Annotated in this window: 110 protein-coding genes and 3 tRNA genes (1 of these 113 running past the window's edge); 44 read left to right on the forward strand and 69 right to left on the reverse strand. The window is 66.1% G+C overall.

Annotation, left to right across the window (positions count from 1 at the left end; all coding sequences use genetic code 11):
- Positions 1–207: 207 nt before the first annotated feature.
- Positions 208–1,209, reverse strand: coding sequence for a class 1 fructose-bisphosphatase (locus ACFOLG_RS00005; protein ID WP_386087130.1), 1,002 nt, complete (start codon positions 1,207–1,209; stop codon positions 208–210).
- Between the two features lie 180 nt (positions 1,210–1,389).
- Positions 1,390–3,777 carry a phosphoenolpyruvate synthase gene (gene ppsA, locus ACFOLG_RS00010; RefSeq protein ID WP_386087132.1) on the reverse strand — a complete coding sequence of 796 codons (2,388 nt, stop codon included), beginning with the start codon at positions 3,775–3,777 and terminating at the stop codon, positions 1,390–1,392.
- A gap of 288 nt (positions 3,778–4,065) precedes the next feature.
- Between ppsA and ppsR the strand changes: the two genes are divergently transcribed.
- The 4 genes from ppsR (at position 4,066) to ACFOLG_RS00030 (ending at position 6,862) form a co-directional block, all read left to right on the forward strand.
- On the forward strand, positions 4,066–4,887 hold the full coding sequence (gene ppsR / locus ACFOLG_RS00015) for a posphoenolpyruvate synthetase regulatory kinase/phosphorylase PpsR (protein WP_386087134.1): 822 nt from the start codon (positions 4,066–4,068) through the stop codon (positions 4,885–4,887).
- 242 nt (positions 4,888–5,129) lie between these two features.
- Positions 5,130–6,155 (forward strand): tryptophan--tRNA ligase, encoded by a 1,026-nt coding sequence (gene trpS / locus ACFOLG_RS00020; protein WP_386087136.1) that lies wholly within the window; start codon positions 5,130–5,132, stop codon positions 6,153–6,155.
- A gap of 75 nt (positions 6,156–6,230) precedes the next feature.
- Positions 6,231–6,539, forward strand: a complete 309-nt coding sequence (locus ACFOLG_RS00025) for a chorismate mutase (protein ID WP_386087138.1) — start codon at positions 6,231–6,233, stop codon at positions 6,537–6,539.
- The gene (locus ACFOLG_RS00030; protein ID WP_386087140.1) at positions 6,536–6,862 is read left to right on the forward strand and encodes a chorismate mutase; all 327 of its coding nucleotides are present in this window, start codon (positions 6,536–6,538) and stop codon (positions 6,860–6,862) included. The genes ACFOLG_RS00025 and ACFOLG_RS00030 overlap by 4 nt, the downstream gene beginning before the upstream one ends.
- Before the next feature lie 72 nt (positions 6,863–6,934).
- Here the strand turns inward: ACFOLG_RS00030 and ACFOLG_RS00035 are convergent, their stop codons facing one another.
- Positions 6,935–7,543 (reverse strand): LysE/ArgO family amino acid transporter, encoded by a 609-nt coding sequence (locus tag ACFOLG_RS00035; protein ID WP_386087142.1) that lies wholly within the window; start codon positions 7,541–7,543, stop codon positions 6,935–6,937.
- Positions 7,544–7,655: 112 nt separating this feature from the next.
- Here ACFOLG_RS00035 and ACFOLG_RS00040 point away from each other — a divergent pair, with 112 nt between their 5' ends.
- The gene (locus tag ACFOLG_RS00040; RefSeq protein ID WP_386087144.1) at positions 7,656–8,555 is read left to right on the forward strand and encodes a LysR family transcriptional regulator ArgP; all 900 of its coding nucleotides are present in this window, start codon (positions 7,656–7,658) and stop codon (positions 8,553–8,555) included.
- A gap of 158 nt (positions 8,556–8,713) precedes the next feature.
- On the opposite strand, the gene ACFOLG_RS00045 is transcribed toward ACFOLG_RS00040, so the two are convergent.
- The 11 genes from ACFOLG_RS00045 to ACFOLG_RS00095 all read right to left on the reverse strand — a co-directional run bounded on the left by ACFOLG_RS00045 (position 8,714) and on the right by ACFOLG_RS00095 (position 18,716).
- On the reverse strand, positions 8,714–9,055 hold the full coding sequence (locus ACFOLG_RS00045) for a hypothetical protein (RefSeq protein WP_386087146.1): 342 nt from the start codon (positions 9,053–9,055) through the stop codon (positions 8,714–8,716).
- Positions 9,055–9,837 carry an MBL fold metallo-hydrolase gene (locus tag ACFOLG_RS00050; RefSeq protein ID WP_386087147.1) on the reverse strand — a complete coding sequence of 261 codons (783 nt, stop codon included), beginning with the start codon at positions 9,835–9,837 and terminating at the stop codon, positions 9,055–9,057. Before ACFOLG_RS00050 ends, ACFOLG_RS00045 begins: the two co-directional genes overlap by 1 nt.
- Before the next feature lie 10 nt (positions 9,838–9,847).
- Entirely contained in the window at positions 9,848–10,627 is a 780-nt protein-coding gene (locus ACFOLG_RS00055; RefSeq protein ID WP_386087149.1) for a TatD family hydrolase, read from the reverse strand.
- Positions 10,628–10,737: 110 nt separating this feature from the next.
- Positions 10,738–11,451 (reverse strand): hypothetical protein, encoded by a 714-nt coding sequence (locus tag ACFOLG_RS00060; protein ID WP_386087151.1) that lies wholly within the window; start codon positions 11,449–11,451, stop codon positions 10,738–10,740.
- A 381-nt stretch (positions 11,452–11,832) separates the two neighbouring features.
- Entirely contained in the window at positions 11,833–12,216 is a 384-nt protein-coding gene (locus ACFOLG_RS00065; RefSeq protein WP_386087153.1) for a PilZ domain-containing protein, read from the reverse strand.
- Complete coding sequence (holB, locus tag ACFOLG_RS00070; protein ID WP_386087155.1) at positions 12,216–13,217, reverse strand: DNA polymerase III subunit delta'; 1,002 nt, start codon at positions 13,215–13,217, stop codon at positions 12,216–12,218. Before holB ends, ACFOLG_RS00065 begins: the two co-directional genes overlap by 1 nt.
- Entirely contained in the window at positions 13,217–13,843 is a 627-nt protein-coding gene (tmk, locus tag ACFOLG_RS00075) for a dTMP kinase (protein WP_386087537.1), read from the reverse strand. Before tmk ends, holB begins: the two co-directional genes overlap by 1 nt.
- The gene (gene mltG, locus ACFOLG_RS00080; protein WP_386087156.1) at positions 13,843–14,841 is read right to left on the reverse strand and encodes an endolytic transglycosylase MltG; all 999 of its coding nucleotides are present in this window, start codon (positions 14,839–14,841) and stop codon (positions 13,843–13,845) included. The genes tmk and mltG overlap by 1 nt, the downstream gene beginning before the upstream one ends.
- Before the next feature lie 128 nt (positions 14,842–14,969).
- Positions 14,970–15,524 (reverse strand): DUF2946 family protein, encoded by a 555-nt coding sequence (locus ACFOLG_RS00085; protein ID WP_386087158.1) that lies wholly within the window; start codon positions 15,522–15,524, stop codon positions 14,970–14,972.
- A 10-nt stretch (positions 15,525–15,534) separates the two neighbouring features.
- The gene (locus ACFOLG_RS00090) at positions 15,535–18,024 is read right to left on the reverse strand and encodes an ABC transporter permease (protein ID WP_386087160.1); all 2,490 of its coding nucleotides are present in this window, start codon (positions 18,022–18,024) and stop codon (positions 15,535–15,537) included.
- Positions 18,021–18,716: an ABC transporter ATP-binding protein gene (locus tag ACFOLG_RS00095; protein WP_386087162.1), complete on the reverse strand. Its 696-nt coding sequence runs from the start codon at positions 18,714–18,716 to the stop codon at positions 18,021–18,023. The genes ACFOLG_RS00090 and ACFOLG_RS00095 overlap by 4 nt, the downstream gene beginning before the upstream one ends.
- On the opposite strand from ACFOLG_RS00095, the gene ACFOLG_RS00100 reads away from it, so the two are divergent.
- Positions 18,715–19,359, forward strand: coding sequence for an arylesterase (locus ACFOLG_RS00100; protein ID WP_386087164.1), 645 nt, complete (start codon positions 18,715–18,717; stop codon positions 19,357–19,359). The two genes, ACFOLG_RS00095 and ACFOLG_RS00100, sit on opposite strands and share 2 nt — an antisense overlap.
- 141 nt (positions 19,360–19,500) lie before the next feature.
- The gene (locus ACFOLG_RS00105) at positions 19,501–20,727 is read left to right on the forward strand and encodes an MFS transporter (RefSeq protein ID WP_386087166.1); all 1,227 of its coding nucleotides are present in this window, start codon (positions 19,501–19,503) and stop codon (positions 20,725–20,727) included.
- A gap of 68 nt (positions 20,728–20,795) precedes the next feature.
- Here the strand turns inward: ACFOLG_RS00105 and ACFOLG_RS00110 are convergent, their stop codons facing one another.
- The 4 genes from ACFOLG_RS00110 to ACFOLG_RS00125 all read right to left on the reverse strand — a co-directional run bounded on the left by ACFOLG_RS00110 (position 20,796) and on the right by ACFOLG_RS00125 (position 24,571).
- Complete coding sequence (locus ACFOLG_RS00110) at positions 20,796–21,410, reverse strand: peroxiredoxin (protein WP_386087168.1); 615 nt, start codon at positions 21,408–21,410, stop codon at positions 20,796–20,798.
- A 385-nt stretch (positions 21,411–21,795) separates the two neighbouring features.
- Positions 21,796–23,589, reverse strand: coding sequence for an aspartate--tRNA ligase (aspS, locus tag ACFOLG_RS00115; RefSeq protein ID WP_386087170.1), 1,794 nt, complete (start codon positions 23,587–23,589; stop codon positions 21,796–21,798).
- A gap of 84 nt (positions 23,590–23,673) precedes the next feature.
- A complete protein-coding gene (locus ACFOLG_RS00120) occupies positions 23,674–24,327 on the reverse strand; it encodes a DUF502 domain-containing protein (RefSeq protein WP_386087172.1) in 654 nt (217 codons plus the stop codon).
- 7 nt (positions 24,328–24,334) lie between these two features.
- Positions 24,335–24,571, reverse strand: a complete 237-nt coding sequence (locus ACFOLG_RS00125) for an FmdB family zinc ribbon protein (RefSeq protein WP_386087174.1) — start codon at positions 24,569–24,571, stop codon at positions 24,335–24,337.
- 254 nt (positions 24,572–24,825) lie between these two features.
- Here ACFOLG_RS00125 and fabI point away from each other — a divergent pair, with 254 nt between their 5' ends.
- From fabI to ACFOLG_RS00140, 3 genes are all read left to right on the forward strand, one after another.
- Entirely contained in the window at positions 24,826–25,602 is a 777-nt protein-coding gene (fabI, locus tag ACFOLG_RS00130) for an enoyl-ACP reductase FabI (protein WP_386087176.1), read from the forward strand.
- A 119-nt stretch (positions 25,603–25,721) separates the two neighbouring features.
- A complete protein-coding gene (locus tag ACFOLG_RS00135) occupies positions 25,722–26,645 on the forward strand; it encodes a phosphate acetyltransferase (RefSeq protein WP_386087178.1) in 924 nt (307 codons plus the stop codon).
- A gap of 3 nt (positions 26,646–26,648) precedes the next feature.
- A complete protein-coding gene (locus ACFOLG_RS00140) occupies positions 26,649–27,815 on the forward strand; it encodes an acetate/propionate family kinase (RefSeq protein WP_386087180.1) in 1,167 nt (388 codons plus the stop codon).
- 54 nt (positions 27,816–27,869) lie between these two features.
- Here the strand turns inward: ACFOLG_RS00140 and ACFOLG_RS00145 are convergent, their stop codons facing one another.
- Entirely contained in the window at positions 27,870–29,015 is a 1,146-nt protein-coding gene (locus ACFOLG_RS00145; protein ID WP_386087182.1) for a phospholipase A, read from the reverse strand.
- 112 nt (positions 29,016–29,127) lie between these two features.
- A complete protein-coding gene (rpsT, locus tag ACFOLG_RS00150; protein ID WP_386087184.1) occupies positions 29,128–29,394 on the reverse strand; it encodes a 30S ribosomal protein S20 in 267 nt (88 codons plus the stop codon).
- Between the two features lie 131 nt (positions 29,395–29,525).
- On the opposite strand from rpsT, the gene murJ reads away from it, so the two are divergent.
- From murJ to ACFOLG_RS00185, 7 genes are all read left to right on the forward strand, one after another.
- Positions 29,526–31,067, forward strand: coding sequence for a murein biosynthesis integral membrane protein MurJ (murJ, locus tag ACFOLG_RS00155; RefSeq protein ID WP_386087186.1), 1,542 nt, complete (start codon positions 29,526–29,528; stop codon positions 31,065–31,067).
- An 84-nt stretch (positions 31,068–31,151) separates the two neighbouring features.
- Positions 31,152–31,991, forward strand: coding sequence for an NADPH-dependent 7-cyano-7-deazaguanine reductase QueF (gene queF / locus ACFOLG_RS00160; RefSeq protein WP_386087188.1), 840 nt, complete (start codon positions 31,152–31,154; stop codon positions 31,989–31,991).
- Positions 31,992–32,085: 94 nt separating this feature from the next.
- On the forward strand, positions 32,086–33,753 hold the full coding sequence (gene ettA / locus ACFOLG_RS00165; protein ID WP_386087190.1) for an energy-dependent translational throttle protein EttA: 1,668 nt from the start codon (positions 32,086–32,088) through the stop codon (positions 33,751–33,753).
- A 188-nt stretch (positions 33,754–33,941) separates the two neighbouring features.
- On the forward strand, positions 33,942–34,709 hold the full coding sequence (locus ACFOLG_RS00170) for a transporter substrate-binding domain-containing protein (protein WP_386087192.1): 768 nt from the start codon (positions 33,942–33,944) through the stop codon (positions 34,707–34,709).
- Between the two features lie 211 nt (positions 34,710–34,920).
- Positions 34,921–35,685, forward strand: a complete 765-nt coding sequence (locus ACFOLG_RS00175; RefSeq protein WP_386087194.1) for a transporter substrate-binding domain-containing protein — start codon at positions 34,921–34,923, stop codon at positions 35,683–35,685.
- Between the two features lie 220 nt (positions 35,686–35,905).
- Entirely contained in the window at positions 35,906–37,042 is a 1,137-nt protein-coding gene (alr, locus tag ACFOLG_RS00180; protein ID WP_386087196.1) for an alanine racemase, read from the forward strand.
- Positions 37,002–37,865, forward strand: a complete 864-nt coding sequence (locus ACFOLG_RS00185) for a LysR substrate-binding domain-containing protein (protein WP_386087198.1) — start codon at positions 37,002–37,004, stop codon at positions 37,863–37,865. The genes alr and ACFOLG_RS00185 overlap by 41 nt, the downstream gene beginning before the upstream one ends.
- A gap of 75 nt (positions 37,866–37,940) precedes the next feature.
- On the opposite strand, the gene ACFOLG_RS00190 is transcribed toward ACFOLG_RS00185, so the two are convergent.
- From ACFOLG_RS00190 to ACFOLG_RS00205, 4 genes are all read right to left on the reverse strand, one after another.
- Positions 37,941–38,543 carry a hypothetical protein gene (locus tag ACFOLG_RS00190; protein ID WP_386087200.1) on the reverse strand — a complete coding sequence of 201 codons (603 nt, stop codon included), beginning with the start codon at positions 38,541–38,543 and terminating at the stop codon, positions 37,941–37,943.
- A gap of 405 nt (positions 38,544–38,948) precedes the next feature.
- Complete coding sequence (locus ACFOLG_RS00195; protein WP_386087202.1) at positions 38,949–39,359, reverse strand: hypothetical protein; 411 nt, start codon at positions 39,357–39,359, stop codon at positions 38,949–38,951.
- Positions 39,360–39,745: 386 nt separating this feature from the next.
- Positions 39,746–40,528 (reverse strand): DODA-type extradiol aromatic ring-opening family dioxygenase, encoded by a 783-nt coding sequence (locus ACFOLG_RS00200; RefSeq protein ID WP_386087204.1) that lies wholly within the window; start codon positions 40,526–40,528, stop codon positions 39,746–39,748.
- A gap of 78 nt (positions 40,529–40,606) precedes the next feature.
- Positions 40,607–41,017: a DoxX family protein gene (locus ACFOLG_RS00205; protein WP_386087206.1), complete on the reverse strand. Its 411-nt coding sequence runs from the start codon at positions 41,015–41,017 to the stop codon at positions 40,607–40,609.
- Positions 41,018–41,136: 119 nt separating this feature from the next.
- On the opposite strand from ACFOLG_RS00205, the gene ACFOLG_RS00210 reads away from it, so the two are divergent.
- From ACFOLG_RS00210 to ACFOLG_RS00230, 5 genes are all read left to right on the forward strand, one after another.
- Complete coding sequence (locus ACFOLG_RS00210; RefSeq protein ID WP_386087207.1) at positions 41,137–42,054, forward strand: LysR family transcriptional regulator; 918 nt, start codon at positions 41,137–41,139, stop codon at positions 42,052–42,054.
- A 123-nt stretch (positions 42,055–42,177) separates the two neighbouring features.
- On the forward strand, positions 42,178–43,950 hold the full coding sequence (locus ACFOLG_RS00215; RefSeq protein WP_386087209.1) for an ABC transporter substrate-binding protein: 1,773 nt from the start codon (positions 42,178–42,180) through the stop codon (positions 43,948–43,950).
- 32 nt (positions 43,951–43,982) lie between these two features.
- On the forward strand, positions 43,983–44,921 hold the full coding sequence (locus tag ACFOLG_RS00220; RefSeq protein WP_386087211.1) for an ABC transporter permease: 939 nt from the start codon (positions 43,983–43,985) through the stop codon (positions 44,919–44,921).
- A gap of 4 nt (positions 44,922–44,925) precedes the next feature.
- A complete protein-coding gene (locus ACFOLG_RS00225) occupies positions 44,926–46,017 on the forward strand; it encodes an ABC transporter permease (protein WP_386087213.1) in 1,092 nt (363 codons plus the stop codon).
- Positions 46,018–46,040: 23 nt separating this feature from the next.
- Entirely contained in the window at positions 46,041–47,819 is a 1,779-nt protein-coding gene (locus tag ACFOLG_RS00230; RefSeq protein ID WP_386087215.1) for an ABC transporter ATP-binding protein, read from the forward strand.
- Here the strand turns inward: ACFOLG_RS00230 and ACFOLG_RS00235 are convergent.
- Positions 47,800–48,666, reverse strand: coding sequence for a LysR family transcriptional regulator (locus tag ACFOLG_RS00235; RefSeq protein WP_386087217.1), 867 nt, complete (start codon positions 48,664–48,666; stop codon positions 47,800–47,802). The genes ACFOLG_RS00230 and ACFOLG_RS00235 overlap by 20 nt on opposite strands.
- Before the next feature lie 88 nt (positions 48,667–48,754).
- Here ACFOLG_RS00235 and ACFOLG_RS00240 point away from each other — a divergent pair, with 88 nt between their 5' ends.
- Both ACFOLG_RS00240 and ACFOLG_RS00245 read left to right on the forward strand, forming a co-directional pair.
- On the forward strand, positions 48,755–49,201 hold the full coding sequence (locus ACFOLG_RS00240) for a multidrug/biocide efflux PACE transporter (protein ID WP_386087219.1): 447 nt from the start codon (positions 48,755–48,757) through the stop codon (positions 49,199–49,201).
- A 132-nt stretch (positions 49,202–49,333) separates the two neighbouring features.
- Entirely contained in the window at positions 49,334–50,422 is a 1,089-nt protein-coding gene (locus ACFOLG_RS00245) for a polyamine ABC transporter substrate-binding protein (RefSeq protein ID WP_386087221.1), read from the forward strand.
- On the opposite strand, the gene ACFOLG_RS00250 is transcribed toward ACFOLG_RS00245, so the two are convergent.
- Together ACFOLG_RS00250 and ACFOLG_RS00255 are read right to left on the reverse strand one after the other, a co-directional pair.
- Entirely contained in the window at positions 50,416–50,946 is a 531-nt protein-coding gene (locus ACFOLG_RS00250) for a hypothetical protein (RefSeq protein WP_386087223.1), read from the reverse strand. The two genes, ACFOLG_RS00245 and ACFOLG_RS00250, sit on opposite strands and share 7 nt — an antisense overlap.
- Before the next feature lie 43 nt (positions 50,947–50,989).
- A complete protein-coding gene (locus tag ACFOLG_RS00255; RefSeq protein ID WP_386087225.1) occupies positions 50,990–51,898 on the reverse strand; it encodes a LysR family transcriptional regulator in 909 nt (302 codons plus the stop codon).
- A 97-nt stretch (positions 51,899–51,995) separates the two neighbouring features.
- Between ACFOLG_RS00255 and ACFOLG_RS00260 the strand changes: the two genes are divergently transcribed.
- The 3 genes from ACFOLG_RS00260 to ACFOLG_RS00270 all read left to right on the forward strand — a co-directional run bounded on the left by ACFOLG_RS00260 (position 51,996) and on the right by ACFOLG_RS00270 (position 53,297).
- Entirely contained in the window at positions 51,996–52,238 is a 243-nt protein-coding gene (locus ACFOLG_RS00260) for a DUF2798 domain-containing protein (protein ID WP_386087227.1), read from the forward strand.
- Positions 52,239–52,253: 15 nt separating this feature from the next.
- On the forward strand, positions 52,254–52,685 hold the full coding sequence (locus tag ACFOLG_RS00265; protein WP_386087229.1) for a carboxymuconolactone decarboxylase family protein: 432 nt from the start codon (positions 52,254–52,256) through the stop codon (positions 52,683–52,685).
- A gap of 75 nt (positions 52,686–52,760) precedes the next feature.
- Positions 52,761–53,297, forward strand: coding sequence for a COG4315 family predicted lipoprotein (locus tag ACFOLG_RS00270; protein ID WP_386087231.1), 537 nt, complete (start codon positions 52,761–52,763; stop codon positions 53,295–53,297).
- Between the two features lie 67 nt (positions 53,298–53,364).
- Here the strand turns inward: ACFOLG_RS00270 and ACFOLG_RS00275 are convergent, their stop codons facing one another.
- Positions 53,365–54,294 (reverse strand): 2-hydroxyacid dehydrogenase, encoded by a 930-nt coding sequence (locus tag ACFOLG_RS00275; protein WP_386087233.1) that lies wholly within the window; start codon positions 54,292–54,294, stop codon positions 53,365–53,367.
- A gap of 94 nt (positions 54,295–54,388) precedes the next feature.
- The gene (locus tag ACFOLG_RS00280) at positions 54,389–54,814 is read right to left on the reverse strand and encodes a GNAT family N-acetyltransferase (RefSeq protein WP_386087235.1); all 426 of its coding nucleotides are present in this window, start codon (positions 54,812–54,814) and stop codon (positions 54,389–54,391) included.
- Positions 54,815–54,970: 156 nt separating this feature from the next.
- On the opposite strand from ACFOLG_RS00280, the gene ACFOLG_RS00285 reads away from it, so the two are divergent.
- Entirely contained in the window at positions 54,971–55,729 is a 759-nt protein-coding gene (locus tag ACFOLG_RS00285) for a substrate-binding periplasmic protein (RefSeq protein ID WP_386087237.1), read from the forward strand.
- A gap of 72 nt (positions 55,730–55,801) precedes the next feature.
- Here the strand turns inward: ACFOLG_RS00285 and ACFOLG_RS00290 are convergent, their stop codons facing one another.
- The 3 genes from ACFOLG_RS00290 to ACFOLG_RS00300 all read right to left on the reverse strand — a co-directional run bounded on the left by ACFOLG_RS00290 (position 55,802) and on the right by ACFOLG_RS00300 (position 60,051).
- On the reverse strand, positions 55,802–57,271 hold the full coding sequence (locus ACFOLG_RS00290) for a protein adenylyltransferase SelO (RefSeq protein WP_386087238.1): 1,470 nt from the start codon (positions 57,269–57,271) through the stop codon (positions 55,802–55,804).
- Positions 57,272–57,394: 123 nt separating this feature from the next.
- On the reverse strand, positions 57,395–57,700 hold the full coding sequence (locus ACFOLG_RS00295) for an energy transducer TonB family protein (RefSeq protein ID WP_386087240.1): 306 nt from the start codon (positions 57,698–57,700) through the stop codon (positions 57,395–57,397).
- A 29-nt stretch (positions 57,701–57,729) separates the two neighbouring features.
- Positions 57,730–60,051, reverse strand: a complete 2,322-nt coding sequence (locus ACFOLG_RS00300) for a YgiQ family radical SAM protein (protein WP_386087242.1) — start codon at positions 60,049–60,051, stop codon at positions 57,730–57,732.
- Positions 60,052–60,366: 315 nt separating this feature from the next.
- Between ACFOLG_RS00300 and ACFOLG_RS00305 the strand changes: the two genes are divergently transcribed.
- On the forward strand, positions 60,367–61,122 hold the full coding sequence (locus ACFOLG_RS00305) for a substrate-binding periplasmic protein (protein WP_386087244.1): 756 nt from the start codon (positions 60,367–60,369) through the stop codon (positions 61,120–61,122).
- Between the two features lie 55 nt (positions 61,123–61,177).
- Entirely contained in the window at positions 61,178–62,404 is a 1,227-nt protein-coding gene (locus tag ACFOLG_RS00310) for a DUF1615 domain-containing protein (protein ID WP_386087246.1), read from the forward strand.
- A gap of 126 nt (positions 62,405–62,530) precedes the next feature.
- Here ACFOLG_RS00310 and ACFOLG_RS00315 read toward each other — a convergent pair whose 3' ends face one another.
- From ACFOLG_RS00315 to ACFOLG_RS00340, 6 genes are all read right to left on the reverse strand, one after another.
- Positions 62,531–63,433 carry a LysR family transcriptional regulator gene (locus ACFOLG_RS00315; protein ID WP_386087248.1) on the reverse strand — a complete coding sequence of 301 codons (903 nt, stop codon included), beginning with the start codon at positions 63,431–63,433 and terminating at the stop codon, positions 62,531–62,533.
- A gap of 494 nt (positions 63,434–63,927) precedes the next feature.
- Positions 63,928–64,003: transfer RNA gene (locus ACFOLG_RS00320), tRNA-Glu, on the reverse strand.
- Positions 64,004–64,007: 4 nt separating this feature from the next.
- Positions 64,008–64,084: transfer RNA gene (locus ACFOLG_RS00325), tRNA-Arg, on the reverse strand.
- A 7-nt stretch (positions 64,085–64,091) separates the two neighbouring features.
- A tRNA-Ser gene (locus ACFOLG_RS00330) sits at positions 64,092–64,185 on the reverse strand.
- A 59-nt stretch (positions 64,186–64,244) separates the two neighbouring features.
- Positions 64,245–65,474 (reverse strand): aspartate kinase, encoded by a 1,230-nt coding sequence (locus ACFOLG_RS00335; RefSeq protein ID WP_386087249.1) that lies wholly within the window; start codon positions 65,472–65,474, stop codon positions 64,245–64,247.
- 188 nt (positions 65,475–65,662) lie between these two features.
- Entirely contained in the window at positions 65,663–66,649 is a 987-nt protein-coding gene (locus ACFOLG_RS00340; RefSeq protein ID WP_386087251.1) for a serine/threonine protein kinase, read from the reverse strand.
- A gap of 61 nt (positions 66,650–66,710) precedes the next feature.
- Between ACFOLG_RS00340 and ACFOLG_RS00345 the strand changes: the two genes are divergently transcribed.
- The 5 genes from ACFOLG_RS00345 to ACFOLG_RS00365 all read left to right on the forward strand — a co-directional run bounded on the left by ACFOLG_RS00345 (position 66,711) and on the right by ACFOLG_RS00365 (position 71,133).
- The gene (locus tag ACFOLG_RS00345; RefSeq protein ID WP_386087253.1) at positions 66,711–67,268 is read left to right on the forward strand and encodes a hypothetical protein; all 558 of its coding nucleotides are present in this window, start codon (positions 66,711–66,713) and stop codon (positions 67,266–67,268) included.
- A 70-nt stretch (positions 67,269–67,338) separates the two neighbouring features.
- Positions 67,339–68,241 carry a cation diffusion facilitator family transporter gene (locus tag ACFOLG_RS00350; protein ID WP_386087255.1) on the forward strand — a complete coding sequence of 301 codons (903 nt, stop codon included), beginning with the start codon at positions 67,339–67,341 and terminating at the stop codon, positions 68,239–68,241.
- Between the two features lie 195 nt (positions 68,242–68,436).
- Positions 68,437–69,192 carry a (Fe-S)-binding protein gene (locus ACFOLG_RS00355; RefSeq protein WP_386087257.1) on the forward strand — a complete coding sequence of 252 codons (756 nt, stop codon included), beginning with the start codon at positions 68,437–68,439 and terminating at the stop codon, positions 69,190–69,192.
- Positions 69,189–70,574, forward strand: a complete 1,386-nt coding sequence (locus ACFOLG_RS00360) for a lactate utilization protein B (RefSeq protein WP_386087259.1) — start codon at positions 69,189–69,191, stop codon at positions 70,572–70,574. The genes ACFOLG_RS00355 and ACFOLG_RS00360 overlap by 4 nt, the downstream gene beginning before the upstream one ends.
- Positions 70,567–71,133: a LutC/YkgG family protein gene (locus tag ACFOLG_RS00365; protein WP_386087261.1), complete on the forward strand. Its 567-nt coding sequence runs from the start codon at positions 70,567–70,569 to the stop codon at positions 71,131–71,133. The genes ACFOLG_RS00360 and ACFOLG_RS00365 overlap by 8 nt, the downstream gene beginning before the upstream one ends.
- 165 nt (positions 71,134–71,298) lie before the next feature.
- Here ACFOLG_RS00365 and ACFOLG_RS00370 read toward each other — a convergent pair whose 3' ends face one another.
- The 9 genes from ACFOLG_RS00370 to ACFOLG_RS00410 form a co-directional block, all read right to left on the reverse strand.
- On the reverse strand, positions 71,299–72,756 hold the full coding sequence (locus ACFOLG_RS00370; RefSeq protein WP_386087263.1) for a DEAD/DEAH box helicase: 1,458 nt from the start codon (positions 72,754–72,756) through the stop codon (positions 71,299–71,301).
- Positions 72,757–72,867: 111 nt separating this feature from the next.
- Complete coding sequence (locus tag ACFOLG_RS00375) at positions 72,868–73,785, reverse strand: CobD/CbiB family protein (protein ID WP_386087265.1); 918 nt, start codon at positions 73,783–73,785, stop codon at positions 72,868–72,870.
- Between the two features lie 66 nt (positions 73,786–73,851).
- Positions 73,852–74,319 carry a flagella synthesis protein FlgN gene (locus ACFOLG_RS00380; RefSeq protein WP_386087267.1) on the reverse strand — a complete coding sequence of 156 codons (468 nt, stop codon included), beginning with the start codon at positions 74,317–74,319 and terminating at the stop codon, positions 73,852–73,854.
- Positions 74,320–74,329: 10 nt separating this feature from the next.
- Positions 74,330–74,617 (reverse strand): flagellar biosynthesis anti-sigma factor FlgM, encoded by a 288-nt coding sequence (gene flgM / locus ACFOLG_RS00385; RefSeq protein ID WP_386087269.1) that lies wholly within the window; start codon positions 74,615–74,617, stop codon positions 74,330–74,332.
- Between the two features lie 72 nt (positions 74,618–74,689).
- Positions 74,690–75,364 carry a flagellar basal body P-ring formation chaperone FlgA gene (flgA, locus tag ACFOLG_RS00390; protein WP_386087271.1) on the reverse strand — a complete coding sequence of 225 codons (675 nt, stop codon included), beginning with the start codon at positions 75,362–75,364 and terminating at the stop codon, positions 74,690–74,692.
- A gap of 101 nt (positions 75,365–75,465) precedes the next feature.
- On the reverse strand, positions 75,466–76,872 hold the full coding sequence (gene thrC / locus ACFOLG_RS00395; RefSeq protein ID WP_386087273.1) for a threonine synthase: 1,407 nt from the start codon (positions 76,870–76,872) through the stop codon (positions 75,466–75,468).
- Position 76,873: 1 nt separating this feature from the next.
- Positions 76,874–77,197: a hypothetical protein gene (locus ACFOLG_RS00400; protein ID WP_386087274.1), complete on the reverse strand. Its 324-nt coding sequence runs from the start codon at positions 77,195–77,197 to the stop codon at positions 76,874–76,876.
- Positions 77,190–78,500, reverse strand: coding sequence for a homoserine dehydrogenase (locus tag ACFOLG_RS00405; protein ID WP_386087276.1), 1,311 nt, complete (start codon positions 78,498–78,500; stop codon positions 77,190–77,192). Before ACFOLG_RS00405 ends, ACFOLG_RS00400 begins: the two co-directional genes overlap by 8 nt.
- 222 nt (positions 78,501–78,722) lie before the next feature.
- On the reverse strand, positions 78,723–79,952 hold the full coding sequence (locus ACFOLG_RS00410) for a pyridoxal phosphate-dependent aminotransferase (RefSeq protein ID WP_386087278.1): 1,230 nt from the start codon (positions 79,950–79,952) through the stop codon (positions 78,723–78,725).
- Positions 79,953–80,084: 132 nt separating this feature from the next.
- Here ACFOLG_RS00410 and ACFOLG_RS00415 point away from each other — a divergent pair, with 132 nt between their 5' ends.
- Both ACFOLG_RS00415 and ACFOLG_RS00420 read left to right on the forward strand, forming a co-directional pair.
- Positions 80,085–80,453, forward strand: coding sequence for an Mth938-like domain-containing protein (locus ACFOLG_RS00415; protein WP_386087280.1), 369 nt, complete (start codon positions 80,085–80,087; stop codon positions 80,451–80,453).
- Positions 80,450–80,803, forward strand: a complete 354-nt coding sequence (locus ACFOLG_RS00420; RefSeq protein WP_386087281.1) for a GlpM family protein — start codon at positions 80,450–80,452, stop codon at positions 80,801–80,803. The genes ACFOLG_RS00415 and ACFOLG_RS00420 overlap by 4 nt, the downstream gene beginning before the upstream one ends.
- Positions 80,804–80,994: 191 nt before the next feature.
- On the opposite strand, the gene ACFOLG_RS00425 is transcribed toward ACFOLG_RS00420, so the two are convergent.
- The 9 genes from ACFOLG_RS00425 to queA form a co-directional block, all read right to left on the reverse strand.
- On the reverse strand, positions 80,995–81,483 hold the full coding sequence (locus ACFOLG_RS00425; protein WP_386087283.1) for a DUF695 domain-containing protein: 489 nt from the start codon (positions 81,481–81,483) through the stop codon (positions 80,995–80,997).
- 359 nt (positions 81,484–81,842) lie between these two features.
- Entirely contained in the window at positions 81,843–83,150 is a 1,308-nt protein-coding gene (locus ACFOLG_RS00430; RefSeq protein WP_386087285.1) for an NAD(P)/FAD-dependent oxidoreductase, read from the reverse strand.
- A gap of 192 nt (positions 83,151–83,342) precedes the next feature.
- Entirely contained in the window at positions 83,343–84,875 is a 1,533-nt protein-coding gene (ubiB, locus tag ACFOLG_RS00435) for a ubiquinone biosynthesis regulatory protein kinase UbiB (protein WP_386087287.1), read from the reverse strand.
- Between the two features lie 165 nt (positions 84,876–85,040).
- Positions 85,041–85,610, reverse strand: a complete 570-nt coding sequence (locus ACFOLG_RS00440; protein ID WP_386087289.1) for a ubiquinone biosynthesis accessory factor UbiJ — start codon at positions 85,608–85,610, stop codon at positions 85,041–85,043.
- 92 nt (positions 85,611–85,702) lie between these two features.
- Positions 85,703–86,374 (reverse strand): OmpA family protein, encoded by a 672-nt coding sequence (locus ACFOLG_RS00445; protein WP_386087291.1) that lies wholly within the window; start codon positions 86,372–86,374, stop codon positions 85,703–85,705.
- 28 nt (positions 86,375–86,402) lie between these two features.
- Positions 86,403–86,921, reverse strand: a complete 519-nt coding sequence (locus ACFOLG_RS00450) for a M15 family metallopeptidase (RefSeq protein ID WP_386087293.1) — start codon at positions 86,919–86,921, stop codon at positions 86,403–86,405.
- Entirely contained in the window at positions 86,921–87,652 is a 732-nt protein-coding gene (gene ubiE / locus ACFOLG_RS00455; RefSeq protein WP_386087295.1) for a bifunctional demethylmenaquinone methyltransferase/2-methoxy-6-polyprenyl-1,4-benzoquinol methylase UbiE, read from the reverse strand. Before ubiE ends, ACFOLG_RS00450 begins: the two co-directional genes overlap by 1 nt.
- 2 nt (positions 87,653–87,654) lie before the next feature.
- The gene (locus ACFOLG_RS00460; protein WP_386087297.1) at positions 87,655–88,026 is read right to left on the reverse strand and encodes a gamma-butyrobetaine hydroxylase-like domain-containing protein; all 372 of its coding nucleotides are present in this window, start codon (positions 88,024–88,026) and stop codon (positions 87,655–87,657) included.
- Positions 88,026–89,051 (reverse strand): tRNA preQ1(34) S-adenosylmethionine ribosyltransferase-isomerase QueA, encoded by a 1,026-nt coding sequence (gene queA / locus ACFOLG_RS00465; RefSeq protein ID WP_386087299.1) that lies wholly within the window; start codon positions 89,049–89,051, stop codon positions 88,026–88,028. The genes ACFOLG_RS00460 and queA overlap by 1 nt, the downstream gene beginning before the upstream one ends.
- A gap of 279 nt (positions 89,052–89,330) precedes the next feature.
- On the opposite strand from queA, the gene aroQ reads away from it, so the two are divergent.
- From aroQ to ACFOLG_RS00495, 6 genes are all read left to right on the forward strand, one after another.
- Entirely contained in the window at positions 89,331–89,780 is a 450-nt protein-coding gene (gene aroQ, locus ACFOLG_RS00470) for a type II 3-dehydroquinate dehydratase (protein ID WP_386087301.1), read from the forward strand.
- A gap of 27 nt (positions 89,781–89,807) precedes the next feature.
- Positions 89,808–90,272 (forward strand): acetyl-CoA carboxylase biotin carboxyl carrier protein, encoded by a 465-nt coding sequence (gene accB / locus ACFOLG_RS00475; protein WP_386087303.1) that lies wholly within the window; start codon positions 89,808–89,810, stop codon positions 90,270–90,272.
- 146 nt (positions 90,273–90,418) lie between these two features.
- A complete protein-coding gene (accC, locus tag ACFOLG_RS00480; protein WP_386087304.1) occupies positions 90,419–91,771 on the forward strand; it encodes an acetyl-CoA carboxylase biotin carboxylase subunit in 1,353 nt (450 codons plus the stop codon).
- A gap of 3 nt (positions 91,772–91,774) precedes the next feature.
- A complete protein-coding gene (gene prmA / locus ACFOLG_RS00485) occupies positions 91,775–92,665 on the forward strand; it encodes a 50S ribosomal protein L11 methyltransferase (RefSeq protein WP_386087305.1) in 891 nt (296 codons plus the stop codon).
- 103 nt (positions 92,666–92,768) lie between these two features.
- Positions 92,769–93,959 carry a DUF3426 domain-containing protein gene (locus tag ACFOLG_RS00490; protein ID WP_386087307.1) on the forward strand — a complete coding sequence of 397 codons (1,191 nt, stop codon included), beginning with the start codon at positions 92,769–92,771 and terminating at the stop codon, positions 93,957–93,959.
- Between the two features lie 127 nt (positions 93,960–94,086).
- Positions 94,087–94,611, forward strand: coding sequence for a redoxin family protein (locus tag ACFOLG_RS00495; protein ID WP_386087309.1), 525 nt, complete (start codon positions 94,087–94,089; stop codon positions 94,609–94,611).
- A 58-nt stretch (positions 94,612–94,669) separates the two neighbouring features.
- On the opposite strand, the gene ACFOLG_RS00500 is transcribed toward ACFOLG_RS00495, so the two are convergent.
- The 7 genes from ACFOLG_RS00500 to hemE form a co-directional block, all read right to left on the reverse strand.
- Complete coding sequence (locus ACFOLG_RS00500; protein WP_386087310.1) at positions 94,670–95,665, reverse strand: NAD(P)H-dependent glycerol-3-phosphate dehydrogenase; 996 nt, start codon at positions 95,663–95,665, stop codon at positions 94,670–94,672.
- A 4-nt stretch (positions 95,666–95,669) separates the two neighbouring features.
- On the reverse strand, positions 95,670–96,113 hold the full coding sequence (locus ACFOLG_RS00505; RefSeq protein ID WP_386087312.1) for an SH3 domain-containing protein: 444 nt from the start codon (positions 96,111–96,113) through the stop codon (positions 95,670–95,672).
- Between the two features lie 7 nt (positions 96,114–96,120).
- Positions 96,121–96,573: a protein-export chaperone SecB gene (gene secB / locus ACFOLG_RS00510; RefSeq protein ID WP_349588258.1), complete on the reverse strand. Its 453-nt coding sequence runs from the start codon at positions 96,571–96,573 to the stop codon at positions 96,121–96,123.
- A 124-nt stretch (positions 96,574–96,697) separates the two neighbouring features.
- Positions 96,698–96,955 carry a glutaredoxin 3 gene (gene grxC / locus ACFOLG_RS00515; RefSeq protein WP_386087314.1) on the reverse strand — a complete coding sequence of 86 codons (258 nt, stop codon included), beginning with the start codon at positions 96,953–96,955 and terminating at the stop codon, positions 96,698–96,700.
- Between the two features lie 29 nt (positions 96,956–96,984).
- On the reverse strand, positions 96,985–98,376 hold the full coding sequence (gene dacB, locus ACFOLG_RS00520) for a D-alanyl-D-alanine carboxypeptidase/D-alanyl-D-alanine endopeptidase (protein WP_386087316.1): 1,392 nt from the start codon (positions 98,374–98,376) through the stop codon (positions 96,985–96,987).
- A complete protein-coding gene (locus ACFOLG_RS00525; protein ID WP_386087318.1) occupies positions 98,376–100,547 on the reverse strand; it encodes a primosomal protein N' in 2,172 nt (723 codons plus the stop codon). Before ACFOLG_RS00525 ends, dacB begins: the two co-directional genes overlap by 1 nt.
- 362 nt (positions 100,548–100,909) lie before the next feature.
- The gene (hemE, locus tag ACFOLG_RS00530) at positions 100,910–101,971 is read right to left on the reverse strand and encodes a uroporphyrinogen decarboxylase (RefSeq protein WP_386087320.1); all 1,062 of its coding nucleotides are present in this window, start codon (positions 101,969–101,971) and stop codon (positions 100,910–100,912) included.
- A 168-nt stretch (positions 101,972–102,139) separates the two neighbouring features.
- Here hemE and ACFOLG_RS00535 point away from each other — a divergent pair, with 168 nt between their 5' ends.
- Positions 102,140–102,958, forward strand: a complete 819-nt coding sequence (locus ACFOLG_RS00535; RefSeq protein ID WP_386087321.1) for a mechanosensitive ion channel family protein — start codon at positions 102,140–102,142, stop codon at positions 102,956–102,958.
- An 88-nt stretch (positions 102,959–103,046) separates the two neighbouring features.
- Here ACFOLG_RS00535 and ACFOLG_RS00540 read toward each other — a convergent pair whose 3' ends face one another.
- From ACFOLG_RS00540 to ACFOLG_RS00565, 6 genes are all read right to left on the reverse strand, one after another.
- Positions 103,047–106,169, reverse strand: a complete 3,123-nt coding sequence (locus tag ACFOLG_RS00540) for an efflux RND transporter permease subunit (protein WP_386087323.1) — start codon at positions 106,167–106,169, stop codon at positions 103,047–103,049.
- Between the two features lie 10 nt (positions 106,170–106,179).
- On the reverse strand, positions 106,180–107,304 hold the full coding sequence (locus tag ACFOLG_RS00545) for an efflux RND transporter periplasmic adaptor subunit (protein WP_386087325.1): 1,125 nt from the start codon (positions 107,302–107,304) through the stop codon (positions 106,180–106,182).
- A gap of 28 nt (positions 107,305–107,332) precedes the next feature.
- A complete protein-coding gene (gene mltA / locus ACFOLG_RS00550) occupies positions 107,333–108,595 on the reverse strand; it encodes a murein transglycosylase A (RefSeq protein WP_386087327.1) in 1,263 nt (420 codons plus the stop codon).
- Between the two features lie 114 nt (positions 108,596–108,709).
- Entirely contained in the window at positions 108,710–109,240 is a 531-nt protein-coding gene (locus tag ACFOLG_RS00555; RefSeq protein WP_386087328.1) for a glutathione peroxidase, read from the reverse strand.
- 120 nt (positions 109,241–109,360) lie between these two features.
- On the reverse strand, positions 109,361–109,723 hold the full coding sequence (locus tag ACFOLG_RS00560) for a thioredoxin family protein (protein ID WP_386087330.1): 363 nt from the start codon (positions 109,721–109,723) through the stop codon (positions 109,361–109,363).
- Between the two features lie 131 nt (positions 109,724–109,854).
- On the reverse strand, positions 109,855–110,246 hold the 3' end of the coding sequence (locus ACFOLG_RS00565) for a class I SAM-dependent methyltransferase (RefSeq protein WP_386087332.1). The gene runs 559 nt beyond the window's last position; 392 of the gene's 951 nt are visible here — the last part of the coding sequence; its start codon lies beyond the right edge, outside the window — the gene reads right to left on this strand; it ends in the stop codon at positions 109,855–109,857.

A 110,246-nucleotide genomic window follows, 5' to 3' on the forward strand; every position in this document is an offset into this window, starting at 1 on the left:
TATCGGTTATTTGGTTTGTTAAAGAGCGGGCTGACTTCGTTTCGTTGCGTCGTCAGCAGAGGAGGCGAACTATACCCACCAGTCCGACCCCCGTCAACACCCGCAACCGCAAAAAACCTAATCAATTCGACAAGTGATTGATCTGTAAGGGCGAAAAAAAACAAAAAGGTTGGCCGCGGCCAACCTTTTGCTTGAACGATGGTGTAATCAGCCCTGGTGATAACTGGTAACGCGCTCGACTTCTTCTTTGGAGCCCAGGAATACCGCCACGCGTTCGTGCAGACCTGCGGGTTGAATATCCAGAATGCGCTGGTGGCCGTTGGTGGCCACACCGCCCGCCTGCTCGACGATGAAGGCCATCGGGTTGCCCTCGTACATCAGGCGCAGCTTGCCCGGCTTGGATGGATCGCGCGCGTCTTTCGGGTACATGAATACGCCGCCACGCACCAAGATGCGATGCACTTCGGCCACCATAGAGGCCACCCAGCGCATGTTGTAGTCCTTGCCCAGCGGGCCTTCGCTACCCGCCAGCATCTCGTCGATGTAGCGGCGTACCGGTGCTTCCCAGTGGCGCAGGTTGGACATGTTGATGGCGAATTCCTTGGTGGTCTCCGGCACCTGCATGCGCGGGTTGGTCAGCACCCAGGAACCCAGCTCGCGATCCAGAGTAAAGCCGTACACGCCCTGACCGAAGGTCAGCACCAGCATGTTCTGCGGACCGTACACGGCGTAACCGGCGGCGACCTGACGGCTGCCCGGCTGCAGGAAGTCCTGCTCGGTAGGCTGGGCATTGCCTTCCGGTGCTTCCAGTACCGAGAAGATGGTACCCACCGAGATGTTGACGTCGATGTTGGAGGAGCCGTCCAGCGGGTCGAACATCAGCAGGTAACGGCCGCGCGGCATGTGATCCGGGATGGAATGCGGCAGCTCCATTTCCTCGGACGCCATGGCGCCAAGATTGCCGCCCCACTCGTTGGCTTCCAGCAGGATGTCGTTGGCGATCACGTCCAGCTTCTTCTGGGCCTCGCCCTGCACGTTGCCGGTGCCGGCATCGCCGAGCACACCGGCCAGCGCGCCCTTGTTGACGGAATGGGCGATGGCCTTGCAGGCACGCGCCACGGTTTCGATCAGCAGGCGCAGATCCGGCGGCAGGGCACCGTGCTGACGCTGTTCTTCAATCAGGAAACGGGAAAGGGAGATACGGCTCATGCTGGTCCTCGTATCGCAAGCTATTGATAAATTCGGTTAAAGGCAGTTTACCACCGCACTTTTCGGCTGCGGAATGTTGGTGCATAACTACATGAAAATAGCCATGAAAAACGCCCGACAGGCGGGCAACGGCGAGAAACCGTTGCGCTGTCGGGCGTAGAGGCAGCCTTGCGGCCAACCTTAGACGTTCAATTCCTTGGCCAGGTACAGCCAGGTTTCCACCACGGTGTCCGGGTTGAGGGAGATGGTTTCAATACCTTCCTCTACCAGCCACTTGGCGAAGTCCGGATGATCGGACGGGCCCTGACCGCAGATGCCTACATACTTGTCGAGCTTGCGACATGCCTGGATTGCCATGTGCAGCATGGCTTTCACGGCTTCGTTACGCTCGTCGAAGGTGGAGGCGATCGGGCCTCCGGAGTCACGATCCACACCCAGGGTGAGCTGGGTCATGTCGTTGGAGCCGATGGAGAAGCCGTCGAAGAACTGCAGGAACTTCTCGGCCAGTACCGCGTTGGTCGGCAGTTCGCACATCATGATCAGGCGCAGGCCGTTTTCGCCACGCTTCAGGCCGTTGGCGGCCAGGATCTCGATGACTTTCTCGGCTTCGGCCAGGGTACGCACGAACGGGATCATCACTTCCACGTTGGTGAGGCCCATCACGTCGCGCACTTTCTTGATGGCGCGGCATTCCAGCTCGAAGCAATCGCGGAAGCTGTCGGCCACGTAGCGGGCAGCACCACGGAAGCCCAGCATCGGGTTTTCTTCGTGCGGCTCGTACAGTTGGCCGCCGATCAGGTTGGCGTACTCGTTCGACTTGAAGTCGGACATGCGCACGATGACCTTTTTCGGGGTGAAGGCTGCGGCCAGGGTGGACACGCCTTCGGCGATCTTGTCGACGTAGAAGTCAACCGGGCTGGCGTAGCCGGCGATGCGGTCGCTGATGGTGGCTTTCAGGTCGGCCGGCAGGCGGTCGAACTCCAGCAGCGCTTTCGGGTGGATACCGATCTGGCGGTTGATCACGAACTCCATGCGCGCCAGGCCCACACCTTCGTTCGGCAGCTGCGCGAAATCGAAGGCCAGTTCCGGGTTGCCCACGTTCATCATGATCTTGACCGGGGACTTGGGCATCTTGTCCAGTTCCAGGTCAACGATTTCCACGTCCAGCAGGCCGTCGTAGATGTTGCCGGTGTCGCCTTCGGCGCAGGATACGGTGACCTGCATGCCTTCTTTCAGCACGGCGGTAGCGTCGCCGCAACCTACCACGGCCGGGATGCCCAGTTCACGCGCGATGATCGCTGCGTGGCAGGTACGGCCGCCGCGGTTGGTGACGATGGCGGCGGCACGCTTCATCACCGGTTCCCAATCCGGGTCGGTCATGTCGGTTACCAGCACATCGCCCGGCAGTACGCGATCCATTTCGGAGGCGTCCTTGATGGTGCGTACCACGCCCTGGCCAATCTTCTGGCCGATGGCGCGGCCTTCGCACAGCACGGTGGACTTGCTGTTCAGGCGGTAGCGACGCAGGGTGTCCTTGCGGTTTTCCTGCGACTTCACGGTTTCCGGACGCGCCTGCAGGATGTACAGCTTGCCGTCTTCGCCGTCACGACCCCACTCGATGTCCATCGGGCGGGCATAGTGTTTTTCGATGATCAGCGCGTAGTGGGCCAGTTCGGCCACTTCGGCGTCGGTGATCGAGAACTGTTTGCGCAGTTCCGGCGCCACGTCGACGGTGCGTACCGAGCGGCCAGCTTGCGACGCGTCGGTGAACTCCATCTTGATCAGCTTGGAACCCATGGTCTTGCGCAAGATAGCCGGGCGGTCGGCCTGCAGCGTCGGCTTGTGCACATAGAATTCGTCCGGGTTCACCGCACCCTGCACCACGGTCTCACCCAGGCCGTAGGAGGCGGTAACGAATACCACGTCCTCGAAACCGGACTCGGTGTCGATGGTGAACATCACGCCCGCCGCACCGGTATCGGAGCGCACCATGCGCTGGATACCAGCCGACAACGCTACCACGTCATGGGCAAAGCCCTTGTGTACGCGATAGGAAATGGCACGATCGTTATAGAGAGAGGCGAACACGTGCTTGATGGCGTCTTTGACGTTATCAAGGCCACGGATATTCAGGAAGGTTTCTTGCTGACCTGCGAACGAGGCATCGGGGAGGTCTTCTGCGGTGGCAGAGGAGCGGACTGCTACGGAGATATCGGCGCCGCCGGCATCGGCAACCATTTTGTCCCAGGCTTGCTTGACATCCTGCTCAAGCTTTTCTGGGAACGGCGTGTCGATGATCCACTGACGGATTTGCTTGCCGACTTTCGCCAGCTCCGTCACATCATCGACATCCAGCTTGCCAAGGGCGTCGTTAATCCGGTCGGCAAGCCCGTTGTGTCGAAGAAAATCGCGGTAGGCATCTGCGGTAGTCGCAAAGCCGCCCGGCACTCGCACGCCGGAATTTGCCAGCTGGCTGATCATTTCGCCGAGCGAGGCGTTTTTACCGCCTACGCTTTCGACGTCAGTCATACGCAGCTTCTCGAACCAGATGACGTAGTTCTCTGCCATCACTTCACTTCCTGTGTTGGATTGGACGATAGGGAAGCCCGCATTCTAGCCGAACAACTCCTTGTTTGCGTAGCAACTTTTGCAATGCACAACGCGGGGTTTTCCCTTGCCTGAACGGGGGATTGGCTTCCGTCCATGATCCTATCTCATTGTTGGACAAGGTAAAATGTAATTTAACAACTACATGAAACTGCAAAATGCCTGTCACACGGCACGGCGTGATCTTGTCGCTGGCGGCAATTGGGCACAGACTGTAGCGCGCACCTCCAATCCCTAGCAGGACATAGCATGCCAAACCGTCGCACCGTCTTCTTTGTTTCCGATCGCACCGGTATCACCGCAGAATCGCTCGGCAACACCTTGCTGACCCAGTTCGATACCGAGGAATTCAACCGCGAGACCGAACCGTTCATCGACACCGTGGAAAAGGCGCAGGAGTTGGCCCGCCGCATCGACGACATTGCCGCCAGCGACCTCCGCAAACCGCTGGTTTTCACCAGCATCATCAAAGCCGACGTACGCGCGGCGCTGCAGGTGAAAAACGCACTGGTGATCGACTTCTTCCAGACCTTCATCGGTGAACTGGAAGCCGAGCTGGGCGAAAAGGCCACCATGTCGGTGGGCAAGGCGCACGGTATGGATGACGAGGAGAAGTACGACCACCGCATCGAGGCGGTGAATTTCTCGCTGAACCACGACGACGGCGTGAAGCTGAAGGATCTGGACGAAGCCGACGTGGTGCTAGTGGGCGTGTCGCGCTCCGGCAAGACCCCCACCTGCCTATACCTGGCGCTGCAGTACGGCATCAAGGCGGCCAACTATCCGCTGACCCCGGAAGACCTGGACAGCCCGACGCTGCCCAAGATGCTGCTGCCGTTCAAGCAGAAGATGTTCGGCCTCACCATCGACCCGTCGCGCCTGCACCATATCCGCTCCGAGCGGCGCCCGGATTCACGCTACGCCAGCATGGACAACTGCCGCCGCGAGGTGAACGAGGCGGAATCGATGTTCCGCCACCACGGCGTGCCGTTCATCAGCACCACCCATATGTCGATCGAGGAAATCGCCTCCACCATCATGCATAACGCCCATCTGGTGCGCCGTTTCTAATCTGCGGCCAACTATCGAACAGCGCTTGACGCGATGCAATAAAGCGTGTTGAGATGAACAGCATGAATACCCGCAACGCAACTTCCTTCAGCTTTTTTACCTGGTGGCGCCACTAACGGCGGCACCCAGGTTGCGTACGCACAAGCAAACCCGGGAGCAGCCGACAAGGCGCCCCGGGTTGATTTTTTCCAGCAGTCCCCTCCCCCAGCGCCGAGTCGGTCTCCCAGACAACGGAGATCAGCATGGACAGCCTCGCCCACATCACCAGCAACGACATCATCCTCACCGGTGACCGCACCACCGGCCCGCTGCACCTAGGCCATTACGTCGGCTCGCTGCGCAACCGCGTGATCCTGCAGGAGCGCTGCCGGCAGTTCCTGCTGCTGGCCGACGCCCAGGCGCTCACCGACAACATGGGCAACTACCTGAAAGTGCGCGACAACGTGCTGCAGGTGGCGCTCGATTACCTGGCGGTAGGCATCGACCCGGCCAAGAGCACCATCTTCATCCAGAGCCTGGTGCCGGAGTTGATGGAGCTGGCGTCCTACTACCTGAACCTGGTCACCGTGTCGCGGCTGGAGCGCAACCCCACCATCAAGGACGAGATCAAGCAGCGCGGCTACGAGCGCGACATCCCGGCCGGCTTCCTCACCTACCCGGCGGCGCAGGCCGCCGACATCACCGCCTTCAAGGCCAGCATCGTGCCGGTGGGCGAAGACCAGATTCCGATGATCGAGCAGACCAACGAGATCGTGCGCCGCTTCAACAACAGCGTGGGCCGCGAGGTGCTGGTGGAGTCGCGCGCACTGGTGCCGGCCGCCGGCGCCCGCCTGCCGGGCATCGACGGCAAGGCCAAGATGTCCAAGTCGCTGGGCAATGCGCTGGCACTGTCGGCCAGTGCCGACGAGATCAGCCAGGCGGTGAAGATGATGTACACCGACCCCAATCACCTGCGCGTGGACGACCCGGGCCAGGTGGAAGGCAATGTGGTGTTCGCCTACCTGGACGCGTTCCACCCCGACGCCGCACGGGTGGCCGCGCTGAAAGCGCACTACCAGCGCGGCGGCCTGGGCGATGCGCAGATCAAGCGCGAGCTGGAAGATATCCTGCAGGCGCTGTTGGCGCCGATCCGCGCCCGGCGCGAGGAATACGCCCGCGACCCGGCGCAGGTGATGGAGCTGCTCAAGCACGGCACCCGCCGGGCACGCGACGTGGCCGCCGCCACGCTGGCGGAAGTGAAGCAGGCGATGGGCCTCAACTACTACTGAGCCGTGGCGGCAGCGGCCGCCGTTTGAACCCGTGCGGCCAACGTTGGCCGCACGCACGTCGCAAGGGAGCACAGCATGGAATGGATCTACGACTGCCGTAACCTGGATGAAGTGCGCGAACAGATCGACCGCCTGGATCGCGCCATCGTCAGCCTGATCGCCGAGCGCGGGCTGTATCTGCAGCAGGCCGCCGGTTTCAAACCGGGTAGCGCGCCGGAAGAGGACGGCAAGCGCATCGACCAGGTGATGCGCCGCGTCAGCCGGCTGTCCGGTGAGCTGGGGGCCGATGCCGCGCTGACCGCCAAGATCTACCGCACCATGATCGGCCATTTCGTCGAGCGCGAACGGCAGTTGCGGCTGCAGCCGCCAGGCGTAGCCTCGTGAGCGGGCGTCTGCCGGCGGCCGACTGCCGCACGCTGGACGCCATCCGCGCCGGCATCGACGACATCGACCGCCAGGTGATCGCGCTGCTGGGCGAACGCTACGGCTACGTGCAGGCCGCTGCCGCCTTCAAGCGCGATGCCGACGCGGTGCGCGCGCCAGAGCGACTGGCCAGCATGCTGCGGCAACGGCGCGACTGGGCCACCCAGGCAGGGCTGTCCGCCGACGTGATCGAGCAGCTCTACCGCCAGCTGGTGGACTACTTCATCGCCGCGGAAATGCGCCACTGGCAGGATGCGGCCGAGCTGTCGCCGCCGGCCGCCTAAGCCGGGCGGCGACAGTCTGGCACCTTAGCCGGCCCTGGCAGCAGCGGTCAGCGCGTAGCCGGCCGGCATGCCTCAGGACAGCAGCAGCGCGCCGGCCAGACTCCACATCACCGCGCCTACCACGCCATCCAGCACCCGCCAGGACAGCGGCCGGGCGAACAGCGGCGCCAGCAGCCGCGCGCCGTAGCCCAGCGCCAGAAACCACAGCAGCGAGGCGCAGCTGGCGCCGAGCGCGAACCACAGCCGGCTGTCCGCCGGCTGCTGGCCGCCGATGGAGCCCAGCAGCACCACGGTATCCAGATACACGTGCGGATTGAGCAGCGTCAGCGCCAGCACGGTGGCCAGCGCCTGCTGCAGCGGGATCGCCACATTGCCGGCCGCCACCGCCAGGCTGTCGTTGCTCAACACCGCGCGCCAGGCGCGCAGGCCATACCAGAACAGGAAGGCCGCGCCGCCCCAGCGCGCCAGCTCCAGCAGCAGCGGGCTCTGTTCGATCAGCGCGCCCATGCCGGCCACGCCGGCACTGATCAGCAGCGCGTCGCAGACGATGCACACCAGCACCGTGGCGCCGACATGTTGGCGCAGCAGCCCCATGCGCAACACATGCGCGTTCTGCGAACCGATCGCCATGATCAGGCTGGCACCCAGCCCCATGCCCTTGAAAAACACCATGCTGCTCATGCCCGCCCCTCCGTATTGATTGGCAGCCAGCATGCCGCAAACGGCACAGCATCAACAGCAATATTAAATTTTCTGCCGTATCATAAATTTTGCTTAATTTATGGTTGACCGCATGAAACTCGACCCCAGACAGAGCGAAGCCTTCCAGGCCGCCGCCAGCAGCGGCAGCTTCGACAGCGCCGCCAGCGCGCTGCACATCACCCCGTCGGCGCTGTCGCAGCGCATCCGCGCGCTGGAGGAAAGCCTCGGCAAACCGCTGCTGGTGCGCAGCCGCCCCTGCCGCCCCACCCGCGAAGGTCAGCTGCTGCTGCAGCACCTGCAGCGTGCCGCTTTGCTGGAGGCCGACCTGGCCGCCAGCTTTGCCGGCAGCGACGCCGAGCTGCTGAGCATCCCGCTGGCACTGAACGCCGACAGCGTCGCCAGCTGGTTCCTGCCGGCGCTGGCGCCGTTCCTGATTGCCAAGGGCATCCTGCTGGAGCTGACGGTGGACGACCAGGATCACACCTACAGCCTGCTGCAGGCCGGGCTGGCGGTGGGCTGCGTGTCCACCGAGGCGCAGGCCATGCGCGGCTGCAGCGCGGTGGCGCTGGGGGTGATGCGTTACCGCGCCATGGCGGCGCCGGGCTACATGCAGCGCCATTTCGCCGCCGGGGTGACGCGGGAGGCGCTGCGGCGCGCGCCGGTATTGATCTACAACCGCAAGGACAAACTGCAGGACAACTGGCTGCAACAGCACTTCGGCCTGGCACAGTCGGCCTGCCCCTGCCATTTCCTGCCCGCCTCCGACCCGTATCTGCAGGCGGTACGGCTGGGGCTGGGCTGGGGCATGCTGCCGGAAGTGCAAGTGGCCGCGCATGGCGGCCACGAGGGTCTGCTGGATCTGCTGCCGCAGCGGCCGGTGGATGTGGCGCTGTACTGGCACAGCTGGAAGGTGCAGGCGCCGCGGCTGGAACAACTGTCGGCGGCGCTGGTGGCGGCGGCGCGCGAGGTGCTGCTGCCGTTACCGGCTTAGACGGCCCAAGGTTGGCCGCAGGCGGGCGCGGAGCAGCGCGGCTAGATCGCGCGCGCCAGGGGGTGGCTGGAGGAAAACGCCACGGCGCGCCGTTACAGCGCGTTAATGTGCATGCCGTCGCCGGCAACGCCTTGGCGCCGCAGGCTTGGCCCTGCGTGTTACTGTGGTGCCGGCTGTGGCAGCAGGCGCTCCATCAGCTGGCCACCGCTGTTGACCGGCGCCGGCAGCAGCTGCATGCCGCCCCAGGCCAGCAGCAGCATCAGCGCCACCACCGCGCCGCCCTTGATCATGAAACCATAGCTCCAGCCCACCTGCTCCTTGTGGCGCACGCCGTACAGCAGCGCCAGCGGCGGCACAAAGAACGACAGGCTGCCCCACACGATGCGGCCGTTATTCAGCGCCGCCATGGTCGCGCCCAGGCAGCCAACGTAGAACATCGCCACCGCGGCGGCGAATACCAACCCGACCACGCAGGTCAGTACGATCAACAGGATTTCCATCATTCTTCCAGGTTCTCGGCCGGCGGTTGCAGACCGTCAAAAGCCACGGCGACACCAGGCGGACACTGCGCGCTCAGCGCGTGGTATTCCAGCTGGTGCGTCATGTGAATCAGCCAGGTCTGGCCTGCGGCCAACCTTTGCGCCCAAGCCAGCGACGCCGCCAGATGCAGGTGCGACGGGTACGGCTCCGGCCGCAGGCAGTCGAGGAACAGCGTGTCCAGTCCCTGCAGCAGCGCCACGCTGCTATCCGGAATCTCCGACACGTCGGTGAGCCAGGCGGTGTTGCCGATGCGCCAGCCCAGGCACGGCCAGGCACCGTGCCGCAGCGGAATCGGCGTCACCAGCACCCCGCCGATGCGGAACGGCGCCGTCACCGTCTCGGTGAGCAGCACCGGCTTGTCCCACACCGGCGACGGCGGCGCCAGCGCGTAGTCGAAGCGGCGGCGGATATTGTCGACGGTGAAGTCGTTGCCATACAGCGTGACCGGCCCGCGCTTGACGTAGCAGAAGGCGCGCAGATCATCGATGCCGTTGAGGTGGTCGGCATGCGGGTGGCTGTACAGCACCGCATCCACGCGGGTGATACCCTCGCGCAGTGCCTGCTGGCGCAGGTCGGGCGAGGTGTCGATCAGCACACCCTGCTCGCCGATGCGCACATAGGCGGAGCAGCGGGTGCGCACATTGCGTGCGTCGCCGGAGCTGCAGGTGGCGCAGTTGCAGCCGATGGCCGGTGTGCCACTGCTGGAGCCGCAGCCCAGTACCGTCCACTGCACGGATGTCATCGCTAACTCCTTACGCCGGCGGGCGTTGCGCCTTGGCGAACAGGCGGAAATAGTTGTCGCTGGTGGCCTCGGCCAGCGCCTCGAACGCCATGCCGCGCAATTCGGCCACGTGCTCGGCCACGTGCTTGACGAAGGCCGGCTCGTTGGTCTTGCCGCGGTACGGCACCGGCGCCAGATACGGCGAATCGGTCTCCACCAGCAGGCGGTCCAGCGGCACCTTCTGCGCCACCTCCTTCACCACCGCGGCATTCTTGAAGGTAACGATGCCGGACAGCGAAATGTAAAAACCCAGGTCCAGCGCCAGGCGGGCGATGTCCCAGCTTTCGGTGAAGCAGTGCATCACCCCGCCCACCTTGTCGGCGCCGTGCTCGCGCATCAGCCGCACCGTGTCCTGGGCGGAGGAACGGGTATGGATCACCAGCGGCAGGCCGGTACGGCGCGCGGCGCGGATATGCACCGCGAAACGCTCGTGCTGCCAGCCCAGATCGCCCTGGCACCAGTGGTAGTCCAGCCCGGTCTCGCCGATGCCCACCACCTTGGGGTGGGCGGCGTGCGCCACCAGCTCGTCTTCGCTGAATTCCTCGGCCTCCGGATCGTCCGGGTGGATGCCGACGGTGGCGAACAGGTTGGCGTGCGCCTCGGCCAGCGCCAGCACTTCCGGGTACTTGGGCTTGCTCACCCCGATCACCATGGCGTGACTCACGCCGTTGGCGGCCATATTGGCCAGCACTTCCGGCATGCGCGCCGCCAAGTCGGGAAAATTGATGTGGCAGTGGGAATCGACCAGCATGATGCTTCTTCCAAAAAAATTGCGGCCAACATTGGCCGCAACGTTTGCCTGCGAAATTGTAGAAGAACGTCAAACAGTTGTGAACCGCTGCCGGACAAGACAGCCGGACATCAATAGAAGTTCTGCCAGATGTTCTCACGCAATTTGAGGGCACCTTGCGACAGCTGCTCCAGCGCCCCTTCTTCCGCCAGCCGCGCCCGGTAGATCACGATGGGGTTGGCATAGCGGGACTCTACCTGCTGCAGTTCGAGCAGTTGTGCGCCGGAGGAGAAGAACTTGCGTTCACGCACATAGCGCTGGATCGGGCGCAGCTCGGGCTGCTGATCCTTGCTGGCCGCCAGTGCGGCCGGTGCTTGCTGGATGGCCGCGCAGGAAATCTTGTTGGGCTGGGTGTGCACGGTGCTCTGGAACAGGTTGGCCGCATTCGCCTCGCAGTAGCCGGGAATACGGGTCATGTACTCATTGCGCGACCACTTGTGCAGCGGCACCGACAGGTACATGAATTCCGGCCGGCTATCCGGCAGTTCACGAGTCATGATCAGATAGCCGGAGACGACGTCGCGACTGATCAGCGGCCCGCCGCTCTCGGTAACCTCCTCCAGATCGTAGTCACTGTAATACACCTTCCAGTGCCCCCCCAGATCGAGCCGCTTGCCGGCAATGACCAGCACATCCAGCTCCTCGTTGTCCGGCAGCGCCGATTTGAAGAGCTCCCCTTTGGTTTTGGCGCTATCGAAGAAACTGAACTCGATATTCACATCCCGGGCATGGGCATTCGCCATCAACAGGCCGCTACACAGCACAGACAACAGGCGCTTTTTCATGCTTCCCCTCTTGATAAAATTATGACAAGCAAAATCCTTGTCGATTTTATATGCGCACATACTAAATAGAAAGCATAAAACGCCCAATCAGAATGATGGAAAAGCAGGCCGTAGCAAGGCGGGAATCAAACTGGAAATATGCCACTCACCCGGCAGCGACTGCGGCAATCGCCACACTCAGGCTGCCTTGTCGCCGGGCACTACGGCACCAAGGCGGTTGGCATGCAAGTGCATGCTCACGGCCACACGGCGGTGGCGGCCAAGAAACGGGAGCGTGGCGCAACAACGGGGGAGGAAACCGGACAGCACATACGGCGCCGCCCAGCGCCCTGTTCGATGCTGACTGGCGCCTGCAGCAGGCGCCAGCCGGAACAGCGGCGATTACATGGTATGGGTTGGCCGCGTGGAATTCAGCGCCCCGCCGAGCAGGGTTTCGATGCGGCTGCGCGCCTGTTTGCCGGCGTCGCTGTCGGCAAACTCGATGCCCACGCCCTGGCTGCGGTTGGTATTGCCGGCGGCCGGGGTCAGCCACACCACCTTGCCCTGCACCGCTACCTTCTGCGGATCGTCCAGCAGGGTCAGCAGCAGGAATACCTCGTCGCCCAGGTTGTAGCTGCGCGCGGTGGGCACGAAGATGCCGCCATGGTCGAGAAACGGCATATAGGCGGCATACAGCGCGCTGCGCTCCTTGATCGCCAGCGACAGCACGCCGGGGCGGGCAGCATCCGGTTTGGCATCGGCAGCGTGAGTAGTGGGTTCGGTCATCAGTTTTTGCCGCTGAACACTTTCAGGTAGTGCATCAGCAGGGCCTCCAGTTGCAAACGGGTCACCAGGGTGTGCTGGCCGAACGGCACCAGCAGGTTCAGTTCGCGCTGGCAATGCATCAGTTGCTGCATGTCCAGCCGCGGCAGCAGGCGCGCCAGCGCCGGCTGCATATCCGGATAATAGCGAACCATGCCGGCCAGCTTCAAACTGGCCAGGTCGTGCAGCCACTTGCCCAGCCAGCTCAAGGGCAGCGCCAGCGGCAGTTTGTGGCGATCCAGTTTTTCCATCGCCGCCAGCACGCTGCCCATACCGATCTGGGTCAGCGCCTGCACAAAATCGTTCCGTACCGCAGCCAGCTCGGCATCGTGTTCGAACACCGGCATGCCGCCATGAAACGCCAGCTCCGCCGCGGCGTTATCCAGCCCCTGCTGCGCCAGCCAGGCCAGCGCCACGTCGGGCGCCGGGGCGGTCAGCTGAAACTGCCGGCAGCGGCTCTTGATGGTGGGCAGCAGCCGTTGTGGCGCATCGGCCACCAGCAGGAACACCACCTCGGCCGGCGGCTCTTCTAGCACTTTCAGCAAGGCGTTGGCCGCCGCCGGGTTCAGGCTCTCCGCCGGCTCCACCACCACCACGCGCAGGCCGCCGCGGTGCGACGACAGGTGGGCGAAGTCGATCACCTCGCGCACGCCGTCGATCTTGATCACCGGCAGTTTGCGCTTGGCGGCCTTGCCTTCCTTGCCCTCGTCGTCTTCGTCGTCCTGCGCCGGACTGAGATGGCGGTAATCCGGGTGGTTGCCGGCGTCGAACCAGTGGCAGGCCTGGCACTGGCCGCAGGCGTGCTGGTCCGGCTGGCGGTTTTCGCACAGCAGCGCGCGGGCCACTTCGGCGGCGAACTCGCCCTTGCCGATGCCGGACGGGCCGGTGAACAGCCAGGCATTGGGCAACCGCGCGAAGTGTGCGGCCAACCTTTGCCAGTCGGCGTACTGCCACGGGTAACGCATCAGCCGGCGTCCTGCAGTGCGGCCAGCGCCGCGGCGATGCGCTGCTGGATGGCGGCGAGCTCACTGCTGGCGTCCAGCACCAGGAAGCGCTGCGGGTTGGCCTGCGCGCGCGCCAGGTACATCTGGCGCACGCGCTGGTGGAAGTCCTCGCGCTCCTGCTCGAAACGGTCCGGCAGGCGGCTGCCTTCCAGCCGCGCGCGCGCCACTTCCAGCGGCACGTCCAGCAGGATGGTCAGATGCGGCTGCAGGCCCTGCTGCACCCAGTGCTCCAGCACCGCGATGCGTTCCGCCGGCACGCCGCGGCCGCCGCCCTGGTAGGCGAAGGTGGCGTCGGTGAAGCGGTCGCTGACCACCCACTTGCCGGCGGCCAGCTGCGGGCGGATCACGGTGGAGATCAGCTCCTGGCGGCTGGCGAACATCAGCAGGGTTTCGGTATCCAGCGTGGCATCGGTGTCGATGTCCAGCAGGATGTCGCGCAGCTTTTCGCCCAGCGGCGTACCGCCCGGCTCGCGGGTGAACACCGCATCGATGCCCTGCTGTTGCAGCCACTGACGGATGAACGTCAGGTGGGTGCTCTTGCCTGCACCGTCCAGCCCCTCCAGGGTGATGAAGCGTGCGTTGGACATCATTGGCCTTTCTTCAGAATGTATTCGCGGACGGCGGCATTGTGCTCGTCCAGGGTCTCGGAAAACTGCGAGGCGCCGCTGCCGTCGCCCTTGGCGACGAAATACAGCGCGCGGCTGGGCGTGGGGTTGGCCGCGGCGTCCAGCGAGGCGCGCCCCGGCAGCGCGATCGGCGTCGGCGGCAGGCCGGCGCGGGTATAGGTGTTGTACGGGCTGTCGCGGCGCAGGTCGGCCTTGCCGATGTTGCCGCGGTAGCGCGCGCCCATGCCGTAGATCACCGACGGGTCGGTCTGCAGCCGCATGCCCACCCGCAGGCGGTTGACGAACACGCTGGCCACCATGCCGCGGTCGCTCTCATGCGCGGTTTCCTTCTCCACCAGGCTGGCCATGGTCAGCAGCTCGTACGGCGAGCTGTACGGCACCTCGGCCGCGCGCGCCTCCCACACCGTCTGCAGCTGCTGCTGCATGGACTGATAGGCGCGGCGGTAGATGTCCACATCGCTGCTGCCCGGGGTGTAGAAATAGGTGCTGGGGAAGAACAGGCCCTCGGCCACCTCGCCGCTGATGCCCAGCTCGGCCAGCAGCCGCTGCTCGCTCCAGCCGGCGCTGTCCTGGCGCAGATCGCTTTCCTTCTGCAGCGCGGCGCGGAACTGGCGGAAGCTCCAGCCTTCGATGATGGTGACGCTGCTCTGGTCCGGGTGGCCGTCGCCAAAGCGCGACAGGTACTGCCACATGGCGGTGGCGGCGCCGAACTGGTACATGCCCGGCTTGAGCTTGCGGTCGACCCCCATCACGCGCGACAGCGCCACCATCACCCAGCGGTTGCGGATGGCGCCGTCGTCTTCCAGCGTGCGCGCCAGCTGGATCATGGTGCGGTTGGGGCCGACGGTTACGCTGTAGGGTTGCCGCGGCGGGTTGACCGGCACCACGATGACCCAGGCCAGCCACAGGGCGCACAGCGCGGCCAGCAGCGCCAGCGCACGAAAAGAATGTCGAATCATGTCGGGATTGCGTTGAGGTAAGCGGGGGCGTTAGCCGCCGGCAACAGGCCGGCGGCGCAGGAACGCGCGTGATGATACCACGCGCCAGCAGCCTGCCAGCCGACGGCTGCGGCCAACCTTGCCGCGCGCTAGGCCGCCGGTTGCAGCACCACGCCGTAGCTGCCGCTCACGCCGCCTTCCGGCAGCGGTTTCAGCCGCAGCACGCCTTCCGGCAGGTTCAGCTGCAGCCGCAGCTCGCCGCGCTGCCACGCCTGCCAGCCGGCATCGTCCGGCAGCTGGCCGTCGACGGTGACGATCAGCTCCACCAGCGCCAGCAGGTCGCGGTCGTCCACCAGCGCCGGCTCGCCGCCGATCTCGATGAACAGCCGCCCATCGTCGTCCAGATAGGCCAGCCGCGGCCGCTCGGCGTCCATGTCCGGCATCAGCTGCCAGCCGTGCGGCTGACGGCTGGCGATGAACGGCGCCGCGTCCAGCGTCACGTACACCTTCTGCGGCCCGTTCTGCACGTAGTAGCGGCCCTCGCCGTCGCGCGCGTAATTGCGACGGAAGAAATCGACGATGGCCGGCTGCATCAGCTTGTCATCGCGCAGCCACCACTGGCCGCGTGCATCCAGCCGCAGCCAGCCGAACACCGCCGGCACATTCGGCCACCTGGCCATGGCGGCCAGCACATTGTTGTCCATGCTTGCTCCTTTACACCCCGCGCAGCACTTCCACTGGCGAGGTGCGGGTAATCGTTTTCAGCAGCGGCCACGCCGCCAGCACCACCAGCAGCGCGCCGCCGGCCAGCCCCATCACCGGCAGCTGCCAGTTGAGGGCGAACGGCAGGTCGAACAGTTTCACCGCCACCAGGCTGCCCACCGCCATCGCGCCCAGCCCGGCCAGCAGGCCGGCCAGCGCCCCCAGCGCGCCCAGTTCCGCCAGCAGCACGCTGCGCAGCTGTGCGCGCGAGGCGCCCAGCGCCCGCAACAGCGCGGCATCCGCCAGCCGTTCGTCGCGGGTGGTGGCCAGCGCCGCCCACAGCACCAGCATACCCGCCAGCAGCGTCAGCACGAACATCGCCTCCACCGCCAGCGCCAGCCGCTCGATCACCGCCTTCACCTCGCGCACGATGACGCTGATGTCGATCACCGTCACATTCGGCAGCGCCGCCACCAGCCGGTTGTTGAAGCCGGCATCCGGCGCACGGTAGCTGGCGATATAGCTGGCGCTCTGCTGCCCCAGCCAGCCGGGCGGCCCCAGCACGAAGAAATTGGGCTGGAAGCTGTCCCACGCCACCTTGCGCAGGCTGGTCACCGTGGCCTGGTAACGACTGCCGGCAATATCGAACGCCAGGCGGTCGCCCAGGCGGATGCCCAGCGTCTCGGCCAGGCCTTGCTCCACCGAGAACTGCGGCGTGCGTTCGCCGGCGGCCCACCACCGCCCGGCGACCAGATGGTTGCTGGCGCCCGGCGTGTCGCGCCAGGACAGGTTGAACTCGCGCTCCACCAGCCGCCGCGCGCGGTCGTCGGCATAATCCTCCGCCTTCACCGCGCGGGTGTTGATGCTGAGCAAGCGCGCCCGCGTCATCGGCAGCATCTGCGGCGGCGTGCGGCCAACCTGGCGGAACAAGCCGGCCAGCGCGTCACGCTGCGGCGGCTGCAGGTTGATCAGGAAGGTGTCCGGCGCGTCCGGCGGCAGCGAGCGCTGCCAGGCGCCGATCAGGTCGTCGCGCACCACGGTCAGCGTCAGCAGCGCCATCAGGCTCACCGCCAGCGCCGCCATCTGCAACACCGCCAGCCCCGGCCGCCGCGCCAGGTTGGTCAGCCCGTGGCGCCAGCCGGACTGGCTGCCGCTGGCATAGCGCCCCAGCGCCCACACCAGCGCCCAGGCCAGCAAGGCCACCAGCGCCAGGAAGCCGAACAGCGCCCCCAGCAGCCACAGCGCCAGCGTGGCATCGCCCACTTGCCACGCCGCCAGCCCCAGCAGTGCCGCCAGCGCCAGCAACGGCGCCAGCAGCGAGCGGCCGCGGCGCGGCAGGTCGGCGCGCAGCACCGCCAGCGCCGGCACCTGGCGCAGCGCCAGCAAGGGTGGCAGCGCGAAACCGGCCAGCAGGATCAGCGCCGACAGCGGCCCGGACAGCCAGGCCAGCAGCCCCGGCGGCGGCAGCGCATCGCCCAGCCATTGCCGCGCCAGGAAGATCAGCGCCGCCTGCATGCCATAGCCGGCCAGCGTGCCGAGCAGCCCGCCCAGCAGCGCCAGCCACAGCAGCAGGCTGCCCCACACCGTGGCCACCTCGCGGCTGGTCTGGCCGAAGGCGCGCAGCATCGCCACGCTCTGCCAGTGGCGGTTGAGGTAGCGCCGCACCGCCAGCGCCACCGCCGCCGCGGCCAACGTTACCGACAGCACCGCAGACAGGCCGAGGAAGCGCCGCGCCCGCTCCAGCGCGGCGCGCACTTCCGGCCGCGCCTCCTCGATGTCTTCCAGCCGCGCGCCGGCCGGCAGCTGCGGCAGCAGCCACTGCCGCATCGCCGCCACCGCCGGCGCCTCGCCGGCCATGAACAGCCGGTAGCGCACGCGGCTGCCTTCCTGCACCAGACCGGTGGTCGGCAGGTCAGCCAGGTTCAGCAGCACCCGCGGCACGAAGTTGTACAGGTCCACCGCGCCGTCCGGCTCGCGCAGCAGCTCGCCGGCCAGGCGCAGGCGGCGCTGGCCGACGCGGATCTCGTCGCCCGGCTTCAGGCCCAGCTTCTGCAGCAGGCGGCTGTCGGCCCAGGCCTCGCCCGGCGCCGGGTGCAACGCGCCCTGCCGCAGCCCGGCGGCGGTGCGCAACTGCACCTTGCCGCGCAGCGGGTAGCCGGCGTCCACCGCCTTCAGCGTTACCAGCGTGGCCTGCTCGCGGGCAAACACCATCGACGGGAAACTGGCGCTGTGCGCGGTGCGCAGCTGGCGCGCCGCCGCCTGCTGCTGCCAGGCCGGCGGCGCCGGTTCTCGGCCATTCACCACCAGGTCGGCCGCCAGCAGCTGGCTGGCCTGTCGTGTCAGCGCGCTGTCGATGCGGTCGGAAAAGAAGGCCACGCTGCTCATCGCCGCCACCGCCACCAGCAGCGCGAACAGCAGCACCGACAGCTCGCCGGCGCGCAGCTCGCGCCACAGCAGCCGCGCGCCCATGCGCAGCGACAGGCCGAGGTCCTGGCGCATCATGCCGCGCTCCGCTGCAGCTTGCCGTCGTGCAGCCGGTAGATGGCGCTGCAGCGCGCCGCCAGCTCGGCATCGTGCGTCACCAGCACCAGCGCGGTGCCGGCCTCGGCATTCAGTTCGAACATCAGCGCCACGATCTGGCTACCGGTGGCCGGGTCGAGGTTGCCGGTGGGCTCGTCGGCGAACAGCACGGTTGGCCGCATCACGAACGCCCGCGCCAGCGCCACCCGTTGCTGCTCGCCGCCGGACAGGTGGCGCGGGTAGTGCGCCAGCCGTGCGGCCAACCCTACCCGCTGCAGCATGGCGGCGGCGGCGTCGCGCGCGTCGCGGCGGCCGGCCAGCTCCAGCGGCAGCATCACGTTCTCCAGCGCGGTGAGCTGCGGCAGCAGCTGGAAGTTCTGGAACACGAAGCCGACATGCTGGCGCCGCAGCAGCGCGCGGCCGTCCTCGTCCAGCCCGGACAGCGGCTGGCCGGCCAGCATCACTTCGCCGGAACTTGCGCTGTCCAGCCCTGCCAGAATCGCCAGCAGGGTGGATTTGCCGCTGCCGGAGGCGCCGACGATGGCCACGCTCTGGCCACCGGCGATGGCCAGCGACACGTCGTGCAGGATGTTCAGCGTCTGGCCGTGGTAATCCACTTGCCGCGCCACGTGGCGCGCGCTGAGAATGGCATCTTGTTGCGAAGGAGTGCTCATGTTGTCTGCTCGATTCCTGTGGTTGTCCGGCGCGCGGCGCCGCCTGGCCCTGCCCTGCCTGCTGCTGTGCGCCGCCCTGGCCGCGCCCGCCGCGCAGGCGGCACGCGTGCTGGTGTTCGGCGACAGCATTTCCGCCGGCTACGGCATCAACCCGGCGCAGGGCTGGGTGAGCCTGCTGCAGGGCCAGCTAGGCAAACAGCATACGGTGATCAATGCCAGCCTGTCCGGTGAAACCACCGCCGGCGGCCTGAATCGCCTGCCGGCGGTGCTGAAACAGCAGCGCCCGGATGTGGTGGTGCTGGAGCTGGGCGGCAACGACGGCCTGCGCGGCCTGCCGCTGGCGGAGATGCAGTCCAACCTCGGTGCCATGGTGCGCCTGGCGCAGGCCGCCAACGCCCGGGTGATGCTGGTGGGCATGGCGTTACCGCCAAATTATGGCCCGGAATACGGCAGCAAGTTCCAGCAGGTGTACCGCGAGGTGGCCAAGCAGCAGCGGGTCGTGCTGGTGCCGCTGCTGGTGGCCGGTTTCGAGCGCGACCTGAGCCAGTTCCAGAACGACGGCATCCACCCGCTGGCGGCGGCGCAGCCGCGCATGGTGGCCAATGTGCTGCCCGGGCTGCAACCCTTGCTGCGCCGGCGCTGAACCCGCCTGCCTTGCTGTTTGCCCGCCAAAACGCAGCGTTTCGCGCCGCCCACTCGCTTTTCATGCCTGAACGGTTAACCTTGTGACCGGCATCGTGCCCACCCGCCGCGCGGGCCACCTCGCTTCCCACAAGGAAACCGCATGCTCTCCTCGCTCGCCCCCACCCTCGGGCGCCGGGTACTGACCCCGTTCCGCGGCCTGCCGCCGTCGGTCTACATCCAGGTGCTGGCCACCCTGATGAACACCATGGGCGGCATCGCCAAACTGTTCCTGCCGCTGTTCTTTCTGGAACGCTACCAGCTGCCCTATACCAGCATCGGCCTGCTGATGAGCTGCTACGGCCTGGGCTGCTTCGCCGGCGCCTATGCCGGTGGCGCGCTGTCCGACCGGCTGGATGCGCGCAAGTTGGCCGCAGCCCTGTTGCTGGCCGGCGGCCTGTGCACGCTGTGCCTGGCGCTGCCGTTGCCGCTGTGGGCCTATGTGCCGCTGCTGCTGCTCACCGGCCTGGCCGACGGCGGCTTCCGCCCCGGCAATATGCGGCTGGTGCTGGAGCCGTGCAGCCCGGAGCTGCGGCCCACCGCGCAGGGGCTGTATCGGGTGGCGTTCAACCTCGGCACCTCGCTGGCCGGCATCAGCGGCGGCCTGCTGGCGCATTACGGCTACCACTGGGTGTTCATCGCGCAAGGGCTGTGCAGCATGCTGGCCTGCGGCTGGATGGCCTGGGCCTATCGTCACTATGGCATCGCCCTGCCGCCGCGGCACGGCCACCCCGCCACGGCGGCGGCGGACGGCGCCGGCTCGCCGTGGCGCGATGCCGCCTTTCTGCAGTTCATGCTCGGCCTGCTGCTGATCGTGGCGGTGTTCGACCAGATGTACGGCACGCTGGGGCTGTTCCTGCGCCAGCACTACGGGCTGGGACCGCAGTGGCTGGGCTATCTGTTCACCCTCAACGGGCTGATGGTGGTGGGGCTGCAGGTGTGGATTGCGCAGCAGGTGGGCCGCTGGGGGCTGCGGCGCTGCTCGCAGCTGGCGGTGCTGTGCATGGGCGGCAGCTTTCTGCTGCTCAATGCCGGCCACGGGCCGTTGTGGGCGCTGCTGGCGATGGCGGTGCTGACCATCGGCGAGCTGCTGATGTCGCCGACCTGGTCCAGCATCGTGATGCTGCGCTCGGAGGGCCGCCAGCGCGGGCGCTACCTCGGCATCTACAGCGCGGCGTGGAGCGGGCGCGCGCTGTATGCGCCGGCGCTGGGCACCTGGGCCTACGGCCAGTTCGGCGGCGCCACGCTGTGGTGGCTGTGCGCCGCCATCGGCATCGTTACCGTGCTGCTGCAGGCCGGCCCGCTGCGGCGTATGCTGCCGGCGCGCTAAATGAAAAAGCCCTGCCGATTGGCAGGGCTTTTTGCAGCGTATCAAGGTTGGCCGCAGCCAGGCCTTGATTACAGCGCGGCGGCGTTCTCGGCCAGGTAGGAAGCCACGCCTTCAGCGGACGGCTTCATGCCTTTTTTGCCTTTGTTCCAGCCGGCCGGGCACACTTCGCCGTGCTCTTCGGTGAACTGCAGCGCGTCAACCATGCGCAGCATTTCGTCCACGTTGCGGCCCAGCGGCAGGTTGTTGACTACCTGGTGCTGTACCACGCCGGACTTGTCGATCAGGAAGGAGCCACGGAAGGCCACGCCACCGTCGGCTTCCACGTCGAAGGCCTTGCACAGCTCGTGCTGGATGTCGGCCACCAGGGTGTAGCCAACCTGGCCGATGCCGCCTTTTTCCACCGGGGTGTTGCGCCATGCGGCGTGGCTGAACTGGCTGTCGATGGACACGCCGATCACTTCCACGTTGCGGGCCTTGAACTCGGCCAGGCGATGGTCGAAGGCGATCAGTTCGGACGGGCACACGAAGGTGAAGTCCAGCGGGTAGAAGAACACCACGGCGTATTTGCCGGCGGAGGCGTCCTTGAAGGAGTAGTTGTCAACGATCTCGCCATTGCCGAGCACGGCGGAGAAGGACTTGGAACCATCGAAGAACGGGGCTTGCTTGCCTACGAGTACGGCCATGAAGATCTCCTTGGGTAATAGGGTGCGTTAGTAACTGGGGCCGCGTGTTGCCGGCTGCTGACGGGTTATAAACGCAGCCCGCCGCAGCGCTCAAATTGAAATTGTCAATTCCAGCCATAGCGACAGGCAATAAGCGGCTGGCGTGTGTCTCAAGATAGTAGCCGCCCAGGCAAATTCAAGATGCCGGCCCAATAAAAACAGGCTCCCGTGGGAGCCTGTTGCCTTGCTAGCCTGCGGCCAACCTTAGATCATATCCACGATCTCGCGAGCTAGAGCGAGACAAGGCGAAAACGGCTGAGGAAGCGGAATTGACATGGGGTCAATGCGCATCCCTGAGTCGAGTTCACGCCGTATCGCCGACGCGCAGCAGATCGTGAACAGCTACTTAAGCGGTCGGCTCGGCCTTCTGGCGCAAGCGCAGGTTCAGTTCGCGCAGCTGCTTGTCGTCCACCGCGTTCGGCGCGTTGGTCAGCAGGCACTGGGCGCGCTGGGTTTTCGGGAAGGCGATCACGTCGCGGATCGACTCGGCACCGGCCATCAGCGTTACCAGACGGTCCAGGCCGAAAGCCAAGCCACCGTGCGGCGGCGCGCCGAACTTCAGGTTGTCCAGCAGGAAGCCGAACTTGTTCTGCTGCTCTTCCGGCGTAATTTTCAGCGCGGCGAACACCTTCTCTTGGATATCGGCGCGGTGGATACGCACCGAACCGCCACCGATTTCCCAGCCGTTCAGCACCATGTCGTAGGCACGCGCGATGCAGGCGCCCGGATCGGTATCCATCAGGTCTTCGTGGCCCGGTTTCGGGCTGGTGAACGGATGGTGGCAGGCGGTCCAGCGGTCGTCTTCCTCGTCGTGCTCGAACATCGGGAAGTCCACCACCCACAGCGGGCGCCATTCCTTCACGAAGTAGCCGCCGTCCAGGCCGCGCTCGTGGCCGATCTTGATGCGCAGTGCGCCGATGGCTTCGTTCACCACCTTGGCCTTGTCGGCGCCGAAGAAGATGATGTCGCCGTTCTGCGCGCCGGTACGCTCGATGATGGCCTTGATGCCGTCGGCGGACAGGAACTTGACGATCGGGGACTGCAGGCCCTCTTCGTTCAGCTTGGTCACGTCGTTGACCTTGATGTAGGCCAGGCCCTTGGCGCCGTAGATGGCGGCGAACTGGGTGTAGTCGTCGATTTCCTTGCGGCTAATGGTAGCACCGCCCGGTACGCGCAGACCCACCACGCGGCCACCCACCATGTCGGCGGCGCCGCGGAACACCTTGAACTCTTCCGACTTCATCACGTCGGTCAGCTCGGTGAACTGCAGGCTCACGCGCAGGTCCGGCTTGTCGGAACCGTAGTAGTACATGGCATCGGCGTAGCTCATGCGCGGGAACTTGCCCAGCTCCACGCCCATCACGTCGCGGAAGATTTCCTGCGCCATGGTCTCGGTGATGTCCATGATCTGGTCCTCGTTCAGGAACGAGGTCTCGATATCGATCTGGGTGAATTCCGGCTGGCGGTCGGCACGCAGGTCTTCGTCACGGAAGCACTTGGTGATCTGGTAGTAGCGATCGAAGCCGGCCACCATCAGCAGCTGCTTGAACAGCTGCGGCGATTGCGGCAGCGCGAAGAATTCGCCCGGGTGCACGCGCGACGGCACCAGGTAGTCGCGGGCGCCTTCCGGGGTGGAGCGGGTCAGCATCGGGGTTTCGATGTCGATGAAGCCCTGCTTGTCCAGGTGGTTGCGCACGCCCATCGCCACCTTGTAGCGCAGGCGCAGGTTTTTCTGCATCGCCGGGCGGCGCAGGTCGATCACGCGGTTGGTCAGGCGCACGTTCTCGGACAGGTTCTCGTCGTCGATCTGGAACGGCGGGGTGGCCGCGCTGTTCAGGATCTCGATGTTTTTCGCCAGGATCTCGATCTCGCCGGAGATCATCTTGCTGTTGGCGGTGCCGGCCGGGCGCTCGCGCACGATGCCGCTGATGGCCAGCACGAATTCGTTACGCGCGCTGTCGGCGGTCTGGAACGCTTCCGGGGTGTCCGGATCGATCACCACCTGCACCAGACCTTCACGGTCGCGCAGGTCGATGAAGATCACGCCGCCATGGTCGCGGCGGCGGTGGGCCCAGCCTTTTACCGTTACGGTCTGGCCGAGGTATTTCTTGTCGATGAGTCCGCAATAATCGGTGCGCATTGCAATGCCTTTGTGTTGAATTGGGTAGTCGGATAACGATGAAGGCTGACGAAGCAGGGTTGGCCGCATCTGCGGCCAACCCGGTCAATTTCGCTCGTCGCTTGCGCTCAGGCGGGCGGTCTCTGGCACCGGCGGCGCCACCACCCCCATCGAAATCACGTATTTCAGCGCTTCATCCACGCTCATTTCCAGTTCGCGGGTTTCGCTCTTGGGAACGATGATGAAGTAGCCGGAAGTGGGGTTCGGCGTGGTGGGCACGTACACGCTGACATGCTCCTCCGCGCCCAGTTCTGCCTTCAGCTGGCCGCTGGGGGCGCCGGTCTGGAACGCCACCGTCCACGCGCCCTGATGCGGGAAACGCACCAGCAGCGCCTTGCGGAACGCCTGACCGGAATCGGACAGCAGGGTATCGCTGACCTGCTTCACGCTGTTGTAGATGGTGCTGACCACCGGCGTGCGGGTGAGGATCAGCTGCCACAGATCCAGCAGCCGCTGCCCCAGCACGTTGGCCGCCATGAAGCCGGTACCCACCAGTACGGCGAACGCCAGCACCACGCCGAGGCCGGGAATGCCGAAGCCGAACAGGCTTTCCGGACGCCAGACGCGCGGCAGCAGGTTGATGGTCTGATCCAGCGTACCGATGATCAGGTTCAGCACCCACAGCGTGATGGCGATCGGCAACCAGATCAGGATCCCGGTTACCAGATAGCCGCGCAGGGTCATCTTGATGTGCTTCATATTGGCTTCAGGCACAACCGCTGCTACCACAACCGCCGCTACCGCAGGCGGGGCCGCTGCCACTGTTTTTGAAGTCGGTCACATACCAGCCGTTGCCCTTGAGCTGAAAGCCCGCAGCGGACAACTGTTTGGCATAATCGCTACTGCCGCAGGACGGACACTGCGCAATCGGCTCATCGCTCATCTTCTGCAGATGTTCCTTTTGTGCACCACACGCATCACAACGGTATTCGTAAATCGGCATGTTTTACCACTCCAACTACAAGCACGGGAATTATCAAACTATATTGCAGTGCATCAAATCGCACCGCAACAAACAGTTCAGAATAATGGGGCCAGGCTGTCGTCACGACAAGCCTCGGCTGCCAAACCGGCGATTATATCCGACTGATACGCCAATACAAAAACGGTTTCATGGCACTGCAACAGGACGGCTGCAGCATCGCCCCTTCCCCAACCCCCAGCCCGGCTGGCACGCCAGCCCTTCAGGAGTAAACCATGACCCAAGCCCACCTCCCGCTGGCCGGCAAGCGCGGCCTGATCGTCGGCATTGCCAACCAGAACAGCATCGCCTACGGCTGCGCCAAGGTGCTGCATGACCTGGGTGCCGAAGTCGCCATCACCTACCTGAACGAAAAAGCGGAGAAATACGTGCGGCCGCTGGCCGAAACGTTGGCCGCACCGCTGCTGCTGCCCTTGAACGTGGAAAACCGCGACGAGCTGCAACAGGTGTTTGCCGCCATCGCCGAGACCTGGGGCGAGCTGGACTTCGTCATCCACTCGATTGCCTTCTGCCCGATGGACGACCTGCACGGCCGCGTCACCGACTGCTCGCTGGCCGGCTTCCAGCAGGCGATGCACGTGTCGTGCTACTCCTTCATCGAGATGGCGCGGCTGGCCGAACCGCTGATGAAGCGCGGCGGCACGCTGATCACCATGAGCTACTACGGCGCCGACAAGGTGGTGGAAAACTACAACATCATGGGTCCGGTGAAGGCGGCGCTGGAATCCAGCGTGCGCTACATGGCGCACGAGCTGGGCCCCAAGGGCATCCGCGTGCACACCGTGTCGCCCGGCCCGCTGAAGACCCGCGCCGCCAGCGGCATCGCCCACTTCGACCAGCTGATCGACAGCGCCATCGAGCGCGCGCCGCAGAACCGGCTGGTGGATATCGAAGACGTCGGCAATGTCTGCGCCTTCCTGGTGTCCGACGCCGCCCGCGCGCTGACCGGCGAAGTCACCTACGTCGACGGCGGCTTCAACATCATGGCCTGACCTGCGGCCAACATGCCGCGGAGCGCAGCTCACAACGCCACTGTGCACCGCGGCATGCCGGCCCTGCGGCATGGTCCGGCTCCGGGCCACGTCGCCTACCCTCTCACAGGAACAACAACATGACCCGTGACGAACACGCTTTTGCCGACATCATCGAACAGGCGCAGGCCAACGGCCCGCGCCCGATGGCGGTGGCCCACCCGTGCAGCACCGAAGCCCTGCTGGGCGCGGTGGAGGCCGCCGAACAAGGCATCGCCACCCCAATCCTGGTGGCGCCACGCAGCAAGCTGCAGAAGTTGGCCGCAACGCTGGACATCGACCTCGGCCGCTTCGAAGTGATCGACGTCGAGCACAGCCACGCCGCCGCCGAGCGCGCGGTGGCGCTGGTGCGCGAAGGCTTTGCCGACATGCTGATGAAGGGCAGCCTGCACACCGACGAATTCATGGCCGCGGTGCTGGACCGCAGCAAGGGCATCCGCACCGACCGCCGCGTCAGCCACGTGTTCGTGATGAAGGTGGAAAGCTACCCGCGCTACCTGTTCATCACCGATGCCGCCATCAATATCGAGCCGGACCTGGAAGCCAAGCGCGACATCTGCCAGAACGCCATCGAGCTGTGCCAGGCGCTGGGCATTGCCCTGCCCAAGGTGGCGATCCTGTCGGCGGTGGAAACCATCAGCCCCAAGATCCGCTCCACGCTGGACGCGGCGGCGCTGTGCAAGATGGCTGACCGCGGCCAGATCAAGGGCGGCGTGCTGGACGGCCCACTGGCGTTCGACAATGCCATCTCGCACGAGGCCGCCGACACCAAGGGCATTATTTCCCCGGTGGCCGGCGAACCGGATATCCTGCTGGTGCCGGACCTGGAGTCCGGCAATATGCTGGCCAAGCAGCTGACCTATCTGGCCGCTGCCGCCAGCGCCGGTATCGTGATGGGCGCCCGCGTGCCCATCGTCCTCACCAGCCGCGCCGATGACGCCGCCGGCCGTCTCGCCTCCGCCGCGGTGGCCAACGTGCTGGCCGCCCACCACAAGAAAGCCTGACCCATGAGCAAGGCCCTGATCGCCGTCAACGCCGGTTCCGCCACCCTGAAGTTCCGCGCCTACAGCCCGGACGGCCGCACCCTGCTGGCGCGCGGCCTGGTGGATCGCTTCGGCATGGAAGGCGGCGTGCTGACGCTGGACGCCGCCGGCCGCCGCGAGCAGCTGACGCTGGCCGGCGGCAGCCGCGACGAGGCGGTGGGCGCCATGCTCAACCTGCTGGCCGACCACGCGCTGCAGCCGCTGGCGGTGGCGCACCGCGTGGTGCATGGCGGCGCCGACTACCAGGCGCCGGTGGTGCTCACCGCCGAGGTGCTGGACGACCTGGCGGCGCTGATTCCGCTGGCGCCGCTGCACCAGCCGGTCAGCCTGGCGGTGATGTCGGCCTTTGCGCGGCTGGATGCGCAGCTGACGCAGATCGCCTGCTTCGACACCGCCTTCCACGCGCAGCAGCCAACCATCGCCACCCGCTTCGGCATCGCCCGCCACTGGCACGATGCCGGCATCCGCCGTTACGGTTTCCACGGCCTGTCGTATGCGTCGATTGCCCGCCACCTGCCGGAGCTGGGGCTGGCCGACGCCCGCGTGGTGGTGCTGCACCTGGGCAGCGGCGCCAGCGCCTGCGCGCTGCACGCCGGGCAGAGCGTGGCCTCCAGCATGGGCTTTTCCGCCGTGGACGGCCTGCTGATGGGCAGCCGGCCCGGCAATCTGGATCCGGAAGTGGTGCTGTACTGGATCGAGCACGCCGGCATGGACGTGGCCGCGGTACGGCAGGAGCTGTACAAGAAGAGCGGCCTGCTCGGCGTGTCCGGCGGCCTGTCCGCCGACATGCGCGAGCTGCTGGCCAGCAAGGAGGACGCCGCGCGCGAGGCGGTGGAGCTGTTCTGCTACCGCGCCGCGCGCGAAGTGGCGTCGCTGGCCACCGCCATGCGCGGGCTGGATGCCGTGGTGTTCACCGCCGGCATCGGCGAACGCTCGCCGGAAGTGCGCAACCGCATTCTCAAGCAGCTGGCGTGGCTGGGCTTCGAGGCGGATCTTGCGGCCAACCTGGCGCACGCTACCCGTCTCACCGCCGCCGGCAGCCCGCGCCACGCCTACGTGCTGGCCACCGACGAGGAAGGCGAGATGGCACGCCAGGCGGCTGCACTGCTGGCCGGCGACGTGGAACTGTAAGCCACCGCTAACAGCAAAAAGGCGACCATCACGGGTCGCCTTTTTTGTTAGCGCCTAGTTCGCCAGCCAGTCGGTCAGCATCAGCCCGACGCCGATGCCGCGCGAGTGGTGGTTGTAATCCAGCAGGTTCTCGCCGTAGCCGGAAAACCCCTGCACATAGCCGCGCAGCCGTCCGTTCACCGGGAAGGTCCAGTCCAGCTGCAGTGCCCCCTTGCCGCGCAGCGCGTTGTAGCGCAGCTTGCCGCCGATGGTGTGCGCGCCCAGGTGGTAGATGGCCTGCACATCGCCGTAGCCCATGAAGCGGCTCATGTCCGGGTTGTCGTCCTGCTGTTCCGCCTCCGGCAGCCGGTACCACCAGCGCCCCAGCAGCGACAGATTGCCGTACTCCGCGCCCAGCATCGCATACACCCGGTTCCAGCTACGCGACAGCGGGTCGGTCTGGCCATTGGACTGGTGCAACAGCCCCACCCCGGCCATGCGCAGGCGCCAATCGCCCCAGTGCCACTGCGATGGCAACGGCGTGGTCAGCATCAGCTCCGGCTCGTAATCGGTATCGCGGAACGGCGATGACTGCCGCTTGTTGTACATCTGCCAGTGCGACTGCTGGGTGTAGCCGAACCACAGGTCGGCCGGCGTGCCCAGCACGTTCTGCCACAGCTTGCTCTTGAACGAGATCTGGTACTTCACCTCGACATTGCTCAGCTTCTGCCCGAACAGCGCCACCGGCTCCTGCGTCGGCGTGCCCGGCCGCGCATTGGGCGAGAACTGGTACCACAGCGGCAGGATGTAGGTGGGCTGGTGCGCGCGCAGCACGAAGGTGCCGATCTGGCTGTCGCCATCCAGATCCCACTGCCGTGCCAGCGGGCTGCTGATCGCCGAGGTCACCAGCGGGGCGACGGTTTGCGGCACGTTCAGTGCCGGCACTGCGGCGTCGGCGCCCACCGTCGTCAGTGCCGTTGCGCTGGCAGCGGGCACCGCTGGCGGCCGGCTGGGCTGCTGTGCTGTGGTTTCTGCCGGTACTGCGGCATCAGTAGCCTGCGTGGTCAGCGACAGGTCGGCCGCCGGCAGGTTGGCCGCCGCCCAGGCGTCGTAACAGGCCAGCCGGGCGGGGGCGTCGCTCAGCGCGGCACAGGCGCCGGGCGGCGTCGCGGCGCGCGCCAAGAGCGGCGCCAGCAACAGGCAAAGCAAACGAAGCGGCATGGCAACATCACAAAAAAAGATGACAGACCGGGTTGGGCGTACAAAGTGCCCAGAAACACAAAAGGCCCCGCGATTGCGGAGCCTTTGCGTATTCTTTTGCCGTTCTGGCAGATCAGGCAGCCATTGCCTTGATCTGGGCGGACAGGCGGCTCTTATGGCGAGCGGCCTTGTTCTTGTGGAACACGCCCTTGTCAGCGATACGATCGATGACTTTGGTGGAAGTCTGGAAAACTACCTGAGCGGCAGCCTTGTCGCCAGCTTCAACAGCCTTGATTACTTTTTTAACTGCAGTGCGGAATGCAGTACGCAGGCTGGCGTTGTGCGCGCGCTGCTTGAGAGCCTGGCGTGCACGCTTGCGAGCTTGTGCGCTGTTAGCCATGTGTTTCTCCTGATGAGCGGAATCTGAAACCGGCGATTCTAAGCCCTAACATGAGGTTTTGCAACAACAAACCCGCCCGCGTAAACTGGCGGGCGTTTTGCTGTTTCAACCCGCTCACTCCCAATCAAAACATGAACTTGCTAAAAGCCCTGGCCAAAGTCAGCAGCATGACCCTGGTATCGCGCGTGCTGGGCTTCGTGCGCGACGCCATTATCGCGCGCGTATTTGGCGCCGGTCTGGCCACCGATGCCTTCTTTGTCGCCTTCAAACTGCCCAACCTGCTGCGCCGCATTTTTGCCGAGGGCGCCTTCTCGCAGGCCTTCGTGCCGGTGCTGGCGGAATACAAGGAGCAGCGTGGCGAAGCGGCCACCCGCCTGTTCCTGTCGCATGTCACCGGCACCCTCACGGTCGTGCTGGCGGCGGTCACCGCGCTGGGCATGTTGGCCGCACCGTGGATCATCTGGATCTCGGCGCCCGGCTTTGCCAACGATGCCGGCAAGATGGCGCTGACCAGCGAACTGCTGCGCATCACCTTTCCTTATATCCTGTTCATCTCGCTGTCGTCGCTGGCCAGCAGCGTGCTGAATACCTGGAACCGCTTCTCGGTGCCGGCGTTCACGCCGACGCTGCTGAACGTGTCCTTCATCCTGTGCGCGCTGCTGCTGACCAAGTATTTCCAGCCGCCGGTGCTGGTGCTGGGCTGGGCGGTATTCCTCGGCGGCGTGGCGCAGCTGGCCTACCAGCTGCCCTACCTGAAGCAACTGGACATGCTGCCGATGCCGCGGCTGGCGCTGCGCGATGCCGCGGTATGGCGGGTGATCAAACAGATGGGGCCGGCGATCCTGGGGGTGTCCATCGCCCAGGTGTCGCTGGTGATCAACACCATCTTCGCCTCCCTGCTCGCCTCCGGCAGCGTGTCGTGGATGTACTACGCCGACCGGCTGATGGAGTTCCCCACCGGCGTGCTGGGCGTGGCGCTGGGCACCATCCTGCTGCCGTCGCTGTCCCGCTACGCCGCGCGCGGCGACGAGGCGCGCACCGAGTTCAGCCACCTGCTGGACTGGGGCATCCGCCTGTCGCTGCTGCTGGCGGTGCCGTCGTCGGTGGGACTGGCGGTGCTGTCGCAGCCGCTGATCGCCACCCTGTTCATGTACGGCAAGTTCAGCGCCCACGATGCGCTGATGACGCAGCAGGCGCTGATCGCCTACGCGGTCGGCCTCACTGGCCTGATCGTGGTCAAGGTGCTGGCGCCCGGCTTCTACGCGCGGCAGAACATCAAGACCCCGGTGAAGATCGGCATCACCACCCTGATCGCCACCCAGCTGATGAACCTGGTGTTCATCGGCCCGCTGGCGCATGCCGGCCTGGCGCTGTCCATCGGCCTCGCCTCCTGCCTGAATGCCGGCCTGCTGTACTACCAGCTGCAGAAGCACGGCATCTACCGGCCGGACGCCGGCTGGCGCGGCTTCATCGCCAAGCTGCTGCTGGCCTGTGCGGTAATGGCCGCCGTGCTGCTGGCCATCCAGCACAGCGTCAGCATCGACTGGCATGGCCACAGCTGGCAGCGCGCGCTGTGGCTGCTGCTGCTGGTGCTGGCCGGCGCCGTCGCCTACTTCGGCAGCCTGTTCGCGCTGGGCATGCGCCCGCGCCAGTTCATGCGCCGCGCACTATAACGATAACGCCGCCCCCGCCTGGCCGCGAGGCGGCAGCAAGACTGGCGGCCAACTGCCATGTTGGCCGCAACACGAGGACGCACCATGACCCCGAGCTACACCCCGGAATTTTCCCCGCTGGGCAAGAAGGTGGACTACCAGGACCACTACGACGCCAGCCTGCTGTTCCCCATCGCCCGCCAGCAGAAACGCGACGAGATCGGCGTCGCCGACAGCGCGCTACCGTTCGCCGGCATGGACCTGTGGACCGGCTACGAGCTGTCCTGGCTCAATGCCAAGGGCAAGCCGCAGGTGGCCATCGCCACCTTCCGTATCCCGGCCGACAGCCCGCGGCTGATCGAATCCAAGTCGTTCAAGCTGTACCTGAACAGCTATAACCAGACCCGCATCGCCAGCTGGCAGCAGGTGGCGGCGCAGCTGGAGCTGGACCTGTCCAACGCCGCCGGCGGCAAGGTGGCGGTGAGCCTGCTGTCCCCGGCCGAATTCGGCCGCGAGCAGATCGTGGAGCTGGCTGGCGAGTGCATCGACGAGCTGGACATCGAGGTGGACAACTACGCGCCGTGCCCGGACGCGCTCAAGGCCGATGCGGCCAACGTGGTGAGCGAGACGCTGAGCTCGCAGCTGTTGAAATCCAACTGCCTGGTCACCGGCCAGCCGGACTGGGGCAGCGTCGCCATCAGCTACACCGGGCCGCAGATCGAGCGCGAGACGCTGCTGCGCTACCTGATCGGCTTCCGCCAGCACAACGAATTCCACGAGCAGTGCGTGGAGCGCATCTTCGTGGACGTGCTGCGCGCCTGCGCGCCCAGCAAGCTCACCGTGTATGCGCGCTACACCCGCCGCGGCGGCCTGGACATCAACCCCTGGCGCAGCAACGACCCGGCTGCCGAGCCGCCGGCCAATGTGCGCACCGCACGCCAGTAAGCCTGCGGCCAACGTTGGCCGCAGCGCACCCGCCGCTGTTAAAATCGGCGGCTGAGTTTTTTATTGCCAACCGTTTACGGGTACACCAAACACCATGGCTCAATATGTGATGTCCATGCTCCGCGTGAGCAAGATCGTCCCCCCCAAGCGCCAGATCATCAAGGACATCTCGCTGTCCTTCTTCCCCGGCGCCAAGATCGGCCTCCTGGGTCTGAACGGCGCCGGTAAGTCCACCGTGCTGAAGATCATGGCCGGCGTGGAAAAGGAATACGACGGCGAAGTGCAGTGGCAGCCGAACCTGAACATCGGCTACCTGGCGCAGGAACCGCAGCTGGACCCGGAAAAAACCGTGCGCGAGGAAGTGGAAAGCGGCATGGGCGCGGTAATGGGCGCGCAGAAACGGCTGGAAGAGGTGTACGCCGCCTACGCCGAGCCGGATGCCGACTTCGACGCGCTGGCCGAGGAACAGGCCAAGCTGGAAGCCATCATCTCCGCTGGTGCCGGCGACAATATCGAGCTGCAGCTGGAACTGGCCGCCGACGCGCTGCGCCTGCCGCCGTGGGACGCCAAGATCGGCCCGCTGTCCGGCGGTGAAAAGCGCCGCGTGGCGCTGTGCAAGCTGCTGCTGTCCAAGCCGGACATGCTGCTCTTGGACGAACCGACCAACCACCTGGACGCCGAATCGGTGGAGTGGCTGGAGCAGTTCCTGGTGCGCTTCCCCGGCACCGTGGTGGCGGTAACCCACGATCGCTACTTCCTCGACAACGCCGCCGAATGGATTCTGGAACTGGACCGCGGCGAGGGCATTCCGTGGAAGGGCAACTACTCCAGCTGGCTGGAGCAGAAAGAGGCGCGCCTGGAGCAGGAATCCAAGTCCGAAGCCGCGCGCATGAAGGCGATGAAGCAGGAACTGGAATGGGTGCGCCAGAACCCGAAAGGCCGCCAGGCCAAGTCCAAGGCGCGTATCGCCCGCTTCGAGGAGCTGTCCAGCTTCGAGCACCAGAAGCGCAACGAAACCCAGGAAATCTTCATCCCGGTGGCCGAGCGCCTGGGTAATGAAGTGATCGAGTTCGACGGCGTGTCCAAGGGCTTCGGCGACCGCCTGCTGATCGACAACCTGTCGTTCAAGGCCCCGCCGGGCGCCATCGTCGGCATCATCGGCCCCAACGGCGCCGGTAAATCGACGCTGTTCAAGATGATCGCCGGCAAGGAACAGCCGGATGCCGGCAGCGTGAAGATCGGCCAGACCGTGCAGATGGCCTTTGTCGAGCAGAGCCGCGAAGGCCTGGAAGGCGACAAGACCGTGTTCGAGGACGTGTCCGCCGGCGCCGACATCCTCACCGTGGGCAAGTTCGAGATGTCCAGCCGCGCCTACCTCGGCCGCTTCAACTTCAAGGGCGGCGACCAGCAGAAGAAGGTCGGCATGCTGTCCGGTGGCGAACGCGGCCGCCTGCACCTGGCCAAGACCCTGCTCAAGGGCGGCAACGTGCTGCTGCTGGATGAACCGTCCAACGACCTGGACGTGGAAACCCTGCGCGCGCTGGAAGACGCGCTGCTGGAATTCGCCGGCACTGTGTTCGTGATCTCCCACGACCGCTGGTTCCTCGACCGTATCGCCACCCACATCCTGGCGGCGGAAGGCGAATCGCAGTGGACCTTCTTCGACGGCAACTACCAGGAGTACGAGGCCGACAAGAAGAAACGCCTGGGCGAGGAAGGTGCCAAGCCCAAGCGCATCCGCTACAAGCCGATCACCCGCTAAAGCACCGCGGCCAACCCTGGCCCGCCGACGCCGCCCGCGCCACTGTGCGCGGGCTTTTTACTGTCGCTCTTATCGATAAGCGACAAATGTATATATATTCGCCCCCGTCATTAGCATCCGCTCTAAGGATGCGGTAGAACAGCCAGGCAACCGGCGCAAAGACGCCTTCATACCAAAGAGGAGACTTCATGAACTTCAAGACCGCACTCGCCGTTGGCGCCCTGTGTGCCCTGCCGGTACTGGCCCAGGCCCAGGTAGTACGCATCGTCACCGACATCAGCTATCCGCCGTTCTCCAAGCAGGCTGCCGACGGCAGCATCACCGGTTTCGACCCGGACATCGCCCGCGCCGTGTGCGCCGAGGCCAAGCTGCAGTGCGAGCTGAAGGCCATGGATTTCGACGGCATCATCCCGGCGCTGCAGGCCAAGAAGTTCGAGATCGCCATCGCCTCGATGAGCATCACCCCGGAACGCGCCAAGGTGGTGGATTTCAGCGATATGTACTTCAACGTGCCGGGCCGCCTGCTGGCACCGGAAGGCACCAAGATCGACGACGCCTGGTACAAGGGCAAGAACATCGGTGTGCTGCGCAGCGCCGTGCAGCAGCAGGAAGGCAGCGACAAGATGAAGCCGAAAGGCGCCAGCATCAAGATCTACGCCAAGATCACCGATGCCTTCCTCGACCTGTCCAGCAAGCGTCTGGATGCGGTGTTCCTGGAGTCCACCGTGGGTGAGGAAGACTTCCTGAAGACCCCGAAAGGCAAGGGCTACGCCTTTGTCGGCCCGGTGTTCAACGATCCGAAGTACTACCAGGGTTGCGGCATCGCCGTGCAGAAGGGCAACAAGGAGCTGCTGACCAAGATCAACGCGGCACTGAAGAAGATCCTGGCCGACGGCACCTACAAGAAGATCCAGGGCAAATACTTCAAGAACGACATCTACCCGTTCAAGAACTGATGCGTTGCGGCCAACGTTGGCCGCATGCCCGCGAAACCCCGTGCCCCGGCACGGGGTTTTTGCTTTTCCGGATGCGGTTTTTGCATCCGCAGCATGAAAATCTCTCATGCCCCGATGGCGATTAATCATTTGTGACGCTGCGGTGCCGCGATTAGCCTAGCTTCAACGGCCCCCCGAGACCGCAATACCAAACGAGAAACTGGAGAACGTCATGAATTGCAAGCATGCCCTCGCGCTGTCCCTGTTGTGCGCCCTGCCGCTGTTGGCCAACGCCCAGACCGTGCGCATCGTTACCGACGTCAGCTACCCGCCGTTCTCCAAGGTGAATCCGGACGGCAGCATCGTCGGTTTCGACCCGGACATCGCCCGCGCCATCTGTGCCGAAGCCAAGCTGCAGTGCGAACTGAAAACCATGGACTTCGACGGCATCATCCCGGCGGTGCAGGCCAAGAAATTCGAGCTGGCCATCGCCTCGATGAACATCACCCCGGAACGCGCCAAGGCGGTGGACTTCAGCGATATGTACTTCAACATCCCGGGCCGCCTGATTGCCAAGGAAGGCACCAAGATCGACGACGCCTGGTTCAAGGGCAAGACCATCGGCGTGCTGCGCACCTCCATCCAGCGCGAGGAAGCCACCGCCAAGTGGGTGCCGAAGGGCGTGAAGCTGAAGCTGTACGGCAAGGTGACCGACAGCTTCCTCGACCTCAACAACAAGCGGCTGGACGCGGTGTACCTGGACGCCAACGTCGGTGACGAGGACTTCCTGAAGAAGCCGATGGGCAAGGGCTATTCCTTCGTCGGCCCGGTGTACAACGATCCCAAGTACTACATGGGTTCCGGCATCGCGGTACAGAAAGGCAACAAGGAACTGCTGGCCAAGGTGAACGCCGCACTGAAGAAAGTGATCGATAACGGCACCTACAAGCAGATCCAGAACAAGTACTTCAGCTACGACATCTACCCGTTCAAGTAAGCGCCTGTTCCCTGCCGACCCGCCGCCGGGGCGCCCTGCCCCGGCATAAGGGCGCCTCGAAAAACCCGGATTTCCAATCGAGCTAAGACACGGCGAGACAAGGCGCGAATAAAAAATTCCGACGCAGCATATGGCTGATATGTAAGGAGGAATTTTTTATGAGTAACGCAGTATCGCGACGAAAGCTGGCGTTTTTCGAGGTGACCATGAAAGCCCCACCATGACCCGCACCGCCTACGCCGAAATCAATCTGCACGCCCTGCGCCACAACTACGCCGTGGCCAAGCGCCAGCTGCCGCACACCAAGGTGTGGGCGGTGGTGAAGTCCAATGGCTACGGCCACGGCCTGCTGCGCGTGGCGCAGGCGCTGCCGGATGCCGACGGCTTTGCGCTGATCAACCTGGAAGACGCGCTGGCGCTGCGCCACGCCGGGGTACGCGCGCCTATCCTGCTGCTGGAAGGCGCCATCGAGGCGCGCGAGCTGGAAGAGGCCGCCAGCTGGCAGCTGGACGTGGTGGTGCGCTCCGAGCACCAGCTGCAGTGGCTGCGGGCCTGCGGCCAACCTTTGCGGGTGTGGGTGAAGGTGAACACCGGCATGAACCGCTTCGGTTTCGTGCCGGAACGCGCCATCGAGGTGGTAAACGAGCTGCGCGTGCTGGGCTGCCAGGTGCAAGGGCTGATGACGCACTTCGCCTGCGCCGATGATCTGGCGATCAAGCTGGACGCGCCGTGGCAGCGCTTCATGCAGGTGGTGGATGCCACCGGCCTGCCGTTCACCGCCGCCAACAGCGCCGCCACCCTGCGCGCGCCGCTGACCCACGGCGCCGCGGTGCGGCTGGGCGGCCTGTTGTACAACAACAATCCGTTCTATCCGGATCGCAAGCTGTGGCTGGACGGGCTGCAACCGGTAATGCGCTTTGCCGCCCGCATCGTGCACACCAGCGAGCTGCAGGCCGGCGACAGCATCGGCTACGGCGCCGCCTTTACCGCCGAAAAGCCGATGCGCATCGGCATCGTCGGCGCCGGCTACGGCGACGGCTACCCGCGCGCCGCCCCCAGCGGCACCCCGGTGCTGGTAAACGGCCAGCGCGTGCCGCTGGTTGGCCGCGTGGCGATGAACGTGCTGGCCATCGACCTCACCGAGCAGCCGCAGGTGGGCATCGGCGACGAGGTGACGCTGTGGGGCGACCCCGTGCTGTCCTGCGACGAGATCGCCTGGCGCTGCGGCACCATCAGCGAAGAGCTGCAGTGCGCATTGACGAGCCGGCTGCCGATACGGCAGATTGTGGCGGACAACACTCTGTCCGCCCTGCCCGATGACCAAACTGCCCCCGCTCAATGCCTTGCGTATCTTTGAAGCGGTCGCCCGCCTGCAAAGCTTCACCAAGGCCGCCGAAACGCTGTACCTGACGCAAAGCGCGGTCAGCCACCAGGTGCGCAACCTGGAAGAACACTTCGGCTTTCCGCTGTTGATCCGCAGCCAGCGCGGCATCGCGCTGACGCCGGAAGGCGCCACCCTGCAGCACTGCCTGCGCGATGCGCTGCAGCAGATCGGCGATACCTGCGAACAGCTCAGCCAGCGCCAGCACAGCATCCGCATCAAGTCGCCGCCGTCCATCGCCGTACGCTGGCTGGTGCCGCAGCTGCAGGACTTCAAGGCGCAGTTTCCCGACCTGGACATCAACGTCAGCACGGTGTGGGAGGAAAAGCCGGCCTTCGACTGGGGCCTGTTCGACCTGGCCATCCAGTACGGCGAAGGCGACTGGCCCGGCGTCAACATCGAGCTGCTGCACCGCGAGGTGCTAACCCCGGTAGCCGCCCCCGCCCTGCTGAAGGGCAACAGCCAACTGAGCATCGAACAACTGGCCGACTACACCCTGATCCACACCAGCCGCGATCGCCACGACTGGCAGCTGTGGCTGGGTACGCCGTGGCCGAAAGGGCAGAAGGAACTGCTGTTCGACGCCGATGTGATGGGCATCGAAGCCGCGCGCCACGGTCTGGGCATCGCACTGGTGGACCCGTTCATCGTACAGGACGCGCTGCGCGACGGCAGCCTAGTTACGCCCTGCCAACGCACCGTGCCCTCCGGCAAGGGCTACTTCCTGGTACTGCCACCGCATGAGCGCCACCTGCGGCGGGTGCAGCCGCTGGTGAACTGGCTGCAGCAGGCGGTGTAAACCCGCGGCATAGCACGGCGAGCCAAAGCAAAAAAGCCCGCAATTGCGGGCTTTGTGTTGCTGACCGGATCGAAATCAGGCGATGTAGCGGGTGTCGCCAGTTTCACGCTGGGCGATGTAACGGGCGTCGCCAGTTTCGCGTTGGGCGATGTAGCGGGCATCACCGGTTTCGCGTTGGGCGATGTAGCGGGCATCACCGGTTTCGCGTTGAGCGATGTAGCGGGCGTCGCCGGTTTCGCGCTGGGCGATGTAACGGGTGTCGCCGGTTTCGCGTTGAGCGATGTAGCGGGCGTCGCCGGTTTCGCGCTGGGCGATGTAACGGGTGTCGCCAGTTTCACGCTGGGCGATGTAGCGGGCGTCGCCGGTTTCGCGCTGGGCGATGTAGCGGGTGTCGCCAGTTTCACGCTGGGCGATGTAACGGGCGTCGCCAGTTTCGCGTTGGGCGATGTAGCGGGCATCACCGGTTTCGCGTTGGGCGATGTAGCGGGCGTCGCCGGTTTCGCGTTGGGCAATGTAGCGGGCGTCGCCGGTTTCACGCTGGGCGATGTAGCGGGCGTCGCCGGTTTCGCGCTGGGCGATGTAACGGGTGTCGCCGGTTTCGCGTTGGGCAACGGTTTCAGCGTGGGCAGCACCGGCAAAGGCAGCAAAAATGGAAGCGATCAGTAGCAGTTTTTTCATGATGTAATCCTTTCGATATGCGGCCCCTCTTTTCTGGGCCGTAGTTTGTTCAGTTTTTCCGCCTTGTTCATGCTCGGGCAAAACATCGACCTGAATTGCGGATGGCCTTGCTTTGCTTGTTTCGTCTTGTAATGTGGTAACTATAGTGACTATCTATACTAGGAGAAAGCTCAAAGATTCGAACCAGTCGTTTTGATTTTTTGAACCATGCCGGCCGGCATCGGCAACGGGAGGCTAAGAGACCGGCTACAGGCCGCCAGGTTCCCCTGTCGTTACCATTAACGATGCCGGGTGCTGTACCAGCCAGCCGCACTGGCGCGCACCGGCGACAGACATGACAAAGCCCGCAGTTGCGGGCTTTGTCAGCAGTTGATCGACTCGGCGCTGGCGCGCGTCGCTTACGCTTCAGCTGATGTACCAGGAATCGCCAGTTTCACGTTTGGCAATGTAGAAAGCATCGCCGGTTTCGCGCCTGGAGATGTAGAAAGCATCACCGCTTTCACGCTTGGCGATGTAAAAAGCATCGCCGCTTTCACGTTTGGCGATGTAAAAAGCATCGCCACTTTCACGCTTGGCGATATACCAGCTGTCACCAGTCTCACGTTTGGCAATGTAGAAAGCATCGCCCGTTTCACGCTTGGCAATATAAAACGCGTCGCCGGTCTCGCGTTTGGCGATATAGAAGGCATCGCCGGTTTCACGCTTCGCCAGCATGGTCTGCACATCCTTGCCTTCATCCGTAGCGGGAACGCCTTCTGCCACGGCAGCCCCCGAAAACACGGTTAAGAGAGAAGCAAGCAGTATCAGCTTTTTCATGATGTGTTCCTTTCAAGACTTGGCTGCACTTGTTCAGGTCACTACCCCTCGCCCCGTCATACTGCGAGCTACGCGCAGGAAAAAGCCTGCGGGCACTCGAATGCTGATGCCGCGGCTTTGCTGGCTACTTGTTCTGATGGACTAACTATAGGTAGGCAGCAAGACGGCAAAAGCGCAAAAATTTGAACCCGGCATACAGTTTTCTTCAACCTATTAGTTGAAACTTTTTATCAAGATTTTTGCCAATGACGGCTGCTTGGCAACGCGCCCGCCCCCCGTCTCCCCGGCGGGTCGACGAGCGCAGCTCGCCCTACCAGCCTGTGACGATGAAAAATGCAAAAAGCTCCCAACCTCGGGAGCTTTTTTCCGGCAAAACAAAACCTTATTTACTTTCCAGCGCCATCAAACACCCAGGCATCCATGGTCACCGACGCGTATTCGATGCCGCGGTGCAGGCTGCGGCCAACCTTGCCGTCGGCGGCGCCCAGCGCAAAGAACAAGGGCAGCAGGTGTTCGTCGGTGGGGTGGTTCTGGCGCGCGAACGGCGCCTGCGCCTGCCAGTCCAGCAGCGCCGGCACATCGCCCTGCTGCACGCGCAGCGCCACCCAGTCGGCAAAGGCTTGCGCCCACGGCTGCGGCGGGGTGTCCGGCGCACCCAGCGCATACAGGTTATGGGTGATGCTGCCGGAGCCGATGATCAGGATGTCCTGCGCGGCCAGTGCCGCCAGTGCCTGCCCCAGCCGGTAGTGCGTCGCGGCGTCCTGCCGCGGCAGCGTGGACAGCGTCACCACCGGGATATCCGCCTCCGGGTACATCATCAGCAGCGGCACCCAGGCGCCGTGGTCCATGCCGTCGGCCGGGTCCTGCTGGTGGCCGATGCCGGCGGCGGTCAGCGCAGTGCTTACCTGCTGCGCCAGCGCCGCGTCGCCGTGCGCCGGGTAGCTCAGGCGGTACAGTTCGCGCGGAAAGCCGCCGAAATCATGCACCGTGCGCCACTGGGCGGCGCTGCCCACCAGCGGCTGCAGCGCCAGGTAATGGGCGGACATGATGACGATGCCGCGCGGGCGCGGCAGCTTGGCCGCATGCGCCTGCCAGATGTGGCGGGCCGGCGAGGCGTTGATCAGCACATCCGGGCCGCCGTGCGAGATGAACAGGGGGGCGATGGTCATGGTATTGCTCCGGCAAACCGACGCGGCCGGCAGCCGCGTCGGGATTCAAAATACGCGATTCAAAATATCTGCAGTTGCTCAGCGTTCACTGCGGCCCAGCGGTTTCAGCGCCAGCGCGCCATCGCCCAGCAGTGCCTGCACCAGCGCCGCTACCGCCAGGAACACCGGGTATTCCCAGCCGCCGCCCTGGTTGCTGAACACCCAGCCGTTGCCGCCGTGGCCGAAGATGGCGGCGCCCAGCAGCAACGGCACCAGCAGCAGCGCCACCTGGCGCGCGGCCACGCCCAGCAGGATCAACGCGCCACCACCCAGCTCGGCCGCGATGGTGACATAGCCCAGCCAGCCCGGCAGGCCGATGCTTTCAAAGTAGCCGGCGGTACCCGCCGGGGTGAACACCAGGACCTTCATCAGGCCGTGGGCGAGAAACATGATGCCCAGCGCCAGGCGCAACAACAGGGCGGCATAAGGTGCGGTGCGGGTATCGATCATGATGCTTTCCTTTCGGTGGGTGGCGCTGCGTGTCACAGCGATGAGTGCATTAAACACCTTGCCAGAAAGCGAATAAACAGCTATTCAAGCAATGAATTAATCACCAAAAAGAAACAATCATGGACAAGCTGGTGGCGCTGCGGGTGTTCCACACCATTCACGATAGCGGCAGCTTTGTCGCCGCCGCCGGCCGGCTGGAGATGTCCACCGCCATGGTCAGCAAATACGTCAGCGCGCTGGAACAGGAGCTGGGCACCCGCCTGATCCAGCGCACCACGCGGCGGCTGGCGTTTACCGAGGCCGGGCTGGATTACGCGCGGCGTACCGCACTGGTGCTGGCACAACTGGAAGAAGCCGATGCCGCCGCGATGCAGCAGAGCATGGAGGCGCGCGGCACGCTGCGGCTGGCGGCACCGCTGTCGTTCGGCATGCGCTACCTGGGCGACTGGCTGGCCGAGCTGCGCTGCCGCCACCCGCTGCTGCAGGTGGAGCTGGAGCTGTCCGACCGCCAGGTGGACCTGGTGGAAGACGGCTTCGACCTGGCGCTGCGCATCAGCACCCAGCCGCTGGGCGGCGGGCTGATCGCCCGGCCGCTGGGGCGCATCGACATGCTGCTGTGCGCGTCGCCGGCCTACCTTGCGGCCAACGGTACCCCGCACACCCCGCAGGATCTGCTGCAGCACAGCTGCCTGCGCTACCAGCAGGGCAGCCTGCCGCAGGCATGGCGCTTCTGGCAGGGCGAGGAGGAAACCGCGGTGGCGGTGGACGGCCCGCTGCAGAGCAATAACGGCGACGTGCTGGTCAGCGCCGCGGTGGCCGGCATGGGCATCCTGTTTCAGCCGCGCTTTCTGCTGGAAGACGCGCTGCAGCGCGGCCAGTTGCAGCCGCTGCTGACGCAGTACCGCACCCGCAGCGCCGATGTCTACGTGGTGTATCCGGCGCGGCGTTACCTGCCGATGAAGGTGCGCGTGCTGATCGAGCTGCTGCAGGATATGCTGGCGCGGCTCGGCCCGCCTGCCCCATCGGCCAGTGCCTGATATCCTGTGCTGGCGCGCCGCTTGCATTAAGCTGGCCCGCCGCCGGCCATCGCACCATGCCGGTGCGCACCGAGCCGCGATTATTGCCAGACTATAAATAAAGACAAAAGACGAGGAGCCATCATGAACAAACACGTCCTGCTCGCCATGTTGGCCGCATGCGCGATGCTGCCGGCAGCGGCGGCCGACATGAACAAGGTGCTGCGCGTGGCGATGAACGCCGCGGAAACCGGCTTCGATCCGGCCAAGGTGTCCGACCTGTACTCCAGCGCCATCAACGAGAACATCTACGACCCGCTGGTCACTTACGACTACCTGGCGCGGCCGGCCAAGCTGGTGGCCAACACCAGCAGCGCGCTGCCCACCGTGTCGGTGGACGGCAGGGTGTACACCTTCAAGCTCAAGCCCGGCATCTACTTTGCCGACGATGCCGCCTTCAAGGGCAAGAAGCGCGAGCTGACCGCCGCCGACTACGCCTACAGCATCAAGCGCCACCTCGACCCCACCGTGCGCTCGCCGTGGAGCTTCCTGGTGGACGGCCGCTTTGTCGGCACCGACGAGCTGGTGAAGGCCGCCGGCAAGGGCGCGCTGAACTACGACACCCCGGTGGACGGCATCAAGGTGCTGGACAAGTACACGCTGCAGCTCACCCTCATCGACACCAACTTCAACTTCCTGTCCATTCTGGCGATGCCGGCCTTTGGCGCCGTGGCGCGCGAGGTGATCGAGGCCAACCGCGACAATACCAACGCCCACCCGGTGGGTACCGGCCCCTACCTGCTGAAAGAATGGAAACCGGGTAGCAAGATCGTGCTGGAGGCCAACCCGGGCTACCGCAAGGTGCTGTTCAACAGCCAACCGGGCAACGACCCGGTGGACAAGGCGGTGGTGCAGGCGCTGCAGGGCAAGACCCTGCCGCGGGTTGGCCGCGTGGAAGTGGCCATCATCGAAGAAGAACAGCCGCTGTGGCTGTCCTTCCTCAACCGCCAGCTGGACATCAGCGGCATTCCGCAGGCGGCGTTGCAGGACGCGCTGGTGATCGACCCGAAGAACCCGCTCAAGGTGAAGCTGGCGGATAAATACGCGCGCCAGGGCATCCAGCTGCAACGCCAGCAGATGCAGGAGATCACCTTCCACTTCTTCAATATGCAGGACCCGGTGGTCGGCGGCGACAGCAAGGAAAAAATCGCGCTGCGCCGCGCCATCGCCATGGCGTTCCCGGTCAGCGAGACCATCGCCAGCATCCGCCGCGGCCAGGCGGTGCCGATGAACTACATCGTGCCGGCCGGAGTGGCCGGCCACAACCCGGCGTTCCGCGGCGCGCCCAAGTACGACCCGGCGGCGGCCAACGTGCTGCTGGACCGCTTCGGCTACCGCATCGGCAGCGACGGCTACCGCAGCCGCCCGGACGGCAAGCCGCTGTCCATCGAGCTGGCCAGCGGCACCAGCGCGCTGGACAAACAGTGGAACGAATACTGGCAACAGGCATTCGACAAACTGAAGATCCGCCTCAGCTTCCGCCAGGGCAAGTGGAACGAGCTGTCCAAGGCCAACCACCAGGGCAAGCTGCAGATGTGGGGCATGGCCTGGGGCGCAGACTACCCGGACGGCGAGAACTTCATGCAGCTGCTGTACAGCAAGAATGCCGGCGATTCCAACTCCGCCGACTTCAAGAACGCCGACTACGACCGGCTGTTCGAGGCCTCGCTCAAGCTGCCGGACGGCCCGGAGCGCAACAAGCTGTACGACGCCATGAACAAGATCGCCGTGGTGCAGCAGCCGTGGATCTACGGCGACATCCGCGTGCGCAGCACACTGGCGCAGCCGTATGTGAAAGGGCTGAAGCTGCACCCGCTGCTGAACACCAGCTGGCGCTACCTGGACCTGCAGAAATGAGCGGCCGCAGCGCCGGGAGCGGGGCCTAGATCATGCTGGCCTTCATCCTCCGCCGCGTAGCGCAAATGGTGCCGACGCTGTTTGGCGTGATGCTGCTGCTGTTCGTGCTGTTCAACTGGGTGGGCGGCGATCCGTCCTACATCCTGGCCGGCAAGAACCTCAGCCCGGAGGCGCTGGCCAATATCCGCCACCAGCTGGGGCTGGACCTGCCGCTGCCGCAGCAGTTTCTCATCTTCGTCAAACAGGTGCTGACGCTGGATTTCGGCAGCTCGTGGTCCACCCAGCAGCCGGTGTCCAGCATCCTGCACAGCCGCATCGGCCCGTCGCTGCTGCTCACCGGCAGCATGCTGCTGCTGGGCACCGTGCTGGCGGTGGTGATCGCCGCGCTGGTGGCCTACCTGCGCGGCAGCCTCACCGACCGGCTGGTGACGCTGATCTCCACCTGCGCGATGTCGATCAGCGGCCTGGTGTACATCATCGCCGGCCAGTACTGGCTGGCGCACAAGGCCGGGCTGTTTCCGATCATGGGCTGGAGCGACAGCGTGCTGGACAACCTGCGCTACTACCTGCCGCTGCCGCTGCTGCTGGGGGTCATCGTCGGCCTGGCGCCGGACATCCGCTTCTACCGCAGCTGCTTTGTCGAGGAGATGAACCACGACTACGTGCGCACCGCGCGCGCCAAGGGCCTGTCCGAGCCGGTGATCATGCTCAAGCATGTGCTGCGCAATGCCATGATCCCGGTGGTGACCTCGCTGATGATGTCGCTGCCCTACCTGATGATGGGTGCCATGCTGCTGGAGACCTTCTTCGGCATTCCCGGCATGGGCAAGGAGGTGGTGATGGCGGTGGACCGCAGCGATTTCCCGGTGATCAAGGCCATCACCATCTACATCGCACTGGCCACCATGCTGTTCAACCTGCTGACCGATATCGTCTACAAGCTGATCGACCCGCGCGTCCAGCTGCACTAATGCCATGTCCACACCTAGCTCGCTGCCGCCGCTGACTGCGGCCAACCCTTCCCACAACAGCCTGGCGCGCCTGGGCTGGCGCCGGCTGCGCCGCGATCGCCTCGGTTTTGCCGCACTGTGCATCGTCGCCGTCTACCTGCTGCTGGCGCTGGGCGCCTGGAGCGGCCTGCTGGCGCGCCACTGGCAGGACGAGGTGGCGCTACCGTTTGCCCCGCCGACACTGTTCGTCGGTGTCGGCCCGCAGCATGTGCAGCTGAATGCCACCGATATCGACGCCGCCAGCCAGCGCAACAGCGCTGCCGCCGGCGCAGACAGCAGCGCCGCCACTGGTCTCGCCGCCAGCGAGGACCCGCTGGCCGCCGACATGGCCGCCGCACAGCAGCAGGCGGCACAGTACCGCAGCGCGGAAGCGCCCAAGGCCGACCGCCTGCCACTGGGCGCCGACCAGCGCGGCCGCGACGTGCTGCAGAAAGTGCTGCAGGGCACCGCCACCTCGCTGCTGGTCGGCCTGTCCGGCGCGCTGCTGGCACTGGCGATCGGCTCCGCGCTGGGCGCTCTCTCCGGCTACTTCGGCGGCCTGCTGGATGACCTGCTGCTGTGGTGCTACAGCGTGTTCACCTCGGTGCCGGACATGCTGCTGCTGCTGGCGTTTGCCGCCGTCAGCGGCCGCGGCATCGGTACCGTGGTGCTGGTGATGGCACTCACCAGCTGGACCGGCAGCTACCGGCTGATGCGCGCCGAGTTCCTCAAGCACAAGAACCGCGAGTACGTGCGCGCCGCCGACGCCATCGGCGCCAGCCACCGCCGCCGCATGCTGCACCACATCCTGCCCAACGTCAGCCACCTGCTGCTGGTGCAGTTTTCCATGCTCACCGTGGCGCTGATCAAGTACGAGGCGATCCTGTCCTTCCTCGGCTTCGGTGTCGGCGTCAGCCAGGTCAGCCTGGGCGCCATGCTGGCCGAGGCGCCAGCCGAGCTGCTGCAGGGCTACTGGTGGCAGATGCTCACCGTCACCGTGGTGATGTCGCTGCTGGTGACCGCGTTCTCGCTGCTCACCGACAGCCTGCGCGACGCGCTGGACCCCAAAGTGAAATAACCCATTCGTGAAATAGCCGACCCGTGAAACTGCCCACCGCCGAGCCAGGCGCGCCAACTGCCAGCGACCCCGACCAGCAGCGCCTGAGTCCCCCGCCCTCCCCGCCGCTGCTCAGCGTGCGCAATCTGCGCGTCAGCTTCCGCGACGAGCACGGCCACTGCGTGCCGGCGCTCAAGGGCATCAGCTTCGACATCCCCGCCGGGCGCACCGTGGCGCTGGTGGGTGAATCCGGCTCCGGCAAATCGGTGACCGCCATGGCCATCACCCGGCTGCTGCCGGCGCATGGCTGCCAGATCGACGCCGGCAGCCAGATCGTGTTCGCCGGCCGCGACCTGCTCACCGCCAGCCGCCGCGAGCTGCGCCAGCTGCGCGGCGCCGACATCGCCATGGTGTTCCAGGACCCGATGACCTCGCTCAACCCGGTGTACACCGTGGGCGAACAGATCATCGAAACGCTGATGCTGCACACCAAGGTTGGCCGCAAGGCGGCACACCAGCGCGCGGTGGCACTACTGATGGAAGTCGGCCTGCCGACGCCGGACCACAAGATGCGCAGCTACCCGCACCAGCTGTCCGGCGGCCAGCAGCAGCGGGTGATGATCGCCATGGCCATCGCCTGCGAACCGAAACTGCTGATCGCCGACGAGCCGACCACCGCGCTGGATGTCACCATCCAGCAGCAGATCCTGCAGCTCTTGGCCGGGCTGCAGCAGAAGCACGGCATGGCAGTGCTGTTCATCAGCCACGATCTGGAGCTGGTCGGCCAGTTCGCCGACGAGGTGGTGGTGATGCACCACGGCAGCATCCGCGAGCATGCGCCGGTGCAGCAGATCTTCGAGGCGCCGCAGGACGTGTACACCAAGGCGCTGCTGTGCTGCCGGCCGCACCTGGCGCGGCGCCCGGCGCGGCTGCCGGTGATCAAGGATTTTCTCGGCGACGCCGGCTACAGCGAGCCGCCGCAGCGCCAGCGCGGCTACCTGCCGGACGACGAGGTGATCCTGGACGTGCAGGGCCTGAGCGTGGAATACCACAGCCGCCACGGCTGGTTCGGCAAACGGCACTGCTGCAATGCGGTACAGGACGTGTCGTTCCAGCTGATGCGCGGCCGCACGCTGGGCATCGTCGGCGAATCCGGTTCCGGCAAGACCACGCTGGGGCTGACGCTGATGCGGCTGCAGGCGGCCAGCGCCGGCCGCGTGCTGTTTGCCGGCCACGACCTGCTGGCGATGTCGCCGCGCCAGCTGTGCGACTACAAGCGCCGCATCCAGATCGTGTTCCAGAACCCGTATGCCTCGCTCAACCCGCGCATGAGCGTGGCGCAGATTCTCACCGAGCCGATGCTGCTGCACGGCATCGGCCGCGACCACGCCGAACGGCTGCAGCTGGCCGGCAACTGGCTGGAGCGGGTCGGCCTCAGCCACCAGGCGCTGGGCAAGTATCCGCACGAGTTTTCCGGCGGCCAGCGCCAGCGCCTCGCCATCGCCCGCTGCCTGACCATGCACCCGGACATCCTGATCTGCGACGAATCGGTGTCGGCGCTGGACGTGTCGGTGCAGGCGCAGGTGCTCAACCTGCTGCAGGACCTGCAGGACGAGCTGGGGCTGTCCTATCTGTTCATCTCGCACGACCTGGCGGTGGTGAAGCACCTGTCGGACCAGGTGCTGGTGATGCAGCACGGCCGCTGCGTGGAACAGGGCGACGCCGACACGCTGTACGCCAAGCCGCAGCACGCCTACACCCGCCAGCTGCTGGCGGCCATCCCGCAAGGTTGGCCGCACGGCGTCAAGCCGCAGGTGGCGTAAGCAGCGCCTGCAACACCCACGCCGCCGCCGGCCCCAGCGGCTGGCGCCGCGACCACACCGCGTCGATGCGCTGCCGCCGCGGCCAGCCCGGCAGCGCCAGCCGCTGCAGCCCGGCGCCGTAGCGCGCCACCAGCCAGTGCGGCAGCTCGGCCCAGCCAAAGCCGTACAGCGCCATCTCCATCAGCAGCAGGTAGCTGGGCGCCGACCAGCACTGGCCGCCGCTGTCCGGCTGCGGCGTGTCCTGGTAGGTGCGCAGCCGCAGCTCGCGCCAGCGCCGCAGCTCGGCCTCGTCCACACTGGCCAGCTGCGCCAGCGGGTGGCCGGCGGCCACGTACAGCGCAGTTTCCGCCGGCCGCGCCAGCGCCTGGTGCGCCAGGTCGGCGCGGTAGGTCGCCTGCGCGGTGAGCATGCCCAGGTGCGCGCGCCCGCCCTGCACCAGCGCCAGCACGTCATCCTGCTCGCCCACCAGGCACTCCAGTTCCACCTGCGGAAAGCGCTCGGCGAAGCTGGCCAGCATCACGTCGAAATCGCCGGTGTGGAAGGTATCGGACAGCACGATGGTGAGCCGCGGCTCCTGCCCCGCGGCCAGCAGCTGCGCCTGCTGCCGCAGGCTGTCCTGCGTCGCCAGCGTCTGCCGCGCGTACGGCAGCAGGCGCTGGCCGGCGGCGGTGAGCTGCGGCTGGCGCCCGGCGCGGTCGAACAGCTGCACCCCCAGGTCGATCTCCAGGTTGGCGATGGTTTCGCTGATGGTGGACTGGCGCTTGCCCAGGCTGCGCGCGGCGGCGGAAAACGAGCCCTGCTCCGCCGCCAGCACGAAGGCGATCAAGGCATCATTGGCAATCGACATATCGGTTACTCCGATGGAATCCAACTGTTATCCATGCAGAAAACCTATCACACTGCCACTCATCCCGATACCACAGGTTGGCCGCAGCATGCATACCGACGACAAGACCCTGCGCGAACGCATCTTCCACGCCGTGCTGTACGAGGCCTGCGCCATGGCGCTGCTGGTGCCGCTGGGCAGCTGGCTGGCCAGCGCCGACATGGGCCACATCGGCGTGCTGGGGCTGATGATGTCCACCATCGCCATGCTGTGGAACATGCTGTTCAACGCGCTGTTCGAGCGGCTGGAGCGCCGCTTCGGCTGGCGCCGCACGCCGGCGGTGCGCAGCCTGCACGCCATCGGCTTCGAAGGCGGCATGCTGCTGCTGACCATCCCGGTGGTGGCGTGGTGGCTGGATTGCAGCCTGTGGCAGGCGCTGCTGCTGGACATCGGCGTGCTGCTGTTCTTCCTGCCCTACACCTACGTGTTCAACTGGAGCTACGACCACGCCCGCGCCCGCCTGCTGGCGCGCCGCCGGCTGCGTCTGCAGCCCTGAACCGCCTGACGTCTCGCGCGAACGCATCGCGCGACAGCCTCGACGTGTCGGCTGTCTAAACATGGATGGGAGCCGTCTGCCCGCAGGCGCACCACATGGGCCTCGCGGCCCCTGCACAGCAAAGGAAGTCCCATGCGTGCCACTTTCCTTACCCTCACCCTCGCCACCGCGTGCACCCTGCCTGCCGCCGCCGCGGCCAACCTCAACTTCTACGCCTGGGCCGACTACCTGGCGCCGAGCACGCTGAAGAACTTCCAGGCCAGCAGCGGCATCCGCCTGCGCTACGACAGCTTCGACAGCAACGAGGTGCTGCAGACCAAGCTGCTCACCGGCCGCTCCGGCTACGACCTGGTGGTGCCGTCCAACACTTTCCTCGCGCGGCAGATTCCCGCCAGGCTGTACCGCCCGCTGGACAAGCGCCGGCTGCCGCACTGGCCGGCGCTGGACCCGGCCATCCTGCAGCTGATGCAGGCGGCGGACCCGGGCAACCGCTACGCGGTGCCGCTGTTCTGGGGCATCAACACCCTGGGCATCAACCAGGACAAGGTGGCCAAGGCGCTGGGCGGCCCGCTGCCGGCGCGGCAGTGGTCGCTGCTGTTCCAGCCGGAGACGGTGGCCAGGCTGAAAAGCTGCGGCGTCAGCCTGCTGGATTCGCCCAATGAGGTGTTTGCCGCCGCGCTGCACTACCTGGGCAAGTCGCCGGACAGCCGCCAGCTGGCCGACTACCAGGCCGCCGCCGCGCTGCTCAAGCGCATCCGCCCCTACATCACGCGCTTTTCCTCGTCCGGCTACATGGACGAGATGGCGCGCGGCGACCTGTGCCTGGCGCTGGGTTACGGCGGCGACCTGAACATTGCCCGCCGCCGCGCCGAGGAAGCCGGCAACGGCGTGCGCCTGCGCGCGCTGCTGCCGGCCGAAGGGGTGGGCGTGTGGGTGGACAGCCTGGCGATACCGCAGGATGCGGCCAACCTCGATGCCGCCTACCGTTTCATCGACTACAACCTGCAGGCGGCGGTGGCCGCCGACAACGGCAACTTCGTCACCTATGCGCCGGCGGTGGCCGCCGCGCGCCAGCTGATGGCGCCGCAGCACCGCAACAATCCGTCGATCTTTCCCGGCCTGGCCGAGCTGAAGAACAGCTACGTGCTGACCGCGCTGCCGCTGCCGCTGCAGCAGCGGGTCACCCGGCTGTGGCAGGCGTTCAAGACCGGCAGCTACTGAGCCGGCAGCAGGTGGATGCCGGCAAAGCCCAGGTGGTGGGTGAGTTCGCGCATGATCAGCAGCGCGGCGGCGAACTCGCCATCCACCGGCAGGCCTTCCAGCGCCGCCGGCCGCCCCTGCACCACCTCGGCAAAGCGGCCGAAGGTGTATTCCAGCTGCCCGGTCGGCAGCCACAGCACCCCGTCGCCGGCCACGCCGGCATGGCCGGCCAGCGCCCGCACGCAGGCATCGGCGCAGTACAGCTGGCTGGCGGCGGCCAAGGTTGGCCGCACCGGCGCCAGCGTGTCTTCCACCAGCATGATGGCGTGCTCCATCTCCAGCGCCGTCGGCGGCGCGTGGCGGAACAGGCTGGCGCCGAGCTGGGTGCCCAGCGCCAGCAATATGCTGCTGGCCGGCGCGGCGCCGCTGCCGCTGGCAAAAGCGCACTGCGTGGCGCTCAGCTGCAACACGCTGATGGCGCCCGCCGGCTGCAGGCCGCGGGCGCGTTGGTACAGCTGCAGCAAGGTGTCAGGGATGGCATGCATCGGGGTTCTCCATGGTAAATGCTGGCGGCGCGCGCTGGCGCGCTCAGGCCTCTTCGCCGGCAAACAGCGGATGGCCGGCGGTGAAGTCGATCAGGTAATCCAGCAGCGCACGCACCCGCGCCGGCAGCAGCCGCTGCTGCGGCCACACCGCGTAGATGTCGCGCGCATCGCCGCGCCAGTCCGGCAGCGCGCGCTGCAGGCGGCCATCGGCCAGCGCGCGGTAGGCCTGGCTCAGCGGGCAGTACAGGATGCCCAGCCCGGCGCAGGCCATGTCCACCGCCAGCTGGATTTCGTTCACCCGCAGCCGTGGCTGCGCCGGCGGCGGCAGGTTCAACCACTCGCCGCTGCCGCGGTGCTGCAGCCGCCATTCCATCAGCGGCTCGGCCAGCAGCAGCGCGTGCTGCGCCAGCGCCTGCGGGTGTTGCGGCCAACCATGCTGCGCCAGATAGGCCGGCGCCGCCACCAGCACGGTGGGCGCGCGCCCCAGCAGCCGCTGGTTGAGCTGCGAATCCGGCAGCGGCCCGACGCGCACCGCCAGGTCGGCACCGCTGCCGATCAGGTCCTCGCGCTGGTTGCTCAGCTGCAAGTCCAGGTTGATCTGCGGGTAGGCCGCCATGAAGCCGGCCCACGCCGGCTGCAGCACGCCGGTCGCCAGCGTCACCGGCGCCAGCAGCCGCACGTTGCCGGCCACGTGGTTGATGGCGCTGTCCAGCGCCTCGGTGGCCTGGCGCAGCGAATCCAGCAGCGGCCGGCAGCGCTGGTAGTACTGCCAGCCCTCGCTGCTGGGTACCAGCCGCCGCGCGCTGCGATGCAGCAGGCGGCAGCCCAGTTGCTGCTCCAGCCGCTGCAGCCGCCGCGTCAGCGTGGCCGGCGGCATGCCGGCGCGCCCCGCCGCCGCGTTCAGGCTGCCGCTTTCCACGATGCTCACAAACAAGGCCAGATCGTCCAGCATGATTCCATTCCTGCAATTTGATATTGAAATATTAGCGCTATTTGCACAAACCGTTGTTGATTAAGCTGCTGCCATCGTCACCCAAGGAAGCCGCCCGATGCCTGCCACCCTGCGTCTGCGCCTGCTGTTTGCGCTGTTGATGTCCGGCCTGATGTCGCTGCTGATGACCGCCTGGGTCACCTGGCTCAACCTCGGCGCCGGCGCCGGCTACCTCGCCCACTGGGGCCGCGCCTTCCTGGCGGCGTGGCCGGCGGCGTTCAGCGTGGTGCTGCTGCTGGCGCCGACGGTGCAGCGCCTGTCCCTGCGCCTGCTCGGCCAGCCGCGTGCGGCCAACCGTTAACTGTGGAGAAGTCTCATGAGCACCTTACGCCTGCCCTACTACCAGCTTTCCCCCGCCGCGCTGTCCGGCCTGCGCCACTGCAAGCAGGCGCTGGAAGACAGCCCGCTGGGCCTGCCGCTGATCGAGCTGGTCTACCTGCGCATCTCGCAGATCAACGGCTGCAGCTACTGCCTGGGGCTGCACGCCAGCGCGCTGCGCGAACGCGGCGAAAGCCAGCAGCGGCTGGATGCGCTGGCCGGCTGGCACGCCAGCGCGCTGTTCAGCGCCCGCGAGCGCGCCGCGCTGCAGTGGGCGGAAGCGCTCACCGACCTGCCCGGCAGTCACGCGGCGGATGCCGACTACCAGCCGCTGGCCGCACATTTCAGCGCGCAGGAGGTGTCCGACCTGACCTGCGCCGTGGCGCTGATGAACGCCTTCAACCGCCTGGCGGTGGGCATGCGGCAGTAAGCCGCCGGCGATTTGGTTATTGCCGGACGGTGGACTATGGTTGGCCTAGCAACACCACTTGTGAAGGAGTCAACCATGACCCGTAGCACACTGTTTGTACTGCTGGCACTGGGCGCGCTGAGCGGCTGTGCCGGCTACGGCCAGCACGCCGCCATGCATGAACCGGCGCCGATGGGCGGCGGCCAGATGATGGGCGGCGGCCAGATGATGGGCAATGGCCAGATGATGGGTAGCGGCCAGATGATGGGCGACGGCATGATGTCCGCCCAGAGCGGCGGCATGATGGGCGGCGGCGCCATGATGATGGAGCCGGCGATGTTCCAGCAGGGCATGCTGGCGGCACAGGGCGGCCGAACGCTGTACCGTTTCGACAAGGACAGCGTCGGCAGCGGCAGCAGCGCCTGCAACGATGCTTGCGCCGGCAAGTGGCCGCCGTTCATGGCCCCGCCCGCAGGCCAGCCGCACGGCGATTTCGGCATCATCACCCGCAGCGACCACAGCCGGCAGTGGAGCTACAAGGGTTGGCCGCTGTATTTCTGGCATGGCGACCAGAAACCCGGCGATATGGAAGGCGACGACCTCGGCGGCGTGTGGCATGTGATCAAGCCGTAGCGGCGGCCATGCCGGCAGCGGCAAGCACAAGGTCAGGCAGCCAGCCTGACCTTTTTTTGTCCGCGCGCTAGTAGCCGCGCGCGCGCAACACCAGCCCCAGGCCTTCCTGCCCGGCGGCCAGCCGCTCGAGGTTGGCCGCAATCTGCGTCACCGCCTGCTGGCGCAGGGTGATGGCGGCGATATGCGGGGTGATGGTCACCGCCGGGTGCTGCCACAGCCGGCTGTCCGCCGGCAGCGGCTCGCTGGCGAACACGTCCAGCTGTGCGCAGCGCAGGTGGCCGTTGTCCAGCTGGTAGAGCAGCGCCAGCTCGTCCAGCAGATCGCCGCGGCCGGCGTTGATCAGCATCGCCCCGGCCGGCAGTGCGGCCAACCTGCTGGCGTTCAGCAGGCCCTGGGTTTCCGGCGTCGACGGCAGCACGCAGGCCAGCACGTCGCTGCGCGCCAGCAGTTCGTCCAGCCCCTCGTCGCCGAACAGGCAATCCACCGCCGGCACCTGGCGCGGCGTGCGGCTCCAGCCGCTGACCGCATAGCCATCGGCGGCCAGCGCCTGCGCCACCGCGCGGCCGATCTCGCCCAGCCCCAGCACGCCGACGCGCACCTCGGACGGCAGCCGCGGCGCCAGCATCTTCCACACCCCGGCCGCCTGCTGCCGGCGGTAGATATCCATGTGCCGCTGGTAGCCCAGCACGCCGACGCGCACGTACTCCACCATCTGCTGCGCCATGCCGCCATCCAGCAGCCGGTAGATCGGCAGCTGCGGCGGCAGGTCGTCGCGCGCCAGCAGCTTGTCCACCCCGGCGCCCAGTGCGAACACCGCTTCAAGCCGGGGCAGGCCGGCGAACAGCGCCGGCGGCGGCCCCCAGGTAATCACGTACTGCACCGCCGCCGGGTCGCGCATCTCGTCCAGCGCGATGAAGGTCTGCTGCGGCAGCGCGGCGCGGAACAGTGGCAGGTAGGCGGCGACTTCTTTCGGGCTAGGGGTATGGATCAGGATCATGATGGCTTGCGCGATGCCCTATCGATAAATGAACTACCGCCATGTTAAGGCAGATGGCGACCCATGGTTAGCCATGCGGCCAACCTTGCAGACGCTACCGCAGCGGTTTTTTCAGGTAGATGCGCTGGTGGCCCGGCGGGCAGTCATCCAGCACGCCCATGGGCTGGAAGCCGAGCCTGGCGTAGAACGCCGGCGCCTGGAAGCTGTAGGTGTACAGGAACACGCCGCCACAGCCGCGGCGCCGCGCCTCGTCCTCCACCTGCGCCATCAGCGCCGCGCCCAGCCCGGCACCGCGCTGCGCGTCGTCCAGCCACAGGTAGTCGACATACAGCCAGCCCATGCCGGAATGGCCGAACAGGCCGCCCACCACCGCGCCGCTGGCATCGCGCGCGTACAGCTCGACATCGCGGTAGCCGTAGTCGCCGATGTGCTCGATGTTGTAGGCCTTCAGGCCCTGCTCGATCACCGCCCGCGCCTGCGCATCGGCCCCGAGGGTGAACTGGAAACTGTGCTGTGCCATGCGGACTCCCGGCTCAAGAAAGCTGCCAGTCTAGCGATATTTCGCCGCGGCCGGCGCGCCGGCGGCCCGGATCTGCACGGCGCTGTCCCGCGCCCGGCGGCGGCCGCCGCGCGATGGACTATGCTTGAGGCTGGCCCATGCCGAAAGAATGGAATCATGCGCGTCCCCGATCGCTGGCTGCTCTTGTTAGCCGCCTGCCTGCCGCTGGCGGCGGTGCGCGCGGAAACCGTGCTCACCATCGCCACCGGCGAGCTGCCACCGTATGTCAGCGCCCAGCCGCAGGACAGCTTTCTGACCGAGCTGCTGCACGAGGTGGGGCACCGCATGGGGGTGCGCTTCCGTTTCGAATTCATGCCGTGGAAGCGCTGCGAGCGCTACGTGGAGGAAAAGCGGGTGTGGGCCGCCATTCCCTATGTGCCGACGCCGGAGCGCAACCAGCGCTTCTACTTCTCCGCCCCGCTGTACAGCAAGCGCACCGTGTTCTTCTACTACAGCGCCAACGGCCGGCCGAAGCCGATCAGCTACCGGCAGTTGACGGAATTGCAGGGCTACAACATCGGCGCGGTGCGCGGCTATTTCTACGAGCAGATGCTGCGGGATGCCCAGCTGCAGACCAGCCAGATCAACAACGAGGAACAGGGGTTTTCCATGCTGCGCGCCGGGCGCATCGACCTGCTGCCGGCGATGGAAACCGCCGGCTGGTACATGCTGGGCAAGCTGTTCCCGGGCGAGCGCCAGCTGTTCTTTACCGTGGACAAGCCGCTGGACGTGGGCGCCAACTACCTGATGACGGCGCAGGACTACCCGGACGGGCAGCGCCTGCTGCAGCGCTTCAACAGCGCGTTGCAGGCGGTGAAGGACAACGGCGGCTACCAGCGCATCGCCCGCCGCCACGGCCTGGTGCTGGCCGACTGAACCCTGCGCCATGACGGCGCGTACCGCGCAGCGCGCTAGCTGCCGCCGGCCCGACACACCCCACGCCGCCGCTCAGGTACCGCAGAAAGTACGGTAGCCGGCGGCCAACGCTGCCGGCGCCGGCTGGGTGTAGCGCACCAGCTCCGCGCGCTCGGTATAGGGCTGCGCCAGCACCGCCAGCAGCTGCAGGGTGGGCGCCATGTCTCCGCGCTCGCTGGCGGCGGCCAGGGCCTCTTCCACCAGATGGTTGCGCGCAATGTACAGCGGGTTGGCCGCACGCAGCGCGGCGGCGGTCTGCTCTGGCGTGGCGCCGCTGGCGGCCAGTTGCTGCCGCCACTGCGCCAGCCAGTCGGCCAGCGGCTGCGGCTCGGCAAACTGCGCCACCAACCGGCTATCGTCGCCGGCGGCGGCCTCGGCCAGGAAGCGCCACGCCAGGGTGTGGTCGGCACGCTGCGCCGCCAGCAGCGCCAGCCAGTCTTCCAGCAGCCCCGGCCCGTCCTGTGCCGGCAGCCCCAGCTTGCGGTAGCCCTCGGCGCGCCACTGCTGCAGATACTGCTGCGCAAAGCCTTCCACCAGCTCGGTCGCCGCCGGCACCGCGCTGGCCGGGTCTTCCGGCGCCATCAGCGGCAGCAGCGTCTCGGCCAGGCGGGCCAGGTTCCACTGCGCGATCCACGGCTGGTTGCCGTAGGCGTAGCGGCCCTGGCTGTCGATGGAGCTGAACACGGTTTCGCTGTCGTAAGCATCCATGAAGGCGCAGGGGCCGAAATCGATACTCTCGCCGGACAGCGCCATATTGTCGGTGTTCATCACGCCGTGAATGAAACCGACGTGCATCCAGCGCGCGATCAGCGCCGCCTGCGCCGTACACACCGCCTGCAGCAGCGCCAGATAGGGGTTGGCCGCCTCCGCCGCCTGCGGGTAGTGGCGGGCGATGGTGTAGTCGGCCAGCGCCTTGAGCTGTTCCAGCTCGCCGCGGGCAGCGAAGTACTGGAAGGTGCCGACGCGGATATGGCTGGCGGCGACGCGGGTGAGCACCGCACCCGGCAGCGTCTGCTCGCGGTATACCTCTTCGCCGGTAGCCACCACCGCCAGCGCGCGGGTGGTGGGGATGCCCAGCGCCTGCAGCGCCTCGCCGATGATCAGCTCGCGCAGCATCGGCCCCACCGCCGCCTTGCCGTCGCCGCGGCGCGAGAACGGCGTGCGTCCGCTGCCCTTGAAGGCGAGGTCGCGGCGCTGGCCGCGGCGGTCGATCAGCTCGCCCAGCAGCAGCGCGCGGCCATCGCCCAGGCTGGGCGAAAAACCGCCAAACTGGTGGCCGGCATAGGCCTGCGCCACCGGCTGGGCGCCGGCCGGCAGCTCGGCACCGGAAAACTGTGCGGCCAACGTTTCTGCCGCCACCTCGGCGGTCTCCAGCCCCAGCTCCGCCGCCAGCGCGGCGTTCCAGTACAGCAGCTGCGGCGCACGCGGCGGCTGCGGCTGCCACGGCACCGCGTGCTGCGGCAGGTCGCGGGCGTAGCTGTTGTCGAAGGCGATGGTGGGCATGGTGCGACTCCGGTGAGGACTGAGGTTTTGACTATCTTCGCGTGGAAAAATGCGCAGCGGCATGCAAGGCCCGCACCCAACGGCCATGCGGGCGGGCAACACAAAGGGGGGAGCGCGGACTGCTTACTGTCCCGGCGGAAGGGAAAATGCGACGGGCAGCACGTAGCTGGCCGGTACCGCCTGGCCCAGATTGCTGGCCGGCACAAACGCCAGCGTCCTCACCCATGCCAGCGCGGCCTCGTCCAGGCGGGGGAAGCGGCTGCTTTGCCTGATCGTGGCCTCGATTACCTTGCCGTTCTCGTCCACGTTGACAAGGCAGACCACCGTCCCCGACTCCCTGGCCGCCAACGACGCAGCGGGATAAGAGGGCGATGCAGCTGCCGCCACGGATAGCCACAGCAGGCAACCCATGCACAGCAGCCCCAACATCAGCCCCCTGACCATCCGCATCTGGCGTGCTAGCCGCGCGGGCTGCGGCCAACCTTGGCCGGCGGCTTGCCGCCCGGTTTGGCGCCACCGCCGCTGCGGCCGGTGTTCGGCTTGGCGGCGGCGGGCTTGGCGGCCTGCGCCTTGCCGGCGGCCGGTTTGGCGGCGAAGCTCTTACCACTGCCATGGCTGCGCGCTGCCGCGGCCGGGCTACGCTGGGCGCCCGGCTTGCCGCGGCTGGCCGCCGGGGCGTGGTGGGCAAAGCGGTTGCGCGCTGCGGCCGCCTTGTCGCCAGGTGGCGTCGGCGGAATCAGGCACTGCTTGCTGTGACCGATCAGGTCGCTGCGGCCCATATTGAGCAGCGCATCGTGGATGATCTGCCAGTTGTCCGGGTGGTGGTAACGCAGCAGCGCCTTGTGCAGCTTGCGACGGTAGCCGTCGCGCACCACGTCCACTTTTTCCGAGCTGCGCGACAGGCGCTTCAGCGGGTTGCGGCGGGTGTGCCACATGGTGGTGGCCATCGCCATCGGCGTCGGGGTGAAGGTCTGCACCTGGTCGAGGCGGAAGTTGTTCTTCTTCAGCCACAACGCCAGGTTCACCATGTCCTCGTCGCTGGTGCCCGGGTGGGCGGCGATGAAGTACGGGATCAGGTACTGCTCCTTGCCGGCCTGGCGGCTGAAGCGCTCGAACAGCTCCTTGAACTTGTCGTAGGCACCCATGCCCGGCTTCATCATCTTGGACAGCGGGCCGTCCTCGGTGTGTTCCGGCGCAATCTTCAGGTAGCCGCCGACATGGTGCTGCACCAGCTCCTTGATGTACTCCGGCGATTTCACCGCCAGGTCGTAGCGCAGGCCGGACTGGATGTTGATCTTCTTGATGCCCGGCAGCGCCCGCGCCTTGCGGTACAGCTGGATCAAATGGCTGTGGTCGGTGCCGAGGTTTTCGCAGATGTCCGGATAGACGCAGGACAGCTTGCGACAGGAACGCTCGATCTTCGGGTCCTTGCAGCTCAGGCGATACATGTTGGCGGTCGGGCCGCCCAGGTCGGAAATGTGGCCGGTAAAGCCCGGCGTCTTGTCGCGGATCTCCTCGATCTCTTTCAGGATCGATTCTTCCGAGCGGCTCTGGATGATGCGGCCCTCGTGCTCGGTAATCGAGCAGAAGGTACAGCCGCCAAAGCAGCCGCGCATGATGTTCACCGAGTACTTGATCATCTCCCACGCCGGGATGTGGGCATCGCCGTAGCTGGGGTGCGGGTTACGGGCGTATGGCAGGCCGAACACGAAGTCCATTTCCTCGGTGGACAGCGGAATCGGCGGCGCATTCAGCCACACGTCGCGCGTGCCGTGCAGCTGCACCAGCGCACGGGCGTTGCCGGGGTTGGACTCCAGGTGCAGGGTGCGGCTGGCGTGCGCGTACAGTACCGGGTCGTGCGCCACCGCCTCGTAGGACGGGATGCGGATCACGGTCTTGGCGCGCTCGGCGCGGCGCTTGGCCAGCCGTTCCTCGCGCGATTCGATGCGGATCACCTGCGGTTTGGACGCATCGTTGGCCGCAGTGGCCTCGGCCGCCTGCTCCGGAATCTCCTGGTAGGGGTTGAGGTGCGGGTCGACGCGGCCCGGCACGTCCACCACGCTGGAATCCATCTCCTGCCATTCTTCGTCCGGGCGCCAGCCGTGCGGCGCCATGAAGGCGGTGCCGCGGATGTCGCGCATCTCGGACAGCTTCTCGCCACGGGCGGCGCGGTGGGCAATCTCCACCAGCGCGCGCTCGGCGTTGCCGTACAGCAGGATGTCGGCCTTGGAGTTCACCAGCACCGACTGGCGCACCTTGTCGCTCCAGTAGTCGAAGTGGGCGATGCGGCGCAAGGACGCCTCGATGGAGCCGATCATCACCCCCACCCCCGGGTAGGCTTCGCGGCAGCGCTGCGCGTACACCGTCACCGCGCGGTCCGGACGCTTGTTGGCCGCCGCGTGCGGGGTGTAGGCGTCATCGGAACGCGGTTTGCGGTCGGCGGTGTAGCGGTTGATCATCGAATCCATGTTGCCGGCGGTGACGCCGAAGAACAGGTTGGGCTTGCCCAGCTCGCGGAAGGCATCGGCACTGTTCCAGTCCGGCTGCGCGATGATGCCGACGCGGAAGCCCTGCGCCTCCAGCAAGCGGCCAACCAGCGCCATGCCGAAGCTGGGATGGTCGATGTAACAGTCGCCGCTGATGATGATGATGTCGCAGCTGTCCCAGCCCAGCTCGTCCATTTCGGCACGGCTCATGGGCAGGAACGGGGCGGTGCCAAAGCGGCTGGCCCAGTATTTACGGTAACTGTTGATGGCTTGCGGGGCGGTGGGAAGCGTCATTGTCAAAACGGCATTTCTGGAGGAACCGCGCATTGTGCCAGAAAGCGCCGCCCCTTTCATCCAAAAAAGGCTTTTTTTTCATCGACATAGCCGGGTTATAACCCTATTTTGAACAAGGACTCCACCGCCCCGCCGCCCAGCCCGGCACACGGCGCCAACGCGGCCGGCAAGCGGGCACCATTGGCAGTCGTCAGCAGCTGTCTGCGGCATGAAAAGATCAAGCAAACGCCGCCGGAACCGATAGTCTGGAAGTAGCCAGCGAGCGCATCACGCCGTGATGCCCGTCCAGCGGCCACGCCCAACCCGGAGGCAACCATGCCGCTTCGCCCCGCCCTGCTTCTTGCCGTGCTGCTGGCCGCCCACGCCGGTGCCGCCCCGGCGCCGGAACCCATCGTCACCGTCGCCTTCGGCGAATCGCTGGAGCCCTATGCCATTCCGCCGCTGGGCAGCGGCATCGAGGTGGACATTGTGCGCGAGGCGTTGCAGCAGCAGGGCCTGCAGCTCAAGCCGCTGTTCCTGGCGCAAAAGCGCCTGCCCTACGCACTGGGCAGCAAGGAGATGGACGCGGTGGCCACCATGCTGCCCAACTACGGCGTCAACGGCGCCTATTCCGAACCCTACATCCAGTACCAGGACAAGGCCATCACGCTGGCGGAGCGCAATCTGGCTATCACCAGCATCGGCGACCTGGCGCGCTACCGCGTGCTCGGCTTTCCGCTGGCCAGCCAGTATCTCGGCAGCGCCTTCCGCCAGCTGACGCAGCAGCACCCGGCCTACAGCGAAACCGGCAACCAGCTGGACCAGAACCGCCTGCTGTTCCGCGGCAGCGTGGATGTGGTGGTGGCCGACGTGCGCATCTTCAGCTACATGAACCGCCGCATGCAGAGCGACTTCCACGAAACGCCGCGCCCGGTGCACTACCACAACCTGTTTCCGCAGCTGTCCTACCGCGTGCTGTTCCGCTCGCCGCAGCAGCGCGACGCCTTCAACCACGGCCTGCGCCAGCTGCAGCAGAGCGGCCGCTACCAGCAGATCATCGACAAGTACGATGCCGAGTTGGGCGCGGACTAGCCCCCGCCGCGGGCGCTTCCGCTAGAATGGCGGCTTCCTTTTCCGCCTGGCCACCATGAAACGCACCGTCTGCCTGCTGGCGATCAGCACCCTGCTGGGCGCCTGCGCCACCCCCGCCCCCATTGCCGCCGCCCCTGCCACCCCGGCGCCGATCCTGCCCCCGCCCGAGGCCAGCAGCCAGCCGGCAGTGGCGCTACCGCCGCCAGTGGTAACGCCACCCGCCATCGGCACCCTGCCGCCGGTGCCGGTACCGCCGCACCCGCCTGCGGCCAACCCGCGCTTGCTGCTGGGCAAGCTGCTGCCGGATTACGTGAAGCCGCGCGACGGCTGGCGCGACGATATCGCCAATGCCTTCACGGCGCTGCAGCTGAGCGCCAATGCCGAGAACCTGTGCGCGGTGATCGCGGTGATCGAGCAGGAATCCACCTTCCAGGCCGACCCGGTGGTGCCGGGCCTGCCCAGGATCGTGTGGGGCAAGATCGGCGAAAAGGCCGGCGGCTACTACATTCCGCTAGGGCTGGTGAAAACCGCGCTGATGAAGACTTCGCCGGACGGCCGCAGCTACAAGGCACGCATCGACAGCCTGCGCACCGAGGGTGAGATGAACGAGCTGTTCGAGGACATGGCGGCCGAAGCGCAAAACCTGAACTTGCCGGTGGGTATGAAGAACCCGATCCGCACCGGTGGCCCGATGCAGGTGAGTGTGGAGTTTGCCGAGGCGCATGTGCGCGCCTGGCCCTACCCCTACGCGCGGCGCGGCAGCGTGCGCAACGAGGTGTTCAGCCGGCGTGGCGGCGTGTACTTCGGCAGCGCCATCCTGCTGCAATACCCGGTGAACTACAGCCAGATGCTGTACCGCTTCGCCGATTTCAACGCCGGCCGCTACGCCAGCCGCAATGCCGCCTTCCAGCAAGCCGTCGGCAAGCTCAGCGGCAGCAAGCTGACGCCGGACGGCGACCTGCTGCGCTACCAGAACGGCGCGCCGGCACGCGCCGCCAGCAGCACGCAGCAGGCGCTAGGCAAGCTGCGCGGCAAGCTGCAGCTGAGCGAGGCCGACATGCTGCGCGACCTGAAACAGGAAAAGAGCTTCGGTTTTGCCGACACCCCGCTGTACCGCAAGGTGATGCAGCTGGCCGATAGCCAGCAAGGCGGCCGCGCCCCGCGCGAAGCGCTGCCGCAGATCCGCCTGCAAAGCCCGAAGATCACCCGCAAGCTCACCACCGCCTGGTTTGCCGAGCGCGTCGACTGGCGCTACCAGCAGTGCCTGCAGCGCGCGCGCTGACCGACTATCACCGCAGCAGCCACACGCCGCGCCGGAACCGGAACCGGAACCGGACGCGGCGTGTGGCCATCCGGCCGCCGCGAGCCTGCGGCCAACGTTGGTGGCCGCGGCCGGCGCCGGCCGTGCCTAGCGCGGCGCCTCGCCGGCATCCAGCAGAATCTCGCGCGTCAGCGTGATCCACGCCCGCGCCGCGTGCGACAGATAGCTGTTTTTCTTCCAGATCAGGCCGATGTGCCATTCGATGTACTGGTTGTCGATCGGCACCACGTCGAACTCGGCCGCCTCCAGCCGCCCCGCCACCGCCAGCGGCAGCAGCGCCACCCCCAGCCGCGCCTTGACCATCGCCACGATGAAGTCCCAGTGCGCACTGCGCCCGGCGATGTTCACGCTCTTGCCCAGCAGGCGGTAGGCATCGCTGATGCGCGTCGCCAGCGAGAAGTCTTCCGGGTAGAACACGATCGGCTGCTCGGCGATGTCTGCCAGCGTCACCGAACTGCGGCCGTGCCAGGCGCTGCCGCTGGGCGCCACCAGGCACAGCGGGTCGTGTACCAGGCTCAGGCTGTCGAACACGTTGTCGTCCACCGGCAGCACCGCGGCGCCGATTTCCAGTTGCCCGGAGCGCACGCTGCTCTCGATGGCGCGGGCGCCGTCCTCCACCATTTTCAGCTCCACTCCCGGGTAGCGGTCGCGGAAGGTACCCACCACCGGTGCAAAGAAGGCGCCGCCGGACATCGGCGGCAGCCCCACCACCAGCTCGCCGCGCGACAGCGACACCAGGTCGGCCAGCGCGCTGTTCAGCCGCTGATGGGCGGCCAACACGTCCTGGCCACGCAGGTACACCACCTTGCCGGCATCGGTGAGGTGGAAGGACTTGCCCTCCTTGACCAGCAGCGGCATGTCCAGTTCGTCTTCCAGCTGGCGCACCATCTTGCTGATGGTGGGCTGGGTGACGAACAGCGCCTCGGCGGCGCGGGTGAAGTTCTGCCGGCGCACCAATTCGGTGAAATAACGCAGTGCTTTAACGTCCATCGCAAATCATTCCATTCTGGAATCACATTTATAATTTTAATTCATTTTTAGAATGTAATGAACCTGCATATACTCCACATCACTCTCTGTGTTGTGTTGTGGCTCGTAACAGCAGCCCGCCGTAACACTTGCTGCAGTAATAGGTCTCTCCTCCCGTTACTGCCGGTTACGACAGGTTGTTCGTCCGATGCGGCTCTGCCAAGTCGGACAAGGCACCAGCGAATGCTGGACTGGATTGACTGGTGCCTCGTGCATCCGGGGATGGTGTACGGGGTTTTACCGCTGTATCCCTTTACGAGCGTTGTTATGCCGGCTTTCGAGCCGGCTTTTTTTTGCCTGTTGCAAACGCATTCGGGATGGACAGCCAGCGCGGACGCGCCTGACAGGCGCCGGAACCATGCGACAAGGCAGTCAGCCACTACGTGATGGCCGCAGCGCAAGACGGAACGACGGAAAAGCAAAAAACCACCTTGCGGTGGCTTTTTGCTTGATTCTGGCGTCCCCACGGGGAGTCGAACCCCGGTTATCGCCGTGAAAGGGCGGTGTCCTAGGCCTCTAGACGATGGGGACTGGGTGGCGCACCCGGAGCGATTCGAACGCCCGACCCTTTGGTTCGTAGCCAAATACTCTATCCAACTGAGCTACGGGTGCGCGGTTCTGGCGGAGAAAGAGGGATTCGAACCCTCGATACAGGTTTAAGCCCGTATGCTTCCTTAGCAGGGAAGTGCCTTCGACCTCTCGGCCATTTCTCCGTCAAGAGAACGACATATTAATCAACACATCGCCCCCTGTCAAGCTTTGCTTGCAGATTTTATGCCTGCACCTGGTCCAGACCGAAAACCTTGTGCAATACACGCACCGCCAGCTCCAGGTATTTCTCGTCGATCAGCACCGATACCTTGATCTCGGAGGTGGAGATCATCTGGATGTTGATGCCTTCCTCGGCCAAGGTGCGGAACATGGTGGAAGCGATGCCACAATGCGAGCGCATGCCCACACCGACGATGGACACCTTGGCCACCTTGTCGTCGGCATCGATCTTGCCGGCGCCGATATGGGTCTGCACGTCGCGCAGGATCGCCAGCGTGCGCTGGAATTCGCCGCGCGGCACGGTGAAGGAGAAGTCGGTGGTGCCGTTCTCGCCGACGTTCTGGATGATCATGTCGACTTCGATGTTGGCATCGGCGATCGGGCCCAGGATCTGGTAGGCGATGCCCGGCTTGTCCGGCACGCCCTTGACGTTGATGCGCGCTTCGTTACGGTCAAACGCGATACCGGCAACAACGGCCTTTTCCATATTCTCATCTTCCTCAAACGTAATCAGTGTGCCTTCGCCCTCGTCTTCGAAACTGGAGAGCACGCGCAGGCGTACCTTGTATTTGCCGGCGAACTCCACCGAGCGGATCTGCAGCACCTTGGAGCCCAGGCTGGCCATCTCGATCATCTCTTCGAACGTGATGGTCTTCAGGCGGCGGGCTTCCGGTACCACGCGCGGGTCGGTGGTGTAGACACCGTCAACGTCGGTGTAGATCTGGCATTCGTCGGCGCCCAACGCGGCGGCCATGGCCACGGCGGAGGTATCGGAACCGCCACGGCCCAGCGTGGTGATGCTGCCGTTCTCGTCGATACCCTGGAAGCCGGCCACCACCACCACGCGGCCAGCGCCCAGGTCGGCACGCATGGCGGCATCGTCGATGGACTGGATGCGGGCCTTGGTGTGCGAGCTGTCGGTGGTGACGCGCACCTGCCAGCCACAGTAGCTCTTGGCCGGTACGCCGATTTCATTCAGCGCCATCGACAGCAGGCCGATGGTGACCTGCTCGCCGGTGGACATGATCACGTCCAGCTCGCGCGGATCCGGGTAATCCTGGATTTCCTTGGCCAGCGCAATCAGGCGGTTGGTTTCGCCGCTCATCGCGGAAACGACAACCACCACTTGATGTCCCTGGGCCTTCCATTTGGCGACACGGCGGGCCACGTTCTTGATGCGCTCCGGGGAGCCCATCGAGGTACCGCCGTACTTTTGTACGATAAGTGCCATGTTTGTTTTCTTTAGATCGGGTTTGGATGTCGGACGATGATTCTGGCCCGAGACGGCCCCGGCTGGCAAGGCATCCGGCGCCGTTTTTTATAGCGGTTTTTGCTATGCACCATCCGCAAATGGCACATAGCGCGAGGGATACAGCGGCGCATCAAAAGCCGATAGCCACTGTACGCATGCCGCCACGCTCACGGCAGGGCGAACAGCGCCGGCTCGCCCATGGCGGCGCACTGCCCTTCCAGCTCGGCGATGCGCTCCAGCCAGTACTGTTCGCTGCCGAACCACGGGAACGCCGCCGGAAACGCCGGGTCGTCCCAGCGCGCGGCCAGCCAGGCGCAGTAATGCAGCAGCCGCAGGCTGCGCAAGGGCTCGATCAGCCGCAGCTCGCGGTAGTCGAACTCGGCGAAATCCTCGTAGCCGGCCAGAATCTCCGCCAGCTGCGCCGCCTGCTGCTGACGATCGCCGGACAGCAGCATCCACAGGTCCTGCACCGCCGGCGCCATGCGGCTGTCGTCCAGATCGACGAAATGCGGGCCGTCCGGCGTCCACATCACGTTGCCGGCGTGGCAATCGCCATGGCTGCGCAGCCAGCCGATATCCGGCAGCGCGGCAAACGCCGCGTCCACCTGCCGCAGCACTTCCCGGCCGCAGGCTTCCATGCGGCCGGCCAGATGGGCCGGCAGCTGCGGGCAGGCCAGGATGCGCGCCAGCGCCTGGTGGCCAAAGCTTGCGCTGTCCAAGGTTGGCCGCACCTCGAAGCGCTGCGCGGCGCCGACCAGGTGGATGCGGCCGAGAAAACGCCCCAGCCATTGCAACACCTGCGGATCGTCCAGCTCCGGCGCGCGGCCGCCGCGGCGCGGAAACAGCGTGAAGCGGAAGCCCTGCCAGTGCGCCAGGCTGCGGCCATCAAACAGCAGCGGCGCCACCACCGGAATCTCCGCCGCCGCCAGCTCGGCGGCAAAACGGTGCTCTTCCAGGATCTGCGCATCGCTCCAGCGCTGCGGGCGGTAGAACTTGGCCACCAGCGGCGGACCGTCGTCCATGCCGATCTGGTAAACGCGGTTTTCGTAGCTATTCAGCGCCAGCAGATGGCCATCGCAGCGCAGGCCCAGGCTTTCCACCGCGTCCAGAATCAGGTCCGGCGTCAACGCGGCATAAGGATGTAAAGTGCTCATCGCGCCATTATGCGCTGCGGCCAACCTTTGCGCATGCCGCCAGCTGGCTTACCATCTGCCCATGAGCACATCATTTACCTACTTTGAGGCCGAAGACCGCGTGCTGGTGATGATCCAGTCCGGCGAGCACAAACTGTGGCTGACGCGCCGGCTGGCGCAGGCCATCGTGCACGACATCGCCGGCATTTTTGCCAGCCAGGTGCCCGGTGGCGGCATTCCCGGCGCCGGCAGCGCCGAGGAGCGCATCGCGCTGGAACACCAGATGGCGATGAATGGCGAAGACCTGCCGCAGGACGAAGGCGGCAAGGCGCTGCAATACAGCAGCACGCCGCCGGCATGCGCCAGCGACGGCGACATCCGGCTGTGCACCGGGCTGGATGCCAAGGCCGGCAGCAATTACGCCAGCATCGGCTTCGTGGTCGGCGAGCACACGCTAAACCTCAAGCTCAGCCGCGCCGGCTTCCACCGCCTGCTGCGCGGCGTCGCGCTGTGCGGCGCGCAGGCCGGCTGGCAGCTGCAGGGCGTGCCATCGTGGCTGACGCAGAGCCTGCTGGGCGATCTGCTAACCTCGCTGCCGCCGCTGGACGAAGCGCCGGACGACGATCCGGGCACCGCCTGAGCGCCGCTTCATGCCGCCTTAAGCCGGCACTGCCAGACTCGCCGCCGCCCTCCTTTCGCCGAAAGCCATCATGCCCACCATGCAACCCCTGCCAGATCACGAACATACCGATGCCCGCGAGCAGCTGGCCGCGCGCCGCAGCCTGTGGGTCAGCGTGGCGCTCAACCTGCTGCTAACCGCGCTGCAGGCCGTCACCGGCCTGCTGGCCGGCTCGCAGGCGCTGCTGGCCGACGCCATGCACTCGCTGTCCGACCTGCTGGCCGATTTCGTCGCCATGCTGGCCGGCCACCACAGCCGCAAGGAAGCGGATGAAGACCACCACTACGGCCACCAGCGCTACGAAACCGCCGCCTCGCTGGCACTGGGCGTGCTGCTGCTGGCGGCCGGCGCCGGCATGCTGTGGACCGCTGCCGGCAAGTTCGCCGGCAGCAGCCCGCTGGGCAGCGTGCACCCGGCAGCGCTGGCAGTGGCGCTGATCACCCTGCTGAGCAAGGAAGGCCTGTTCCGCTACATGCTGGCCATCGCCGAGAAAGTGCGCTCCAGCATGCTGGTGGCCAATGCCTGGCACGCACGCGCCGATGCCGCCTCGTCGCTGGTGGTGGCGCTGGGCATCGGCGGCAACCTGCTGGGCTACACCTGGCTGGACCCGGTGGCGGCGCTGCTGGTGGGCTTCATGGTCGGCAAGACCGGCTGGGAGTTTGCCTGGGACGCGCTGGGCGACCTGATGGACCGCGCCGCCGACGAGCACAGCGTGGCCGCCATCCGCCAGACGCTGCTGGACACCCCGGGCGTGCTCGGCCTGCACGACCTGCGTACCCGCCGCATGGGCGACATGATCCTGGTGGACGTGCACCTGGAGCTGGCCGCCGAGCAGAGCGTGCGCGAAGGCCACGACATCGCGGTGCAGGCGCGCGAACGGGTGATGGCCGCTTTTCCGGTGCTGGACGTGATGACCCACGTCGATCCGGTATAGGCACCGGCAAGCGTCAGACAACCGGGGCCAGCCCCGGTTTTTGCATGCCCAAGGTTGGCCGCAGGCAGCCGTTGAGCAGCAATCCAGTGGCGCACAAGGGTAATTCCGCATTGGCAGCGGCGACGGCAGCGGCTTTAATCCACAGCATGGCCCGCGTCCGCACAGGACGCCATTCTGGAGACACCCCACACCGCCATGAAAGTCGCCCTGTTCATCCCCTGTTTCGTCAACGAACTGTACCCACATGTGGCGATGGCCACCGCCGAGCTGCTGGAAGGCTACGGCATCAGCGTCGAATACCCGCTGGCGCAGTCCTGTTGCGGCCAACCTGCCAGCAATAACGGCGACAGCCAGGGCGCCTGCGAAGCCGCGCAGCGCTTTACCGCCATCTTCAAGGACTACGACTACATCGTGTCGCCGTCCGGCAGCTGTACCTCGCACGTCAAGCACCACTACGGCTGGTATATCGCCGACAACGCCGACTACCAGCGGCTGCAGCCCAAGGTGTACGAGATCGTCGAGTTCCTGCAGGACGTGCTGCAGGTGGCAAAGCTGCCCAAGCCGGTATATTTCCCGCACCCGGTATCCATCCACCAGAGCTGCCACGGCCTGCGCCAGCTCGGCCACGCCGCGCCGTCCGAGCTGATGATCCCCTACCACTCGCGGCTGGAGCGCATCCTGCAGCTGGTGGACGGCGTCGACGTGCGGCTGCCGGAGCGCCGCGACGAATGCTGCGGCTTCGGCGGCACCTACAGCGTGGACGAGCCGGAAGTGTCGGTGGCCATGGGCGAAGACCGCGTGGCGCAGCACGAGGCCACCGGTGCCGAGTACATCGTCGGCGCCGATCCGTCCTGTCTGATGCACATGGGCGGCATCATCCGCCACCAGGGCCGGCCCATCCGCCCGCTGCACATCGTCGAGATCCTCACCGGACGCGGAGGTGCGGCATGAAGGCCGACAACATCGACCACGCCCGCGCGGCGGCGGAATTCCTGCAGGACCGCGCCCAGGCCAAGTGGCACGACAGCGCCATCTGGTGGGTGCGGCAGAAGCGCGATGCGCAGGCCAAGCAGCTGCCGGAATGGGAACAGCTGCGCGTGCTGGCGCAGCAGATCAAGGCGCACACCCTGTCACGGCTGGACGAATACCTGGAACAGTTCCAGCGCAACGCCGAGCACAACGGCGTCACCGTGCACTGGGCGGCCGACGCCGCCGAGCACAACCGCATCGTGCACGGCATCCTGGCTGCGGCCAACGTTAAAAAGCTGGTGAAGTCCAAATCGATGCTCACCGAGGAATGCGGGCTGAACCCATTCCTGGAGCAGCGCGGCATCGAGGTGATCGACACCGACCTCGGCGAGCGCATCGTGCAGCTGCGCCACGAGCCGCCGAGCCACATCGTGATGCCGGCGATTCACCTGAAGAAGGAACAGATCTCCGAGCTGTTTCACCAGGAGCTGGGCACCGAGGCCGGCAACAACGACCCGACCTATTTGACCCACGCCGCGCGCGCCAACCTGCGTGAGCACTTCCTCACCGCCGATGCCGGCCTCACCGGCGTCAACTTCGCCATCGCCGAAACCGGCGGTGTGGTGGTGTGCACCAACGAGGGCAATGCCGACCTTGGCACCGCGCTGCCGCCGATCCACATCGCCAGCATGGGGCTGGAGAAGATCATCCCCAAGCTGGCGCACCTCGGCGTGTTCACCCGCCTGTTGGCGCGCTCGGCGATCGGCTCGCCGATCACCACCTACACCTCGCACTTCCATCAGCCGCGCCCCGGCGGGCAGATGCATATCGTCATCGTCGACAACGGCCGCAGCGACATCCTCGGCAACGACGACTTCTACCAGAGCCTGCGCTGCATCCGCTGCGGCGCCTGTATGAACACCTGCCCGGTGTACCGCCGTTCCACCGGCCACAGCTACAGCTACATCATTCCCGGCCCGATCGGCTCCACGCTGGGCCCCAGCCGCGACATCAGGAAGCACGGCAGCATGGCGTTTGCCTGTACCACCTGCGGCTCGTGCAGCAATGTCTGCCCGGTGAAGATCAACCTGCACGAACAGCTGATCCTGCAGCGCAAGCGCGCCTTCGATGCCGGCACGCTGAAGCCGGCCAAGAAGATGGGCCTGCTGGCGATGCGCTTCCTCACCCGCCACCCGGCGCTGCTGGATGCCGGCGGCAAGGTGATGCGCAAGGTGGTGCCGATCCTGCCGCAGGCGCTGACCGCCGCCAGCGCCTGGAGCCGGCCGGGACGCGAGCTGCCGGAAATGCCGGCGCAGAGCTTCAAGGAGATGTGGCGCGCACGCCAGGAGAACAAGCATGACTAGCCGCGAACAGATACTGGCCACTATCCGCCGCCAGCGGCCGCAAGGCCCGGCGCTGCCGGACATCCACGCGGTGCCCTTCATCCGCTTCGACGACAAATTCGCCGCCTTCGCCAGCCTGATCGGCAATCTGGGTGGCAGCGCCGTACAGCTGCAGCCCGGCGAATCGGTGCTGGATGCGGTGCGGCAACGTTGGCCGCAACACGGCCGGCTGGTGGACTTGAGCCAGCCAGGCCACGAGGAAAGCCCCAGCCCGCACGCCTGGCACGATGTCGACGTGGCCATCGTGCCAGGCGACGTGGCGGTGGCGGAAAGCGCGGCGGTGTGGGTAAGCCATGCCGACAATGCCTGGCGCTCGCTGTACTTCCTCACCCAGAAGCTGGTGCTGGTGGTGCCACGCGATGCCATCGTCGACACCATGCGCGACGCCTACGACCGCATCGCCATCCGCGAGCACGGCTTCGGCAGCTTCATTTCCGGCAGCTCGCGCACCGCCGACATCGAACAGAGCCTGGTGATGGGCGCGCACGGCGCGATGGCGGCGCTGGTGGTGTTTGTGTAAAGACTGCGTTGTTGCTTCGTTCACGGCCCCGCTGGGGCCGTTTTTTTTTGGCAGAGCGCACTGCCGGCGGATAAGCGCAACCCGGCCGGGACATGCGGCCAACGTTGGCCGCAGGTATGAAAAAGGCCACGACAACAGTCGTGGCCTTGTTGCGGTGCTGCAGCCTCAGCTGCGCTCCACCTTGTAGCGCGGCGGCAGCAGCAGGGCCGGCACTTCGCGCTGGCGCTGCGGCAGCATGCGTCCGCCCACGCCCAGCTTCTTCATCACCTTGCGGCCTTCGCCGTCGTCGCGTTCGCGCGGCTTGTCCACCGGCTGCAGCGGGCTGCGACCATTTTCACGCTCGCGCGGCGCGCGCGGTTCACGCGCTTCACGCGGCGGGCGATCGCGGCTGTCGCGTGCCTCGCGCGGTTCACGACGCTCGCGCTCTTCGCGCTCGCCACGTTCACGGCGCGGCGCCGCCTCGCCATTGCCTTCCTCGCGGCGGCCGCTGTAGCCCTGCACCGTCTGCGGCGGCAGCGACTGCTTGGTGAGGCGCTCGATGGCCTCGTGCTGCTTGCTCTCGTCCGGCGCCATCAGCGAGATGGCGACGCCGGAAGCGCCGGCCCGGCCGGTACGGCCGATGCGGTGCACGTAGTCTTCCGGCGAGTTCGGCATTTCGTAGTTCACCACGAACGGCAGCTCGGAAATATCCAGGCCGCGCGCCGCCACGTCGGTGGCTACCAGTACCTTCACTTCGCCGGCCTTGAAGCGGTTCAACGTTTCCAGCCGCGCGCTCTGCGCCTTGTCGCCGTGAATCGCCTCGGCGGCATGGCCGTCGCGCTTCAGATCGCGCGACAGCTGGTCGGCGGAAATCTTGGTGCGACAGAACACGATTACCTGGCTCATCTCGCGCTCGCGGATCAGGTGCGACAGCAGCGCGCGCTTGCGGTAGGCATCCACCGCGTACACCAGCTGCTCCACCTGGGCATTGGTGGAGTTCTGGCGTGCCACTTCCACCGTCTGCGGGTCGCGCATGAAGTCGGCGGCCAGCTTCTTGATCTCCGGCGCGAAGGTGGCGGAGAACAGCAGCGTCTGGCGCTCCTTGGGCAGCAGCGACATGATCTTGCGGATGTCCTGGATGAAGCCCATGTCCAGCATGCGGTCACCCTCGTCCAGCACCAGCACTTCCACCTTGTTCAGCTGGATGGTCTTCTGCTGCACGTGGTCCAGCAGGCGGCCCGGCGTGGCGATCACGATCTCGATACCGCGACGCAGCTCGGCCACCTGCGGGTCCATGTTCACACCGCCGAAGATGGTGGTGCTGCGCAGCGGCAGGTGCTTGGTATAGGCCTTGGCGTTGACACCGATCTGGTCGGCCAGCTCGCGGGTGGGCGACAGGATCAGCGCCCGCACCGGGTGCATCGCCGGCGACACGCTGGGGTTGGCGAATTTTTTCAGGCGTTCGAGGATGGGCAGCAGGAAAGCGGCGGTCTTGCCGGTACCGGTCTGCGCCGCGGCCAGCAGGTCACGGCCGGACAGTACCAGCGGAATGGCCTTGGCCTGGATCGGGGTAGCTTCCGAGTAGCCCATCTCGTCGATGGCACGCAGGATCTCGGGTGCCAGGCCTAGCTCGGCAAACGACATGTCAGGAACTCCATTTCGGCCTGCCGCCGCACACAAGCCGCGGCAAACCTGTCAATCATTAAAAAGCGAAGCGCCGCCCGTAGTGAAGGCGGCGCACAGACTGGCGTCGGTTCAGCCGAACAGGCTGACCACGCTCAACAGCAGTACCACAAACAACCACAGCAGCACGGTGCGCCATACCAGGCCCACGGCACTCTTCAGGTAGTTAGGATCGGCTTCGTCCCCCACCCCCAGTTCCGGGCGGAAGTTGATGGTGTAATTCTGCCGTACCGGGTCGCCCAGCTTGACGCCCAGCGCGCCGGCGGCGGAGGCCAGCAGGATGCCGGTAGCGTAGTTGCCCCAGGTGCGGGCCTGCGAACGCCAGCAGTACACCGCGTCCTCGAAGTCCCCCATGATGGCAAAGCTGATGGCGGTCAGGCGCACCGGGATCCAGTCCAGCCATTCGCCGGCGCGGCCGGCAAAACGACCAAACAGGTCGTCGCTGCCGCGATTGCCCCACTTTTGCGCCAACAGCAGCGCAAAGCGGTACAGCACGGCGCCACTCGGGCCAGGCAGCACCACGAACCAGAACATGGTACCGAACACGTGGCGATAGCTATCCACCACCCCCTGCTCGATGGCCAGCCGCGACACTTCGCCCACCGACAATTCGCCGGTCGGCTGGCTGATCCAGCTCGACAGCGCCTGGCGGGCCTCGAAGTCGCGTCCTTCGTTCAGCGCCAGCGAAATCTCGGAAAAATAACCGGAGAAGTGGCGAAAGCCCATGGTGAGGTACAGCAGCAGCACGTTCCACAGCAGCGCCAGCACCGGGCTGATGGCGTACAGCAGGTAGTAGCCACCGACAGCCAGCAGCAGGGCCGGCACCATGGCGGCAAACCACGCCAGCACGCCGTGCCGGTTGTAGCCGGCATTCAGGCTACGTTCTAGGTGGTTGGCATAGCGGATGAACAGCAGCCAGACACGGTTGCGGTTACCGAGGGGACGCAGTTGCTCGAGAGCCAGTGCGGCGATCAGCGAAATCAGGGTCATGGATACGCGGATGGTTGTTTGTTACCCGCGGAGGAAGATACCACAAAACCGCAGGCAGGACGGGAGCTAGGCAGAACCCAGGCGGCGCGAGCCGCTGAGTGTCGACGACAGGTTGCCTTGCCGGCCGTAACCGGCAACGGCTTGGTTGGAGGCTTTCAGCGAGTCCAGCACCTCGGTGGCGAACGTCATGCGCTCCTGTGCCAGATCGGCGTTGACATCATTGAGCGCTTTCAGCTTGATCAGGCCCTTTTCCAGCCCCTGCCACAGCTGGCGGACATCCGCCGGGGCCTGCTGCAGCCAGGCCTGCCAGTGCGCGGCGTCGGCAAAGCCCGCGCTTTCCTGCAAGCCAAGACGCGCGGCGCGTGCGGCAGTCAGCGCTTCCAGCTGTCGCAGCTTGGCCTGCGCCATTTCTTCCAGATTGAAGGCATCGAAACGCAAAATGGCGCGCTGTTCTTCCTCCAGCGTGTGCTGCAGGTCGTCTAGCGCCGCCATTTCGGTCTGGCACAGGGCCAGCAGGGCTTGAACATCCATCATGGCGCTGGCCTTAGCCGGCCAGCAATTCCTTGGCCGAGGCGATCAGGCTATCGGCGATGGCATCCGGATTGATGGAGAACTCGCCCGACGCGATTGCCGATTTGATGGCCGCCACCTTGTCGGCATCGAAAGCCGGCGAACTGGCGGCGGCTTGCGTCATGCCCTGCAGGCGGCTGGCAAACGGATTAATCGCAACGCTCTCGCCGTTGGCGCGCGCGCTGGCGGTATCCGCCTTGCTCTGCGTACGGCTGGGGGCGGTAAAGTTGGCCGCAACCTTGCCCGAGTTGTCGATTTTCATGATTCACCTGCCTGAAATCTTTTTACGGTTATGTCTATTATCGCCCGAAAGATCTGAAACTTGATGCTTTTTTTATGGCAACTGCACAGACACGCTGCCATCCGCTTCCACCAGGGCGGAAATCACCTTGCCATTGGCCACCCGCACATTCACCCGCTCCCCTGCGGCGGCATTGCCCAGGGCGGTGGCATCACTGTTCACGGCAAAGCCATCGCCGCGAATCTGCAGCTTTACCGGCTGATTCATTTTGACCACAAACGGCGAGCGCACCTGCGACGCGGTCAGCATGGTGCCGGGCGGCAAGGTGCTGCGTACCATCTGCCCCAGCAGCAGGGTTTGATCACGGATGCCCTGGCTAAGTTGTGAGCGGTTGTTCACCGGTGCCAGCTTGATGTCGTCGGCTTGCAGCACCTCGCCAGCACGCATCAACCGCGTGGTGACCAACACCAGCTGCAGCTCGCTGGCCAGCACCGGCAGGCTAAGGCTCCAGCCCTGCGCGGCACACGTCAGCAGCACGCTTTGCTGCGGGCGGGCATTGCCGGCGGGCCAGGCTGCCTGCAAAGGTTGGCCGCATGCCGGCATGGCCGGCTTGCGTGGCTGCCACTTCAACTGGTAGCCATAGCCATCCTGCCCATGCTGGCTCTGCAGGAACTGGTTGGCTACCTGTTCCATCTGGCGGCTGTCCTGAGTGGCTGCCCACAGCGGCAGGGGCAGCAGCCACAGGCTTGCGAGAATGATTTGCTTCATCGCGCCATTTTACCCGTCGGCACAGCGGCAGCTAGCGGCAGCGACAACAAAAAAACCCGCCCACCGTTGCCGGGGAGCGGGTCTGATCCAGTGCGGCAGACTCAGGCCAGCGCCTGACGGATATACGCCTGCACCTTGCCAACATCGGCATCGAACACGGTAACACGCTGTGGCAGGTCTTCCAGGCCGTCGAAGCCGGCCGGACGCGGCGCCTCGCGCTGCAGTGCCTCGCGGATGGTGTCGGCGAACTTGGCCGGCAGCGCGGTTTCCAGGCAGACGATGGTCTCGCCCGGCAGACGCACTTCGCGCGCCACCTTGATACCGTCGGCGGTGTGGGTATCCACTACCACGCCGTCGGACGCATCCAGCGCGCGGATGGTGGCCAGACGGTCGGCATGGCTGCTGCTGCCGGACACGAAGCCGAACCGCTCGCGCACCGCCGGCAGCAGCGCGGCCAGGTCGAAGCCCTGGCCGCCATCCACCGCCGCCCACAGCGCCTTGACCTTGTTGCCGTCGCGGCCAACCAGGTCGAACACGAAGCGCTCGAAGTTGGACGCCTTGGAAATGTCCATCGACGGGCTGGAGGTAACGTAGGTATTGGCGGTGCCGCGCGGCGCGTAACGGCCGGTCTTGAAGAACTCGTCCAGCACGTCGTTTTCGTTGGTGGCCACGATCAGGCGCTCGATCGGCAGCCCCATCTGGCGGGCGATATGGCCGGCGCAGACATTGCCGAAGTTGCCGGACGGCACGCAGAAGCTAACTTTTTCGTCATTGCTGCTGGTGGCGTTGAAGTAGCCCTTGAAGTAGTACACCACCTGCGCCACCACGCGCGCCCAGTTGATGGAGTTGACGGTGCCGATCTTGTACTGCGCCTTGAAGGCGTGATCGTTCTGTACCGCCTTCACGATGTCCTGGCAGTCGTCGAACATGCCCTTGATGGCGATGTTGTGGATGTTGGCATCCTGCAGGCTGTACATCTGCGCGCGCTGGAACGTGCTCATCAGCCCGTCCGGACTCATCATAAACACGTTGATGTTCTGTTTGCCGCGCATCGCGTATTCGGCCGCCGAGCCGGTGTCGCCGGAGGTGGCGCCGACGATGTTGAGCTGCTCGCCCTTCTTCGCCAGCACGTACTCGAACAAGTTGCCGAGGAACTGCATCGCCATGTCCTTGAACGCCAGCGTCGGGCCGTTGGACAGTTCCAGGATGGTGAGACCGTCCTGCAACCGCTTCACCGGGGTGATGTCCGCGCTGCCGTACACCTCGGCGGTGTAGGTGCGGTCGAGGATGTCCTTGAGGTCGGCCTCCGGAATGTCGGTAGCGAACAGGCGGATCACCTCGAACGCCAGCTCGGCGTAGGACAGATTGCGCCAGGCATCCAGCTGCTTGCGGCCAACCTGCGGGTAGCTTTCCGGCAGCGCCAGGCCACCGTCCGGCGCCAGGCCCATCAGGATGGTGTCGGAGAATTCGAGCGGCGCCATGCCGCCGCGGGTGCTGATGTATTTCATGTCATTCAACCAGGGTATCCAGGCATTGCACGCCCACGTTCAGCAAGCGGCCCTGCCATTTCGGCTCGGCCAGCAGGGTCTTGCCCTTGCTGGCCACTTCCTGCAGCTCTTCGTCGCTGAGGCTGCTCACCAGCCGCTGGCTGGCGCAGCCGCAGTAGCTGTCCACCCGCTTCGGCGTGGACAGCAGCACCGGCAGCAAGGGGATGTTGCTCACCTTGCTGCGGCAGGCCTCACCCAGCCGCTGCTCTGCCACCGAGCGCGGCATCAGGCTGGCACAGCCAGCCAGCAGCAGGCACAGCACCAGGGCAGTAGCGGGCTTAGCCATTGAGCTCTTCCATGCGCAGCCGCACCACCTTGCCGGCCACGCTGTCCAGCGCCTCGATGGCGGCGATGGCCTTGTTGACGGCCTTCTCCACCACGCGGTGGGTGAGGATCACGATCTCGGCGGAACCATCGGCGGTGGAGCCTTTCTGGATCAGCGCCTCGATGGAGATGCCGTTCTCGGCCAGCAGGCGGGTGATGTCGGCCATCACGCCGGCGCGATCCACCGCCTGGATGCGCAGGTAGTAGCTACTCACCACTTCGTCGATCGGCAGGATGCGCAGGTTCTGCAGCTGGTCCGGCTGGAACGCCAGGTGCGGCACGCGATGTCCCGGATCGGCGGTCATCAGGCGGGTCACGTCCACCAGGTCGGCCACCACCGCGGAGGCGGTCGGCAAGGCGCCGGCGCCCGGGCCGTTGAACAGCGCCTCGCCGACGGCATCGCCGCGCACCAGCACCGCGTTCATCACACCGTTAACATTGGCGATCAGCTGGTCTTCCGGAATCAGCGTCGGGTGCACGCGCAGCTCCACGCCCTGCTCGGTGCGGCGGGTCAGACCGATCAGCTTCACGCGGTAGCCCAGCTCCTCGGCGTACTGGATGTCCTTGCCTGCCAGCTTGCTGATGCCTTCCAGATAGCAGTTGTCGAACTGCATCGGAATGCCGAAGGCGATGGCCGCCATGATGGTGAGCTTGTGACCGGCGTCGTGGCCTTCCACGTCGAAGGTCGGGTCGGCCTCCGCATAGCCCAGGCGCTGCGCCTCTTTCAGCACGTCGGCGAAGTCGGCGCCCTTCTCACGCATTTCGGTGAGAATGAAGTTGGAAGTGCCGTTGATGATGCCGGCCAGCCACTCGATACGGTTGGCCGACAGGCCCTCGCGCAACGCCTTGATGATGGGGATGCCGCCGGCTACCGCCGCCTCGAACGCCACCATCACGCCTTTTTCCTGCGCGCGGGCGAAGATCTCGTTGCCATGTACCGCCAGCAGCTTCTTGTTGGCGGTCACCACGTGCTTGCCGTTGGCAATGGCCTGCAGCACCAGCTCCTTGGCCACGGTATCGCCGCCGATCAGCTCCACCACGATGTCCACCTCCGGGTGGTTCACCACCTCGAAGGCATCGGCCACCACCGTCACCTCCGCACCGACCAACTCGCGGGCCAGCGCCACATTGCGGCGCGAGGCGATGGTCAGGCGGATCTCGCGCCCGGCGCGACGGCTGATTTCCTCGGCGTTACGCTTCAATACGGTGGCGACACCGCCACCGACCGTCCCCACACCCATCAGGCCAATATTGATTGGCTTCATAGTTAAACTCCTAAGTTCTGTTTATTTGTCCCTGGATTCAGGCGATCCAGCGGGGCCGGCAGTACCGGCCCGACTCGATGTCCTGCAACAGGATAAGCACGCCAATCGACTTCCGGCAGCACAAGGGGGCGCAAGCGCCCCCTCTGTTTACTGCCTAGCCACGCCCCGCCGCCACCTTGGCTTTGACAAGGTGTTGCTGGCAGGCAGCGTGAACGTTGCGCATCAGTCGGTTCCGTGGCGTTTGCGGTAGTTTTCCAGGAAGCGGGCGATGCGGCCGATGGCCTCGGTCAGATCGTCGCTATTGGGTAGGAATACCACGCGGAAGTGATCCGGCGCAATCCAGTTGAAGCCGCTGCCCTGCACCAGCAGCACCCGCTCCTGCTGCAGCAACTCGAGAATGAATTGCTGGTCGTCCTCGATCGGGTAGATGTCCGGGTCCAGGCGCGGGAACAGGTACAACGCGCCCTGCGGCTTGACGCAAGTCACGCCCGGAATATCGGTGAGCAGCTTGTGCGCCAGATCGCGCTGGCGTGCCAGGCGGCCGCCCGGCGCCACCAGGTCGTCGATGCTCTGGTAGCCGCCCAGCGCGGTCTGGATCGCGTACTGCGACGGCACGTTGGCGCACAGCCGCATCGAGGCCAGCATATTGAGGCCCTCGATATAGTCCTTGCCGCGGCGCTTGTCGCCGGACAGGATCAGCCAGCCGGCACGGTAGCCGCAGGCGCGGTAGTTCTTGGACAGGCCGTTGAAGGTGCACACCATCAGGTCCGGCGCCAGCGAAGCGATGGAGGTATGCGTGGCACCGTCGTACAACACCTTGTCGTAGATTTCGTCAGCGTACAGCAGCAGGCCGTACTCGCGCGCCACCTCCACCAGTTGCTGCAGGATGTGATCCGGGTACAGCGCGCCGGTGGGGTTGTTCGGATTGATGATCACCAGCGCCTTGGTATTGGGCGTGATCTTGGCGCGGATGTCGGCGATGGACGGCAGCCAGCCTTTTTCTTCCTCGCACAGGTAGTGCACCGGCTTGCCGCCGGCCAGGCTCACCGCCGCGGTCCACAGCGGGTAATCCGGCGCCGGCACCAGCACCTCGTCGCCGTTGTCCAGCAGCGCTTGCATCGCCATCACGATCAGCTCGGACACGCCGTTGCCGATGTAGATGTCTTCCATGCCCACGTTCGGAATCGACTTCTGCTGCGCGTAATGCATGATCGCCTTGCGCGCGGCGAACAGGCCCTTGGAATCGCAATACCCGGAGGCGTTCTGCAGATTGACGATCACGTCCTCAATGATCTCGTCCGGGGCGAAGAAGCCGAAGGGCGCCGGGTTGCCGATATTGAGCTTGATGATGCGATGACCTTCCTCTTCCATGCGCTTGGCGTGTTCAAGCACCGGACCGCGAATGTCATAGCAGACGTTGGCAAGTTTTTGCGATTTCTGGATGGGCTGCATGGGCACTGTCACTGTGGTGGTGGTTGGTGAGCTGTCTGTCTGCCGCTGCCGCGTCTGGCCACGCTGCAGGCGGGTTATAATCCTATCCCAATACGTGGTGCACTGCACTACAACCGCCGACGGGATTCCACCATGAAACTACACGAAGCCAAAACTGCCGGAAGCAACCTGTTTACCGCCTACGGCGCCGGTTATGTCGAGATCAACGGCAACCGCCACCAGGGCAGCCTGATCGTCACCGGCGACAGCATCCTGCCGTGGGGGCCGGCCAGCTTCGAGGCGCTGACCGAGGAGCATTTTTCCGCGCTGCTGGCGCTGCAGCCGGAGGTGGTGATCTTCGGCAGCGGCCAACGTTTGCGCTTTCCGCACCCGCGACTGACCGCCGCGCTCGCCAATGCCGGCATCGGCGTGGAGGTGATGGACAGCAACGCCGCCTGCCGCACCTACAACATCCTGCTGGCGGAAGATCGCCAGGTCATCGCCGTGCTGCTGGGCGAATGATGGCCCCGGATCTGGCGCTGGGCGGCAAGGCGCTGCTCGGCGCGCTGGCGGTGCTGCTGATCAGCCTGCTGTCGCAGAGCCGCTATTTCGTCATCGCCGGCCTGGTGCCGCTGTTTCCCACCTTCGCGCTGATCGCCCACTACATGGTGGGCAGCGCCCTCGGCGCCGACGCGCTGCGCCATACCGCACTGTTCGGCCTGTTTTCGCTGCTCCCCTACGCGGTGTATCTGCTGGCGGTATACGGCCTGGCCACACGGCTGTCGCTGCCCTTCACCCTGCTGGCCGCCACCGCCTGCTGGATGCTGGCCGCCGGCGTGCTGCTGTGGAGCTGGCATTACTGGATGCATTGAGCGCGAGCCAGGCAATGTAGGGTGGGTAAAGTGCAGCGTACCCACCAGCAACACCCTGCCGGTCGGCACGGCCAATGACCTTTACCCACCCTACGTGCAGGCCGGTCTGAATGACTTGAATCTGCGGCCAACGTTGGCCGCATGATTCGCAGTCTGTTTAGCGAATGCCGTTACTGGTACCAGCCGGCATCTCATTCGATAACCCCGCTGCGAAAGCCCTCATAGGTGAACCAGTCAGGATCTGGTGCGGCATGAATCTCAATAGGAAAGTGCGGCGCATCGGCAAGCGCCATATTTAGCAACATCAGAAACTGCTCCTCAGACCTGGCATAGAAAACCCACTCCCGCATGTTCTCGCCCGTAGAAACCAGTGCCAAGATGCTCGAACTCCCAACATATGACTGCAGAAGGTCTTCCATCCGGTCCATATCTTCACGCTCCGCCGTGGAGGGCATACCCGACTCAGATTGGTATTGCCAGACAAGAATGACCCGCAGTGGAAAGTCCGACGTCTGGAAGCCCTGATGAAATGTCTTCGCAAAGCGGAAAATAACCTGGCGACCGGTTACGGCCTGAGTGGAAACAGCCGTCGCCCAAACATCGACTGCAGTCGCGGCGACGCTGGCGGCCGACGCTCCTAAAAATAGTGCACCGCTGATAAGGGTAAGGTTTCGCTTCATTTCGTCAGCCAGCCTATGAATAGATCGCAGTCCATCAGTGCCCGCCATCCTGCAGAAAATACTTGGCCCCCTGATATTTGGTGATCCAATCAAATATCGCAGAACTCATGCCAGTACCTGGCAGGTAAACAGGCCGGCTTGCGGTAGGCACACCCGGACCGCAGAAAAAATGACAAGGAATTAAACGCTTTATCCTGTCTCGCGGCAAGCAGCATCCGATAAGTGGGCACGGCACCCATTTTCCTGCACCCCCCCAGCCCAACCCACTGCGGTAACCCTCCCTCCCCGCCGCGCGCCGGATAAGCAAAAGCACAAGGCCGCCCGTGGGCGGCCTTGTCGTTACGGCGGCAGATCAACAGCTAGTGCAGCTTCAGCGACGGCTTGGCCACCCGCCGCAGCTTGTCGCCGATGAACAGCAGCGTGGCCAGCAGCCAGCCGTGCACCGCGGCCTGGTGCATGCGGTACAGCGAGGCATAGATCAACTTGGCGCCGCGCCCTTCCACATAGTAGTCGCGCTTGGGTCCGACAATGGCCGCCAGGCTGCCCACCGCGGTGTGCTTGCCCAGCGACACCATCATGCCCTGCGGCTTGAACAGGAACGGCGCCGCCTGTTGCTCGCGCAGGCGCTGCGCCAGTTCGCCGGCCAGCCATTGCGCCTGCTGGTGCGCCACCTGGGCGGTGGCCGGCAGCGGGCGGCCGTTGCCGCCATCGCAGGCGGCGCAATCGCCCAGCGCATAGATATTGTCATCGCCGACGCAGCGCAGGTGCTCGTCCACCTGCAGCTGGTTGATGCCGTTCACCCCCAGGCCATCCAGCGCCGCCAGCCAGGCCGGTGCCTTCACCCCGGCCGCCCATACCGTGATGTCGGCCGCCACCTGGCTGCCGTCCTGCAGCTCGACGCCGCTGGCGGTTACCGCCGCCACCCGGCTGTTGGTCAGCACCCGCACATGGCGTGCGGCCAACTGTTCCTGTGCGTAGGCGGACAGCGACGGCGGTGCCGCCGCCAGCACCCGCTCGCTGCCTTCGATCACGCTGATGTGCACCTGCGCCGGCTGCAGCCGGGCGCCGTACTGGTGCATCTCGCGCACGGTGTGGTTCAGCTCCGCCGCCAGCTCCACCCCGGTGGCGCCGCCGCCGACGATGGCGATGTCCATGCCCGCCTGCTGGCCGCTGCTGCAGCGGAACGCCAGCTCCAGCAGGCGGTGGCGCAGGCGCTCGGCATCGGCCGGGGTGTTCAGCTGCATCGCGTGTTCGCGCACGCCGGGAGTACCGAAGTCGTTGGCCTCCGCCCCCACCGCCAGCACCAGCCAGTCGTAGCCGACCTCGCGCGCCGGGCTCAGCAATTGGCCATCGCAGCCGTGGATGGCGGCCAGGCGGATGCTGCGCCGCGCGCGGTCCAGCGTCTGCATATAGCCGAACTCGAATTCGTAGCCGTTGCGGTAGCCGTGGGCGAAGTAGTTCACCTCGTCCTCGCCGGTATTCAGCGCGCCGGTGGCCACCTCGTGCAGCAGCGGTTTCCAGATATGGGTGGGCGCCCCGTCCACCAGCACGATGCGTGCCTTGTGGCGCAGGCCGAGCTGGCGCCCCAGGCGGGTGGCCAGCTCCAGACCGCCGGCGCCGCCGCCGACAATGACGATGCTGGGTAAAGCAGCGGAACGACTCAACATGGCAACTCCTCTTGATCAGAATGCGTTACCACAGCCGTCTGCCGACGTGAAAACGGCTGGGGTGACGCTTCTGGCGCCAGCCCAGCCGGGTTGTGTACAAGAACCGCGCACAGCATCCCCGATCCTGTGTTGCGCCGCCTTGTCTCAGCTACTCTGCGAGACCTTGTTCACGGTTCTTGAGCGATGGATGACTTAACGGCCAACCCAGCCGATGACCAGCACTGCCGCCAATAGTAAAGCAATCAGCAGCAACAGGAAGTTCTGCCGCTTCTGTTCGCGCATCAGCTGGATATAGCCCTGCACCAAGAGCTCGGTGGTCTGGCCGGACAGCGCCTCGTTCAGCTTGCGCGGCAGCGCCGGCAGCGTGGTGGCCCATTGCGGCGCCTCGTGCTTGAGGGTGCGCAGCAGGCCGCGCCAGCCGATCTGCTCGTTCATCCACTTGGTCAGGAAGGGCTTGGCGGTATCCCACAGGTCCAGCTCCGGGTCCAGCTGGCGGCCCAGGCCTTCGATATTGAGCAGGGTCTTCTGCAGCAACACCAGCTGCGGCTGGATCTCCACGTTGAAGCGGCGGCTGGTTTCGAACAGCCGCAGCAGCACCATGCCGAAGGAAATCTGCGACAGCGGCTTGTTGAAGATCGGCTCGCACACGGTACGTACCGCCGCTTCCAGCTCCTCGGCGCGGGTTTCCTTCGGTACCCAGCCGGATTCGATGTGGGCGGTGGCCACGCGGTGGTAGTCGCGGTTGAAGAAGGCCAGGAAGTTGACCGCCAGGTAGTGCTTGTCGGTCTCGGTGAGGCTGCCGACGATGCCGAAGTCCAGCGCGATGTAGCGGCCGTCGTCGGCGACGAAGATGTTGCCCGGGTGCATGTCGGCATGGAAGAAGCCGTGGCGGAACACCTGGGTGAAGAAGATTTCCACCCCGAAGCGGCTGAGTTTTTTCAGATCGACGCCGGCCGCGCGCAGGCGCTCGATCTGCCCCACCGGGATGCCGTCCATCCATTCCAGCGTCAGCACGTCGCGGCTGCTGTAGTCGTAGTACACCTCCGGCACGATCAGCATGTCGCTGCCGACGAAGTTGCGGTGCAGCTGGCTGGCGTTGCCGGCCTCGTGCATCAGGTCCAGCTCGTCGTGCAGGTGACGGTCGAACTCCGCTACCACCTCGCGCGGCTTCAGCCGCTTGCCGTCGGGCAGGAAGCGTTCCACCAGTCCGGCCAGGCTGGCCATCAATGCCAGATCCTGCTGGATCACCGGCTTGATCGCCGGGCGCAGCACCTTTACCGCCACCAGGCGGCCGGGCGTGTTGCCGCTGCCATGCAGCCTGGCGCGGTGCACCTGCGCCACCGAGGCACTGGCCACCGGCGCGTCGTCGAACTCGGCGTACAGCTCGGCGATGGATTTGCCCAGGCTGCGCTCGATCACCGCGCGCGCGGTGGCCGCCTCGAACGGCGGCACCTTGTCCTGCAGCCGCGCCAGCTCGTCGGCGTAGTCTTCCGGCAGCAGATCGCGGCGGGTGGACAGCACCTGGCCGAACTTGACGAAGATCGGCCCCAGGTTTTCCAGCGCCAGCCGCACCCGCACCGGCAGCGGCTGCGACAGGTCGCGCGGCAGCGGGGTGAGGCGGAACAGCCAGTGCAGCAGCCGCACCCGCGGGCGGTCGACCAGGAAGTCGTCCAGGCCGTAACGATAGAAAGTGGCAACGATCTTGGCGAGCCGCGCGATACGCATGATGGATTCAGTCGGGGAAAAGGTTGGCCGCAACACGCCGGAGGGAGGGCATGCCGCGCAAAGCGCGAAGCATAGTCGCGGCGGGGGCGGCATGGCAATGCCGCCCGTCAGGCGGGCAGTAAAAAAGCCGGCGCTGGCGCCGGCTGTGTGTGGGGTGCGGACGGCTCAGCGGGCGCGCCGCTGCTCCAGCTGCGCCAGCCGCTTGTCGAAACGGTCGGCATCCTCACGCAGGGTGTCCACCGCCGAGACGAAACCGGCCACGTCCGGCTTGCGCGCCAGGAGCGGCGCTTCCTCGCGCAGGTGTTCGATCCAGCTCTCCAACAGCCGGCCGCCGATCTCGCCCTTGATACCGAACAGGCCGCGCACGAAGCCCTGCACACGGTGGGCAGCCACGTCGCCCACCAGCCGCGACAGGTCTTCGGTGGCATCCCACTGCAGCCGGCGCACGATGCGGCCAACCTCGGTGGCCAGCTCGGTGTCGCCTTCCAGCACGATGTCGGTCAGCGCCGGCTCGCGGCCGGACAACTGCGCCAGCGCCACGCCGTGCTTGAGGCGCAGCCGCGCTTCCGGCTCGCCCTCGCAGGTGGCCAGCCAGCCGTCGTCGGTCACCACCCCGGCCAGATCGAACGGCGGCAGGCTGATGGCGATACGGCGCCCGGCATGCGATGCCAGCTCGGCGCGCACTTCCGGGTGCTGATTGAGAAGATGATTGAAGGCCGCGATGCGCAAACCCATGCTCGATGTCCTTGTCCGCTGATGCTTGGCACGATGCTGCCGGCTCGTGGCTGCCGGCCCGTGGCCGCCGCGACGCGGCGGCCGGGTGCCGCTTACTGTACTACCGGGAGGATGTGGATTTCCACGCGGCGGTTCAGCTGCTTGCCGGCTTCGGTCTTGTTGTCGGCACGCGGGCGGCTGGCGCCGTAGCCGATAGCCTGCATGCGCTCCTGCTGCACGCCGTGCGCCTGCAGGTACTGTTCTACCGCCGCGGCGCGCTGCTCGGACAGCGGCTGGTTGATGCGCTCGTTGCCGGAGGCATCGGTGTGGCCTTCGATGTCCAGCGTGGTCTTGCCGTACTTGCGCACGATGCCGGAGATGGTGTCCAGCGTCGGCAGGAAGCCGGCTTTCAGCGCCGCGGAGCTGCTGTCAAACGCGGTACTGGAGGTCATCACCACCGTCAGGCTCTTGTCGGCATTGCGCTGCAGCTCGATGGCGCCGGACTTGATCTGCGGCGCCAGCTGCTTTTCGAAGTCCTTGGCCTGGTTGTCCATATAGGTGCCGACCGCGTAGCCGGCCAGGCCGCCGCCGACGGCGCCGATGATGGCGCCCTTGGTGCGGTCCTTCTTGCTGGACACCGCGGCGCCCAGCACCGCGCCGCCCACGGCGCCGATCACGCTGCCGGTCTGGCTGTTGGAATACTGATCCATATTGGCACAGCCACCGGCCAGCAGCGCGGCGGAGACCAGGGTTGCCAGGGTTGCAGTGGAAAGACGCTTGTTCATATTTGTTGCTCCTTGGGGGTGATTCGGGTCAGTCCGCGTGCCAGCACCAGTGCCACGGCTCGTACAGATAGCCGTCGGCATTGCCCGGCGGGTAGCTCAGGCGGAAGCCGTACTGGCCGGCGTGCGCGCACAGCCAGGCGTAGGCCGGCGTGCCGTCGAACTCCTGCTCCAGCAGCGGCGAACCCGGCGTGCCGATGTCGATGGCGCGGCCGGTGTGGTGCTCGCTGTAGCCGGGGGCAGCGCTGACCCGCAGGATGTCGTCGATAAGTTGGCCGCGCGCCAGTTTGGCGGCGACGATCTCGTGCTGGCGCTGGATGCTGCGGTAGGCGGACACCAGGAACAGCGTCACGCCGTCGGCAGCGGCCGCAGCGCGCAGCTGCTGCCATGCGACAGCGGCCGGCGCGATCAGTTCGAATACCCGGCCATCGGCGTTGCGATCCGCGTCCACCAGCGCGGCCGGCTCGGCATACTCGCGCAGGCCGCGTGCGGCCAACGTTTGCACATCGATGCCCAGCGCAGCCAGGCGCGTGGCCAGCTCCGGCGTCATCAGAACTTGACGCCCTTGTGCAGCGCCACCACGCCGCCAGTCATATTGTGGTAGTCGACGCGGCCGAAGCCGGCGTCCAGCATCATCTGCTTCAGGGTTTCCTGGTCCGGATGCATGCGGATGGATTCCGCCAGGTACTGGTAGCTGTCGGCGTCACCCGCCACCAGCTTGCCCATCACCGGCAGCGCCTTGAAGGAGTAGAAGTCGTAGAACGGCGACAGCGGCTTCCACACCTTGGAGAACTCCAGCACGAACAGCTTGCCGCCCGGCTTCAGCACCCGGCACATCTCCTTCAGCGCCGCGTCCTTGTGCGTCATGTTGCGCAGGCCGAAGGCCACCGACACCGCGTCGAAGTAGTTGTCTGGGAACGGCAGCTTCTCGGCGTCCGCCAGCGACACCGGCAGCATCAGGCCCTGGTCCAGCAGGCGGTCGCGGCCCACGGTCAGCATCGAGCTGTTGATGTCGGTGAGCCATACCTCGCCGCTTTTGCCCACGCGCTTGGCCCAGCCGCGCGCCAGGTCGCCGGTGCCGCCGGCGATGTCCAGCACCTTGTCACCCGGGCGCACGCCGGAGGTGGTGAGCGTGAAGTGCTTCCACACGCGATGCAGGCCGCCGGACATCAGGTCGTTCATCACGTCGTACTTCTGTGCCACCGAGTGGAATACCTCGGCCACCTTGCCGGCTTTTTCGGTTTCTTCCACCGACTTGAAGCCAAAGTGCGTCTTGCTCATGTCTACTCCCTGCCCGCGCCAGCGGTGGCGAGGCGATTCAGATAATCCTGCCAGTACTGGTCGTGCTTCACGCCCAGCTCGTATAGATAGGCCCAGCTGTACAGGCCGCTGTCGTGGCCGTCGCTGAACACGATTTTCAGCGCGTAGTGCCCCACCGGCTCCAGCGCGGTGATGGCGACGTTTTTCTTGCCCACCTGCAGCACTTCCTGGCCCACACCGTGGCCGCGCACTTCAGCGGACGGCGAATACACCCGCAGGTATTCCGCCGCCAGGCGGAAGCTGGCGCCGTCGTCGTAGCTGATCTCCAGCTGCTGCGACACCGCATGCAGCTTGATTTCCAGCGGGCTGGCACTGTCGTGAGTCAATCCGCTCATCATGGTTCCTTGCGGGTAAGCAGCATGGCATCGCCATAGCTGAAGAACATGTATTGCTGCGCCACCGCGTGCGCATAGGCGGCACGCATTTCCTGGTAGCCGGCAAATGCCGACACCAGCATCAGCAGCGTGGATTTGGGCAGGTGGAAGTTGGTGAGCAGCAGGTCCACCACCTGGAAACGGTAGCCCGGGGTGATGAAGATATCGGTCTCGCCACGGCCGGCGCGCAACTCGCCGCCGCGGGCGGCGGATTCCAGCGCGCGCATGCTGGTGGTACCCACCGCCAGCACCTTGCGGCCAACCTTATGTGCGGCGTGGATGGCATCGACGGTCGCCTGCGGCACGTCGTAGATCTCGCTGTGCATCTTGTGCTCGGCGATATTGTCTACCCGCACCGGCTGGAAAGTACCGGCACCGACGTGCAGGGTGACATTGCACAGCTGCACGCCCTGGTCGCGCAGCGTCTGCAGCATGGCATCGGTGAAGTGCAGCCCGGCGGTGGGCGCGGCTACCGCACCCTTCTCGCGGGCATACACCGTCTGGTAGCGCTCGTCGTCGTCGGCGTCGGTATCGCGCTCGATATACGGTGGCAGCGGCAGCTTGCCTGATTCATCCAGGATGTCGAACACGTTGGCCGCATCCAAGAATTTCAGATGGAACAGTTCGCCGGCGCGCGCCAGCATCTCGGCCTGCCAGCGGCCGGCAAACAGCATGCGCGTGCCCGGCTTGGGCGACTTGCTGGCGCGCACATGCGCCAGCACCTCGTGCTCGTTCAGCACCCGTTCCACCAGCGCCTCGATCTTGCCGCCGCTGTCCTTTTCGCCGAACAGACGCGCCTTGATCACGCGGGTATCGTTGAACACCATCACGTCGCCGGCCTGCAACTGGCTGGCAAACTCGGTAAAACGGCGGTCCTGCAAGGTGTCGCCATTTACCAGCAACAGGCGGCTGCTGCCGCGCTCGGCCGGCGGATGCTGGGCGATCAGGTTCTCTGGCAAGTGGTAATCGAAGTCGGAAACGTGCATGGCGGGCTTCATCTACTAAACCGGCGGATTATACCTTTTGCCTGCCGCACCGCGACAACAAGCGCGTCTTGCCCCAGATCAAGCCAGTCCTAACAGACAGGCACAGTCTGGCGACAAGGCCGTTACAATGCGCCAGCCCTGCTAGTGCTTTCACTCCAAACAGCGGCATTTTACCAACAGCCCGCCCGGACAAACACCCGTTTGAATTACCGCAATTGCTGGACATCGTGCTGACAATTGCGGCAAACTCGCGGCCATATCAAAACAGGGACTGACACCTTGACCCGAAAAATCCTCGTGCTGCACGGCCCCAATCTGAATCTACTCGGACTGCGCGAGCCACAGCACTACGGCCGGGACACCCTGGATGACATCAATAACCGCCTGCGTGCACAGGCACTGGCTGCCGGCTTCGAACTGGACGTGTTGCAAAGCAATGCCGAGCACGTACTGATCGACCGCATCCATGCCTGCCTGAGCGATGGGACGGCGATGATCATCATCAATCCGGCAGCCTTTACCCACACCAGCGTCGCCGTGCGCGACGCCATCGCCGGTGTCAAGGTGCCGTTTATCGAAGTCCACCTGTCCAACGTCCACGCCCGCGAACCGTTCCGCCAGCACTCGTATTTTTCCGATCTGGCGGTCGGCGTCATTTGCGGTCTGGGCGCTCATGGCTACGAGCTGGCCCTGGCCCACGCAATGCAGCGTCTGGCCACGCCGGCATAACACCCGAATATTTACCGAAGGAAAACCATGGACCTGCGCAAACTGAAGAAGCTGATCGATCTCGTCGAGGAATCCGGCATTGCTGAACTCGAAGTGACCGAAGGCGAAGAAAAAGTTCGCATCACCCGTGTCTCCGCCAGCCATGCTGTGGCCATGGCCCAGCCGATGCACTACCAGGTTCCCCCGCACATGGCCGCCGCCCCGGCCCCGGCCGCAGCGGCTGCCCCGGCCGCCGAAGCCGCACCGGCTGCCGACATGAGCAAAGCGCAGAAATCGCCGATGGTCGGCACCTTCTACAGCAAGCCGAGCCCGGACGCCGAGCCGTTCGTGAAAGTGGGCCAGTCCGTCAATGTGGGCGACACCCTGTGCATCATCGAAGCGATGAAGCTGATGAACGAGATCGAAGCCGAACGCGCCGGCGTGGTGAAAGCCATTCTGGTCGACGACGGCCAGCCGGTGGAATACGGCGAACCGCTGTTCATCATCGAGTAAGCGGCCTACTTATAGAATGCTGACGACAGGGCACGACATAGTGCCCTTTCCGTTTTTGACGTGTTGTGAGGGCTGGCAGAACAGCCCGGGCAAGCGCTACCGCATCGGCCGCGCCAGCGGTGAAGCCCTTGCCAGGAGATACGATCATGTTTGAAAAAATCCTCATCGCCAATCGTGGCGAAATCGCGCTGCGCATCCAGCGCGCCTGCCGCGAAATGGGCATCAAGACCGTGGTGGTGCATTCCGAAGCCGACCGCGAAGCCAAGTACGTGAAACTGGCCGACGAATCGGTGTGCATCGGCCCGGCGCCGTCCAGCCAGAGCTACCTGAACGTGCCGGCGCTGATCGCCGCCGCCGAGGTGACCGACGCCCAGGCCATCCACCCGGGCTACGGCTTCCTGTCGGAAAACGCCGACTTCGCCGAGCGCGTCGAGCAGTCCGGCTTCGTGTTCATCGGCCCGCGCGCCGAGACCATCCGCATGATGGGCGACAAGGTGTCCGCCAAGCAGGCAATGATCGAAGCCGGCGTACCGACGGTACCCGGCGTGGCCGGGGCCCTGCCGGACGATCCGGCAGAAATCACCAAGATCGCCCGCAAGATCGGCTTGCCAGTGATCATCAAGGCCGCCGGTGGCGGTGGCGGCCGCGGCATGCGCGTGGTGCATACCGAAGCCGCGCTGATCAGCTCGGTGAACATGACCCGTACCGAAGCCGGTGCCGCCTTCGGCAACCCCACCGTGTACATGGAAAAGTTCCTGGAGCAGCCGCGCCACATCGAGATCCAGGTGCTGTCCGACGAGCACGGCAATGCCGTGTATCTGGGCGAGCGCGATTGCTCAATGCAGCGCCGCCACCAGAAGATCATTGAAGAAGCACCGGCACCGGGCATCACCGATGCGCAGCGCAAGAAAATCGGCGAGGCCTGCGCCGACGCCTGCCGCCGCATCGGCTACCGCGGCGCCGGCACCTTCGAATTCCTGTACGAAAACGGCGAGTTCTACTTCATCGAGATGAACACCCGCGTACAGGTGGAGCACCCGGTTACCGAGCTGATCACCGGCATCGATATCGTGCAGGAACAGATCCGCATCGCGGCCGGCCTGCCACTGCGTTTCAAGCAGAAAGACGTCCACTTCCGTGGCCATGCCATGGAGTGCCGCATCAACGCGGAAGACCCGTTCAACTTCATTCCGTCGCCGGGCAAGATCGAAAGCTACCACCCGGCCGGCGGCCCGGGCATCCGCATCGATTCGCACATTTACCAGGGCTACACCGTACCGCCGCACTATGATTCCATGATCGCCAAGCTGATCGCCTACGGCGACACCCGCGAGCAGGCGATGGCGCGCATGCGCGTGGCGCTGTCGGAAATGGCGATTACCGGTATCAAGACCAACATCCCGCTGCATCAGGAACTGTTCCTAGACGGCGAGTTCCGCCACGGTGGTACCAGCATCCACTACCTGGAAGAACGCCTGTCGCAGTTGAAGAAAGGTTAAGTCATGGCCTGGCTGCAAGCCACCATTCACGCCGACTCGGCCATCGCCGAGCAGCTCGCCGACGTACTGATGGACGTCGGCGCGCTGTCGGCCACCATTGAAGACGCGCTGGCCGGCACCGCCGACGAGCAGCCGATCTTCGGCGAGCCGGGCGAGCCGGTCGACCAGCTGTGGAGCCACAGCCTGATCAACGCGCTGTTTGCCGAAGATGCCGATGTCGACCTGATGATCGCCGCCGCGGCCAACCAGTGCCGCATCGCGGTACCGGGCTACGAGGTTGGCCGCGTGGAAGAGCAGGACTGGGTGCGCCTGACGCAAAGCCAGTTCGACCCGATCCGCATCTCCGACCGGCTGTGGATCACCCCGACCTGGCACGTATCGCCGGACCCGGCCGCCATCAACCTGCAGCTGGACCCGGGCCTGGCGTTCGGTACCGGCAGCCACCCCACCACGCGGCTGTGCCTGCAGTGGCTGGACAGCCAGATCAAGGGCGGCGAGAGCGTGCTCGACTACGGCTGTGGCTCCGGCATCCTGGCCATCGCGGCAATGAAGCTGGGCGCCGGCCACACCCGCGGCATCGACATCGATGCCCAGGCGGTGCGTGCCAGCGTCGACAATGCGGCGCAGAACGGCGTAGCCGGCGACTTCGGTCTGCCGAACAGCCTGCAGCCGGGCGAATACGACGTGGTAGTGGCCAATATTCTGGCCAACCCGCTGCGTATGCTGGGCGAATTGCTGGCTAGCCACGTGAAAACCGGTGGTAAAATCGTGCTGTCCGGCATTCTGGCCGAGCAGGCCGATGAAATGTCGGCGTTGTACGCGCAGTGGTTCGACATGGACCCGGCCGTATTCGACGAAGGCTGGACCCGCCTGAGCGGCAGCAAACGCGCCTGACGCGGCATCCATCCTGCCCCAGGGTCGCCGGCCATGCCGGCGGCCCTTTTTGCACGCTGGCGCCCCGTCGCGGCCAACCTAACCAGGCAACACAGAACTCGACATGAGCCATACCACGCAGTGCCCCAGCTGTCAGACCAAGTTCAAAGTCACCGACGCCCACCTGGCGCTGGCTGGCGGCATGGTACGTTGCGGCCGCTGCAGCCATGTCTTCCACGCCCCCAGCCACTTCGAGGCCGCAGCGCAGGAGCAGGAACCCACACCAGCCGCCGCGGCGCAGCCCTCCGCGCCGGCTGCGCCTCCCGCAGCAAGCCAGCGCCCAGCGCCGCCGGCCGAGGATGACGACTTCGAGCTGGAGCTGCCGGACTTCGAACCGGAAAGCGCCCCGCCCGCCGCTGCCGCCGAGCCCAGCCCGCCGCTCACTCCCGTCGCCAGCAGCCCTGTGCCGCCCGATGTGGCCGAGGACGATTTCACCCTGCCGGACTTCGACCTGCTGCGCGAGCGCGAGCCCGAAGCGGCGCCCGCCGCAGCCGCCATCGGCCCGGATTTCCGCAACGCCGCCCGCGATGCCGAGCAGGATGGCCGCCAGCAGCTAGCCGAATTCCAGCAGGCGCTGGCCGACGCCCTGCGTCCGCAGCACGGCGCAGAGGCGGTGCCGCCCGCGCCGCCGGCAGCCAACCCGTTCGACATCGATGCCGTCGAAGAGCACGCCGCCGCTACGCCGCCGGTGTCCATCTGGGCGGCCGAACCCGAAGCCGATGCCATCACCACCGCGGTCATCGAGCTGCCCGCCGACAACGTGCAGCGCACCCCGTGGTGGCGCACGCTGTTGCTGGCGCTGCTGGCCATGCTGCTGTTGCTGCTGTTGCTGGGGCAGATCCTGTTCATCAACCGCACCCGTGCCAGCGCCGAGATGCCGGAACTGCGCCCGGCGTTCGAGGCGGTGTGCAGCGTGCTGGGTTGCAGCGTGCCGCTGCCCAGCGACCGCCAGCTGATCCGCACCGAGTGGTCGGAACTGTCGTTCATCCCCGACCATGACCGGCTGATCCAGCTCAACGCCACGCTGAAGAACCTGGCGCCCTATCCGCAGGCATTCCCGCTGATGGAAGTGACGCTGAAGAACGCCAGCGACCAGGTCATGATGCGCAAGGTATTGCTGCCGCAGGACTACCTGAAAGCGCAGGACTTCCAGCTGGGGCAGTTCAATGCCAACAGTGAGCTGAAGCTGCAGCTGCGCATGGAAGTCAGCGGCGGCAAGGCGCAGGGCTACAGCCTGGACTTCTTCTACCGCTGAAACGCCCCGCTCCCGCCCACCCAAGCTTGGCCACGGCCAAGCTTGCTTTTTATGCAAGCTGGGCCACCATGAAGGCATGAAAACGCTACCGGTAACGGCCAGGTAGCCGCGCCGACAGGAGACCAGCATGACACAGCATTTCTTGCGTTACCGCGACGAGAGCATGGCGGTGGCGGGCAACTTTCCGGAAGCCGGGCAGCTGCTGCCCAGCTTCATGCTGGTAGACGAGCACCTGCGCGATGTCTCGCTGGAGCGCTTCCTCGGCCGTAGCAAGCTGGTGCTGACGCTGCTGTCGCTGGATGCCGAAAGCGGTGGCCTGGCGCTGCTGCAGGAGCTGCGCCGCAAGCTGGAAGGTTGGCCGCTGCTGCAGTTCATCGTGATCACGGTCGACTCGCCGTTCAGCCTGCACCGCGCGCGCAAGGAGCACGGCCTGCCCAATGTGGTGCTGCTGTCCACCCTGCGCGGGCGCGACTTCCACAAGCATTTCGGCGTGCTGCTGCAGGATTACCCGCTGGCCGGCATGACCTGCCCGGCGCTGTGGCTGGTGGACGACGACGACCGCATTCTGTACGCGCAGCGGCTGGATGACGCCGATGATGACTTCGACCTTGCCGCCATCCGCAACGCGCTGCTGGCCAAGCTGCCGGGCTAGCACGGCGGACACGAAAAAAGGCGCCCAACGGGCGCCTTTTTTAATCATGCCGTGCCGCTCAGGGCTGGCCGAACTCCGGCTTGGGCGTGCGCCCCAGCAGGCTTTCCACCACGCTGTGCGGCGTGGCCTGGTGATACAGCAGCTCGCACACCGCGGCGGTGATCGGCATGTCCACCTCCAGCCGCTCCGCCATTTTCAGCACCTCGCGCGCGGTCGGCACACCTTCGGCGACATGGCCCAGCTCGGTCAGAATAGCGGCCAGCGACTTGCCCTCGGCCAGCTTGAGGCCGACCTGGCGGTTGCGCGACAGCGCACCGGTGCAGGTCAGGATCAGATCGCCCACCCCGGATAGCCCCTGCATGCTCTGCTGGCTGCCGCCCAGTGCCACCGCCAGCCGGGTGATCTCGGCCAGGCCGCGGGTGATCAGCGCGGCGCGGGCATTCATGCCGAAGCCCAGGCCGTCGGCCACGCCGGTGGCGATCGCCATCACGTTCTTCACCGCGCCGCCCACCTCCACGCCGACCAGGTCGTCGTTGGCGTAGATGCGCAGCAGCGGGCTGTGCAGCTCGCGGGCAAAGTCGCGGGCAAAGGCGTAGTTCTCCGACGCCAGCGATACCGCCGCCGGCAGGCCCAGCGCCACTTCCTTGGCGAAACTGGGGCCGGACAGCACGCCGACGGTCTTCAGGCGCGGAAACTCCTCGGCCACCACCTGGTGCGGCAGCAGGCTGGAGCCGGCCTCGAAGCCCTTGCACGCCCACAGCAGCGGCGCATCCACCTTCAACCGCGCCAGCTCCTGCAAGGTTGGCCGCAGGCCGGCGATCGGCGTCACTACCAGCACCAGCTCCACGCCCAGCACCGCCTCCGACAGGTCGGCCGACAGGTGCAGCTTGTCCGGCAGCGGGCAATCCGGCAGGTAGCGGCGGTTGAGGCGGTTGGCCTGCATGTCCACCATCTGCGCGGCGTCGCGGCCCCACAGCGTGACCTCGTGCTGGCGGCTGAAGGCAATCGCCAGTGCCGTACCCCAGGCTCCGGCGCCGATAACGGTCATCTTCATGCGTTTACAGTCCCCACAGCCCGCTGATCTGGGCATAGCCGCTGCTGCCGTCGCGGTGCTTGACCTTAACCCAGCTGCTCTGCGGCGGCTCCAGCATGTCCAGCACCAGGTCTTTCTCGGCCCAGAACAGCAGCTTGCCCTGGTCGTTGGCCGCATCGCGCACCGCCAGCCGCGCCGCGGTTACCAGCAGCGTACGGCGGCTGGACAGCGCGGCGCCGGGAATCCAGGCGATGCTGCCGGTGGCGTCGCGCACCCGCGACCAGTCCTTCTGCGTGGCCAGCACTTCTACCGGGTAGTAGCGGCTGACGACGAACTGTTTCTTGGCGGTAAGGGTCGGCGCCTCGTACAGCGCGACGCCGGTTTCCTTCACCGAACGGAATTCCAGCGCAAACGCCGTACCGGCCAGCGAGGCGAGTACGGCGGCAGCAACAAGCAGATGTCGCTTCATAGTGGTATCAGGCGTTGCCGGCTTCGGCCTGGGCAGCACGCTGTTGCAGGTACAGGGCTTCGAAGTTGATCGGCGACAGCAGTACCGGCGGGAAGCCGGCGCGGCTTACCAGGTTGGACACCGCTTCGCGCGCGTACGGGAACAGGATGTTCGGGCAGGCCACGCCCAGGATCGGGTCGACGTCTTCCGCCGGCACGTTCTGGATCTGGAAAATACCGGCCTGGGTCACTTCGCACAGGAACATGGTTTTTTCCGGCAGCTTGGCGGTAACGGTGATGGTGAGCGACGCTTCGAAGAAACCTTCTTCCAGTTGCTGGCCGCCGTTGGCCAGCTGCATGTCGATTTCCGGCTGGGCCTGTTCCAGGAACACCTGCGGCGCATGCGGCACTTCGAAGGACATGTCCTTCACGTAGATTTTTTCGATGGAGAAAACCGGTTCCAGCTGTTGTTGTTCGCTCATGTTGTGCTATCTCGAAGGCACCTGGCAGGTGCAGGGTTGAAGTCTGTGCCGGCATGGCGGACAGCCGCCCGCCATGCCGGCGTGTCGTGCATCATCGCACGAAAAGATGACAGTCGCACCGGACTTAACCGGCCAGCAACGGCTCCAGCTTGCCGGCGGCATTGAGCGCCACCAGGTCGTCGCAGCCGCCGACGTGGGTGTCGCCGATGAAGATCTGCGGCACGGTGCGGCGGCCGGTGATGCTCATCATTTTTTCACGCTCGACCGGGTCCAGATCGATGCGGATTTCCGCGATCGCGGTCACGCCCTTGCTGGACAGCAGTTGCTTGGCGCGGATGCAGTACGGGCATACCGCGGTGGTGTACATGGTGACGGATTGCATACGCTGTTTCCTGCAAAAAAGTGAGTCGATTATAAGCCGCCAGCCGCCGCTGCGGCCAACCTTGCCTGATAGCGCGCCACCACCGCGGCCACCGCGGCGTCCAGCTGCGGCGTCAGCCGCTCGGCGCGGGCAGAGTTGACGATGGCGACCAGCACCAGCCGCTGCCCTGACGGCGCCTGCCAGTAGCCGGCCAGTGCGCGCACATTGTCCAGCGAGCCGGTTTTCAGCCGCAGGCTGCCGCCCACCTCGCCCAGCCGCTTCTTCAACGTGCCGTCCTCGCCGGCCAGCGGCAGGCTGGCGGCCAGTTCCGGGCCGTAGGCGCCGCGCAGCGCATCGCGCAGCACCTCGCCCAGCAGCCGCGCGCTGACGCGCTCGCGCCGCGACAGGCCGGCGCCGTTCTCCAGCGTCAGCGGCTGCTGCGGCAGGCCGCGCTCGGCCAGCAGGCCGCGCAAGCTGCGCTCGCCATCGGCCAGGGTGTTGCCGCTGGCCGGATACTGCGCGCCCACGGTCAACAGCACGCTGCGCGCCATGGTGTTGTTGCTGTACTTGTTCATGTCCACCAGCACGCTGGCCAGGGTATCGGCGGAGTCCCAGCGCAGCAGGCTGCGCGCGCCGGGCGGCGTGCTGGCCAGCGCCAGGCCGCGCGGGCCGCTGCCGCCCAGCTGCTGCCACAGCGCGGCAAACGCCTGCTGTGCGAATTCATTGCTGTCCAGCAGGTTCACATAGTTGGCCGCACCATCGCAGGCCGGCGGCAGGCGGCCGCTGACGATCAAGCGCGCGCCCTGCTGCGCCACCGTAACGAAGCGACGCACATCGCCGCAGCTGGCGCCATCGCCCAGCTGCAGGCGGTTGTCGACGCTGATGCCCGGCAGCGGCGGATCCAGTGCCACCTGTGGCCGGCCGTCATCGAAGCGGTAGCGCAGCCAGGCCACTTTCAGGTTCAGCTGGTGGGTGTGCGGCGCCACGGTGAACACGCGCTCGGCATCGCCGCCGAAGCCTTCCGCCGTGCCGATGCCCTGCCAGGCGCTCTGGTCCAGCAGCAGCCGGCCGGTGATGTCGCGCACGCCGCGCAGCCGCAGCTGGCGCAGCATTTCGGTCAGGCGCGCGCTGTCCAGCCGCGGGTCGCCGCGGCCCAGCCAGTACAGGTCGCCCTGCAGCACGCCATCCACCAGCGCCGCTGTGGTTTTGAACTCGCTCTGCCAGCGGAAGTTCGGCCCCAGCCGGTTAAGCGCCGCCCAGCTGGTGAGCAGCTTCATGGTGGAGGCCGGGTTCACCGCCGCGTCGGCGCGGTGCGCCTCGAACTCGCCGCCGCCTTCCACCGGCGCCGCCCACAGCGCGATCTCGTCATCATCAAAGCCGGCCGGCGCCGCCGCGTACAACGGCGCCGCCACCACGGCCAGCAACAGTAAAAATCGTTTCATCACATCTCCAGCGGGTCGACATCCAGCGACCAGCGCATGCCGCGCACCGCCTTGCGCGCCAGTTGTTCGATCAGCGGCAGCTGCGCACGCAGCCAGTTGTGCAGCGCCGGGCGGCTGGCAGCCTCGAAGGTCAGCTGGGCGCGCTCGCGCCCGGCCAGGCGCACCATCAGCGCCGGCGCCGGGCCGAACACGTTCAGCCCGTCCGGCAGCTCGCCCAGCTGCGGCAACAGGGTGTTGAGAAAGTCCTCGGCATCGGCGTAGGCCGGCGCGTCGGCGCGCAGCAGTACCTGGAACGCCGCCGGCGGAAAGCCCGCCTCACGCCGCTCCTGCAGCATGGCGGCGGCGTAGCCGTCGAAATCGTGCTGCTGCAGCGCCTGGTACAGCGGGTGCTCCGGCCACTGCGTCTGCACCAGCACCCGCCCCGGCACCCCGGCGCGGCCGGCGCGGCCAGACACCTGCAACAGCTGCGCGAACAGCCGCTCGCCGGCGCGGAAATCCGCCGAGTACAGCCCACCGTCGCTGCCCAGCACCACCACCAGCGACAGCGCGCCAAAGTCATGCCCCTTGGCCAGCATCTGCGTGCCCACCAGGATATCCACCTCGCCGGCATGCACCCGCTGGTAGATGGCGTCCCACGCCGCCTTGCTGCTGGTGCTGTCGCGGTCGATGCGCAGGATGCGCGCCTCCGGCAGCATGCGCTGCAGCGCGGCCTCCAGCCGCTGCGTGCCCTCGCCCAGCGGCTGCACGTCCGGGTTGCCGCAGGACGGGCACTGCAGCGGAATACGCTCGCAGGCGCCGCAGTGGTGGCAGCGCAGCTGACGCGCGGACAGATGCAGCACCATGCGCGCACTGCAATGCTTGCAGGCCGAGGTCCAGCCACAGGCGCTGCAGGCCAGCACCGGCGAGTAGCCGCGACGATTGATGAACACCAGGCTCAGCTCGCGCCGCGCCAGCGTCTGTTGCAGCGCCTCCACCACCGGTGCGGCCAACCCTTCCGCCAGTTTCTGGCGGCGGATGTCCAGCAACCCCACCTGCGGCAGTGTGGCGCTGCCGTGTGCGCGCTGGCTCAGCACCAGCTTGCGGTAGCGCCCGGTCTCGGCATTGGCCACCGTCTCCAGGCTGGGGGTGGCGCTGCCCAGCAGCACCGGCACGTTGGCCGCATGCGCGCGCCACACCGCCAGGTCGCGGGCGTGGTAGCGCAGGCCGTCCTGCTGCTTGAACGAGCCATCGTGCTCCTCGTCGACGATCACCAGCCCCAGCTGCGGCAGCGGCGTGAACACCGCCAGCCGGGTGCCGATGACGATGCCGGCACGGCCCAGCCAGCCGTCGCACCAGCCTTCCAGCCGCTCGCCATCGGCCAGGTTGCTGTGCAGGCAGACGATGCGTGTGGCCGGGAAGCGGCGCGCGAAGCGGTCGATCAGCTGCGGGGTAAGGTTGATTTCCGGGATCACCACCAGCACCTGGCGCCCCTGCGCCAGCACGCGGGCGATCAGCTGCAGGTAGACCTCGGTCTTGCCGCTGCCGGTAATGCCGTGCAGCAGAAACGGCGCAAAGCATTCAAGGTTGGCCGCCACCGCGTCCAGCGCCAGCTGCTGTTCAGCGTTGAGCGCCAGCTCGCCGCTCACCTGCAGCGCCGGCGCCTGCCACGGCACGGCGGCGATGTCGCCGCTGGCGAGGCCGGCTTTCAGATAGGCGCTGGCCTGCGCATGCACCCGCCGCAGCGCCTCGCGCTCGATCGGCTCGTGCAGCGCCTGCCACAGCGCCAGCTTGGCGCTGCTGCGCGCCGCCGGCGGCTGGCCCAGGCCCTGCGCGGTGAGCTGGTAACAGGCGCGATCCGGCAGCCGCACCTCGCGCGGCTCGCGCAGGGAAGTCGGCAAGGCGGTGAACAGCGCCTGGCCCTGCGGATGCAGGTAGTAGCGGGCGGCGAAGCGCACCTGTTGCAGCAGCGCCTCCGGCAGCGGCGGCAGCGCGTCGAACACCTGCAGGATGGGTTTGAGCTTGTTCGGCGCCACGGCGTCCGGGGTGACACTGTTGTCCACCACGCCGCACAGCTCGCGGCTGCCGAACGACACCAGCACCCGCTGGCCGCTGGCCAGCGGCTGCGAATGCAGGTAGGCGAATGCCCCACGCAGGGGCACATCCAGCCATACGCTGATCACCGTCGCTGTCACATTTATTCCCCGCTAGCGCGCCAAGCCAGCACTGGCGCGGGCTGGCGCAATCTGTGCACAAATGCTGTGGATAACTTTGTGCACAAGCTGTATGCAAACTGGCAAAAAGCGCGCGGCTGCGGCATTGCCACTGGATTGCACAAAAATTAATCTGAAAAATAATTCTTTAAAAATCAATAGCTTGCAAAAACGCACATTTTTCTGGCAGCAAGCCTTGACAGAATGGTGCTTTGCCCGATTTTGGTGTGCATAACTGCAGGAACAACAGCCCGCCATGCTGTCAAGCCCCCGCATCAAGGCTGGCGGCCGGCAAGCAAAACGGCCACCCGCTGCGAGTGGCCGTACTGTCCTAAAGACCGGGGTCACACGTGGTACTGGCGCGACAGCTGGTGTACCGCCGCCACCAGCGCGGCGGCGTGTTCCGGGTTGGCGTGCTGCGAGATGCCGTGGCCGAGGTTGAACACGTGACCGCTGCCCTGGCCGTAGGCTGCCAGGATGCGGCCGGCCTCGGCCTCGATCGCCGCCGGGCTGCCGAACAGCGCATTGGGGTCGAAGTTGCCCTGCAGCGCCACCTGATCGCCGACGCGGGCGCGCGCCAGGCCAATGTCGGTGGTCCAGTCCAGGCCCACGCAATCGGCACCGATGGCGGCGATGTCTTCCAGCCACTGGCCGCCGTTCTTGGTGAACACGATCACCGGCACGCGGCGGCCGTCCGCCTCGCGCTTGAGGCCGGCGACGATGCGCTGCATATAGGCCAGCGAGAATTCCTTGTACGCCGCGTGGCTGAGCGCGCCGCCCCAGGTATCGAAGATCTGCACCGCCTGCGCGCCGGCATCGATCTGCGCGTTCAGGTAGCCGATCACCGATTGCGCGGTGACATCCAGGATGCGGTGCAGCAGGTCCGGGCGGCTGTACAGCATGCCCTTGATGTGGCGGAAGTCATCCGAGCCGCCGCCTTCCACCATGTAGCAGGCCAGGGTGAACGGGCTGCCGGAGAAGCCGATCAGCGGCACGCGGCCGTGCAGCGCCTTGCGGATGCTGCTTACCGCGTCGAACACGTACTGCAGCTTTTCCAGCGGCGCCGGCTGCAGCGCCAGCACTGCGGATTCCTCGCGCAGCGTGCGCTGGAACTTGGGGCCTTCGCCGTCGGCGAAATACAGGCCCAGGCCCATGGCGTCCGGCACGGTGAGGATGTCGGAGAACAGGATCGCCGCATCCAGCGGGAAGCGCTCCAGCGGCTGCAGGGTGACTTCGGTGGCGTAGTCCGGGCTGGTGCACAGGCCCATGAAGCTGCCGGCGCGGGCGCGGGTGGCGCGGTATTCCGGCAGGTAGCGGCCGGCCTGGCGCATCATCCAGATCGGGGTGTAGTCGACCGGCTGCTTCAGCAGCGCGCGCAGGAAGGTATCGTTTTGCAGGGTGGTCATGGCGGCTTTTCGGCAAAAAGGTTGGCCGCATTATACCGTGCGCCCGCAGCGCTGCCTTGATGTGACCACCGGCGCGGCGCATTTTTGTGGCGCCGGGCCATGACAAGCGCCTTGAGACTGGCCATGCCATGTGCTTGACTGCACATGTCGCCCACCCAAGGAAGCATCATGAACGAGATCAACCTCTCCCACTGGCAACAGGTTGCCACCGACTACGCCTTCACCATCGGCAGCACGCTGCTGGCGGCGCTGGCATTCTGGATCGTCGGCCGCTGGCTGATCGGCAAGGTCGGTGCGCTGATCCAGCGCACGCTGGAGCGCCAGCACGTCGACGCCACCATCATGCGTTACCTCGGCACCACCATCAACGTTACCCTCAACGTGATGCTGGTGATCGGCATCCTCGGCTACTTCGGCATCCAGACCACCACCTTCGCCGCGCTGTTCGCCGCCGCCGGCGTGGCCATCGGCATGGCCTGGTCCGGGCTGCTGTCCAACTTTGCCGCCGGGGTGTTCCTGATCGTGCTGCGGCCGATGAAGGTCGGCGACTTCGTCACCGCCGGCGGCGTCACCGGCACGGTGAAAGAGATCGGCCTGTTCACCACCGCGTTCAACACCCCGGACAATGTGCTGACCATGGTGGGCAACAGCAAGATCCTCGGCGACACCATCCAGAACTTCAGCAGCAACCCCTACCGCCGCGTGGAGCTGAAGGCGCAGCTGGCCGGCGCCGCCGACGTGGATGCCGCCATCGCCCTGCTGCGGCAGCGGCTGGCGGCCATCCCCAATGTGCTGGCCGAGCCGGCGGTGGAGGTGTCGATCTTGGAATTCAACCTGGTGGGACCGGTGCTGGCGGTGCGGCCGTTCTGCCACAACGACGACTACTGGCAGGTGTACTTTGACAGCAACAAGCTGCTGCGCGACGCGCTGGGCAGCGCGGCCTTCCCGGCGCCGATGCCGGCGCAGGTGGTGTACGTGAAGCAGTAAGGTTGGCCGCACGCCCGTCGCCGGCGGCGGCGTAAACGAACAAGGCCGCTGCCATGGCAGCGGCCTTGTGCATTGCAAGTGGCAACGCTCAGTGCGGCGCGGCCAGGCGCTGGCCGGACAGCCGCGCCAGCAGGCGACGGATCAGCATGCGCAGGCCGTCCAGATAGGTGTACACCACCGGCAGCACGATCAGCGTCAGCACGGTGGACGTCACCATGCCGCCGATGATGGCGTGCGCCATCGGCCGCTGCGTCTCGGAGCCGGCACCGCTGGCCAGCGCCAGCGGCAGCATGCCGCAGATCATCGCCAGCGAGGTCATCATGATCGGGCGCAGCCGCACCCGCCCGGCCTCGACAATCGCCTCCTCGCGCGGCATGCCCTGGCGCCGGCTGTGGTTGATGAAGTCCACCAGCAGGATGCCGTTCTTGGACGCCAGCCCCATCAGCATGATGATGCCGATCACCGAGAACATGTTCAGCGTGGAGCCGAACAGCAGCAGCGCCACGAACACCCCGACGAAGGACAGCGGCAGCGCCACCATGATGGTCACCGGCAGGGTGAAGCTGCGGAACTGCGCCGCCAGGATCAGGTAGATGAACACCACGCCCATCGCCAGCGCCTGCACCGCGTAGCTCAGCGACTCCTGCATGTCCTTGCGCTCGCCCTCCTGCGCCAGCAACACACCCTGCGGCAGCTGGATGCCCTTCAGCAGCTTGTCGATGTCGACAAACACCTCGCTGCTGCCACGGCCGCTGATATTGGCGGTGATGCTGATCTCGCGCATCAGGTCGGTGCGCTCGATCTGGCGCGGACTGGTGGCCGGCAAGATGCTGGTGACCTGCGCCAGCGGCACCATCTGCGCCTCGCCGCTGTCGGCGCGCTTGCCCGGCACCGTCAGCACGTCCAGCAGCTCGGCCACCCGCGCGTCGCGCGGCACCTGCAGCCGCACGTCGTAGTTCTCGCCGTCCGGCGCCTCCCACTGCGTTACCGTACTGCCGCCCAGCAGCGTGGACACCGTGCTGCCCACCCGCGCCAGATCCACCCCCAGCGTGGCGGCGGCATCGCGCTTCACCTGCAGGTTCAGCGCCGGGTCGGCATCGTTGAGGCTGGACTGCACGTCGCTGACGCCCTTGATCTGCCGCAGCCGCGCCATGATGTCGGCGGTGGCGCGCTCCAGCGCCGCCAGGTCGCTGCCACGAATGCCGAGGTTCACCGGCTTGCCCGGCGGGCCGTGCTTGCCGGTTTCCTCCACCGAATCCAGCTCGATGCCGGCCACCTGCCCTGCGGCCAACCTTGCCGCCGCCATCAGCTGGAACAGGTCGCGCGCGCGCTGCTGCTTGTCGCCGACATTCACCGTGATGTTGGCTTGGTTACGCCCGGCGCCAAAGCTGCCGCCGCCGATCTTGCTGTCGATGGTGGTCACCTCCGGCAGGGTGCGCAGCCGCGCCTCCACCTCGCGCGCCTTCAGCGCGGTGTATTCCAGCGAGGAGCCGGCAGCGGTCTTGAAGCTCAGGCGGAACTCGCCCTTGTCGGCGCGCGGCAGGAACTCGCCGCCCACCAGCGGCACCAGCATGAAGCTGCCCACCGTCAGCGCCAGCGCGGCGGCCAGCACCGTTTTGCGATGCGCCAGCGCCCAGCGGATCACTGCCACGTAGCCCTGTGCCATGCGATCGAGCGATGTCTCGAACCAGTCCAGCAGCCGCCCCACCGGCCCCTTGTGGTGATCACCGTGGCGGTGCGGGTCATGCCAGATCGACGACAGCATCGGGTCCAGCGTGAACGACACGAACAGCGAGATCAGCACCGCCACGGTGACCGCCAGGCCGAACTGGTGGAAGAACTTGCCGATGATGCCGCCCATGAAGCCCACCGGCAGGAATACCGCCACGATGGTGAGCGTGGTGGCCAGCACCGCCAGGCCGATCTCGTTGGTGCCGTCCAGCGCCGCCTGGAAGTGGCCCTTGCCCAGCGCGGCGTGGCGCACGATGTTCTCGCGCACCACGATGGCGTCGTCGATCAGCAGCCCCACCGACAGCGACAGCGCCATCAGCGTCATCAGGTTCAGCGAGAAACCCAGCGCCTGCAGCGCGAACAGCGTGCCTATCATCGAGATCGGCAGCGTCAGGCCGGTAATCACCGTGCTGCGCCAGCTGCCAAGGAACAGGAACACGATCAGCACGGTGAGCAGCGCGCCCTCGCCCAGCGTCTTCTGCACCTCGTGCAGCGAGCCTTTCACCTCCTGCGACTTGTCGTAGGTGAGGTTGACCACGGTGCCCGGCGGCGCCTGGCGGCGGTACTCGTCCAGCACCCGCTTCACGCCGTCGGCCACCTGCACCACGTTGGCGCCGCGCGCGGCGCGCACGTCGATGCCGATGCCGGGCTTGCCGTCGATCAGCGTCAGGCTGTTCTTCTCCGCCTCGGTGTCGCGCACGCTGCCGACATCGGCCAGGCGGATGTCGCTGCCGCCGCGGCTGGCCACCACCAGCGCGGCAAAATCCTCCACGCTCTTGAGCTTGCCGGCCACCCGCACCGCCAGCTCGTTGCGCTGGCTGCTCACCTGCCCGGCCGGGTAGTCACGGTTGGCGGCCGCCACCGCGTCCGCCACCTCGGCCACCGACAGCCCCAGCGCCTCCAGCCGGTACGGATCGATGTCGATGCGGATCTCGCGCCGGCTCTCGCCCACCAGCTTCACTTCGCCGACGCCGGACACCGTCTGCAGCCGTTTCTTCAGCACCTTGTCCACCCAGCTGGTCAGCTCGCGCTGGCTGCTGTCGCCGGAGCTGAGGGTGTAGGACATCAGCGGTTCATCATTGGGGTTCATCTGCGAGATGGTGGGGGTGTTCACCTCGCGCCGCAGCCGGCCCTGCACCGCACCCACCTTGTCGCGCACTTCCTGCAAGCCCTGGGTGGCGTCGGTGGACAGCTCGAACTCCACCACGATGGTGGAGCTGCCCTCGAAGGAATAGGAGCGGATGTGCTTGACGCCGTTGATGGTGTTCACCGCCTCTTCGATCGGGCGGGTGACGTCGCTTTCCACCACCTCCGGCGAGGCGCCGGGGTAGCTGGTCATCACCACCGCCACCGGGAAGCGGATGTCCGGAAACTCCTCCACCGGCAGGCTGCGCCAGGCGAACAGCCCCAGCACGGTGAGCAGCAGCATCATCACCGCGGCGAAATACGGGTTCTGCACGCTGACGCGGGTTAACCACATGGCGGCGTCCTCAGCGTGGCGGCAGGGACACCGCGTCCCCGGCCTTCAGGCCCAGCAGCGGCGCCGCCAGCACGGTCTGGCCGGCGGCGATGCCGCTGACCGCCACCTGGCGCTCGCTGTCGGCGCGCAGGCGCACCGTCACCGGCTGGCGTTGCAGCCGGCCGCCGCGCACCGCCAGCAGCCACGGCGCGGCGCTGTCGGCATCGCGCAGCGCCGCCAGCGGCAGCCGCACCGCGTCGTTCACCTCGGCCAGCACCACCCCGCCCTTGGCAAACTGGCCGGCCTTCAGCCGGCCATCGCGGTTATCCACCCGCAAGTAGACGTTAAAGGTACGGGTGGCGGCATTGGCCACCGGGTTGATGCGCACCAGGCTGGCGCGGAACTGGCCGTCCACGCCTTCCACCGTGAAGCGCGCCTGCTGGCCGGGCTTGAGCTGGCCCACCAGCCGCGCCGGCACGCTGGCCACGCCTTCCAGCTCGGCCAGGTCGGCGATGCCGAACAGTTTCTGGTTGCGCGCCGCCTGCTCGCCCGGCTGGGTCAGCCGCGCGTACACGGTGCCGGCCATCGGCGCGCGCACCTCGCTCTCGTGCAGGCTCTTCTTCGCCCGCGCCAGCTGGCTGCGGCGAGCGGCCAGCTCGCCGGCGCGCACCTGGTAGTCGCTCTCGGTCTCGTCGAACGCCAGCTTGGAGATGAAGCCCTGCTGCAGCAGCTCGCGCTGCTTGTCCAGCTTGAGCCGCGCCAGTTTCAGCCGCGCCTCGTCGTTGGCCAGCTGCGCCTGCTGCTCGTTGAGCTGCTGCTGCAGCGCCTCGCTGTCAATGCGCGCCAGCAGCTGGCCGCGCGTCACCTGCTCGCCTTCGCGCACCAGCACCTGCAACACGGTGCCGTCGGCCTGCGCCGCCACTTCGGCGCTCTGCAGCGCGTTGAGAGTGGCGGTGAACGGCAGCAGGCTGGCCAGCGGCGCCACCGCGGTCTGCAGCACGTCGGCGGCGGACAGCTGCCGCGGCGGCATCGCCGCCTGGCCGGCGCTGGCCGGCTGGCCGTCAGCCGGCGCGGACGGGCCGCAGGCCGCCAGGGCGGCGACAACGGCCAGCAGCGCCAGGCTGCGGCCAACGTGGGTACGGGGAGGCGTGTGCATCGGGAATCCTTGCCGCATCAGGCGGCGCTCAGGGGTTGGCCGCCGGGGTCATGCCCTTGGGCAGCAGCAGCCACAGCTTGCCGCTCTGTTTCATGCGCCCGGCGTACATGCCGGCCTCGGCGCCAAAGCCGAAGAAGAAGTCGGCGCGCACGCCGCCGCGGATGGCGCCGCCGGTGTCCTGCGCGTGCACCAGGCGGTTGAGCGCCTGCGGCGCGCCGTCCAGCGGCCAGGTGGTAGCCAGGTACAGCGGCGCACCCAGCGGGATGTAGCGCGGGTCCACCGCCACGCTGTAGCCGCCGGTAAGCGGCACGCCCATGGCGCCCAGCGGGCCGCTGTCATTGGCCGGCAGCGGCTTGAAGAACACGTAGCTGGGGTTGGCGGCGAACAGCTCGGCGCGGCGCTGCGGGTTGGCCGCAATCCACGCCTTGATGTTCTGCATCGACACGTCTTCCAGCCGCATCTGGCCCTGGTCCACCAGCCAGCGGCCGATCGACTTGTAGCCGTGGCCGTTCTGGTCGGCGTAGCCGACGCGGATGAAGCTGCCGTCTTCCAGCTGGATGCGGCCGGAGCCCTGCACCTGCAGGAAGAACAGCTCGGTCTCGTCCTCCGCCCACGCCAGCACCGGCATGCCGGCCACGCCCTTGCCGGCGTCGATCTCGGCGCGGGTGTAGTACGGCAGCAGGCGGTTGCCGTCGAGACGGCCCTTCAGCGCGCGGGTGCGGCTGTCGGTGACGAAATCGGCCAGCGTGATCTGGATCTCGCCCGGCCCAGCCACGCTCTTGCCCGCCAGCAGCTGCAGGCGGTTGCCACTGCCGCGGCGCGCCACCAGCTGCGGCTGCGCGCGCTGCTCGGCATTGATCTCCAGCACGTACAGGTCGGACGGCACGCCGTACACCGGGTACGGCGTCTGCGCCGACTGGCTGCGGCTGCCGGCCAGCAGCGGTTCGTAGTAGCCGGTGATCAGCCCGCTGTCCTTGCCGGCCTCGCTGAGCTGCCACGGCGTGAAGCGCTGTTCGTAGAACGTGCGCACCGCCTGCGGGTTGGCCGCATCGATAGCGGCGGCGGCGCTGCAGGCGCCCTGCCACTGCGGCTTGCCCTGCAGGCTGCGGCAGCTGGCGCGCAGCGCCGCCAGGCTTTCGCCCGCCAGCGGCGCATCCCAGCCGGGCAGATCGGCAAAGCGCGCCGGCTGGTAGCGCACCGCGCTGGCGGCGGTACTGCCGCCCGGAGGGGGATAGGAGGCGCAGGCGGCCAGCAGCAAGGCGCTGGCCAGGGTAATCAGTCGCTTGAACATGGGATGGTGATGGGCAGCAAGGTCAGGCAGGTTGGCCGCAGCGGCGGCGAAAATGCGATGGTAATGAAGGCGGCGGGGGGATGGCAAATGACAGCGCATCGGCCTGCGCTCGCCTTACGGCGTCGGCAGCGCCGCTTCCACCGCCTGGATGAAGGTGGCGGAATCCGGCTTGGTCAGCGGGCTGAAGGCGGTGACGGTCTTGCCGTCCGCCGCGATCACGTATTTGTAGAAATTCCACTTCGGCGCATCGCCGCTGGCGCGGGTCAGCGCCTGGTACAGCGGGTGGGCGGCCGCGCCGCGCACGTGCACGCGGCTGGCCATCGGGAAGGTCACGCCGTAGTTCACCTCGCAGAAACTGGCGACCGCCTTGTCCTTGTCCAGCTCCTGGAAGAAATCGTCGCTGGGAAAGCCCACCACCACCAGGCCCCGGTCGCGGTAGTGCTGCCACAGCGCCTGCAAACCCTTGAACTGCGGGGTGAAGCCGCACTCGCTGGCAGTGTTCACCACCACCACCGCCTTGCCCTGATAGGCGCACATATCGATGCTGCCGCCGCTGAGGCCGGGCACGCGATGATCCAGCAACGGCGGGCAGCTGGCGCTGGCCACGGCCGGTAGCAGCAACAGGACGGACAGCAGCTTGGGCATGATGAATACTCCGGTGGCAACACTCACAATGAACGTTGGCCGCAACGCGAACGTTGCGGCCAACATATGGTAGACCCGCGCCGCGGCAACAAGTTGCGCCCGCGCGGTGCTGCTGCCGGTTTACTGCTCCTGGCTGGCGATATCGGCGCGCACCTGCTCCATGTCCAGATCGCGCACCGCCTGGATCAGCTGTTCGAGCTGGCCGGCCATCATGGCGCCGGCCTGGTGGAACACCACGATGCCGTCGCGCAGCGCCATCAGCGTGGGAATGGAGCGGATCTGGAAATGCGCGGCCAACTCCTGCTCGGCCTCGGTGTCGATCTTGCCGAACACCAAGTCCGGGTGCTTGTCGGCGGCCGCCTCGAAGATCGGGCCGAACGTCTTGCACGGCCCGCACCAGTCCGCCCAGAAATCCAGGAACAGGATGCCCTCGCGTTCGGCGTGGTCGTTGAAAGTGTCGGCGGTGATGTTCACGTAAGCCATGCGCTACTCCTTATGCTGTGGCCGGCCAGACTGGCATGCCCGATGTCTGAACAATTGGCGCTGCGGCGGCAAAACTCAAGCCGCCGCCGTCATTGAATTTAGCTAGCCGGCAATTGCCGGCCGCTATCGGCTCACGCCTGGCGATGGCTGATGCGCCAGCACTGGTGGATCTTCTGGTTGCGGAAGTCTTCCGGCACCGATTGCTTGCTGATGTCGCGCACCGCGTAATCCTGCAGCAGCAGCGGGCTCAGTTCGAAGCTGCGCAGGTTGTTGGAGAAGTACAGCACGCCGCCCGGCGCCAACAGGCGCATGGCGCCGTCCACCAGCTTGACGTGGTCGCGCTGCACGTCCAGCTCGTCCTGCATCTTCTTGCTGTTGGAGAAGCTGGGCGGGTCCATCACGATCAGGTCGAACTGCTTGCCGGCGTAGGCGGCGTCTTCCAGGTACTGGAACACGTCGTCGCGGATCAGTTGGTGCTTTTCCAGATCGAGGCCGTTGAGCTCGAAATTGCGGCGGCTCCACG

Origin of the sequence: Vogesella facilis, assembly GCF_042648525.1 — a bacterium.
Taxonomy (GTDB): Bacteria; Pseudomonadota; Gammaproteobacteria; order Burkholderiales; family Chromobacteriaceae; genus Vogesella; species Vogesella facilis.

Bases quoted from the DNA above. Each gene is read 5' to 3' on its own strand.
- ACFOLG_RS00005 (WP_386087130.1), bottom strand. From the start codon at position 1,209: ATGAGCCGTATCTCCCTTTCCCGTTTCCTGATTGAAGAACAGCGTCAG.
- ppsA (WP_386087132.1), bottom strand. From the start codon at position 3,777: ATGGCAGAGAACTACGTCATCTGGTTCGAGAAGCTGCGTATGACTGAC.
- ppsR (WP_386087134.1), top strand. From the start codon at position 4,066: ATGCCAAACCGTCGCACCGTCTTCTTTGTTTCCGATCGCACCGGTATC.
- trpS (WP_386087136.1), top strand. From the start codon at position 5,130: ATGGACAGCCTCGCCCACATCACCAGCAACGACATCATCCTCACCGGT.
- ACFOLG_RS00025 (WP_386087138.1), top strand. From the start codon at position 6,231: ATGGAATGGATCTACGACTGCCGTAACCTGGATGAAGTGCGCGAACAG.
- ACFOLG_RS00035 (WP_386087142.1), bottom strand. From the start codon at position 7,543: ATGAGCAGCATGGTGTTTTTCAAGGGCATGGGGCTGGGTGCCAGCCTG.
- ACFOLG_RS00040 (WP_386087144.1), top strand. From the start codon at position 7,656: ATGAAACTCGACCCCAGACAGAGCGAAGCCTTCCAGGCCGCCGCCAGC.
- ACFOLG_RS00045 (WP_386087146.1), bottom strand. From the start codon at position 9,055: ATGGAAATCCTGTTGATCGTACTGACCTGCGTGGTCGGGTTGGTATTC.
- ACFOLG_RS00050 (WP_386087147.1), bottom strand. From the start codon at position 9,837: ATGACATCCGTGCAGTGGACGGTACTGGGCTGCGGCTCCAGCAGTGGC.
- ACFOLG_RS00055 (WP_386087149.1), bottom strand. From the start codon at position 10,627: ATGCTGGTCGATTCCCACTGCCACATCAATTTTCCCGACTTGGCGGCG.
- ACFOLG_RS00060 (WP_386087151.1), bottom strand. From the start codon at position 11,451: ATGAAAAAGCGCCTGTTGTCTGTGCTGTGTAGCGGCCTGTTGATGGCG.
- ACFOLG_RS00065 (WP_386087153.1), bottom strand. From the start codon at position 12,216: ATGACCGAACCCACTACTCACGCTGCCGATGCCAAACCGGATGCTGCC.
- holB (WP_386087155.1), bottom strand. From the start codon at position 13,217: ATGCGTTACCCGTGGCAGTACGCCGACTGGCAAAGGTTGGCCGCACAC.
- tmk (WP_386087537.1), bottom strand. From the start codon at position 13,843: ATGTCCAACGCACGCTTCATCACCCTGGAGGGGCTGGACGGTGCAGGC.
- mltG (WP_386087156.1), bottom strand. From the start codon at position 14,841: ATGATTCGACATTCTTTTCGTGCGCTGGCGCTGCTGGCCGCGCTGTGC.
- ACFOLG_RS00085 (WP_386087158.1), bottom strand. From the start codon at position 15,524: ATGGACAACAATGTGCTGGCCGCCATGGCCAGGTGGCCGAATGTGCCG.
- ACFOLG_RS00090 (WP_386087160.1), bottom strand. From the start codon at position 18,024: ATGATGCGCCAGGACCTCGGCCTGTCGCTGCGCATGGGCGCGCGGCTG.
- ACFOLG_RS00100 (WP_386087164.1), top strand. From the start codon at position 18,715: ATGTTGTCTGCTCGATTCCTGTGGTTGTCCGGCGCGCGGCGCCGCCTG.
- ACFOLG_RS00095 (WP_386087162.1), bottom strand. From the start codon at position 18,716: ATGAGCACTCCTTCGCAACAAGATGCCATTCTCAGCGCGCGCCACGTG.
- ACFOLG_RS00105 (WP_386087166.1), top strand. From the start codon at position 19,501: ATGCTCTCCTCGCTCGCCCCCACCCTCGGGCGCCGGGTACTGACCCCG.
- ACFOLG_RS00110 (WP_386087168.1), bottom strand. From the start codon at position 21,410: ATGGCCGTACTCGTAGGCAAGCAAGCCCCGTTCTTCGATGGTTCCAAG.
- aspS (WP_386087170.1), bottom strand. From the start codon at position 23,589: ATGCGCACCGATTATTGCGGACTCATCGACAAGAAATACCTCGGCCAG.
- ACFOLG_RS00120 (WP_386087172.1), bottom strand. From the start codon at position 24,327: ATGAAGCACATCAAGATGACCCTGCGCGGCTATCTGGTAACCGGGATC.
- ACFOLG_RS00125 (WP_386087174.1), bottom strand. From the start codon at position 24,571: ATGCCGATTTACGAATACCGTTGTGATGCGTGTGGTGCACAAAAGGAA.
- fabI (WP_386087176.1), top strand. From the start codon at position 24,826: ATGACCCAAGCCCACCTCCCGCTGGCCGGCAAGCGCGGCCTGATCGTC.
- ACFOLG_RS00135 (WP_386087178.1), top strand. From the start codon at position 25,722: ATGACCCGTGACGAACACGCTTTTGCCGACATCATCGAACAGGCGCAG.
- ACFOLG_RS00140 (WP_386087180.1), top strand. From the start codon at position 26,649: ATGAGCAAGGCCCTGATCGCCGTCAACGCCGGTTCCGCCACCCTGAAG.
- ACFOLG_RS00145 (WP_386087182.1), bottom strand. From the start codon at position 29,015: ATGCCGCTTCGTTTGCTTTGCCTGTTGCTGGCGCCGCTCTTGGCGCGC.
- rpsT (WP_386087184.1), bottom strand. From the start codon at position 29,394: ATGGCTAACAGCGCACAAGCTCGCAAGCGTGCACGCCAGGCTCTCAAG.
- murJ (WP_386087186.1), top strand. From the start codon at position 29,526: ATGAACTTGCTAAAAGCCCTGGCCAAAGTCAGCAGCATGACCCTGGTA.
- queF (WP_386087188.1), top strand. From the start codon at position 31,152: ATGACCCCGAGCTACACCCCGGAATTTTCCCCGCTGGGCAAGAAGGTG.
- ettA (WP_386087190.1), top strand. From the start codon at position 32,086: ATGGCTCAATATGTGATGTCCATGCTCCGCGTGAGCAAGATCGTCCCC.
- ACFOLG_RS00170 (WP_386087192.1), top strand. From the start codon at position 33,942: ATGAACTTCAAGACCGCACTCGCCGTTGGCGCCCTGTGTGCCCTGCCG.
- ACFOLG_RS00175 (WP_386087194.1), top strand. From the start codon at position 34,921: ATGAATTGCAAGCATGCCCTCGCGCTGTCCCTGTTGTGCGCCCTGCCG.
- alr (WP_386087196.1), top strand. From the start codon at position 35,906: ATGACCCGCACCGCCTACGCCGAAATCAATCTGCACGCCCTGCGCCAC.
- ACFOLG_RS00185 (WP_386087198.1), top strand. From the start codon at position 37,002: ATGACCAAACTGCCCCCGCTCAATGCCTTGCGTATCTTTGAAGCGGTC.
- ACFOLG_RS00190 (WP_386087200.1), bottom strand. From the start codon at position 38,543: ATGAAAAAACTGCTACTGATCGCTTCCATTTTTGCTGCCTTTGCCGGT.
- ACFOLG_RS00195 (WP_386087202.1), bottom strand. From the start codon at position 39,359: ATGAAAAAGCTGATACTGCTTGCTTCTCTCTTAACCGTGTTTTCGGGG.
- ACFOLG_RS00200 (WP_386087204.1), bottom strand. From the start codon at position 40,528: ATGACCATCGCCCCCCTGTTCATCTCGCACGGCGGCCCGGATGTGCTG.
- ACFOLG_RS00205 (WP_386087206.1), bottom strand. From the start codon at position 41,017: ATGATCGATACCCGCACCGCACCTTATGCCGCCCTGTTGTTGCGCCTG.
- ACFOLG_RS00210 (WP_386087207.1), top strand. From the start codon at position 41,137: ATGGACAAGCTGGTGGCGCTGCGGGTGTTCCACACCATTCACGATAGC.
- ACFOLG_RS00215 (WP_386087209.1), top strand. From the start codon at position 42,178: ATGAACAAACACGTCCTGCTCGCCATGTTGGCCGCATGCGCGATGCTG.
- ACFOLG_RS00220 (WP_386087211.1), top strand. From the start codon at position 43,983: ATGCTGGCCTTCATCCTCCGCCGCGTAGCGCAAATGGTGCCGACGCTG.
- ACFOLG_RS00225 (WP_386087213.1), top strand. From the start codon at position 44,926: ATGTCCACACCTAGCTCGCTGCCGCCGCTGACTGCGGCCAACCCTTCC.
- ACFOLG_RS00235 (WP_386087217.1), bottom strand. From the start codon at position 48,666: ATGTCGATTGCCAATGATGCCTTGATCGCCTTCGTGCTGGCGGCGGAG.
- ACFOLG_RS00240 (WP_386087219.1), top strand. From the start codon at position 48,755: ATGCATACCGACGACAAGACCCTGCGCGAACGCATCTTCCACGCCGTG.
- ACFOLG_RS00245 (WP_386087221.1), top strand. From the start codon at position 49,334: ATGCGTGCCACTTTCCTTACCCTCACCCTCGCCACCGCGTGCACCCTG.
- ACFOLG_RS00250 (WP_386087223.1), bottom strand. From the start codon at position 50,946: ATGCATGCCATCCCTGACACCTTGCTGCAGCTGTACCAACGCGCCCGC.
- ACFOLG_RS00255 (WP_386087225.1), bottom strand. From the start codon at position 51,898: ATGCTGGACGATCTGGCCTTGTTTGTGAGCATCGTGGAAAGCGGCAGC.
- ACFOLG_RS00260 (WP_386087227.1), top strand. From the start codon at position 51,996: ATGCCTGCCACCCTGCGTCTGCGCCTGCTGTTTGCGCTGTTGATGTCC.
- ACFOLG_RS00265 (WP_386087229.1), top strand. From the start codon at position 52,254: ATGAGCACCTTACGCCTGCCCTACTACCAGCTTTCCCCCGCCGCGCTG.
- ACFOLG_RS00270 (WP_386087231.1), top strand. From the start codon at position 52,761: ATGACCCGTAGCACACTGTTTGTACTGCTGGCACTGGGCGCGCTGAGC.
- ACFOLG_RS00275 (WP_386087233.1), bottom strand. From the start codon at position 54,294: ATGATCCTGATCCATACCCCTAGCCCGAAAGAAGTCGCCGCCTACCTG.
- ACFOLG_RS00280 (WP_386087235.1), bottom strand. From the start codon at position 54,814: ATGGCACAGCACAGTTTCCAGTTCACCCTCGGGGCCGATGCGCAGGCG.
- ACFOLG_RS00285 (WP_386087237.1), top strand. From the start codon at position 54,971: ATGCGCGTCCCCGATCGCTGGCTGCTCTTGTTAGCCGCCTGCCTGCCG.
- ACFOLG_RS00290 (WP_386087238.1), bottom strand. From the start codon at position 57,271: ATGCCCACCATCGCCTTCGACAACAGCTACGCCCGCGACCTGCCGCAG.
- ACFOLG_RS00295 (WP_386087240.1), bottom strand. From the start codon at position 57,700: ATGTTGGGGCTGCTGTGCATGGGTTGCCTGCTGTGGCTATCCGTGGCG.
- ACFOLG_RS00300 (WP_386087242.1), bottom strand. From the start codon at position 60,051: ATGACGCTTCCCACCGCCCCGCAAGCCATCAACAGTTACCGTAAATAC.
- ACFOLG_RS00305 (WP_386087244.1), top strand. From the start codon at position 60,367: ATGCCGCTTCGCCCCGCCCTGCTTCTTGCCGTGCTGCTGGCCGCCCAC.
- ACFOLG_RS00310 (WP_386087246.1), top strand. From the start codon at position 61,178: ATGAAACGCACCGTCTGCCTGCTGGCGATCAGCACCCTGCTGGGCGCC.
- ACFOLG_RS00315 (WP_386087248.1), bottom strand. From the start codon at position 63,433: ATGGACGTTAAAGCACTGCGTTATTTCACCGAATTGGTGCGCCGGCAG.
- ACFOLG_RS00335 (WP_386087249.1), bottom strand. From the start codon at position 65,474: ATGGCACTTATCGTACAAAAGTACGGCGGTACCTCGATGGGCTCCCCG.
- ACFOLG_RS00340 (WP_386087251.1), bottom strand. From the start codon at position 66,649: ATGAGCACTTTACATCCTTATGCCGCGTTGACGCCGGACCTGATTCTG.
- ACFOLG_RS00345 (WP_386087253.1), top strand. From the start codon at position 66,711: ATGAGCACATCATTTACCTACTTTGAGGCCGAAGACCGCGTGCTGGTG.
- ACFOLG_RS00350 (WP_386087255.1), top strand. From the start codon at position 67,339: ATGCCCACCATGCAACCCCTGCCAGATCACGAACATACCGATGCCCGC.
- ACFOLG_RS00355 (WP_386087257.1), top strand. From the start codon at position 68,437: ATGAAAGTCGCCCTGTTCATCCCCTGTTTCGTCAACGAACTGTACCCA.
- ACFOLG_RS00360 (WP_386087259.1), top strand. From the start codon at position 69,189: ATGAAGGCCGACAACATCGACCACGCCCGCGCGGCGGCGGAATTCCTG.
- ACFOLG_RS00365 (WP_386087261.1), top strand. From the start codon at position 70,567: ATGACTAGCCGCGAACAGATACTGGCCACTATCCGCCGCCAGCGGCCG.
- ACFOLG_RS00370 (WP_386087263.1), bottom strand. From the start codon at position 72,756: ATGTCGTTTGCCGAGCTAGGCCTGGCACCCGAGATCCTGCGTGCCATC.
- ACFOLG_RS00375 (WP_386087265.1), bottom strand. From the start codon at position 73,785: ATGACCCTGATTTCGCTGATCGCCGCACTGGCTCTCGAGCAACTGCGT.
- ACFOLG_RS00380 (WP_386087267.1), bottom strand. From the start codon at position 74,319: ATGATGGATGTTCAAGCCCTGCTGGCCCTGTGCCAGACCGAAATGGCG.
- flgM (WP_386087269.1), bottom strand. From the start codon at position 74,617: ATGAAAATCGACAACTCGGGCAAGGTTGCGGCCAACTTTACCGCCCCC.
- flgA (WP_386087271.1), bottom strand. From the start codon at position 75,364: ATGAAGCAAATCATTCTCGCAAGCCTGTGGCTGCTGCCCCTGCCGCTG.
- thrC (WP_386087273.1), bottom strand. From the start codon at position 76,872: ATGAAATACATCAGCACCCGCGGCGGCATGGCGCCGCTCGAATTCTCC.
- ACFOLG_RS00400 (WP_386087274.1), bottom strand. From the start codon at position 77,197: ATGGCTAAGCCCGCTACTGCCCTGGTGCTGTGCCTGCTGCTGGCTGGC.
- ACFOLG_RS00405 (WP_386087276.1), bottom strand. From the start codon at position 78,500: ATGAAGCCAATCAATATTGGCCTGATGGGTGTGGGGACGGTCGGTGGC.
- ACFOLG_RS00410 (WP_386087278.1), bottom strand. From the start codon at position 79,952: ATGCAGCCCATCCAGAAATCGCAAAAACTTGCCAACGTCTGCTATGAC.
- ACFOLG_RS00415 (WP_386087280.1), top strand. From the start codon at position 80,085: ATGAAACTACACGAAGCCAAAACTGCCGGAAGCAACCTGTTTACCGCC.
- ACFOLG_RS00420 (WP_386087281.1), top strand. From the start codon at position 80,450: ATGATGGCCCCGGATCTGGCGCTGGGCGGCAAGGCGCTGCTCGGCGCG.
- ACFOLG_RS00425 (WP_386087283.1), bottom strand. From the start codon at position 81,483: ATGAAGCGAAACCTTACCCTTATCAGCGGTGCACTATTTTTAGGAGCG.
- ACFOLG_RS00430 (WP_386087285.1), bottom strand. From the start codon at position 83,150: ATGTTGAGTCGTTCCGCTGCTTTACCCAGCATCGTCATTGTCGGCGGC.
- ubiB (WP_386087287.1), bottom strand. From the start codon at position 84,875: ATGCGTATCGCGCGGCTCGCCAAGATCGTTGCCACTTTCTATCGTTAC.
- ACFOLG_RS00440 (WP_386087289.1), bottom strand. From the start codon at position 85,610: ATGGGTTTGCGCATCGCGGCCTTCAATCATCTTCTCAATCAGCACCCG.
- ACFOLG_RS00445 (WP_386087291.1), bottom strand. From the start codon at position 86,374: ATGAACAAGCGTCTTTCCACTGCAACCCTGGCAACCCTGGTCTCCGCC.
- ACFOLG_RS00450 (WP_386087293.1), bottom strand. From the start codon at position 86,921: ATGACGCCGGAGCTGGCCACGCGCCTGGCTGCGCTGGGCATCGATGTG.
- ubiE (WP_386087295.1), bottom strand. From the start codon at position 87,652: ATGAGCAAGACGCACTTTGGCTTCAAGTCGGTGGAAGAAACCGAAAAA.
- ACFOLG_RS00460 (WP_386087297.1), bottom strand. From the start codon at position 88,026: ATGAGCGGATTGACTCACGACAGTGCCAGCCCGCTGGAAATCAAGCTG.
- queA (WP_386087299.1), bottom strand. From the start codon at position 89,051: ATGCACGTTTCCGACTTCGATTACCACTTGCCAGAGAACCTGATCGCC.
- accB (WP_386087303.1), top strand. From the start codon at position 89,808: ATGGACCTGCGCAAACTGAAGAAGCTGATCGATCTCGTCGAGGAATCC.
- accC (WP_386087304.1), top strand. From the start codon at position 90,419: ATGTTTGAAAAAATCCTCATCGCCAATCGTGGCGAAATCGCGCTGCGC.
- prmA (WP_386087305.1), top strand. From the start codon at position 91,775: ATGGCCTGGCTGCAAGCCACCATTCACGCCGACTCGGCCATCGCCGAG.
- ACFOLG_RS00490 (WP_386087307.1), top strand. From the start codon at position 92,769: ATGAGCCATACCACGCAGTGCCCCAGCTGTCAGACCAAGTTCAAAGTC.
- ACFOLG_RS00495 (WP_386087309.1), top strand. From the start codon at position 94,087: ATGACACAGCATTTCTTGCGTTACCGCGACGAGAGCATGGCGGTGGCG.
- ACFOLG_RS00500 (WP_386087310.1), bottom strand. From the start codon at position 95,665: ATGAAGATGACCGTTATCGGCGCCGGAGCCTGGGGTACGGCACTGGCG.
- ACFOLG_RS00505 (WP_386087312.1), bottom strand. From the start codon at position 96,113: ATGAAGCGACATCTGCTTGTTGCTGCCGCCGTACTCGCCTCGCTGGCC.
- secB (WP_349588258.1), bottom strand. From the start codon at position 96,573: ATGAGCGAACAACAACAGCTGGAACCGGTTTTCTCCATCGAAAAAATC.
- grxC (WP_386087314.1), bottom strand. From the start codon at position 96,955: ATGCAATCCGTCACCATGTACACCACCGCGGTATGCCCGTACTGCATC.
- dacB (WP_386087316.1), bottom strand. From the start codon at position 98,376: ATGAAACGATTTTTACTGTTGCTGGCCGTGGTGGCGGCGCCGTTGTAC.
- hemE (WP_386087320.1), bottom strand. From the start codon at position 101,971: ATGACCACCCTGCAAAACGATACCTTCCTGCGCGCGCTGCTGAAGCAG.
- ACFOLG_RS00535 (WP_386087321.1), top strand. From the start codon at position 102,140: ATGAACGAGATCAACCTCTCCCACTGGCAACAGGTTGCCACCGACTAC.
- ACFOLG_RS00540 (WP_386087323.1), bottom strand. From the start codon at position 106,169: ATGTGGTTAACCCGCGTCAGCGTGCAGAACCCGTATTTCGCCGCGGTG.
- ACFOLG_RS00545 (WP_386087325.1), bottom strand. From the start codon at position 107,304: ATGCACACGCCTCCCCGTACCCACGTTGGCCGCAGCCTGGCGCTGCTG.
- mltA (WP_386087327.1), bottom strand. From the start codon at position 108,595: ATGTTCAAGCGACTGATTACCCTGGCCAGCGCCTTGCTGCTGGCCGCC.
- ACFOLG_RS00555 (WP_386087328.1), bottom strand. From the start codon at position 109,240: ATGCCCAAGCTGCTGTCCGTCCTGTTGCTGCTACCGGCCGTGGCCAGC.
- ACFOLG_RS00560 (WP_386087330.1), bottom strand. From the start codon at position 109,723: ATGGCTTACGTGAACATCACCGCCGACACTTTCAACGACCACGCCGAA.